Genomic DNA, 112,061 nt, shown 5'->3' with positions numbered 1-112,061 from the left:
GTCGAGTACGGCGAGCCGGCGCAGCCGTTCGTCGTCGGCGTGGACGAGCAGGGCGGTGCGCCCCTCGCCGACCTCGGCGAGGGCGATCCCCTTCCAGCCGGGGCCCGGTTCCTCCTCGTCGACCAGGGCGAGCAGTTCCGTGTCCGGCACGGTCTCGATCCACAGCTGGACCATGCCCTCGCCGTACGGCCCGTCGCGCAGCACGGTGGGCGGTACCAGGCCCCAGCCGGTGGCCTCCGAGACCTCGTAGGCGGCGACCTCGCGCTGGGCGAGGGTGCCGTCGGGGAAGTCCCACAGCGGACGCTCACCGGCGACCGGCTTGTAGACGCAGGCCGCCTCGCGTCCCTCGTGCGTCACCGTGCAGTACAGCGCCGCGTTGGACGCGTCACGGATGCGTCCGCGCACGGTCAGCTCGCCCAGGGCGAGCAGCTCGGCCGCCGCCGCGTCGGTGGTCACGCTCCGCGGCGGTATCCGTTCTGGCGCGGACATACGTGTCCTTCCGGGTCGAGCGGGAGGCTGCACAGCGGGCACGGCGGCCGCCCGGCGTTGACGACGTCGAGGGCGCGCTTGGCGAAGGCCCTGGCCTGCGCGCCGGTGAGGCGGACCCGGAGCATCGGCGGGCCGTTCTCCTCGTCCTGGAGGAGCCGCTCCTCGGCCTCCGCCAGGTCCTCCTCGGACTCGGCGTCGAGCTCCACGAGGGCCTGCGCCTCGACGATCATGCGCTGGTCCTCGCCGTCCCAGGCCAGCGCCATGGTGCCGACCCGGAACTCCTCCTCGACGGGGGTGTCCAGCGGCGCCGTGTCGGCGGGTCCGGTGGGGGCGGTGGCGGGGACGACGGTGCTGCCGCCGCTGCGCCGTACGACTTCGTCCAGAAGCTCGTCCATGCGCTCGGCGAGGGCGGCGACCTGGGTCTTCTCCAGGGCCACGCTGGTCACCCGGGAGCCGGCTGAGGCCTGGAGGAAGAACGTACGGCGCCCGGGCAGCCCGACCGTACCGGCCACGAAACGTTCCGGTTGGTCGTAGAGGAACACCTGACGGGACACGTCCTGTCTCCATGGAAGTCGGGGAAAGCGGAAGGTCGGGATCGGGGGCACTGCCGCGACCGGTTCACCCTACTGCGGCGGACGATCACGGTGCGCCCGCACCACCCCCGACCGGGGCCTCGTCGCCGGACGGCTCCTCGTGCGGGGCGAGGGAGGCGAAGTCGCCGGTGTCGCCGAGGCGGACGAGGTACGGGCGCAGCCGGGTGTAGCGGATCGCGGTGACGGAGCAGGGCTCGACGGAGATCCGCTGGAAGAGGTCGAGGTGGAGGCCGAGTGCCTCGGCGACGAGGGACTTGATGATGTCGCCGTGGGAGCACATGAGGTAGACGGCGTCGGCGCCGTGGTCGCGCTCCACGCGCGCGTTCCACTCGCGTACCGCCTCGGCGGCGCGGGTCTGCATGGCGCGCATCGACTCGCCGCCGGGGAAGGCCGCGGCGGACGGGTGCGCCTGCACCACCTCCATCAGGGGCTCGTCCTTGAGCTCGGCGAGCTTGCGGCCGGACCAGTCGCCGTAGTGGCACTCACCGATCCGTTCGTCGGTGTGGGCCCGCAGTCCGGGCCGGGCGTCGAGCAGCGGCCGGAGGGTCTCCTGGCAGCGCTGCAGGGGGCTGGTGACGATCTCGGAGAGCGGCAGGCCGGCGAGCCGCCCGGGGAGCGCGGCGGCCTGCGCGGCCCCGCGTTCGTCGAGGGCGACGCCGGGCGTCCAGCCGGCGAGCAGCCCCTCGGTGTTGGCGGTGGAGCGTCCGTGCCTAACCAGGATCAGCGTGGGCATGCGGCCAGGGTAGGCGTACGGCGCGGCGCAGGGGTGCCGGGACGAGGGGAGAATGGGTTCGGTGATCGTCGACTGTGCCATCTACCGGGACGGGCACCGCACGGACGGACCCGAGGACTTCTCCGACGCGCTCGGTGAGGCGCGGGGGGCGGGCGGGTTCGTCTGGATCGGCTTGTACGAGCCGACGGAGAAGGAGTTCGAGCTGGTCAGCCAGGAGTTCGGGCTGCACCCGCTGGCGGTGGAGGACGCACTCAAGGCCCATCAGCGGCCCAAGCTGGAGGTGTACGACGACTCGCTCTTCGCCGTCCTCAAGCCGGTGGTGTACGAGCCGGACAGCGACGCCGTCTCCACCGGCGAACTCATGATCTTCCTGGGCGACGCCTTCGCGGTCGTCGTCCGGCACGGCGAGGGCTCTCCGCTGAAGGCCGTACGGCGGCGGCTGGAGCACGAGCCGGAGCTGCTCGGCAAGGGCCCCACGGCGGTGCTGTACGCGATAGCGGACGCCACCGTCGACCACTACCTGGACGTGGCGGTCGAGCTCCAGACCGACCTGGAGGAGCTGGAGGCGGAGGTCTTCTCGCCGGACGGCGGCGGCTCCCGGCACACCGCGTCGCGGATCTACACCTTCAAGCGGCAGGTGCTGGAGTTCCGCCGGGCGACCGGTCCGCTCGCTCCGCCGCTGGCCCGGCTGGCCGGTACGGGGGCGTACGGCGGCGGTGTGCCGTTCGTGAACGACAGGGCGCGGCCGTTCTTCCGGGACGTGAGCGACCACCTCACGCGCGTGAACGAGTCGGTGGAGGGCCTGGACCGGCTGGTCTCGGACATCCTGTCGGCGCATCTGGCGCAGACGAGCGTCCGGCAGAACGACGACATGCGGAAGATCTCCGCGTGGGCGGCCATGGCGGCGGTGCCCACGATGCTGGCCGGGATCTACGGCATGAACTTCGACCACATGCCGGAACTGCACTGGGTGTGGGGCTATCCGGCGGTGATCGCGCTGATGGCCGTCCTGGAGGTGCTGCTGTACCGGCAGTTCAAGCGCCGGGGCTGGCTGTAGGGGGCCGGGGCCCCTCAGGCGACCTCGGGGGCCGCGGTGGCGGGTCCGCCGAGCGCGTCGCGCCGTTCGGGCGCCCGGAGTGTCACCATGCGCCGCCAGCCGGCCGCCCGCTCGGCGGCGTACATCGCGTGGATGCCGGCCGCGAGCAGCGCCGACCTCGCGCGCGACCAGCCGAGGATGCGCCCCATGCGGGCCATCACCGCGAGGCTGACGTCGCGGTGGACGCGGATCTCGGCGTGCGCGCACTCGCGCAGCGTCCGCCGGATGTACGGGCCGTGCCCGGCGGCGGCGTAGCGCAGCAGTTCCTCGTGGGAGTAGGCGAGGTGGTTGTCCTCGTCGGCCGAGATCATCCGGACCGCGCGGCCCAGGTCCGGATGGTCGGCGAAGTACTTGAGGAGCATCGCCATCTGTTCGGCGGCACGCTGCTCGGTGACCCTGCTGTGGGCGAGGTAGGTGATGATGTCCCGCACGGTCAGGGGCTGGTCGGCCTTGAGCTTCTCGTGGGCGAGGCCGATGCCGTGCCGCTCGAGGAGCATCGTGTAGTCGGTCTCGGGCGGTACCTCGACGGGTTCGAGACCGCGCTTCTTCAGCAGGGCGTTGAAGATCCGGCCGTGCTTGTCCTCGTCCGCGCCGTGCCGGGTGATCTTGGGGGCGAGGGCGCGTTCGCTCTCCGGCACCAGCGCCGCGATGCGCGCGTTCTCCCAGCCGCCCTGGGACTCGCCGCTGGCCGCGACGGAGCAGAAGAGACGGAACGACTCGTCGTTGTCGAGGATCTCCTGGAAAAGACTCTTGGCCGAAAGCATCGGTGGCACCTCTCTGCCGCTGCGTGGTCCGCAGGTAACGCACACTCCGCGATGCACGAGTCAAGTGCGGGTGCGGGAGCGCGGCAACAGGTGCGGCAGACGGCTGCGCCGAAAGAAGGACGGCGGGGAGCACCGGGAGGCGTAACCCCGCGCGTGTGGGCGCGTTGTTCCTCGTGACGGCCGTGGCGGGGAAGACCCCCCGAGCCCCCACCACGGCCGCAGAAACTTTCCCGCGGTGTCACGCCAGTCCGGCGCGCTCCAGGGCCTCGGTACCGGCGCGCAGGGCGGCGAGCCGCTCGTCGAGGGTGAAGCCCGCGGGGGCGAGGGTCAGGGTGGTGACGCCGGCCGCGGCGTAGGCCTTCATCCGGTCGGCGATGCGGTCGACGGAGCCGAGCAGCGTCGTCTGGTCGATCAGCTCGTGCGGTACGGCCTCGGCGGCGCCCTGCTTGTCGCCGGAGAGGTACTTCTGCTGGATCTCGGTGGCCTCCTGCTCGTAACCCATGCGCTGGGCGAGCTGGTTGTAGAAGTTCTGCTTGAAGCTGCCCATGCCGCCGACGTAGAGCGCGGTGTACGGCCGGAAGGTGTCGGCGAGGGCGGTGACGTCCTTGTCGTCGCCGAGGGCGAGCGGCAGGGTCGGGCAGATGTCGAACCCGTCGAGGGTCTTGCCGGCCTTCTCGCGTCCGGCGCGCAGGTGCTTGACGGCGGTCTCCTCCAGGTGGTCGGCGGAGGGGAAGATGAGCAGGGCGCCGTCGGCGATCTCGCCGGTCTGCTCCAGGTTCTTCGGGCCGATGGCCGCGATGTACAGCGGGATGTGCTCGCGCTGCGGGTGCACGGTCAGCTTGATCGGCTTGCCGGGGCCGCCGGGCAGCGGCAGCGTCCAGTGCTGTCCCTCGTAGGACAGCCGCTCCCGGGTCATCGCCTTGCGCACGATCTCGACGTACTCGCGGGTGCGGGCGAGCGGCTTGTCGAACTTGACGCCGTACCAGCCCTCGGAGACCTGCGGTCCCGACACGCCGAGACCGAGGCGGAAACGGCCCTTGGACAGGGAGTCCAGGGTGGCCGCGGTCATCGCGGTCATCGCGGGCTGGCGGGCCGGGATCTGGAAGATGGCCGAACCCACGTCGATGCGCTCGGTCTGGGCGGCGACCCAGGTCAGCACGGTGGCCGCGTCGGAGCCGTAGGCCTCGGCGGCCCAGCACACGGCGTATCCGAGCCGGTCGGCCTCCTGGGCCACGGCCAGATTGTCCGCGTCCATTCCGGCACCCCAGTAGCCGAGGTTGATCCCGAGCTGCATGGCCGATTCCCCTTACCGATCAGTAACGTGGCTGGTGCCCCGACCTTAGCGCGCGGAAATGGGTTGTCCACAGGCCCCCACAGGGCAAGCCGTGGCCAGTAATGTCGGCGTTCATGGAGCAGAGGCATCTCGGCCGCACCGGCCTGCGCGTGTCCCGCATCGGTCTCGGCACCCTGACCTGGGGCCGGGACACGGACGAGCACGACGCCGCGGACCTCTTGAAGACCTTCTGGGAAGCGGGCGGGACGCTCGTCGACACGGCGGACGTGTACGGCGACGGGGAGTCCGAGTACCTGCTCGGGCGCCTGATGGAGGGCCTGGTGCCGCGCCGGGATCTGGTGATCTCGACCAAGGCGGGCAGCGTTCCGGATCCGGACCGCCGCTTCGACGGTTCGCGTGCCCACCTGCTCTCCGCGCTGGACGCCTCGCTGGCCCGTCTGGGCACGGACCACGTCGACGTGTGGCACCTGCACGCCTTCGACCCGCACACCCCGCTGGAGGAGACGCTGCACGCCCTCGACGTGGCGGTGAGCAGCGGCCGGGCGCGCTACGCGGGGGTCTCCAACTTCTGCGGCTGGCAGCTGGCCAAGGCGGCGACCTGGCAGCTGGCGGCGCCGGGTGTCCGCAACCGGGTGGCGAGCACCCAGATGGAGTACTCGCTGCTCCAGCGGGGCGTGGAGCGGGAGGTGCTACCGGCCGCCCTGGACCTGGGCATCGGGCTGCTGCCCTCGTCCCCGCTGGGCCGGGGGGTGCTGACGGGCAAGTACCGCAAGGACGCGACGCCACCGGACTCGCGGGGTGCCTCGGACCACCTGGCGCCGTTCGTCGAGCCCTACCTCGACGAGACGGCCGGGCACATCGTGGACGCGGTGGCGACGGCGGCGGACGGGCTCGCGGTGACGCCGCTCCAGGTGGCGCTGGCCTGGGTCCGCGACCGGCCCGGGGTGGTCGCCCCGATCATCGGTCCGCGCACCGCGCAGCAGCTCACGGCGGCGTTGTCAGTGGAGACCCTTAGTCTTCCTGACGAGATCTGCCGGGCGCTCGACGACGTGTCGGCGCCCGTGCACCACTATCCCGATCACGACTGGAGCACGCTGTGAGCACGGAGCCCGAGCCCGTCTCGAAGGACACCACGGACGCCGTGGACACCGGGCCGGAGACCCCGGGCACGGCGGAGGGGTCCGCGCCGGACGCCGCCGAGCCGGACACCGCGGCCGGGGACGGGGGCGGGGGCGAAGCGGCCGCACAGGTGTCCGAGGTCGAGGCCGAGCTGGCCGCGCAGCGGGTCGAGCGGGAGCGGATCGAGCGGCGGAAGGCGGAGAAGCAGGCGCCGATCGACGCCGGGGGCAAGCTCAGCGGCACGGCGGCCGATCTGCTCGCCGCCGTACGCGCCGTGGAGAGCGGTGAGAAACCGGCGGCCACGGTCTTCGGCGCCCCCGAGGCCGCGCGCCGCCCCGCCCCGGAGCCGGTACGGCGGCCCCGGCCGGAGCCCGCCGAGCCGGCCGCCGCGCCCGCGGGACCGGCCGGACCGGCACCGGAGACCGTGCAGTCGGTGCGGCGCGTGCTGGCCGAGGGCGGCGCCCCCGAGTCGCTCGCGCCGCAGACCACCGCGCTCCTCGGCGAGGGCGCCGAGGACGCGCTGCGCGCGGATCCCTGGCAGCTGCTCCGGGTCGGCGGAGTGCGGCCGGAGCAGGCCGACGGGTTCGCCCGAGCACTGCTCGGCGCGGAGTGCGGCCCGGACGACGAGCGGCGCGGCCGTGCCGTCACCGTCTGGCTGCTGGAGCAGGCGGCCCTGGCCGGGCACACGGCGCTGGAGCTGCCACGTCTCACCGCCACGCTGGCCCAGCGGGGTGTTCCCGATCCCGACGCGGCCGTGCAGAGCACGCTCGCCGAGGGCGAGGCACTCGCCTTCCAGGACGCCCTGGAGGAGCCCGGCGCCCGCCCGGAGCGCACGGCGAGCGGTACGGAGGGCACGGACGCGGAGGGCGGGGAGGGCGAGGAACGCCCCGTCCGTGTGCTGATCGGTCTCGAGCGGTACGCGCTCGCCGAGGAGAGTCTCGCCGACGGTCTGGCCCGGCTGGTCAACTCGGCGCCCAAGCAGGACGGCCCCGCCGCGGACTGGGAGCAGGCCGCCGCCTCGGCACAGGGCTCCGCCGCCGAACTGATCCGTGCCGTCGCGGGCCACGGGCTGGTCCTGCACACCGGCGGCGAGGCGTCCCTGGCCGAGCCCGCCGCCCTGCTGCACGCGGCGCACGCCCTGGGCCTGCGGGCCTGGGCCGCCGCGCCCGGACCGCTCGGCCGCGACCGCTTCGCCGCCCTGCTGGGCGAACCGCCGGCCGAATCGCCCTCCTCGGTACCGACCGCTCCCGCCGCCGTCACCGTGACCGGGTTGCTGACCGGCGCCGAAGGGCCGGGGCGGGACGCCGACGGGGCGCTGGACCTCGATCTGCTCGTCGTGCTCGACGCGCCGCAGCTCGACGTCGAGGCGGGGGCCCTGCTCGCGGAGTCGCTGCCGGACGGGGCACGGCTGGTGCTGGCCGGGGACCCGGCGGTGCTCTGGTCCGTGGGCCCCGGGCGGGTCTTCGCGGATCTGCTGGCGGCACGGGTCTGCCCCCAGATCGCCTCGCGGCGCCCGGATCCCGGTCCGCTCGGCGAACTGGTCTCCGGCGTCGGCATCGGTGAGCTGGGCCAGGTGGAGGCGCCCGGCAAGGAGATCGTGATCGTGCCGGTGCGGGACGCGGGCGAGGCCGTGCACCGCACCGTCCAGCTCGTGGCGGACTCGGTGCCGCGCGCGATCGGCGTTCCGGCCGAGGAGACTCAGGTGATCACGCCGGGCCACGGCGGTGCCGCGGGCACGCGGGTGCTCAACGCGGCCCTGAAGGAGCGGCTGAACCCGGGCCCCGGCCGCTTCGGCGGCTTCGACCCCGGTGACCGGGTCGTCCACTCCCCCGCGCCGGGTCGCACGCTGCCGGGCCTGGTGGTGAAGGCCGACGCCGACGGGCTGCACCTGTCGTGCGCGGGCGAGACCGTGGTCGTGCCCAGGGACCGGGTGGAAGGATCGGTGCGGCACGGCTGGGCTCTGACCGCCCACCAGGCGCTGGGCGGCCGCTGGCCCGCGGCGGTCGTGGTGCTGCCCGGCGACGCCGTGCAGGCCCTCAGCCGCCCCTGGATCTACACGGCGTTCGGCCGGGCCGCCCGGCACCTGTCCGTGGTGCACGGCGTGGAGCAGGCCCTCCCGCGCGCCGTGGCGGAGATTCCGGCCAAACCGCGCACGACCAGGCTGCCGACGCTGCTCGCACCGCAAATCCCGGTCACCGACTGACCCGGGCACCCGGCCGGCGGTCGGCGGTCGGCCCGAGTGTCCCTGGGCGGCTACGGCGGCGGCCCGGGACGCCCGCGCCCGCCGCCGTAGTCGTCATGACGGCCTGCGTACCGTGGTCCCGCCGTTCAGCGGTCCGCCTCGAGGCGGGCCGATTCGCCGTCCTCGTCCAGGTCCGTGTCGAGGTCCTCGTCCAGCTCCGCCAGGGCGCTGGCGCCGTCCTCCTCGTCATCGTCGTCGAGGTCGTCGTCGAAGTCCTCGTCGAAGACCGCGCTGACGTCGAAGCGGCAGACCACCCGCTGCGGGTCGACCTGCTCGAACGGGGCCTCCAGCCACTCGCCGGGGTCGGCACTTTCGTCCGCGGCCGTCACCCAGAGCGTGGAGTCGCCCTCCTCCAGCCCGAACTCCTTGTGCCGGGAGGCGATCTCGTCCGGCTCGAACTCGCCGAACAGGAGGCCGAGCGCCCCGTGCACCGTGCCCGAGGCCTCCACGCCCGGCCTCTCCTCGTCCACCTCCTCGACGCGTCGCGCCTGTGCCATCAGCCGCTGTGGCTCGGCCACGGCGTAGTCGCGGCGGATCAGGACGCTCAGCGCGCTGGGTTCCTCGGGGCCCGTGTACGGCGGCAGCGTGTCCTCCCCGGGGATCTCGAAGGGGGTGACCTCGTCGTACCGGTCGTAGAGCAGTTCGTCGTACGCCTCCGCGGCCGCGGCCAGCTCGTTGAACGCGTCGTAGACGGCCGGGTCTTCCTCTCCCGACCGGCGTTCGACCGCGGCAAGGTGGCGGTCGAGCGCGGTCTTGACCGCCTCGGCGGCGGCGCGTACCTCGGCAGCGGTGGGCTGCGCAGCATCAGACATAGTGCAGACGCTATCCGTACCGGGCCCCAGCCCGCACAATAGATTCGATGCCGGAATACGAATTTGTCGATGTGTACCTACCGCGCGGGGTCACCCGCAAGGAGGCGACACGTCAGCTGACGGACCATGCCGAGTACGGACACTGGGAGTTGTACCGCCTGACCCTGCTGCGTGACGGCAGCCGCAAGGTGCGGTTGCGGCGGCGGATCATCCGCCAGGTGCGCGCCACCTGGTGATCCGGTGACCGGGACCGGTCGGGCGCGAGTGACGGAGGTGGATACGGAGCGGGCCCCGCCGACGCGGAGCCCGCTGCGTGTGCCGGTGTGCCCGTCTCACGCCGAGGCGCGTGCCTTGCGGTAGAGCACCGTGCCCGCGAGCAGCGCGCCGGCGCCCACCGGCAGGGCGAGGCCCAGCGGCAGGTCGCTGCCGGTCTCGGCGAGCGCCGCGTCGCCGCGGGGCTGGGCGACGGTCTGGGTGCCCGGCTGGTTGTCGTCGGTGGAGTCGCCCGGCGTCTCACCACCCCCACCGGACGGATTGTCCGGGGTGCCGGGGTTGCCGGGGTTGTCCGGCTTGCCGGGAGGCGTCTCGTGGCCGCCGGGAGGCGTCGAGTGATCCCCGCCACCGCCCCCGTTGCCGCAGTCGTTGCCGGTGGTCGGGTTGAGGACACCGACGACGTCGATGCTGTTGCCGCACACGTTCACCGGCACGTCGATCGGCACCTCGACGTGGTTGCCGGAGCCGACGCCCGGCGAGTCCGTGGCGTGACCGCCCGCGTGGGAGCCGCCGTGCGAGCCCCCGTGCGACCCGTGGTGGCTCCCGGAGCCGCCGTGTCCGCCCGAGCCGCCGTGCCCTCCGGAGGCGGCACCGCCGCCCTGGTTGGCACACGCGTTGCCCATCGCCGGGTTGAGGATGCCGACCACGTCCACCGTGTTGCCGCAGACGTTCACCGGCACGTGCCCCGGGGCCTGCACCGTGTTGCCGGACAGTACGCCGGGCGAACCCGAACTCGAACCGTGCGCACCCGAATCCGCGTGGGCGGTACCGCCGGCGGCGGCGATCACGCCGGTGGCCGCCGCCATCGTCATCAGGCCCTTGCGGGTGACCTGTCGCATTTCCTGAATCCCTGCCTTGTCCTGGTCCCGTGGTTCCGAGAATGCCGAGAGTGCCGGAATTCCGGCGTTGCCGTCGTCCCCTCGCCTCGAATGTCCCCCGAAAGGCCGTCGGCCCCGGAGCACATGGCGTGCGCTCCGGGGCCGGCGGAATCAGATCCTCACGGGGCGAGGCACAACGTCACTTGTTGATGCAGACGTTGCCGAAGGCGGGGTTCAGCAGGCCGATCACGGAGATCGTGTTGCCGCAGACGTTCACCGGCACGTGCACGGGAACCTGAACGACGTTGCCGGAAAGGACGCCGGGCGAGTGCACGGCGGCACCCTGGGCACCGGAGTCGGCGACGGCCATGCCCGCCCCCGCGAGAACCAGACCACCGGTGGCTGCCGCAGCGGCGACGACCTTCTTGAGCATTGTTCCTCCTAGTTGGCAAACGCGATCCCAAAATTGCCGATCGCATCACCTGTAACGAGGAGGGAGTAATCAGGCTACGAGCTTATGAGCGCATTCACTCGTCCCGGTCGCCTCCCGTACACACAGGCGATTCAGGACGCGTCGATGAAGCGGTCGAGCACCCGCACGCCGAACTGGAGTCCCTCCACCGGCACCCGCTCGTCGACGCCGTGGAACATGCCCGCGAAGTCCAGCTCCGGCGGCAGCTTGAGCGGCGCGAAGCCGAAGCCCCGGATGCCCAGGTCGTCGAAGGACTTGGCGTCCGTGCCGCCGGAGAGCATGTACGGGATCGCCTTCGCGGCCGGGTCCTCGGCCACCAGCGCGGACTGCATCGCGTCGACCAGCGCTCCGTCGAAGGTGGTCTCGACGGCCTTGTTGGCGTGCACGTCCTCGCGGCGCACGTGCGGTCCGAGGATGCGGTCGAGGTCGGCGAGGAACTCCTCCTCGTACCCCGGCAGGTAGCGCCCGTCGATGTGCGCGGTGGCCTCGCCGGGGATGACGTTGACCTTGTAACCCGCGCCCAGCTGGGTCGGGTTGGCGGTGTTGCTCAGGGTCGCGCCGATGAGCTTGGCGATGCCGCCGAGCCTCGCGATCGTCCCCTCCATGTCCTCCGGGTCCAGCTCGGTGCCCAGCGCGTCGCCCAGTTCGTCGAGGAAGGCCCGGGTCGTCTTGGTGACACGGACGGGGAACTTGTGCCGGCCGAGACGCGCGACGGCCTCCGAGAGCTCGGTGATGGCGTTGTCACGATGGATCATCGACCCGTGCCCCGCGGTACCGGCCACAGTCAGCTTCATCCAGTGGATGCCCTTCTCGGCCGTCTGGATCAGGTACAGGCGGCGCTGCTCGTTCACGGTGAAGGAGAAGCCGCCCACCTCGCTGATCGCCTCGGTGACGCCCTCGAAGAGGTCGGGGTGGTGGTCGACGAGGTGACGGGCGCCGTACGTGCCGCCGGCCTCCTCGTCGGCGAGGAACGCCAGCACGATGTCCCGCGGCGGCTTGCGCCCGCTGCGCAGCCGGTCGCGGACGACCGCGAGGGTCATCGCGTCCATGTCCTTCATGTCGACGGCACCGCGCCCCCACACGCACCCGTCGGCGACCTCCCCGGAGAAGGGGTGGTGGGTCCAGTCGTCCGCGTTGGCCGGGACGACGTCGGTGTGGCCGTGGATGAGCAGCGCGGGCCGGGACGGGTCCTCGCCCTCGATCCGGGCCACCGTGGAGGCGCGTCCGGGGTGGGACTCGAAGATCTTCGGTTCGAGCCCCACCTCGGCGAGCTTCTCGGCGACGTACTCGGCGGCCTTGCGCTCGCCCGGCCCCGAGTGGTCGCCGTAGTTGCTGGTGTCGATCCGGATCAGCTCGCGGCAGAGGTCGACGACCTCGTCCTCGCCGGTGACGCTCCTGGCCGTGCCCGAGTCGCTCACGTGGTTCCTCCCGCTGTCACTGCTGATGTCAGTGCCGATGTCACTGCCTGGTGGGTCCCCCTCATCCTCCCCCTCCGGCCGTCCGGGCCCAAGGAGGGGGTGATCGGCCACCCCGGAAAGCCTGGTAATGTTTACGTCGTCGCCAAGGGCAACACCCCGCGCGACAGACACCTTGTCCGGGTGGCGGAATGGCAGACGCGCTAGCTTGAGGTGCTAGTGCCCTTTATCGGGCGTGGGGGTTCAAGTCCCCCCTCGGACACCAGCTGATACCCCTGCTGAGCAGGGGTTTTCTGCTTTTCCTCGGCTGCTTCTCCTCTACAGTGGTCGCCATGACCACCCCTTCCTGCCCCTGCGGGCGGTCCGAGCCGTACGAGAAGTGCTGCGGTCGTTTCCACGCCGGGGCCGCCGTCCCGACCGCCGAGGCCCTGATGCGCTCGCGCTACAGCGCCTTCGTGAAGCGGGACGTGGGTTACCTGCTGCGCACCTGGCACCCGCGGACGCGGCCCGAGCGGCTCGACCTCGACCCGGGCATGCGGTGGACCGGGCTGGAGATCCTGGACACGACCGACGGGTCCGCCTTCCACGCCACCGGGACCGTGACGTTCCGGGCCTCCTACCGGGGCGGCTCGCTGCACGAGCGGAGCCGGTTCGAGCGGGTCGACGGGGCGTGGGTGTACGTCGACGGCGAGTTTCTCGCGTAGGACAGCCGGCCGGTCGGTGCGCTACGGCGCCAGGATGTCCAGCTCCTGCAGCGCGCCCTCCGTGATCTCCCGGGTCAGTCGCTCGGCGCGCTCGGCATCACGGGCGCGGACCGCCTCGGCGACCTGGACGTGCAGGGTGACGGCGGCCGGGTCGGGGTCCTCGAACATCACGTCGTGGTGCGTGCGGCCGGCCAGGACCTCGGCGACGACGCCGCCGAGGCGGGCGAACATCTCGTTGCCGGAGGCGGTGAGGACGACGCGGTGGAAGGCCACGTCGTGGAAGAGGTACTCCTCGAGCCGGTGACCGCGTGAGTTGGCGACCATGCCGAGCGCGCACTCGGTCAGCTCGGCGCACTGCTCCGCCGTGGCGTGCCGTGCGGCCAGGCCCGCCGCGACCGGTTCGACGGCCGACCTCAGCACGGTCAGGGAGCGCAGCTGCCGGGGGCGCTCGGAGCCGGCCAGGCGCCAGCGGATGACCTGCGGGTCGTAGACGTTCCACTCGCACTCGGGCAGGACGGTGACGCCCACGCGGCGGCGCGACTCGACGAGGTGCATGGACTCCAGCACCCGGACCGCCTCCCGCATCACGGAACGCGACACCTCGAAGCGCTGCGCCAGCTCGTCCGTGCGCAAAACGCTGCCCGCGGGGTAGGCGCCCGCTGTGATGTCGGGGCCGAGGGCGTCCAGTACGCGGCCGTGCAGCCCCCGGCCCGGTGTGCTCATGCACTCAGCGTACGGGGCGCGTCACCGGAATAAAAAGTCAGACTTATATGTCACAGACTCTTGAAGTCGTCGTACCTAATAGGTTTCAGTTACGTCGACATCACGTGTCGACGAAGACAGCAGACAGCGAGAGTGCGATGCAGCAACTGCACACCCCCCACGTCGTCGTGGTCATGGGCGTCGCGGGCACCGGGAAGACCACCATCGGTCCCCTGCTCGCGGCCCGGCTCGGCGTTCCCTACGCCGAGGGCGACGACTTCCACCCACCGGCCAACATCGCCAAGATGACGGCCGGCACCCCGCTCACCGACGAGGACCGCTGGCCCTGGCTGGACGCCATCGGCGGCTGGGCGCACGGGCGGGCCGGACTGGGTGGGGTGGTGAGCAGTTCGGCGCTGAAGCGGTCGTACCGCGACCGGCTGCGGGCCGCCGCTCCCGGTGTCGTCTTCGTGCATCTCACGGGCAGCCGTGAGCTGATCGAGGACCGGATGTCGCACCGGCAGGGCCACTTCATGCCGACGGCCCTGCTCGACTCCCAGTTCGCCACGCTCCAGCCGCTGCAGCCGGACGAGGCGGGAGTCGCGGTGGACGTCGCCGGCACCCCCGAGGAGATCACCGAACGGGCGGTCAACGCCCTGAAGGGTCTTCCCGAGCCGGTCCGGTAATCCTCCGCACCCGCTCCCCCGGGGTCGTGCCGCCTCCCGCGGTCACGGCCCCGAACTCCCCCTCAATCCCCATCACCGCAAGGGAAGCACCGTGACCAGACTCAGCGTCGAGATGCTGGCAGCGGACCCCGTCGAGCCGATCACCTCGGCGGGCCACGCCCAGCTCGGCATCGCCGTCCTCCTGGGCATCGCCGTCATCGTCCTGCTCATCACCAAGTTCAAGCTGCATGCCTTCCTGTCGCTGACCATCGGGTCGCTGGCGCTCGGCGCGTTCGCCGGTGCGCCGCTGGACAAGGTCATCACCAGCTTCACCGCCGGGCTCGGCTCCACCGTCGCGGGCGTCGGCGTCCTGATCGCCCTCGGTGCGATCCTCGGCAAGATGCTCGCCGACTCCGGCGGCGCCGACCAGATCGTGGACACCATCCTGGCGAAGGCCACCCCCCGGTCGATGCCGTGGATGATGGTGCTGATCGCCTCGGTCATCGGACTGCCGCTGTTCTTCGAGGTCGGCATCGTCCTGCTGATCCCGGTCGTCCTGATGGTCGCCAAGCGCGGCAACTACTCCCTGATGCGGATCGGCATCCCGGCCCTGGCCGGTCTGTCCGTGATGCACGGTCTGGTCCCGCCGCACCCCGGCCCGCTGGTCGCCATCGACGCGGTGGACGCCAACCTCGGTGTGACCCTGGCGCTGGGTGTGCTGATCGCGGTCCCGACGGTGATCATCGCCGGTCCGGTGTTCTCGAAGTACGCGGCCCGCTGGGTGGACGTCCCGGCCCCCGACCGCATGATCCCGCAGCGCGCCTCCGAGCAGCTGGAGAAGCGTCCCGGCTTCGGCGCCACCCTGGCCACGATCCTGCTGCCGGTCGTCCTGATGCTGCTCAAGGCCCTCGTCGACATCATCGTCGACGACCCGGAGAACGGGGTGCAGCGCACCTTCGACGTCATCGGCAACCCGCTGATCGCCCTGCTGGTCTCCGTGATCGTCGGCATCTTCACGCTGCTGCGGCCCGCCGGGTTCGGCAAGGACCGCCTGTCGGGCCTGGTCGAGAAGGGGCTGACGCCCATCGCCGGCATCCTCCTGATCGTCGGCGCGGGCGGCGGCTTCAAGCAGACGCTGATCGACTCGGGCGTGGGCCAGATGGTCCTGGACATCTCCAAGGACTGGTCGATCCCGGCGCTGCTGCTCGCCTGGCTGATCGCGGTGGTGATCCGGCTGGCGACCGGTTCCGCGACGGTGGCGACCGTCTCGGCGGCCGGTCTGGTCGCGCCGCTGGCGGCCGACATGTCGACCACGCACGCCGCCCTGCTGGTCCTGGCCATCGGTGCCGGCTCGCTCTTCTTCAGCCACGTCAACGACGCCGGCTTCTGGCTGGTGAAGGAGTACTTCGGGCTGAACGTCGGTCAGACCATCAAGACCTGGTCCGTCATGGAGACGATCATCTCGGTGGTCGCCGGTGCTCTGGTGCTGCTGTTGTCCCTGGTCATATAGCCGCACCACGCACCGGCCAGAAGGATCAGGAGTACGACGATGACGGCCCACCCCCTCTTCGACATCGGCGGGCGCACCGCCCTGGTGACCGGCTCCAGCCGGGGGATCGGGCTGGCGCTGGCCCGGGGCCTCGCTCAGGCCGGCTGCCGGGTGATCCTCAACGGGCGCGACGGCGACCGCCTCGCCGAGGCCGCCGCCGGGCTTCCCGGCGAGGTCCACACGGCGGTGTTCGACGTGACCGACGGTCCGTCCGTGGCCGCCGGGATCGCGGAGGCCGAGGAGCGGGTGGGCCCGCTCGACATCCTGGTCAACAACGCCGGGATGCAGCTGCGGGCGCCCCTGCTGGAGTTCGCGGACGCGGACTGGCACCGCATCCTGGACACCAATCTCACCAGCGCCTTCCTGGTGGGCCGGGAGGCGGCGCGCCGGATGACGGAACGCGGCCACGGCAAGATCGTCAACATCTGCTCGCTGCAGAGCGAGGTGGTCCGCCCGGGCATCGCGCCCTACGCGGCCACCAAGGGCGCGCTGAAGATGCTCACCAAGGGCATGTGCGCCGACTGGGGCCCGCACGGCGTCCAGGTCAACGGTCTCGGCCCCGGCTACATCGAGACCGAGCTGACCCGGCCGCTCGTCGAGGACGAGGAGTTCAGCGCCTGGGTGCGCGGGCGCACTCCGGCGGGCCGGTGGGGCCGTACGGAGGATCTGGTGGGCGGGCTGCTGTTCCTCGCCTCGCCCGCCGCGGACTTCGTCGGCGGACAGATCCTGTATGTCGACGGCGGAATGACGAGCGTCCTGTGAGCGCCGGGGAGGCCGCCGGGCCGGCTTTCGTGCCGGGCTGTGTGATCCACGGCGCGGGTGACCTGCGGGTGCAGGACGTGCCAGTCCCCCGTCCGGGGCCCGGCGAGGCGCTGGTCGCCGTGCGCTACGGCGGTGTCTGCGGCTCCGACCTGCACTACTGGCGGCACGGGGGCGTCGGCGACTTCCGCCTGCGGGAGCCGATGCTGCTCGGGCACGAGGTGGTCGGGACGGTCGTGGCGTACGGCTCCCCGGACACGGCGGGCCCGGCGGCCGGTACGTCCGTCGCCGTGCACCCGGCGACCCCGTGCGGGGTGTGCCCGGAGTGCGTGGACGGGCGGCGCAACGTCTGCCGGGACACCCGGTACCTGGGCAGCGCGGCCCGTTTCCCGCACGTCCAGGGCGGGTTCGCGGCGCGGATCGTCGTCCCCGCCCAGCAGTTGCGCCCCCTCCCGGCCGGTCTCGACCCGCGCAGGGGCGCGCTCGCCGAGCCCCTGTCCGTCGCCCTGCACGCCGTGCGCCGGGCCGGGGACCTGACCGGCCGGCGCCTGCTGGTCACCGGCGCCGGACCGATCGGGTGCCTGGTGGTCGCGGCGGCGAAGGCGGCGGGCGCGGCACACGTGACGGTGACGGACCTGCTGCCCTCCGCCCTGGAGTACGCGCGGGCCGCCGGCGCCGACACCCTCGTACGGGCCGACGTCCCGGACGACTCCGGTTGGCCGGCGGAAGTCGACACCGCCATCGAGGCCTCCGGGGTGGCCGCGGGTCTCGACACCTGTCTGCGGCTGGTGCGGCGCGGCGGTGCGGTCGTCCAGCTCGGCATGCTGCCGCCGGGGCAGAGCCCCTTCGCGGGCAACCTGGTGGTGAGCCGGGAGATCGAGCTGCGCGGGGCGTTCCGCTTCGACGGCGAGTTCGACGACGCGCTGCGCCTGCTCGCGGCCGAGCCCGCGTTCGACGCGCTGGTCAGCGCGGTGGTGCCGGTGCGGGAGGCGGAATCGGCGTTCGAACTGGCGGCGGACCGGAGCCGGTCCTGCAAGGTGCTGCTGGACTTCGGCGCGGCCCCGGCCGGCTGAGCCCCGACACGTTCCCGCACGCTTCGGGCTCCGCATGCCTCGGGCCCCGCATTCCTCGGGCCCCGCACGCTTCGGGCTCCGCATGCCTCGGGCTCCGCACGCCTCGGGCCCCGCACGCCTCGGGCCCGGCCGTCTGAGCGGCCGGAGCCCGGACACGCGTAGGGACCGTCCCCTGTGTCAGGAGGACGCGGCCTTGTCCAGCTGGAACGCCTCGTTGCCCTGGCCGATGCGGGCGTGCCGCTCGGGGGCGCGGGAGCGCAGGATCAGGCCCTGCACCACGCCGGCGACCGCGGCGAGGGCGATGATGCCGGGCAGCGCCCAGCTCAGGGCGGAGTCGGGTCCCGCGCCGACGAGGACGTCGAAGTCCTTGACCGTGTAACCGGCGATCACCAGCAGGGCGAGGCCCGCGACCGTGGAGGTGACCAGGCGTACGCCCTGGGCCCCGGCGGCCCCGCGCCGGACGAAGAAGGCCACGACGGAGAACGAGGCGGCGGCCATCAGCACGATCACGCCCAGTGCCCCGATGTTGCCGCCCCAGGTGAACAGGTGCAGCACGGGCTGGGTCGGGTCGCCGTTCGGCTTGTCGTCGGCGAGGGCGAAGCCGACGACGACGACCGCGGACACGGCGGTCTGGAGCAGCGAGCCGGTGCCGGGCGCGCCGCTGGTGCCGCTGGTCCGTCCGAAGGCACGGGGCAGCAGGCCCTCGCGGCCCATGGCGAAGGCGTAGCGGGCGACGACGTTGTGGAAGCTGAGCAGGGCGGCGAACATTCCGGTGACGAACAGGACGTGCAGCACGTCGGTGAAGGTGTCGCCGAGCCGTGACTCGGTCAGGAAGAACAGCAGTCCGGCGCTCTGTTCCTGCGAGGTGCCGACGATGTTGTCGGGGCCGGTGGCCACGGTCAGGGCCCAGCTGCTGAGCGCGAAGAAGACGGCCACCCCGCCGACCGCCAGGAACATGACACGCGGGACGAGTACGTGTGGCCGGCTGGTCTCCTCGGCGTACACCGGCGCCTGTTCGAAGCCGAGGAAGGCGGCGATGCAGAAGCAGAGCGCGGTGCCGACCCCGGCGCCGGTCAGGGTGTCCGGGTTGAAGGCGTGCAGCGACAGGCCCTGCGCCCCCGGGTCGGCGACGGCGGCGATGTCGAACACCACCACCAGCACGACCTCGATGAGCAGCAGTACGCCCAGCACGCGCGCGTTGACGTCGATCTTCAGCCAGCCCAGCGTGCCGACCGCGAGCACCGCCAGCAGGGCCGGGATCCACCAGGCCACGTCGAGGTCGGCGTAGGTGGACAGCAGCCCGGAGACCTCGAAGCCGAAGATGCCGTAGATGCCGACCTGGAGGGCGTTGTAGGCGACCAGCGCGACCAGGGCGGCGCCCGCGCCGGCGGTGCCGCCGAGGCCGCGGGAGATGTAGGCGTAGAAGGCGCCCGCGTTGTGGACGTGGCGGCTCATCTCGGCGTACCCGATGCTGAACAGGATCAGCACCACGCCGAGCACCACGAAGAGGAGTGGCTGTCCGACGATGCCCATGACCGCGAAGGTGGTGGGCATGACGCCCGCGACCACCATCAGCGGGGCGGTGGCGGCGAGCACGGACAGGAGCAGTCCTCCCGTGCCCAGCCGGTCGGCGCGCAGGGCGCGCTCCTCGCCCTTGAAGGTGCTGATGGCGCCACCGCTCGCGGATCTGCTCGTGCTCGAACTGCCCGTGGTCATCGCAGGACGTCCTTCTCTCGTGTGGGTGATGTGCGTCGGGTCGTCGGGCGGTCAGGCCGTGCCGAGCGCGACGGCGCGGGCGGCACGGAAGGCGGAGAACGGGTCGCGGTCCGGGTACGACCACGGGGCCGGCGTGGCGTGCTCGCCGATGCGGTGGAACAGGGCCGCGGCCTCGGCGCCGCGGCCCTCGCAGGACTTGGCGTGGGCGAGGAAGTTGAGGTCGATCAGCCGGCGCGGGTGGCCGTCCTGCTCCCACTCCAGCCACCAGTCGAAGGCCGCCTTCATCACCAGCCGGGCGCGCCGGCCGACCCAGTGGCCCGAGGCGGCCGGGTCGGGGGACTCGTGTCCGGCGGCGGCCAGTACGCGGTAGCGCTCGGCGTGCGCGACGACGGGGAGGATGGCCAGCGGGGAGTCGGCGGGGGCCTGCTCGGCGGCCCAGTTGGCGAAGTCGTACACCTCGTGCAGCGCGTCGGGGCCGCCGCCGCCGCGCTCGGCGAGCCGGGCCACCATCAGGTGGTGGGCGTGGTGGTGGTCGGCGTACCGTCCGCGCACCTCGTCGAAGACGCGGATGACGTCCTCGTCGGCGCCCAGGGAGCGCTCCAGCATGAGCAGCCCGAGCCAGGGCGTGGGGTCGTCCGGCACGAGGGCGGCGGCCTCCCGGCACGCCTCGCGGACCCGGGCGGGTTTCTCCTTGCCCCGCAGGGCGCGGTGGACCAGGGCGAAGGCGAGCAGCACCGAGGCGTCGGCGGAGCCGGGGTCGGCGAGCAGCCACTCGCGGGCCCAGGGGGCGCAGTGGGGCTCCTTGGCCAGTACGGCCACCCGGTGCCCCCGGCGGTCCCAGTCGTCACCCGTGTGGACCAGCAGGGAGCGGACGGACTGCCATCGTCCCTGGGCCAACGCGGCTCGGGCGGCGACGAGTTCGGCGTCGTCGAGGGCCTCGTCGAAGGCCTGGGCCGCGCGTTTGCGGCCGCGGCCGAGGGGAGGCGGGGGTGGGGACACCGCGGGAAACTTCCTCACGCGACGCGGTAGGTCGTCGTAGCCGGACTGCCATGACCGGATTGCCATGAACTGATCACGCACAGCAAAGCGGCAGCCAAGGCTTGACGTCAAGAGGAATCAGGCTGTTACACGCGTCAACTCGCGTGACACCAGGGGAACTTGCATCGCGGCGATCGCCGCCTTCGCCCCGGGCGCTCGTCGCCGGCCCGAACCCCGAATGCGCCGCTCGCCCGGCACCCGGCGGCCACCCGCACTAGAGTCGGTCCCTACGCCCCCGTGACCCGACTGACGATCGAGGTACACAGCGTGTCGGTTCTGGTTCTGGTCCTCGCCGTGTGCGCCGCGTGCTGTCTGGGTTTCGGTTTCGTCCTCCAGCAGAACGCGGCCGAGCGCGCTCCGCTGGGCGACTTCCTCTCGCCCCGCCTCCTGCTCGACCTCGTACGGGTGCCGCGCTGGCTGGCCGGCATGGGGCTGATGGTGGCCGGTCTGGTCCTCGGCGCGATCGCGCTGGGCGGCGGCGAACTGACCCTGGTCGAGCCCCTCCTGGCGACGAACCTGCTCTTCGCCCTCGCGCTCTCCCGCGTCCGGACCCGGCAGCCGCTGGGCCGCCAGGGCTGGGCCGGTCTCGCACTGCTCGCGGGCGGGGTGACGGCGTTCATCCTCGCGGGCGAGCCGCGCGGCGGCAGTGCGGTGACCGACCCGTTACGGCACTGGCTGATCATGGGCGTGATGCTGGGCCTGGCCCTCCTGCTCACGCTGTGCGCCGGCCGCCTGCGGCTGACCTGGGGTCCGGCGTTGTTGGCCCTGGCCGCCGGCCTGGTGTACGGGGTGCAGGACGCGTTGACCCGGGTCAGCGGCCGGCGCTTCTCCGCGGGCGGTCCGGCGGAACTGCTGACGGGCTGGCAGCCGTACGCCGTGGTGGTGCTCGGCATCACCGGCCTGGTCCTGGTCCAGAGCGCCTTCGAGACGGCCCCCCTGCGCCGGTCGCTGCCCGCGCTGACGGCGGCCCAGCCGCTCGCGGGGATCGCCTGCGGGGTCGGTTTCCTCGGCGACCGGCTGCACACCGACGCCGGTGCCCTCGCGTGGGAGGCGGGCGGCCTCGCGGCGGTCGTGGCGGGCATCGTCCTGCTGGGGCTGCACCCGGCGCTGCCGCAGGGCACGGGCACGGGTGAGAGCGGGCGCGAACGGGCGCTGGAGCCGAGCTGACCGGGTCTGCGGTGCCTGTGGTCCGGACGCTGCTTGGATGGGGGCATGAGTTCTGCTGACGAGATCCTCGACGTCGTCGACGAGAAGGACCGCGTCGTCGGGCAGGCCCGGCGGGGCGACGTGTACGCCCGGGGCCTGCGGCACCGCTGTGTGTTCGTGTGGGCCCGGGACCCCGAGGGCCGGGTCTTCGTCCACCGCCGTACGGCGACGAAGCTGGTGTTTCCCGCGCTGTACGACATGTTCGTCGGCGGGGTGGTGGGCGCGGGCGAGTCCTACGACGACGCGGCGCTGCGGGAGGCGGAGGAGGAGCTGGGGGTGAGCGGGCTGCCGCGGCCGGAGTTCCTGTTCAAGTTCCTCTACGACGACGGCGCCGGGCGGACCTGGTGGTCGGCGGTGTACGAGGTGCGGTGCGCGGGGGCGGTGTCTCCTCAGGTGGAGGAGGTGGCGTGGTACGGGTTCCTCACGGAGGAGGAGCTGGCGGGGCGGGTCGAGGAAGGGGAGTGGGAGTTCGTGCCGGACGGGGTGGCGGCGTACTCGCGGCTGCGGGCTCGGCGGGGGACCAGTGGTACGGAGTCGGTGCGGTGACCCTGCGTGAGGGCGGGCGCGGGGGTGGGCGCGCGGGCGCGGGGGCGGGTACGCGGCCCGGCGGTGCGGGGTGCCTCCCCCGCCCACCTGTGCCGCCCCAGCGGCACGACTGCCCGCGGCTGTAGGGTCCCCGGGTGATCGGATTCGTGCGGAACGTTCGGTTGTGGTTTGTGCCTGGGGAGGTACGGCGGGAAGGGGGGACCCCCGACTATCGGTTCTCGCTGGCCAACGAGCGAACGTTCCTGGCCTGGCTGCGTACCGCCCTCGCGCTGATCGGCGGCGGGTTCGCGGTGGATCAGTTCCTGCCCGACCTGCGGTGGGGCTGGCGGGTCGGGCTCGCGCTCGCGCTGCTCGCCGCCGGTGTGCTGTGCTCGCTGCGGGCCGTGAACCACTGGACTCGCTGTGAACGCGCCATGCGCCGGGGCGAGGACCTCCCCGTCTCCCGCTTCCCGGCGCTGCTCAGCCTGGTCGTGGCCGTGGTCGCCGTCGTCATGGTCGTCGTGGTCCTCGCCGGCTGGGAGGGCTGAGCGTGAGCGGCGCCGACGCGGCACCCCCGGACCGCGACCCGGGGCTCCAGCCCGAGCGCACCCGGCTCGCCTGGCGCCGCACCACCCTGTCCTGCACGGTCGTCGCCGTACTCGCGGTGAAGGCGGCGCTGCAGGGCGGCGCGACGGCCGTCTCGGTACTGGCCGCCGCCCTGTGCTGCGCCCTCTGGCTGGCCTTCCTCCGCATCACCCACGGCCGTATCCGCACCCTCGCCGCGGCGAACCGGCCCCGCGCGCTCACCCCGCCGCACGCCACCGCCGCTGCCCTGTGCACGCTCGCACTCGCCGTCTGCGGGGCGTTCCTCGTCTTCTGAGGGCAAGGCGCATCCTGAGGGCAAGGCAACCGCCGCCGCGCGGCCCGCCCGTAACGCCGATCACGTTGCGGCCGTCCACTGGACGGCATACCGACCGGTCGGCATCATGTGTCTGGTACTGTTCACCTGCCCCAGGGAGAGACCGATGAGCCCCGACCACCCGCCCGGACTCGATCTCGACCGGTTGCGCGTCCTGCTCGACCGCGAGCGACCCGGTCTGGTGACCGGCCCGCTGTCCGGCCGGCTGATCGAGGGCGGACGGTCGAACCTCACCTACGCCGTCTCGGACGGCACCGCCCGCTGGGTGGTACGACGCCCTCCGCTCGGCCACGTCCTGGCCACCGCGCACGACATGAGGCGCGAGCACCGTGTCATCAGCGCGCTTCACCCGACGGACGTGCCCGTGCCGCGCCCGGTGCTCCTGTGCGAGGACGAGGAGGTGCTGGGAGCGCCCTTCTACGTGATGGAGTTCGTGGACGGCACCCCGTACCGCACCGCCGAGCAGCTCGCCCCCCTCGGGCCCGAGCGCACCCGCGCCGCAGTGCTGAACCTCGTCGACACGCTCGTCGCGCTGCACGCGGTGGACCCCGCCGAGGTCGGCCTCGCGGACTTCGGCCGACCCGAGGGCTTCCTGGACCGTCAGCTGCGCCGCTGGGCCAAGCAGCTCGACGCCTCCCGCAACCGCGACCTGGCCGGCATCGACGAACTGCACGCCACCCTCGGCCGGGAACTGCCCCGCTCCCCCGCCCCGACGGTCGTGCACGGCGACTACCGCCTCGACAACGTGCTGATCGGCGGCGAGGACGACGAGATCCGGGCGATCCTCGACTGGGAGATGTCCACCCTCGGCGATCCGCTGACCGACCTCGGCCTGCTGGTGATGTACAGCAGCCCGCTCGGCATGCCCGACTCCCCCGTCTCCACCACCGCCCAGGCGCCCGGCCACCCCGCCCCCGCCGAGCTGATCGAGCGGTACGCCGCCCGGTCGGGGCGTGACGTCTCCTCGGTCGCCTGGTACACGGCGTTCGCGTGGTTCAAGCTCGCCGTGATCCTGGAGGGCATCCACTACCGCTACACGCTGGGACAGACGGTCGGCCGCGGCTTCGACCGCATCGGCGATCTCGTCCCCGTCTTCATCGAGCACGGCCTGACCACCCTTCAGGAGGGCTGACCCGCCATGGACTTCGCGTTCGACGCACGCACCGAGGAACTCCGCGCCAGGCTGCTCGCCTTCATGGACGAGTACGTCTACCCGGCCGAACAGGTCGCCCACGAGCAGCGCGCCCGGCTCGCCTCCCCCTGGGACACCCCGCAGGTCGTGGAGGACCTCAAGGCCGAGGCCCGCCGCCAGGGCCTGTGGAACCTTTTCCTGCCCGACGCCGAGCACGGCGCCGGCCTCACCAACCTGCAGTACGCCCCGCTCGCCGAGATCACCGGCCGCAGTCCGCAGCTGGCGCCGACGGCGACGAACTGCGCGGCGCCGGACACCGGGAACATGGAGGTGCTGGCCCAGTTCGCCGACGAGGCGCAGAAGAAGCAGTGGCTGGAACCGCTGCTCGCCGGGGAGATCCGCTCCGCGTTCGCGATGACCGAGCCGGACGTGGCCTCCTCGGACGCCACGAACATCACCACGCACATCGAGCGCGACGGCGACGAGTACGTCGTCACGGGCCGCAAGTGGTACATCTCCGGGGCGATGAACCCGGACTGCAAGATCTTCATCGTGATGGGCAAGACCGACCCGGACGGCGAGGACATCCGCCGCCAGCAGTCGATGGTTCTGGTCCCGCGCGACACGCCCGGGGTGACGGTCGACCGCGCCATGCAGGTCTTCGGTTACGAGGACCACTACCACGGCGGCCACGCCGAGGTGACCTTCGACCACGCGCGCGTGCCGGTGTCCAACCTGATCGGCGAGGAGGGCGGCGGCTTCGCCATCGCCCAGGCCCGGCTCGGTCCCGGCCGGATCCACCACTGCATGCGGCTGATCGGCATGGCCGAGCGCGCGATCGAGCTGATGTGCCGCCGCGCGGTGTCCCGCAACGCCTTCGGCAAGGCGCTGGCCCAGCAGGGCGTGGTCCACAACTGGATCGCGGACGCCCGGGTCACCGTCGAGCAGCTGCGGCTGCTGGTGCTGAAGACCGCCTGGCTGATGGACACCGTCGGCAACCGGGGCGCGCACACCGAGATCCAGGCCATCAAGATCGCCACGCCCCGCGCGGTGGTCGACATCATCGACCGGGCGATCCAGCTGCACGGCGCGGGCGGCGTGAGCCAGGACTTCCCGCTGGCCGAGCTGTACGCGGGAGCGCGGACGCTGATGATCGCCGACGGCCCCGACGAGGTCCACCAGCGCTCGCTGGCCCGCCGGGAGATCAAGAAGTACCTCTGAGCGGCGCGGCGCCCCCGGGCATCCCGGGGGCCCGTCACCTCAGGGGCACGTCAGGGGCGCAGCGCACGCAGCAGCAGGTCGGCGAGGTGGTCGGCGACCTCCTGCGGGCTGAGCGGGCCGTCGGGGCGGTACCAGGTGGACAGGTGGTGGATGGACCCGAAGTGGTAGTCCACCACCAGGTCGGCCGGGGTCTCCTCGGTGAAGACGCCGGTCCGCTGCCCCTCCTCGATGAGCGCGCGGAAGCGCTCGTGGTAGCGCCGGCGCTCCGCGCGCACCTGCTTGTTCTTCTCCGGGCTGAGCTGGTGCATGGAGCGGAAGAAGATCGACGCGTCGTCGAGGTTCTCGATGGTCGTGACGACGACGTCGGCCGCCGCGTCCCGCACCCGCTTCTCGACCGGCTCGTCGGCGTCCGCGAACGCGTCCAGGCGTTCCTGCTGGAGGCGCAGCACGCGCGCGTACACCTCGTGCAGGAGGTCGTCCTTGGAGCCGAAGTAGTGGTACAGCGCCCCCTTGGTGACGCCTGCCGCCTCGACGATCTCCTGTACCGAGGTGCGGTCGTAGCCCTGCTCGGCGAAGAGCCGGGTGGCGGCGGCCAGGAGCCGCTGCGGCACCGGAGTGCCGTCCCCGTCCGTGGTCCTGGGCACTGCCGTCACCTGCCTTTCCGTTTCACTGTCCGTTCACTGTCGTGTCCTGCCGTGTACGGGAACGCGGTTCCCGACGGAGGATCTTCCCACTCTCCGGCTCCGGCACGTCGGGCAGGGCGGCCCGGCGCGGGGCGTGCACCGGGCGGGCGGTCACCGGGCCGTCGATTCCTCCCACTGCCGCTGGAGCCGGTTCATGCCGCGCAGCCAGCGGTCGGGGTCGGCCGCCCGTGCCTGGTAGTACTCGGCCGCCTCGGGGTGCGGCAGGATCAGGAAGCGGTCCTCCTCGATGCCCTTGAACAGGGCGTCCGCGACGTCCGCCGGTTCGATCGCGGTGGGCCGCAGCACCAGGTCGCCCGCGCTGCCGGTGGCGTCCAGCATGTCGGTGCGCACCCCTTGCGGGCAGATGGCGTGCACCTTGATCCCGCGGTGGCGGTACGTCAGGGACAGCCACTCGGCGAAGGCGTACGCGCCGTGCTTGGTGACGCTGTAGGGCGCGGCGCCGATCATGGTGAGCAGTCCGGCGGCGGAGACGGTGGAGACGAAGCGGCCGCTGCCGCGCTCCAGCCAGTCGGGGAGCAGTTCGTGGGCCGCGCGGACGTGGGCCATGACGTTGACGTCCCAGGCGAGTGCCCAGGCCGACTCCTCCGCGGCTTCCGAACCCCCGCAGCCGACGCCCGCGTTGGCGCAGTACACGTCGACCGTGCCGCCCAGCGCCTCGCGGGCCTCGGCGACGATCGAGGAGGCGTCGCCCGGGACCGCGATGCCGCCGATCTCGTCGGCGACGGCCTTCGCCCGCCCGGCGTCCAGGTCGTTGACGACGACCCGGGCTCCCCCGGCCGCGAAGCGGCGGGCCAGCGCGGCTCCGATGCCGCCTCCCGCCCCGGTGACGACGACTCCGGCATCCTGCACGGCTTCCACCATCGGTCTCCTTCGGCATGGCTCGGGCACTGCTCGCTCCCCGTTGCAGCGCCAGACTAACCAGTCGGTATGTGCGACGGAAGAGGCGAACCGCGGTCTACTCCATTCCCCGCGCCCCAGGGCCCGGGTTAGCGTGCGTGCGCATGACACCCGCCGCGATCACGGAGGTCACCGCATGACGCTGTCCAGACGGAATCTGCTCGCCACGACGGCCGCGGTGGCGGCCGGCACCACCGCCGCCGCCGCGTCGGCGGGCACGGCACAGGCGGCCCCCGCGGGCCACGGGGGACGCCGGCTGCGCACCGGCTTCGAGCGCCTCGCCGACGGCGGCTACGCCCCGCTCGACGGGCAGAAGGTCGGCATCGTCACCAACCCGACCGGCATCACCCGGGACGTGCGCCACATCGTCGACGTCATGCACGCCGACGACCGCGTCGACCTGACCGCCGTCTTCGGACCCGAGCACGGCTTCCGGGGTACGGCGCAGGCGGGCGGCTCCGAGGGACGCTACGACGACCCCGCGACCGGGCTGCCGGTCTACGACACGTACCTGAAGAGCGGGCAGCCGCTCGCGGACGTGTTCACGGCGTCCGGCGTGGACACCGTCGTCTTCGACATCCAGGACGTGGGCGCGCGCTTCTACACGTACATCTGGACGCTGTTCGACTGCATGGAGGCGGCCGGGCTCGCGGGCAAGCGGTTCGTGGTCCTGGACCGGCCGAACCCGGTGACCGGACGGGCGGCCCTCGGTCCGGTCCTGCACAAGGAGTTCGCGACCTTCGTCGGTCGGCAGCCGATCGCGCAGGCGCACGGCATGACGGTCGCCGAGCTGGCGCTGCTCTTCAACGGCGAGTTCCTGTCGTCGCCGGTGCCGCTGGAGACGGTGACGATGACGGGCTGGAAGCGCTCGGAGTTCTACGACGCCTCCGGGCTGCCCTGGGTGCCGCCGAGCCCGAACATGCCGACGCCGGAGTGCGCGCTGGTGTACTCGGGGACCTGCCTGTTCGAGGGCACGAACCTCTCCGAGGGGCGCGGCACCACCCGCCCGTTCGAACTGCTGGGCGCCGAGGGCATCGACGGGAGCTGGGCCGTCGCCGCGAACGAGGTCGGCCTGCCGGGTGTGCGCTTCAGGGAGGCGTACTTCGCGCCCACCTTCTCCAAGTTCCAGGGGAAGACCGTCGGGGGTGTGCAGCTCCATGTGCACGACCGGGCCGCGTTCGACCCGGTGCGCACCGGGATCGCCCTCCTGGTGACCGCCAAGCGGACCTGGGACGGTTTCGCCTGGCGGTCGGACAACTGGATCGACAAGCTCACCGGCTCCACCCAGGTGCGCACGATGATCGACGCGGGCGCGGACACCGACGAGGTGGTGGACGGCTGGGAGAGGGAACTGGCGGCGTTCCGAAGGACGCGCCGCCAGTACCTGCTCTACCGCTGATGCCGCTGCCGGCCGGTCACCTGTGGGACGTGAACTCCACGACCTGCTGGTAGGTCGGCCGGTTCTGCCAGCCGATGCCGCCGTGCTTGATGCCGCCGAGGGTGCGGTGGATCACCGAGTCGGCACACCACTGGTCCCCCGCCGAGCAGTTGTCGTCGCCGGGATAGACCTGGGCGGCCGTGCGGCCCGCCGCCTCCTGGAGGGTGGAGACCAGGGTGTCCCGGCAGGCGGCGAGGTCGCCGTCGCCGCAGTACGCGTGCGCGAGCGGGCCCTTGACGGACTCGCCGAGCACGGCCCGGATGTCCTTGTCGACATAGCTCCACCAGCCGTACTGGAAGGCGCTGCCGGCGTGGGCGCCGGTCGGGCCGTGGGCGGCGGACGGGGACTCGTCGACGGGCAGGTTGCGGGTGAAGGCGGTGTACAGGTCGGGGCCGAGACCGGGTTCGAACTCGGCCTTCACCAGCAGCGGCCACCAGGCGTCCAGGGTGCGGATCGCGTCGGCGTGCGCGTACTTCTTGGAGCCCGCCGAGGTCTCCGTGCGCAGGCCGCCCGCGGACAGCCACGCCTTGAGCCCGTCCACGGCCGTCTTGGCCGCGGGGTCGGTCACCGGCGCCGACTCGATCACCTTCAGCAGGTCGGGCAGCACGTCCTCGGCCCGCAGGTCGGCGAGGGCGGCCTCGGCCATGGCCTTGACCAGCGCGGTGCGGGTGACACCGCCGTCGGCGACCAGCTTCTTCACGCGGTCGTCGAGGAGGTTGCCGCGGTGGACGGAGCCGTTGCCCCAGGAGGCGGCCGGGTAGTCCTTGGCCTGCTTGTTGTTCCAGGAGATGTAGTAGTCCTGGTCGACCGACTGCGGGTGGGCCGGCGCGCCGGTGTACCGGGCGGTGTTGTCGGCCGGGTCCCAGCCCCGCCACTCGTACGCCTGCCGGGCCCAGACCGGGAACTCGGCGTCGACGCCGTCCGCCCGTACCGGGTTGTCGCCGCTGTTGTAGTACGCGGTGTGCTCGGAGTCGGCGTAGAACCAGTTGAAGGTGTAGTTGATGTGCTGGACGGCGCTCTGGAAGCGCTCGGGGCTGTCGAGGTAGTCCGGGTCGTTCAGCATCTGGAAGCCGATGATGGAGTCGGCCTCGTGGAGGTAGGAGGAGCGCAGGGTGGTGTAGGCGACCTTCTTGCCGTCCACCGTGGCGCGGGACTCGACGGGGCCGTACTTGGTGCGCCAGACGCGCATCGTGTAGGAGCCGGCCGCGGTGGAGTCGGCGACGGTCGGTTTCCAGGCGTTGTGCCGCTCGACCTTCTCCATGGGCGTGCAGGTGCCGCGGTAGAGGTAGTGGTAGTCGTCCTGGCACAGCTCGACCGCGTAGGTGTCGATGATGTCCTGGCCGGATGTGGTCGCGCTCCAGGCGTAGTCCTGGCCGCGGCCGAGTTCGACGTACATGCTCAGGCCCGCGAAGGAGGCGCCGCGGGCGCTGATGCCGGGGCCCTGGATCTCCTGGAGCATGAGCAGCTGCGGGGCGAAGTAGCCGGTCTGCGGTCCGAAGACGGCGACCGGGTGGCCGCTCGCGGTGTGCTCGCCGCTGACCACCAGGGCGTTGGACATCCCGCGCCGGGCCGAGGTCACGGCCGCGTCCGCCGCCTCGGTGGAGGCGCCGGTCGCGCCCGCCGCTCCGGCGCTGCCCGTACGGTCGTACACCAGCGGCTCCGCCTCGACCGAGCCGGCGTCGGGCAGGGCGCGGCCCTGCGGGTCGTCCGGGGTGGGCAGGTACGGGAAGCTGCCGTCCTGCTGGGTGAGGACGGCCTCGGGGTCGTTGCGCTCGCGGAAGGACTCCCAGACCTCGGTGCCCTCGGCGACGCCGTACTTCTCCTGGGCGGCGAGGAGGGAGAGCGCGTTGTTCACCTCGCCGCCGCCTCCGGCGCCGAAGAGGGAGCCGATGACGGAGGCCAGCGCGATCAGGTCGGAGCGCTTGAAGTGCTCGATGGTGCCGGCGTTGGTGATGGCGTCCTTGTGGCCGGTCAGCACGTACTCGCCGGGGAAGTAGCGGCCCTTGTCGGAGGCGTCGATGTAGGCGTTGACACCGGCGACGTAGGCGTCCACGTCGGCCAGGGCCAGCTCGCCGCGCTCACCGGCCTTGGCGGCGGCGCTCTCGATCTGCGCCTCCAGGTCGGCCTCGGTGTAGGGGGCGCTGCGCCAGAACTGCTGCTCCAGGCCCTGGTTGGCGGGGGCGCCGCCGGCGAAGGGGGTCAACTGACCGCGTCCGACGTGCCGGAAGAGGTCCATCAGCCACAGCCGGTCCTGGGCCGCGGCGTAGCCGGCGCCGAACTCGGTGCCGTAGCGGGTGGTGCCGGTGATGTGCGGCACGCCGGTCTTCTTGTCGCGGACGATGGTCACGTCGTCGCGTCCCGCGGGGCGGACGGTGGAGGCGGCCTGGCCGTCCGGGACGCCGAAGGAGGCGTCGTTGAAGAAGGTGTTGATCTTGTCGTTGGTGAGGCCCTTGTAGCCGGTGGCGAGGTTCGCGTAGGGGCCGAGCTGGTCCTCGGCGTGCGCGGGCTGGGTGCCGAACGCCTGGTTGAGGAGGATCTGGGCGAGGGTGGCGTTGCCGTTCTGGCCGGGCGGCAGGATGTCGGAACACTGCCCGCCGCAGTGGTCGTTGGCGGCGGCTTCGGCGGCCGTGGTCTCGGTGGATCCGGTCCCGGCCGCCATCGCCGGGGAAAGCGGTGACAAAGCTCCGGCAATGAGGGCGCATACGGATGCGGTCTTCAGGAACCCGTGGAAGCCGCGGGGAGTTCTCAGTCTGTCGAGGGCGTTGCGTGGGGTGCGCCGTGGCATGGCAGCTCCTCCCGACGGGGGTGTGGCGGGACGTTACCGCCGGTATCCCCGAGTTGGAAGATGAACATGCGTCACTTTTTGGAGCGGGTGGATCGGCTTATGGGGGGCATCGGAAATCGGATGGAGCCGAATCGCTTGTCGATACGTCTATTCGGCGACGTCCGTACGACGACGCCGAAGTGACCGAAGTACAGGTGCAGGTGTGACGGAGGTGCAGGGCGATGGCCGGTTTCCGAAGTCTGGCGAGACAGGTCCGCGATCCACGGTGCGATCTGGCGCTGCGGCGCTATTCGCTGCGCAAGTGCCTTGAGCGTTTTGCCCCTTATGGGCACAGGGCGACCTGGGACCATCTCTGCTCCCGGGCCGGGTTCGGTCCCGAGGACCGCTCCCCCGACCCAGCGCGGCTCGTGGCCGCACTGGAGGAGCTGGAGGAGGCGCGTTCGGTGTGGCTGGCCTACGAGGTCGAGTTCGCCGAGCGGCGCAGGAAGGAGAAGCACGACGGGCTGCGCAGGCCGGGCAGCGTGGACGACTGGCACCGGCTGACCTGGGGCGGGTTCGGGGTGGCCTGGTGCGACGACCCGCGGGTCCACCCCGACGGGCCGCTGGCGGAGGTGCTGCGCCGGCTGATCTCGGCGCTGGAGCGTGACCCGGGGGCCGTGTGCCCGGTGTGCGACGGGGAGCGCCTCGTCTGGAAGTACGACCTGGACCATGAGCCCTCGACGGGCCCCGTCTGCACGGACTGCGGAATCCTCGTGCCGCGGCCTGTCCTCACTCCGGACGCACGGGCGGGCGCCCGGCGGGGACGGTTGCTGATGTCGGCGTAGGGCCTGTCCGGCGGATCAGGTCGCAGGAAAGACGCGGCACCTCGTCGACGCTGGTGAGCGGGGTCGGGTGCGTACAGCTGCAAGGCGGAGGAGGGCGTCGACGCGATGGGGGTCCCCCCGCGCGAGCGAAGTCGAGCGTGGGGGAGTCGACAACCGACGACAACGCCGTGGGGGCACCTCCCACGCCCTTCAGGCAGTGGGGGCGTGCCCGACCCCGCGTCTGCGGCATGATCCGCCGGACAGGCCCTAGCGGCCGCGGGGGTGTGCCGGGGATGCCGCACCCCCGGTAGCCGGTACGGCACCGAGCCCGGCGGGCGTTGTCAGTGGCGCCCGGCACCATGGGTGCATGGTGCAGTTGTGCGTGAACGGGGCGCGGGGCGGCGCCGACGGAGCGGTGGTGCCGCTGTCGCCGGAGGCGATCGCCGGCTCGGTGGCCGAAGCGGTCGCCGCCGGGGCCACGGACGTCCATGTCCACCCGAAGACACCGTGCGGGCGGGACACGTTGTCGCCGCGCGTCCTCGCGGCGACGCTGGAGGCGATACGGGCACGGCTCCCGGCCCGAGTACCGGTCGGGGTCACGACGGGCGCCTGGGCCGAACCCGATCCGGCGGCCCGGGCGGCTCGGATACGGAGCTGGACGGTGCTGCCCGACCACGCGTCGGTCAACTGGCACGAGCCGGGCGCCGAGGAGACGGCCGCCGCGCTGATCGAGCGCGGGGTGGCGGTGGAGGCGGGCGTCTGGTCCGGCACGGACGGAGCGGCCCGCTTCCTGCGCTCGCCGCTCGGGCCGAAGGTGCTGCGGGTCCTGGCGGAGATCACGGACACCGGCCCGGCGACCGCGCGGGACTCGGCGCACGCCCTGCTGACCGCTCTCGGCCCGGCTCACGGCCGCCCCGTCCTGCTGCACGGCGAGGACGGCGGCACCTGGCCGGTGCTGCGGCTGGCCGGCCGGCTGGGCCTGGCGACCCGGATCGGCCTCGAGGACACCCTGTTCCTGCCCGACGGCAGCCGGGCCGCTTCGAACGCCGAACTGGTCACCGCGGCAGTGGCGGAGTGGGCCTCGGCCCGCCGGGGCGGCGACTGACAGCCCGCTGCCCCGGCCCGGGTCGCCGGGCCCTCAGTCGCCGCAGCAGTTCGCGTCCCGGTCCTCGGCGCGGCCCGGCCGACCGCCGCCGACGGAGCCGGGGGCGGAGGCGGCGCCACGACGCTCCACGAGCAGCCGGGAGCCGGTCAGGCGTTCGCCGAAGACGTCGTCGGGGTTGGACAGGACACAGGTGTCCAGGGACAGGCAGCCGCAGCCGATGCAGTCGGTGAGGTGGTCGCGCAGCCGGTTGAGCTGTTTGATGCGCTCGTCCAGTTCGGAGCGCCAGGACTGGGAGAGCCGGGCCCAGTCGTCCGCGGTGGGCGTGCGCTCCTCCGGCAGTTCGGCGAGCGCCTCGCGGATCGTGGCCAGCGGGATGCCGACCCGCTGCGCCGCGCGGACGAAGGCGACCCGGCGCAGCGCGTCACGGCTGAAGCGGCGCTGGTTGCCCGAGGTGCGGCGACTGCTGATCAAGCCCTTGGACTCGTAGAAGTGCAGGGCGGAGACGGCGGCACCGCTGCGCGCGGCGAGCTGGCCGACCGTGAGCTCGTGGATCTTCTCGGGAATCTGAGGCACCCCTCGAACCCTACCGACCCGGTCACCCGTCCGGTCCGTTGACAGGGGCTCCGCGGACCACCATGCTAAGCAGTTGCTTAGACTGATGCAGACGCGCTTCGACCAGCACGACTTGGACCAGTACGACTTGGGAGGCCGGGACATGGCAGAGCCGAGGATCTTCGCGTCCGCCGACGAGGTGAAGGCGGCGGTGGGCAAGCAGCTGGGGTACACCGACTGGGTGGAGGTCGACCAGAAGCGGATCGACCTGTTCGCCGAGGCGACCGGGGACCACCAGTGGATCCACGTGGACCCGGAGAAGGCCGCCGCCGGACCGTTCGGCACCACCATCGCGCACGGCTATCTGACCCTGTCGCTGCTCCCGCTCTTCGGACCGCAGCTGATCCAGGTCGAGGGCGTGAAGATGGGCGTCAACTACGGCACCAACAAGGTCCGCTTCCCCTCCCCCGTGCCGGTCGGCTCGCGCCTGCGCGCCACGGCGACGATCACCGGCGTGGCGGACGTCAAGGGAGGGATCCAGGTGAGCGTCGCCTTCACCGTGGAGCGCGAGGGCGGCGACAAGCCGGTGTGCGTCGCCGAGTCCGTCTCGCGCTACTACGTCTAGGCGGTGCCGGACCCGGCCCGGGCCCCCACCATCCGCAGCACGAGGTCGGCGTAGAGCGCGCCGACCTCGTCGGGCGTCCGGGGGCCGTTCACGTTGAACCAGCGGGCCACGTCGATGCAGAGCGACAGCACGGCCAGCGTCGTGCCCTTGACGTCCGGCACGTCGAACTCGCCCGTCGCCACGCCGTCGTCGATGATGCCGCGCACCGCGGCGTCGCACTGCCGGCGGAGCGTGAGGATCTCCTCCCGGGCCTCGGGACCGAGCGCGTCCAGCTCGTACTGCACGACCCGCGCGGTCGTGCGCCGCCCGGCGTGCCAGCGGACGAAGGAACTCACGGCGTCGGCGAGCCGTTCGGCCGCACTGCCCTCGCCCTGGGCCGCGGAGCGCAGGATGGCCACCGCCCGGGTGTGGCCGATGCGGCTGATGCGGTGGAGCAGCTCTTCCTTGGTCTTGTAGTGGATGTAGAGCGCGGCCGGGCTCATGCCGGCCCGTCCGGCGATGTCGCGGGTCGTGGTCGCGTGGTACCCGCGTTCGGCGAACGCCTCCACGGCGGCGACCAGGAGCCGCCGGGCCGCGTCAGGCGTGACCTCTTCCCACGGCTCGATGTCGCCGCCCGTCGTCTCGGCCGCCGTACTCATCGCTTGTTCGCCCCTCTCGGTGACAGGAGCACCACCATACCGCCGAAGGTGAGCGACCGCTTAGGGGCGCTGGCCCGCGGGGGTGCCGCCCGGCTTCTGGAAGGGATCGTGTTCGACGAGGATCTTGTCCAGTCGCGCCTGGTCCACCCGGCTCACTATCTGCCCGACCTCCTGGCGGTCGCGGATGATCTTGGCCAGCGTGAAGGCCGAGGTGACGAGGTACAGGACGGCGATGGCGAGGAAGGCGCGCACCCAGGCGTCGGCCTGGAGCTGGTAGATGCCGATGGCGGTGGCGGCCATGGCCACCGAGAACGAGGCGACGGCCTGTCCGTAGAAGGCCGCCGTGTTCTGCTGCTTGACCGGTGTGTCGCTCATGGGAAAAGGATCGGCGGATGTGGCCGGGGCCACATCCGCCGTCGTACTCAGTTCGGGTACTCAGAGCCCGGTGCTCAGAACGCCGAAACCCCGGTCAGCGCACGCCCGATGACCAGCTTCTGGATCTGGCTGGTGCCCTCGTAGAGGGTCATCACGCGGGCGTCGCGCAGCAGCTTGCCGGCCGGGTACTCGTCGATGTAGCCGTAGCCGCCGAAGACCTGGAGGGCGTTGTTGGCGGCGCGGACGGCCGCCTCCGAGGCGAAGAGCTTGGCCTTGGAGGACTCGACGGTGAAGGGCTGCCCGCGGTCGATCAGGTCGGCGACCCGCCAGGTCAGCAGCCGGGCCGCGTCCACGTCGAGGGCGATGTCGCTGATCAGCTCCTGGACGAGTTGATGGTGAGCGATGGTCTTCCCGAACTGCTCCCGCTCCCCCGCGTACTTCACGGCCGCGTCCAGCGCGGCCTGGGCTATGCCGACGCAGCCGGCCGCGACCGACATCCGCCCCTTCGCGAGGGCCGACATGGCGACCGAGAAGCCCTTGCCCTCGGGGGCCAGCATCGCGGAGGCGGGGACACGGACGTCCTCCAGGACGAGTTCGGCGGTGGCCTGACCACGCAGCCCGAGCTTGCCGTGGATGGTGCGGCGGGTCAGACCGGGCGTGTCGGTGGGCACGAGGAAGGCGGAGACGCCCTTGTGCCCGGGCGCGTCGGTGGAGCGGGCGAAGAGCAGCACGACGTCGGCCCAGGTGCCGTTGGTGATGAACATCTTGGTGCCGTTGACGACGTAGTCGTCGCCGTCCCGGGCCGCGCGGGTGGAGAGGTTCCCCGCGTCCGACCCGGTGCCGGGCTCGGTGAGGCCGAAGCAGCCGACGTACTCGCCGGAGGTGAGCCCCGGCAGCCAGCGCCGCTTCTGCTCCTCGCTCCCCCAGGCCGCGACGGTCTTGGCGACCAGGCCGAGGGAGACGGAGACGATCCCGCGCACGGAGCTGTCGCCGCGCCCCAGCTCCTCCGTGACCAGGCAGTACGCGAGGTGGTCGCCGCCGGATCCGCCGTACTCCTCGTCGATCGTGAGCCCGAGGAAGCCGACCTCGCCGAGCTTCTTCACGATTCCCCGGTCCACCTCCTCGGCGCGGTCCCACGCGACGACATGGGGGGCGATCTCCCGCTCCACGAAGTCCCGGGCGAGCTGCCGTACGGCGCTCTGCTCCTCGCTGAGCTCCAGGTTCATGCCGAGTCACCCCACAGGAAAGAGATCTTGGAAGCGGCACATCGAAAGCCGTACATTTAAATTAGCACTGCTAGTTTATGTCCGCAGCCCTACTATGTGCGCCATGGCCCGACCGCGCAAGCCCCTGCTCAGCACCGACCGGATCGTCGAGACGGCCCGCGCGCTGGTGGACACGGAGGGCCTCGCGGCCGTCTCCACGCGCCGGCTGGCCGCGGAACTGGGGGTCAGCGGGCCCTCCCTCTACAACCACTTCCGCACCAAGGACGAGATCCTCGAGGCGGTCGCCGACTCGGTGAGCGCACAGGTCGACCTGTCGATGTTCGAGGACGGCCGGGAGTGGCGGACCGCGCTGCACGACTGGGCCGTCTCCTACCGGACGGCCCTGCGCGACCACCCCAACATCGTCCCGGTCCTGGCCCACGGCCCCGGCCGCCGCCCGGCCGCGCTCCACCTCGCGGACGCCGTGTACGGGGCGATGGTCGACGCGGGCTGGCCGCCGGCCCAGGCCACCTCCATCGGCGCCCTGATGCGGTACTTCGTCATGGGCTCCGCACTCGGCTCCTTCGCCCGGGGCTTCCCCGACGACGCGAGCGCCTACGACCCCGCCGACTACCCGCACCTCGGCAAGGCGCACCTGCTGGCCGAGCAGCAGGACAAGATCGACGAACGGGCGTTCGAGACCGGCCTCGCGGCCCTCCTGGACGGGCTGGTGCTGCAGTACGAGCGGTTCAGGCGGGACGGCTAGGGACGCCCAGGGCGAGCAGGGCAGTGTCGTCGTCGACGCCGTCGCCGAGCTTCTCCAGCAGGTCGGCCACGGCCGCGATCACGTCGCCGGGCGCCGTCGAGGCCTGCCGGGCGGCGAAGTCCCGCAGCCGTTCGTCGCCGTAGAGGGTGGTGCGCTCGGGGTCCGTGCGGGCCTCGGTCAGGCCGTCGGTGTAGAGGAGCAGGGTGTCGCCGGGGCCGAGGACGGCGGTGGCGGGGGTGAAGGCCGCGTCGGGCAGGGCGCCGACCAGCATGCCGCCTGGGGTGGCGAGGTAGTCGGCCCGCCCCGGGCCGTCGACCGGGGCGCCGGCCCGCAGTACGAGCGCCGGCGGGTGGCCGCCGGAGGCGAGGCGGACCGTCGTGCGACCGCGGACGGCGTCCGGTTCGACGACGCCGACGACGGCGGTGCAGTGGCGCGGGTCGTCCTCCAGGCCGTAGCGGTCGTTCAGGACGGCGTTGAGAGTGGCCAGGGCACCGACCGGGTCGGAGTCGTGGAAGACGGCCGCCCGCAGGGTGTAGCGGGTGACGGACGTGACGGCGGCGGCTCTGGGGCCTTTGCCGCTCACGTCGCCGAGGAAAAAGGCCCAGCGCCCCGCGCCGAGGGCGAACAGGTCGTAGAAGTCGCCGCCGAGCCGGTCGGGCGAGGCCGTGTAGTAGTACGAGGCCACGTCCAGGCCCGGGACGGCGGGCAGTTCGGCGGGCAGCAGGGCCTGCTGGAGCACGGCGAGAGCGTCGGCCAGCCGGGCCCGGTCCGCCTCGGAACGGGAGCGTGCCGCCTCCGCCTCCCGCCGCGCCGCCTCCGCCACCCGCCGCGCCGCCTCCGCCTCCCGCCGCGCCGCCTCGGCCAGGTCGCGGGCCTCGTCGGCGGCTGTCCTGCGGCGCAGCAGCTCCTCCTCGTAGGCGCGCCGGTCGGAGGCGTCGAAAACCGTGGTGCGGATCAGTACCGGCTCACCGTCCGCGTCCCGTTTGACCGCGGCGGAGACGAGCACCGGCAGCCGTCCGCCCGTGGCCGTCCGCATCTCCAGCGCGACCCCGCCGATCTCTCCCCGCAGGCTCAGCAGGGGTGCGAAGTGGGTCTCGTGGTAAAGCCTGCCGCCGACGGTGAGCAGGTCGGCGAACCGCCTCAGGCCCACCACCTCGCGCCGCTCAAGGCCGAGCCAGTCCAGCAGCGTCGCGTTGACCTTGGTGACGGTGCCGTCCATGGCCGTGGACAGGAAGCCGCAGGGCGCGGCGTCGTACAGTTCCTCGGCACTGTCCTCCGGGCCGGCCGCGCCGTCGGCCGCAGTCACCCGCTCGTCCCGGCCGCCGGGGACGCCGGGCGCGGGGTCAGGAGTCCGGCCGGGTGCCATGGACACGGTCCAGGAAGCCGAGAACGGCGTCGGCGGTGGCCTCGGGAACACTGAGCTGGGGGCAGTGCCCGGTGGCGTCCAGCGTGACCAGCCGGGCGCCGGGGATGCGCGACCGCACGAACGCGCCGATCCCCCGGGGAGCGATGACGTCCTCGGCGCACTCCAGGACCAGCGTGGGCACCCTCACCCCCTCCAGGTCTCCACGGTTGTCCGAGAGGAACGTGGTGCGCGCGAACACGCGGGCCATCGCCGGGTCGGTCGCGCAGAAGCTGTCGGTCAGTTCCCGGCCCAGCTCCGGCCGGTCGGGATTACCCATGATCACCGGCGCCATCGCGGACGACCAGCCGAGGTAGTTGGAGTCCAGCGAGGCCAGCAGTTCCTCGATGTCGTCGGGCGTGAAGCCGCCGCGGTACCCGTCGTCGTCGAGGTAACGCGGGGACGGGGTGACCATGACCAGGGAACCGATCCGGTCGGGCGAGGCGCGCAGGGCCAGGACTCCGGCCATCGCGCTCACCGAATGCCCGACGAACGTCACCCGCCTCAGGTCCAGCGTCCGCAGCACGTCGACCACGTCCTGCGCGTAGCCGTCCAGCGAGGCGTACCGCTCGGGGACCCAGGCCGTCGGGTCGGACCGGCCCGACCCGACGTAGTCGAACAGGACGACCTTGTAGCGCCCGGCCAGCCTGGGCACCACCAGACGCCACATGTTCTGGTCACAGCCGAACCCGTGCGCCAGCACGACCACCGGGCCGTCGGGATCGCCGGTCACCCTGACGTTGTTCCGGTGCCGTACGTCCGTGCCCGCCATGCCGCCTCCAGCTCGCGCCTCATTGGCCCCCTTTCGAGGAAGAATAAATCTATAAGTACAATTATTTCCTTTGTTCCCTCGGGCTTCCTGGCCCGACCTGTTCCTGGCCCGACGTGAAGGCGTCGGTTCCTCGCCCTGGACGCTTCGGCGCTCACCGAACCGTCCGTGTCGCATGCTGGGACGCATGACCGAGAAGGACGCCGAGGCATCCGGGCTGGCCCGGCTGGCCGCACTGCTCGCCGACGAGACGCGTGCCGCCTGTCTGCTGGCCCTGCTGGACGGGCGGGCATGGACGGCCGGTGAGCTGGCCCGGCACGCCGGGGTGGCCGCGTCGACGCTCAGCGAGCACTTGGGCAAGCTCGTCGCGGGCGGGCTGCTCGCCGAGGAACGGCAGGGGCGGCACCGGTACGTGCGGCTGGCCGACGACCGGGTCGCGCAGCTCGTGGAGGACCTGGCGGCCCAGGTCGCCCCGCGGGCGGCCGCCCGGCGTCCGCGCACCCTGCGGGCGTCGAGCGCCGGGTCCGCGATGGCCCGGGGACGTACCTGCTACGACCATCTCGCCGGGCGGCTCGGCATCGCGGTCACCGACGCGCTGACCGGGCGCGGGCTGCTGCGCCAGGACACCGGCTTCGCCCTCACGGACGCCGGGCTCGGCTGGTTCGACTCCGCCGGGATCCCGCTGCGGCCGACCGGCCGCCGGCCACTGGCCCGGGCCTGCCTCGACTGGACGGAACGCCGCCCCCATCTCGCGGGCGTGGCGGGCGCGGCGCTGTGCCGGCACGCCCTGGGCACCGGCTGGTGCGTGCGCATCGGCTCGGAGCGGGCGGTGAAGGTGACACCGGCGGGCGAGGACGCGCTGTCCGAGCTGCTGGGCATCGACCCGGCCGCGCTGCGCTGAGCACGGGTTCCCGGTCCGAAATCCGCCAGCGGGAGCGACCTCCCGCTGCCTAGCCTCTGGAGCATGATGAGCACTGCCCACACGTCCCGTCCCGCCCCTTCGCACCGCCGTCCGGAACTGCTCGCGGCCGGCGCGGCCACCGTCACGGTCGTGCTGTGGGCGTCCGCGTTCGTCTCCATCCGCAGCGCGGGCGACGCGTACTCGCCGGGCGCGCTGGCACTCGGGCGGCTGCTGTCGGGCGCGCTGGCCCTCGGCGTGATCTGTCTGCTGCGCCGGGAGGGCGTGCCGCCGCGCTCCGCCTGGCGCGGGATCGCGATATCGGGGGTGCTGTGGTTCGGCTTCTACATGGTCGTCCTGAACTGGGGCGAGCAGCAGGTGGACGCGGGTACGGCCGCCCTCGTGGTCAACGTCGGCCCGATCCTCATCGCGCTGCTGGGCGCCCGGCTGCTGGGCGACGCGCTGCCGCCGAGGCTGCTGGCGGGGATGGCGGTGTCGTTCGCCGGTGCGGTGACGGTGGGCCTGTCGATGTCCGGCGAGGGCGGGTCCTCGCTGTTCGGGGTGGTGCTGTGCCTGCTGGCCGCGGTGGCGTACGCGGGCGGGGTGGTCGCGCAGAAGCCCGCGCTGGCGCACGCGAGCGCGCTTCAGGTGACGACGTTCGGCTGCCTGGTCGGGGCGGTGCTGTGCCTGCCGTTCGCCGGACAGCTCGTGCACGAGGCGGCCGGCGCGCCGGTCTCCGCCACGCTCAACATGGTGTACCTGGGCGTGTTCCCGACCGCGCTGGCGTTCACGACGTGGGCCTACGCCCTGGCCCGTACGACCGCCGGCCGCATGGGCGCGACCACGTACGCCGTGCCCGCGTTGGTCGTGCTGATGTCGTGGCTGGCGCTGGGCGAGGTGCCGGGGCTGCTCACCCTGGCGGGCGGCGCGCTGTGCCTGGCGGGCGTGGCGGTGTCGCGCTCGCGGAGGCGCGCGGCCGCGGCCCCGGGACGGGCCGAGCCCGCCGGGGAGCCGCGACGCGAGGACGCGGGGCGGGTCTAGACGGGGCCGCGACGCGAGGACGCGGGGCGGGTCTAGGCGGCCCCGCCACCACAACGCGGCGCGAGGCCGCCGGCAGGCCCCGGCGTACCGGGTGACCGGCCAGAGACACCCCTCGGCCCTCCGCCGGCCCCGGACCGGCCCGGACCGGCCCCTCCCGGAGACGGCCCTGCGCAGCGTCGGCTCGACGCCGTCGACGAACAAGGGGCGCGGCGCACCGTTCCGGAGACGGCCCGGTAAGTCGCCCGAGCGGGGCTGGAACACCACCAGCGCCCGTCCCTGCCCGCCACGCCGACCCCCCCTGGCGCTGCCCACGCCGATCCATGGCGCGGGCCGACAGGGACCGGCGTACCGGGCGACCGGCCGAAGACACCCCTCGGCCCCGCGCCGGACCCGGACCGACCCGGCCCCTTCCGGAGCCGGCCCGGCAGGACGCCCGAGCGGGGCTAGAACACCACCAGCGCCCGCCCGCCCTTGCCCGCCAGCATGTTCTCGAAGGCCGCCGGGATGCCGTCCAGGGCGATGCGCTCGGTCACCAGGGCGCCGAGGTCGAGGCGGCCGGCGCGGACGTGTTCGGCGAGGACGGGGAGGTCCCGGGCGGGGTCGGCGTTGCCGTAGACGCAGCCGGACAGGGTGCGGCCCCAGTGGAAGATCTCCAGGGCGTTGAAGGTGACCTGCTGGTCCTTGCCGCCGATGCCGACGACCGTGGTGCGGCCGCCGCGCCGGGTGGATTCCCAGGCGGTGCGGATGGTGATCGCGCGGCCGACGCACTCGACGGCGACGTCGACGCCCTGCTTGCCGGTGAGGGCGCGGATCTCGCGGGCGGTGGTGTCGGAGGCGAGGACGTAGTCGGTGGCACCCGCGGCGCGGGCCAGTTCCTCCTTCTCGGGGGACACGTCGACCGCGACGATCTTGGACGCGCCCGCGATCCGGGCCGCCTGGAGGGTGGCGAGGCCCACTCCCCCGACGCCGAAGACCGCGACCGTCTCGCCCTCGCGGACCTTCGCCGAGTGGTGGACGGCGCCGTAGCCGGTGAGGACGGCGCAGCCCAGCAGTGCCGCCTCGGTGAGGGGGATGCCCTCGGGGGCGGGCAGGACGCAGCCGGCGGCGACCACCGTCTCCTCGGCGAACGCCGCGACGTTCAGGCCGGGGTGCAGGTCGGTGCCGTCGTCGGCGCGGCGGGCGTGCACGTCGGCGGCGCCGGCCAGGGCGTTCGCGCACAGCCAGACCTCGCCGAGCGAGCAGGCGTGGCAGGCGCCGCAGGACGGGGCCCAGTTGAGGACGACCTCGTCGCCGGGCGCGACGTGGGTGACGCCCTCGCCGACGGCGACGACGGTGCCGGCGCCCTCGTGGCCGAGGACGGCGGGCAGCGGCACGCGCATGGTGCCGTTGGACAGGGACAGGTCGGAGTGGCAGACCCCGGCGGCGGCGAGCCTCACCCGGACCCGGCCGGGGCCGGGCTCGGGCAGCTCTATGCCGGTGACCTCCAGCGGGGCGCCGGTGGCGGGTACGACGGCGGCACGGACTGCGGTACGGACGGCCATGACGTGGACGGCTCCCCTGCGGGCTAGAACTGGAGGGACTTGGTCTGGAGGTACTCGGCGAGGCCGTGGGCGCCCAGTTCGCGGCCCACGCCCGACTGCTTGTAGCCGCCGAAGGGCGCGAGCGGGTTGAACCGGCCGCCGTTGATGTCGACCTGCCCGGTGTCCATCCGGCGGGCGAAGGCGACCGCCTCGGCCTCGTCCCCGGCCCAGACGGCGCCGGCGAGGCCGTAGACCGTGCCGTTGGCGATGCGCAGGGCGTCGTCCTCGTCCTCGTAGCGCAGGACGGACAGGACGGGCCCGAAGATCTCCTCCTGGGCGATGGTCATCTCCTCGGTCACCTCGGCGAAGACCGTCGGGCTGACGAAGTACCCCTGCTCGCTCGGGGCTTCGGGGCCGCCCGCGACGAGGCGCGCGCCCTCGGCGACGCCCTTCTCGATGTAACCGCGCACCCGCTCCCGCTGCTTGGCGTTGACGACCGGCCCGATCCGGTCGCCGTACTTCGCGGCGGCCTCGGCGGCCAGCTCCACGGCCTCGTCGTACTGGTCGCGGTGGACGAGCATGCGGGTCCAGGCGCTGCACGTCTGGCCGGAGTTGGACATGACGTTGGCGACGCCGACGTTCACGGCCTTGGCCAGGTCGGCGCTCGGGAGGATGACGTTGGCGGACTTGCCGCCGAGTTCGAGGGCGACCCGCTTGACGGCGGCGCCCGCGGCGGCGCCGATCCGGCGGCCGACGGCGGTGGAGCCGGTGAAGGAGACCAGATCGACGCCGGGGTGTTCGGCGAGTGCCTGGCCGGCGACCGGGCCGAGGCCGGTGACCAGGTTGAAGACGCCCGCCGGGACGCCTGCCTCGTGCACCGCCTCGGCGAAGAGCTGCGCGGTGAGCGGGGTGTCCTCGGCGGGCTTGAGCACGATGGTGCAGCCGGCCGCGAGCGCCGGGGCGGCCTTGGCGACGATCTGGTGGAGGGGGTAGTTCCAGGGGGTGATGGCGCCGACCACGCCGACCGGTTCGTGGTGGACGACGGACGTGCCGACCTTCTCCTCGAAGGCGTACGTCGCCGCCAGCTCGGCGTAGGAACCGGCGACCGCGACGGGGACGGCGGCGTGCACGGCCTGCGAGAACTTCAGCGGGGAGCCCAGTTCCGCGGTGACCGTCTCCGCGATCTCGTCCTTGCGGGCCACCAGCACGTCCCGCAGGGCGGCCAGGCGCGCGGCTCGTTCGGCGGGCGGGGTGGCGGCCCAGCCCGGCAGGGCGGCGCGGGCGGCCCGTACGGCGGTGTCGACGTCCAGGGCGTTGCCCGCGGGGACGCGGCCGATCACCTGCTCGTCGGCCGGGTTCACGACGTCGATCGTGTCCCGGCCGTCGGCGGGGCGCCAGGCTCCGTCGATGTACATGCCGTCGTGTGCCTTCATCGCGTTCCTTCCGGGCGGGCTTCGTCGTCCGACCCCAAACTAGCGCCGTTAGTTTTACGGCACCAGGGGCTCCCACGATGGTGGCGCGGCTCACCGTCCCGGAGTGCGGGAACGGGCCGGGATCACTCCTCCAGGTCGGGCAGCCGCGCCGGGGCGGGGCAGATGCGGTCGCCGTGCTGGTCGAAGACGAACAGGTGGGCGAGGTCGACGAGGAGGGGCACCTGCATGCCGTGGCGGAGGTCGATGTCGGGGGTGGTCCGGACGATCAGGTCGCCGGGGAGGCGGCCGTCGGGGGCGGCGATCGCGGGCTCGGGCTCCCGCGGTTCGTCCATGACGACCACCGGTCCGGCACGCAGGGCGCCCGCCCGTTCCCTCAGCCGCTCCAGGACCGTGCCGTCGCGGCGGCGGCGCCGGACGGGGCGGGTCGCGGGGCGCGGGGCCTCCAGGTCGGGCACGACGGCCGGCTGTGAACCGGTGTTGAAGTGCACGAGGATCTCATGGCCCTGGAACTCGACGTGCTCCACGAGCCCGGTGAGCAGCACCTCGCCGGGACGGGCGGACGAGGGTTTCGCGATCCGTACGGCCTCCGAACGCAGGCCCACGATCACCTCGCGGCCCTGCTGGACGCGGAGCAACTGGTGGTCCAGGGAGAGCGGTTCGGGCAGGCGCAGGAACTGCTTGCCCAGGCTGATGGTCATCGCCCCGTCCAGCGGGGCGCGCACGAGGCCGCGCAGCAGGTTGATGCGCGGGGTGCCGATGAAGGCGGCGACGAAGACGTTGCGGGGCAGGGCGTACACCGCGCGCGGGGTGTCCACCTGCTGGAGGACCCCGCCGCGCAGGACGGCGACCCGGTCGCCGAGGGACATGGCCTCGGACTGGTCGTGGGTGACGTAGATCGTGGTGACGCCCAGCTCCCGGGTCAGCCGGGTGATCTCGGCGCGCAGGTGGTTGCGGAGCTTGGCGTCGAGGTTGGACAGCGGCTCGTCCATCAGGAAGGCGGTGGGGTGGCGGGAGATGGCCCGCCCCATGGCGACCCGCTGGCGTTCGCCGCCGGAGAGCTGGGCGGGGAAGCGGTCGAGCAGGTCCTCGATGCCCAGCATCCGCGCGGTGGCGTCCACGCGGGGGGTGTGGTCGGTCTGCGGATCCTCGACGCGCAGCGGGAAGCCGATGTTCCCGCGGGTGGTCATGTTGGGGTACAGGGCGAAGTTCTGGAAGACCATGGCCATGCGCCGTTCGGCCGGGAGCAGGTCGTTGGCGTACGCGCCGTCCAGCGTCAGCTCCCCCTCGGTGATCTCCTCCAGCCCGGCGATCATGCGCAGCACGGTCGACTTGCCGCAGCCGGAGGGGCCGAGCAGGACGAGGAACTCGCCCGGCGCGATGTCCAGCGACAGCCGGTCCACCACGCGGACGCCTCGCGCGTAGGTCTTGCTCACGTCGTGCAAGGAGATGGCGCGTGTCATGGAGGTGCCCCCGGGGGCTCACTGAGCGCTGGTGCTCCGCGGTCGGACGCCCTCGTGCGGGTCGTACGGGGCGTGTGAGTCACGGAAGTTAACGGACCGTGCCCGGCCGGGGGAAGACACTGGACGACATCTCGGCGTGACCGTCCATCTGGTGAGAAAGCGGACGGCCGGATTCAGGGGTCTCGGTCGCCCGGTCCGTCGCCCGGTCCGTCGTCCGAGCCACCGCTCCGGTTCCCGCGGGAGCGGCCGGACGCGCGGACCAGTTCGCCCGCCGCCAGGGTCGCCGTCGCCACCGCGCGTGTCCAGGGCGGGCCGCCGCGGGCCGCCCACACGACGCAGGCACAGCCGCCGACGACGAGGAGCAGGACGACGGACAGAACGATCAGGATCATGCTCATCCCTTCGCTTCCCGACACGGCCGGCTGTCACCGGCCGGGTCCGGGACATCCTGCCCGACCGCCGAACGCCGGTGGCCGGCCGCCTGGTCGGCCGCCCCGGCCGACGGCGAGCGCAGGGCGACGCCCGAGGAGAGCAGGAGGAGGGCGCCCAGCATCACGAACGGCGCGGCCACGCCCGCGACGCCCGCGATCAGGCCCGCGGCGGCGGGTGCGGCGACCTGGCCGAGGCGGTTGCCGGTCAGGCGCAGCGCGAGGGCGGTGGAGCGCGCCTCGTCGGGGGCCGCCTGCACGACCGTTGTCATGGACAGCGGCTGGCCGACGCCCAGGCAGAAGCCGAGGACGACCAGCATCGAGGCGAGCGCCCACACCGGCACCGGCAGCGCGACGCCGGCGCACAGCAGGGCGGCCAGGAGGCACGTGACGGTGAGGAGCACGGTGCGGCCGAGCAGCCGCAGCAGGGGCGTCAGTACGAGCCGGCAGGCGATCGTGGCGGCGGCCCGCAGGCTGAGCAGTACGCCGATCACGGCCGGGGAGATCCCCCGGTGCTCGCCGACCACCGGCAGGTAGGCGGTGAGGATGTCGGTCGCGGAGAGCACGGAGAGGCTGATCAGGATGCCCGCGGGCACGCCCCGGGCACGCAGGATGCTCCCCACGGGGACCCGCGGGCCCTGCCCCTTGCGCGAGGCGCCCGCCGTCGGATGCTCTATGCGCCACAGGGACGTGACGGCGACCGCCGCGCCCGCGCCCGCCACCACCAGGGCGAGCGCGCTGCTGCCGGCCATGTCGGGACCGCCGATCAGGGCGCCCGCGGCGATCGGGCCGATCAGCTGGCCGAGCGAGGCGCCGATGGTGAAGTGGCCGAAGTTGCGGTCCTGTTCGTGCGGCGCGGACTGGCGGGCGACCAGTGACTGGGCGCCGATGACGAAGCAGAGGTGCCCGAGGCCCATGACACCGCTCCACAGGGCCATCGTCCCGAGGGACCCGGCGACGCCGCTCAGCGCGCAGCCCCCGGCGATGAGCACCACTCCGACGGGCAGCAGCGGTGCACAGCGGCCGTGGTCGGTGCGGCGGCCCAGCGGAACGGCGGCGAACAGCGGCAGCAGCGCGTACACACCGGCGATGACACCGACGGCCCGTTCGTCGGCGCCCAGCGCGAGGGCCCGGTAGGAGACGGCGGGCCGGGCCATCGACACCGCCCCCTGCGCGAAGCCGAAGGCGATGACGAGGCGGAGCAGCCAGCCGCGGTTCCCACCGGGCGCCATGATCGTGTCCCTTCCTGATGCTCTCCGACGGTCAGACGATGCCGAACAGGATGCCCGCCGCGAGGATCACCAGACTCGTCAGGACGGCCCACTTCACCACGAACCGCGTGTGGTCGCCGAACTCGACCTTGGCCATGCCGACCAGGACGTACACGGCCGGGACGAGCGGGCTGGACATGTGCAGCGGCTGTCCGACGATCGAGGCGCGGGCGATCTCCAGCGTCGACACGCCGTGCGCCTGGCCGGCCTCGGCGAGCACCGGCAGGACGCCGAAGTAGAAGCCGTCGTTCGACATGAAGTAGGTGAGCGGCAGGCTCAGCAGGCCGGTGACCAGGCCCATGTGCGGGCCCATGCCGTCGGGGATGGTGTCCACGAGCCAGTTGGCCATGTGGTCGACCATGCCGGTGCCGGTGAGGACGCCGGTGAAGACGGCGGCCGCGAAGACCATGCCGGAGACGTTGAGGACGTTGTCGGCATGGGCCGCGATGCGGGCCTTCTGGTCGGGGATGTGCGGGAAGTTGACCGTGAGGGCGAGCGTGGCGCCGATCAGGAAGAGCACCGGGATCGGCAGCAGCTCCATGATCATGGCGGTGAGCAGCGCGACCGTGAGCAGCGCGTTGAACCAGTACAGCTTGGGACGCAGGGTGGGCCGGTCCGGGTCGAGGCCCTTGAAGTCGTCGTCGGACTCGCCGCCCCGGTCGGCGGCCTCGCCCGGGCCGCCCGATCCGCCGCGCGCCGCACCGGTACCAGCACCGGCACCGGCACCGACACCGGCACCGGAACGCGCACCGGACGCCCCGGAGGCCGCGCCCGCACCGGCACCCGCACCGACCAGCACCGTCTCGGCCTCCGGCTCCCGCACGAGTGCCTCGTCCAGCGACAGCGTGCCCAGCCGCCTGCGCTCGCGCAGACCGAGCGCGTACGCCAGGACGACGACCGCGACCAGGCCCACGGCCAGGGCCGGGATCATCGGGACGAAGATGTCGGTGGCGTCGACCTTCAGCGCGGTGGCGGCGCGGGCGGTGGGGCCGCCCCAGGGCAGCGTGTTCATCACGCCGTTGGCCATCGCGGCGACGCCGGTCATCACGACCAGGCTCATCTTGAGCCGCTTGTACAGCGGATACATCGCCGAGACCGTGATCATGAAGGTGGTGGAGCCGTCGCCGTCCAGCGAGACGATCGCGGCGAGCAGCGCCGTGCCGACGACGATGCGCATCGGGTCGGCCTTGCAGAACTTCAGGATGGCCCGGACGATCGGGTCGAAGAGCCCGACGTCGATCATCACACCGAAGTAGACGATCGCGAACATGAGCATCGCCGCGGTGGGGGCGAGGCTGGACACGCCGTCGATGACGTAGTCGCCCAGATGGGCGCCCTTGCCGACGAACACGCAGAACAGCGCGGGAATCAGCACGAGCGCCGCGATCGGCGACATCTTCTTCATCATGATCAGGACCAGGAAGGTCGCGATCATGGCGAAGCCGAGGATGGTCAGCATGAGTGAGTACCTAACGTTCGCCCTTGAACATCCCACCGGGGCAGGCGGTGCGAGCGACGTTAGGTGGCGCGATAGAGCGTTAACAAGACGTTGACATGCGAGCAATAAGCGCAAAACTCCAGGTCACAGCTCTGCGCCGGTCAGCGGGGTCAGTCGAGCACGCGCCCCAGATACGCCCGCAGCAGCTCCCGGGCCTCCTCGATGATCTTCTCGTCCCCGTCCGGTGCGACCCGGAAGGCGAGCTGGACGAGGGTGTCGGCGGTCTCCACGGCGACGAGGAAGACGCGGCGCATGTCGTCGTCGGGGCGGCGGCCCAGGTAGCCGGAGAGCAGCTCGGTGAGCCGCTCGGCGACGCGGTGGTTGGGGACGGCGTGGCGGTCGCCGACCGGGATCTGGTTGCCGAAGTCGATCAGGGAGAAGCCGGGCGCGGTCCGTTTCATCGCCAGGTACTCGTCGAGCACGGCGTCCAGCGCACCGCACCAGCCGCCGTCCCCCGTCTCCGTCAGCCGTTCGGTGACGCGCTCCGCGTAGCGCTCCAGGTTGCGCTGGGCCAGGGCGTCGGCCATCTGCCGCTTGTTGCCGAAGAAGCGGTACACCGAGCCGATGGGGACGTCCGCGCGCAGCGCCACGGCCCGGGTGCTCAGGGCCTCGTAACCGACCTCGTCGAGGAGGTCGGCGCAGGCGTCGAGGATCCGGGTCAGCCGTTCGGCGCTGCGTCGCTGCACGGGGGCACGGCGGAGCGGGGTCGCATGGGACACGGTCCTCATGATGCCCTCCGGGGCCGGCCGGGTGAACCGCGGCCTCCGGTACGGCGGGGGACGCCCCCCGGATCCGGTCCCTCCGGGCGCCGGGGGAGGACGGTGAGCGCTGTCACCGGTCCGCCGCCGGTCCGGTGACCGTCCGGCCCTCGACCTCCTCCGGCTGCGTCGCCCCGGTCGGCTCCGCGTCCGACGCCGTGATGTCCGCCGTGCTCTCGACGGGCTCGCCGTGGACGGCCCAGACGGTGTCGTCGTCGGCGTACAGGCGGACCGTGAGCTGGTGCGTGCCGCGCGGGACCAGGTCGGCGGCGAGGCGGTAGCGGGGGCCGCGCAGGCGGGTGAGGTGGTCGCCGTCGAGGAAGAGGTGGGCCACGCCGCGGCCGGCCACCGCCTTCGCCTCCGTGCCGTCCGGCGAGAACCTGAAGTCGCGGACGGTCAGGCGGACGTCCCAGGTGTCGTCGGCCTCGGGCTGCACCTCGATCCCGACCCCGGGCGCGTGCTCGGCGTCCACCTCGCGGTAGCGCCGGCCCTCCTCGTCGGTGACGTCGAGCAGCTTGCCCACCGGCGTGGCCGAATCCCCGGCCTCCGGTACACCCCCGTCACCGGAGCCGCAGCCCGCCGGTCCCGTCAACAGCAGGACACAGACCGCGAGCACGGCGAGCACTCCCCGCGTCCACGACATGCCGCGAGACTAGAACACGGGTCCGACGGTCCGGATCCCCCGGGAGTCTGGTTCCGGTCATCCTCACGGCGGACGACCAGGAAGAGTCGGATCGGGGAAGTCCTCTAACGCCCTCTTGCGCAAGGGAAACCGCAATCCTACGGTGTGCCATAGGAATCGGGTGGGAATCGGGTTGCGAGGGAGCGATCGATGAGCGGGGACGCGCGGAAGACCGCGGAGGGGCTGGCCTATCTGTCCGGCTTCGGCAACGAGCACAGCTCGGAGGCCGTGGCGGGCGCACTGCCCGAGGGCCGGAACTCGCCGCAGCGGGCCCCGCTGGGCCTGTACGCGGAGCAGCTGAGCGGCACGGCGTTCACGGAGCCGAGGGCGCACAACCGGCGCTCGTGGCTGTACCGGATCCGCCCGTCGGCGGCGCACCCGGCGTTCACCCGTTCGGGCAACGGCGCGATCCGCACGGCGCCCTTCAACCAGGCCGTGCCGGACCCCAACCGCCTGCGGTGGAACCCGCTGCCCGAGCCCGGGCCCGGTACGGACTTCGTCGGCGGGCTGTGGACGCTCGGCGGCAACGGCGACGCGACCCAGCGCACCGGCATGGCCGTGCACCTGTACCACGCGACGGCGTCCATGGAGCGCGTCTTCAGCGACGCGGACGGCGAGCTGCTGATCGTCCCGGAGCGCGGCGGCCTGCTGCTGCGCACCGAGTTCGGCCTGCTGCACGCCGAGCCGGGCCATGTGGCGCTGATCCCGCGCGGGGTGCGCTTCCGCGTGGAGCTGCTGGACGAGGACGCCCGCGGCTACGTCTGCGAGAACTACGGCGCCCCCTTCCGGCTCCCCGACCTCGGCCCGATCGGCGCCAACGGCCTGGCCAACGCCCGGGACTTCCGGGCGCCGGTCGCCGCGTACGAGGACGACGAGAGCACGCCGGGTCCGGTGGAGGTGGTCAACAAGTTCTGCGGCAACCTCTGGACCGCCGAGTACGACCACTCCCCGCTGGACGTCGTCGCCTGGCACGGCAACCACGTGCCCTACGTCTACGACCTGCGCCGTTTCAACGTCATCGGCACCATCTCGTACGACCACCCGGACCCGTCGATCTTCACGGTGCTGACCTCCCCGTCGGACACGCCGGGTCTGGCGGGCGTGGACTTCGTGGTGTTCGCGCCGCGCTGGCTGGTGGGCGAGGACACCTTCCGGCCGCCGTACTTCCACCGGAACGTGATGAGCGAGTACATGGGCCTGATCGAGGGCGCCTACGACGCGAAAGCGGAGGGCTTCGTGCCGGGCGGCGGTTCGCTGCACAACATGATGTCGGCGCACGGCCCGGACCGGGAGACCTTCGACCGGGCGAGCGCCGCCGAGCTGAAGCCGCAGCGGATCGACGACGGGCTGGCGTTCATGTTCGAGACGCGGTGGCCGGTGACCCTCACCCCCCAGGCGGCCCGCGCCGAGCACCTGCAGCAGGGCTACGACGACGTCTGGCAGGGCCTGGAGCGGCACTTCCGCCCCTTGCACTGAGGATTCCCCTACCGGTACGGATGGCCCGTGACCTCCTTCGCCCCGGACTCCATCGTCCTGAACCGCAAGCTGCCGCTCTGGTACCAGGTGTCGCAGTCGCTGCGCGCCTCGATACTCGGCCGCTCGCCCCGGGACCCGCTGCGCCTGCCCACCGAGGAGCAGTTGGCCGGGCACTACGGGGTGAGCGTGCTGACCATGCGGCAGGCGCTGAAGGAGCTGGAGGACGAGGGGCTGATCACCCGCCACCGCCGGCGGGGCACGTTCATCGAGCCGCACGCCCGCCGGGGCGCCCCGGTGCGGCTGCTCGGCTCGGTGGACGCGATCGTGGCGCAGCAGTCCGGCATGAAGGCGGAGCTGCTGAGCCACGGCACCGGCCCGGTGCCGTCCGAACTCGCCGAGTACTTCCCGGAGCTGCCGGAGGTGGCGACGTACCACCGGCTGCGCTGCGACGAGAAGACGGGCGAGCCGACCAACCACGCCCGCAACTACGTCCGTCCCGAGCTGGCCGGGCGCATCGACCTGGACGACCTCGCCCGGTGGCCGATGACGAAGGTGCTGCGGGACGTGGTGGGCACGGACATCAGCCGGATCACGGACACCGTCGAGGCGCGGCTCGCGGACCCGGAGACGGCGCGGCTGCTCGAAGTCCCGCTGCTCAGCCCGATCCTGCACTACACAGGCATCACCTACGACACCGCGGGGCGGGTGCTCGACGTGGCGGTCATCCACTACCGGGGCGACCGCTTCTCCTTCACGGTCACCCTGGATGCCACGTGAGGCCGCGGCGCCCCGTCGTACGATGCCCGGCGTGACGCACGACGACGCTCCGCCGCTGGCGGACCTCATGCCGTGGTCCGTCGCACCGCCGCGGCTCGGCCGGGGGTGGCCGGCGGCTCCCGACGCGGGGTCCCTGAAGGCCCGCTGGGACGCTCTGGTGAAGGCCGAAGGGCCCGACCGCGCGGCCCTGTTCGAGCCGACCCGCTCGCGCACCCCGTACTCGGCGGTGGGGCGGCTGCCGGGCGGCGCCGGGGGCACCGAGCGCCTGGCGCGCGCCTCGGGGCCCTGTCCGGAGCCGGTCCGGGTGCTGCGCGCGCCGTTCGACGAGCAGTGGCTGATCCCCGACCACCGGCTGATCGACGGGGCCCGTCCGGAGCTGTGGCGGGTGGCGGACGAGCGGCAGGTGTTCGTCGTGGAGGCGCCCGAGGCCGCCGGTGGGCCGCTGCTGCTCGCGACCTCGCTGCTGCCGCTGTTCGGCCCCGCCCGGATCCGCCCGCTGCACCGCCGTCCCGGCGGCGCGGAGCCCAACCTCGCCCCGGGGCTGCTGGACCATCTGGCCGCCCGCCTCGGCCTGCGCCCCGGCCCGCTGGACGTGCTCGCGTGGTCGGTGGCGGCCGTGCGGCCCGGCTCGCTGGTCCCGCTCACCGCGGACCCGACGGTGTGGGAGCGCGGCGTGGAACTGGGCCGGCGCGCCCTGTGGCTGATGCGCCGCGACGGAGAGCGTCCCAAGCTGCCCGGCGGCCGGCGCCCGTACGTCCGCGCCCCGCTGCCCCGGCGCCCGCTGACCCTGCGCTACGACCGGGACGAGGAGGCCCTCCTCCTGGACGAGGGCCGCGTCTCCCCCGTGCCGCCCGGGGCCTGGGACTTCGAGGTGGGCGGGGCCCGGGTGCTCGAGCAGTGGTTCGCGGCCCGAACGGCGGAGGGCGAGCCGGGCACACTGACGGCGATCCGTCCGGCCGGCTGGCCCCAGACCTGGACGTCCGAGCTGCTGGAGCTGATCACGGTGCTCGCACTGCTCGCCGAAGTGCGGGACCGGTGCCGGGAGTTGTCGGTCACGGCCGAGATCACCGCGACCGAGCTGCGCGAGGCGGGCGTGCTGCCGGTGTCCGGGGCGGCCCGTCGGCCGGCCTCCGTCCTGGACGACCGGGAGGAGGGTCCGGAGGGGCAGTTGGCACTGCTGTGACCGGTGGAGCCCCGGCTCACCCCGCGGCCCGGCTCCTGGCCCTGGTCAGGACGGCCCGGTCCCGGCCCCGGATCCGGCCCGGCGCGCCCTGCACCAATCTCGGATCCGGCCCGGCGCGCCCGGCACCGACCCCGGAGCCGGCCCGGCACGCCCGCGCCCCTGCCACGGCCCGGCCCTTGCCCCGGCCCGGTCCCGGGCTCAGGCGAACCCGTCCAGCACTCGCGTCAGCGCCCGCTCGAAGACCCCCTCCAGATCGATCGGTCCCGCGTCCTCGGCGAAGGACGCCGCCAGCCGCGGATAGGCGCCGCTCGCGACCTGCCTGCCGAGGTAGGCGATGCGCGCCGCGTTCTCCTGCTCCTCGGACCAGGGCAGCGAGCGGGTGCGCTCGACGGTGGCGATCTCATTGCTGACGTACGTCGTCACCACGCCGTTCACCATCGCGACCAGCTCCATCTTGGTGCCGTAGGGCGCCTCGAACGGGTCGAGGCAGGCCAGGCAGTGCTCCAGGTAGCGCAGGGCGTTGGGGCTGAAGCCGTAGACGGGTGACATCAGGCGGGGCAGCCAGGTGTGGCGGTGCATCAGGGCGCGGGTCTGGTGGGCCACCCGGATCATGTCCGCGCGCCAGTCGCCGCTGGGCTCCCACAGCTCGTGCTCGCCGCTGACCGCGTCCATCATCAGCTCGTACAGGTCCTCCTTGCGGGGGACGTAGTTGTAGAGCGACATGGTGCCGCAGCCCAGCTCGCCGGCGACGCGGCGCATCGAGACCGCGTCCAGGCCCTCGGCGTCGGCGATCCGCACCGCGGCGGCGGCGATGTCGGCGCGGGTGTACGCCGGTCTCGGCCCCCGGCCGGTGCGCTCGGGGCGCGACCAGATCACTTCGGGTACGGCCGCTCGGCCCGCCATCGTGCATCACCTCGGCCACCATCCTAGTTACGTACAGCGTACGTAGTGCGCTATGGTCGACTCATGACTACTACGTACGCTGTACTTAGAGAGGGTCTGGAGAAGCGCTTCGGCACCGTGCACGCGCTGCGCGGCCTGGATCTCGCGGTGGCCGAGGGCACGGTCTGCGGGCTGCTCGGGCCGAACGGGGCGGGCAAGACCACGGCGGTCCGGCTGCTGACGACGCTGCTGCGGCCGGACGCGGGGTCGGCGCGGGTCGCCGGGCACGACCTGGTGCGCGAGGCCGCCGCGGTCCGGCGCCGGATCGGGGTGACCGGGCAGTACGCGTCGGTGGACGGCGACCTCACCGGACGGCAGAATCTGCGGCTGTTCGCCCGGCTGCACCGAGTGCGGAACGCGGCGGCGCGGGCCGACGAGTTGCTGGACCGCTTCGGCCTGGCCGACGCCGCCGACCGGCCCGCCTCGACCCTGTCCGGCGGCATGCGCCGCCGCCTCGACCTGGCCGCGAGCCTCGTGCGCCGCCCCGACGTGCTGTTCCTGGACGAACCGACGACCGGGCTCGACCCGGCCAGCAGGAACCGGATCTGGGAAGCCGTGCGCGCTCTCAAGGCGGACGGCACCACCGTGCTGCTCACCACGCAGTACCTGGAGGAGGCCGACCGCCTGGCCGACGACATCGCCCTGGTGGACCGGGGCCGGGTCGCGCACACCGGGTCGCCGGCCGAACTCAAGGCGCTGGTGGGGGCCTACGCGGAGGCCGTCGTCGCGGACGCGGACGCCCTGACGCGGGCGGCGGCGGTCCTGGACCGGCTGACCGGCGCCGAGCCCGTGCTGGACCACGAGCGGCGCACCGCCGGCGCCGTCAGCACCGATCCGACGCTGACCCTGCCCCGCCTGGTGCGCGAACTCGACGCGGCGGGCGTGCCCCTGGTCGACGCGAGCCTGCGGCCGCCGACCCTCGACGACGTCTTCCTCCGCCTGACCGACGGCAACGGCCGCGACGACAGCAAGGAGCTGGTGGCATGAGCACGGTGACCACGGGGCCGAACGGCCCGGCGTACGGCCTGGCGCACGACGGGGCGGCCATGCTGGGCCGCCAGTTGCGGCGGGTCCGGAACAACCCGGGTCTGCTGATCCTCACCCAGACCATGCCGATCACGATGCTGCTGTTCTTCGGCTACGTCTTCGGCAGCGCGCTGGCGATGCCGGGCGAGCAGTACCGGTCCTTCCTGGTGCCGGGTCTGCTGGTCGCCACGGCCGCGAACGGCCTCATGACCGGCATGTTCCAGGCCGCCCAGGACACCCACCGGGGCGTGACGGACCGCCTGCGGACGCTGCCGGTGAGCCGGGCCGCCGTGCCGCTCGGGCAGTCGGTCGCCGACGTGCTCGTCACGGCCGCCGGGACGGTGCCCGTGCTGCTCGTCGGGCTCGCGGTGGGCTGGCGGGTGGAGGGCGGCGCGCTCGGCGCGGTGGGTGCGGTGGCGCTGTTGCTGCTGTTCCGGTTCGCGACGACGTGGATCGGGATCTTCCTGGGGCTGCTCACCCGCGACGAGGAGGCCGCCGGTCAACTGGGCGGCGCGACCTTCATCCTTCCGTTGCTGTCCAACGCGTACATCCCGACCGACGGACTGCCGGGCTGGCTGCGCACGGTCGCGGAGTGGAATCCGATCAGCGCGGTGACCACGGCGCTGCGGGACCTCTTCGGCAACGCGCCCGCGCCCAACGGGGCGGCCTGGCCGGTGACGCACCCCGTGGCCGGATCGCTCGCCTGGTGCGCGGTGCTGCTCGCGGTGTTCGTCCCGCTCGCCGTGCGCCGGTACGCGCACGGGGCCCGCTGAGCGGGCCGGAGGGCGTCACCGCCGGTGGGGAGACGGCGGAACGAAGACGCGGAACGGGCACGTGAGAACGCGTACGGGACGGGGCGTACGGGGTCGGGTCGGGTCTACCGGGGACGGCCCGCGCTCGGGGAGCACACCGGGGCGCCGCTGCGTGCCGTGGGGATGACGGACGAGTGCCGCGGCGCCGCGCCGGGAGGTGTGACCACCGGCGCGCGGGCCTCAGTTGCCGCCGAACAGCGAACGGCGCAGTCGACGCAGCGGCGCGAACAGCGAGACCCGGCGCACCCGGGCGCCCCTGTTGCTGCGCTGATGCGCGGGCTCACGCGCGGTCAGCTCGCGCATCAGCGACGTCGCCTCCACGGTCTCCCGCGGCGGGAGGGCAGGCCCTCCGAGTACCGCGAGATGACGGTCGAGGCGCGAGCTGGTCGCGCTGCTCCCGCAGGTGATCGCAGGGACCCTTGCCCTGCTGCGCACTGTTATCTGTTCCATGTCACTCCCCACCCGTACGAGTCCACCCGGCCCGGGCAGGGTAACCCTATCGCCCCGGTACGGCATGCGTGTATCGCGGTCACAGGATTCACCTTCCCCGTAAGAGGGTTGACGATTACTCTCCGAATCCGACAGATTCCAGGGCGAGTTGGACAACCGGCTCACTCGTCGGCGGGGCCGACCCCCCGGCGGGCTCGACCGTCACCGCGCGTGATGTGGCGGAGCGGCTCAGGCCGGACGCGATCAGGGGCGTGTCGCCGTCGAAGAGCCCGAGGGAGCGCGGCTCGGCGCCGGGGCGCATCAGCCACAGTCGGCGCACGCGGTCGCCCGACGGCTCGCCGTACCCGCTCAGGGTGACCACCGCGCGCCCCTCGGACGCGGAGGCGACCACTGCGACACCGCGGCCCCGCTCGTCCGCGCCCCTGGTGGCGCGGGCGTCCGGAGCCGCCAGAACGTGGGCGATCTCACGTGCCCGGTCCCGTGCGACGTCCAGCTCGTCCTGGGTGCGGCCCGCCTGCACGGCGAAGAGCGAGGCGACCACGAGCGCCGCGGCGGCCGTCACCGTGGCGAACGGCACGAGCAGGGAGCGCGGCCGGTACCCGCGGGAGCGCTCGGCGTCCGGCCGGCCGCCCCGGACGTGGGCCGGCAGCCGCAGGGCGGCCCCGGTCGAGGGCGCGGGCTCCTGCACGGTGCTGCTCACGGCGGCCAGGACCCGCTCGCGCAGGGCGGGCGGCGCGGGGGCGGCCGTGGACCAGGCCGGCCCGACGGCGCCCTCGGACAGCGCCCGGACTTCGGCGGCGCAGCGCTCACGGACGGCCCGAAAACGCCGGTCGTCGGGGCCGGATCCGTTCCAGGGGGCCGCATCCACACCGGGTTGGGCTACTTTGTGGAGTGTCCGCACGCGCGACGTCATAGGGGGCGACCGTGTCCGGAGAACCCGCCGGTGAGCGTGTGATCGCCGGTCGTTACCGTCTCCTGTCCCCGCTCGGCGAAGGCGGCATGGGCACCGTGTGGCGCGCCCGCGACGAGGTGCTGCACCGCGAGGCCGCCGTCAAGGAGGTGCGCGCCCCCGCCGGGTTGCCCGAGGCCGACGTCCGGCGGATGTACGCCCGGCTGGAGCGCGAGGCGTGGGCCGCCGCCCGGATCTCCCACCCCAACGTGGTCACGGTGTACGACGTGGCCACCGACGGCGACCGGCCCTGGATCGTGATGGAGCTGGTCCGCGGGCTGTCCCTGGCCGATCTGCTGGACGCGGAGGGCCCGCTGGAGCCGGTGCGCGCCGCGCTGATCGGGGCGGAGGTGCTGGCAGCGCTGCGGGCCGCGCACGCCGCCGGGGTGCTGCACCGGGACGTGAAGCCGGCCAACGTGCTGCTGGCGAACGACGGCCGGGTGGTGCTCACCGACTTCGGGATCGCCCGGGTCGAGGGCAGCGCGGCGCTGACCATGACCGGCGAGGTGATCGGCTCCCCCGAATTCCTCGCACCGGAACGGGCGTTGGGCCGCACGCCCGGTCCCGAGTCCGACCTGTGGTCGCTGGGTGTGCTGCTGTACGCGGCGGTGGAGGGTGCCTCGCCGTTCCGTCAGGACACTCCCCTGAGCACGCTGCGGGCGATCGTCGACGAGGAGTTGCCGCCGCCGCACCGGGCGGGTGCGCTCGCGCCGGTCGTCGAAGGCCTGCTGCGCAAGGATCCGGCCGAGCGGCTCCCGGCGGAGCGGGCCGAGCGGGAGTTGCGGCTCGTGGGCGCCGGCGGGACTCCGTCCGGCCAGGGTGGTCCGCGCGGCGGCGCGGCACCGTCCGGCGCGTACGCCCCGACGGTCGTGGCCCGTCAGGGGCCGCCCACCGCACCGACGCCGCCGATGCCCGTGCCGGCGACCGGGGGCACGTCGGTACCCGGTGCGCCCGGGGGCCGGGGCCGGCGGGCGCGGGCCGTGCTGGTGGCCGGGCTGGCCGTGCTCGTACTGGCGCTGGCCGGGCTGGCGTACGTACTGCTGGACCGCTCGGACGGGGGTGCGGGGGCGGAGGGTTCGGGCGGCAGCGGGGATACGGGGGCCACGTCGGCGGCGACGGGCGGGAGCGGGGCGGAGCCGAGCCCGTCGGCGTCCTCCGAGAGCGCCGGCGGGGAAAGCGACGGGCCGAGCAGTACCGCGCCGCAGTCGGTGAAGGTGTCCGTGGTGGGCTCGCGCACCGACTACTCGGGGACCTGCCCCCCGCCGCACGACCGGGCACCCGTCTTCACGGCGACCTTCACGGTGGGGCGGCTGCCCGCGGAGGTCGGCTACCGCTGGGTGACCGCGGACGGGTCGGTCTCCGACCCGGGGTGGCGGACGCTGTCCTTCCCGTCGGGCGGCGACCGCTCGCGCCGGGACACCGTGGTGGTGACGACGCACGACGACGACGGCGCGTTCGAGAGCGCCGTCCGCGTGGAGGTGCGGACTCCGGTGCGGGCCACGTCGAACGCGGTGGCGTTCTCGGTGACCTGCGGGACCGGAACGGAGACGGAGACCCCGACGGGCGGGGCCTCCCCCTCCTCCTCTTCTCCTTCTTCTCCTTCCGCCTCGGGTCAGGCGGCGCCGTTGAGGACCGGCAGGTAGCCGCCGGACTGGCCGGCCGCGGTGGGGTGGTACGACTCGCCGATGTTCAGCCAGTTGACGCTGTGCAGCCAGGGACTGCCGGAGCACAGTTCGTGGCCGGTGAAGGTGGTGCGGACGTCGCCGAAGGTGAAGCCGTGGGCGGCGACGCGCTGGGCGATGACGGTGTTGAGGTGGTCGGAGGCGTTGTTGATCGCCTTCCGCTTGGTCTCGGACAGGCCGAGGCAGGTGGTGCCGAGCTTGTAGAAGCGCGGGTAGCCGATGACGACGACGTGGGCGTTCGGGGCCTTGTCGCTGATCGCCGAGTAGACGCCGTCGAGCTTGCCGGGCAGCGTCGAGTCGACGTACGCCTCCGCCGTGGCGATCCGCGACAGGCAGGAGCTGTCGGACTGGAGCACACACGTCGTCATGACGTCGGCGAAGCCCGCGTCGTTGCCGCCGATGCTGATCGAGACGAGGCCGGTGCTGGAGCTGAGCGGGCCGAGCTGTCCGGCGAGAACATCACCCGTACGGGCGCCGGAGCAGGCGGTGAAGTCGAACGTGGAGGGTGCGTGGGCGGCCGCCCACAGGTACGGGTGGGAATTCGTACTGCGCTTGCAGTCGCCGCTCGAGCTGATATAGCTGCCCGCTCCGACCCCGGAGGAGTAGGAGTCGCCGAGGGCCACATAGCCGTCGGCTGCGGCGGGTTGGGCCGCCTGGGCGGTCGCGGCCCCGGTGAGGGCTGCGCCGGCGGCGAGGAGGAGTGAACTCAGGAAGCCGACAAGTCGGGAACGTCTCATGGAACCTCCCTTAGCAGGATTGCTGCCACAACCGTGGTAGCGGCTACGCGCGTTGACTGGAAGTGTCCATGCCAAGGAATGGCTGACACTCGTTCAAATTCGGACGAAAGTCGGGGGCGAGGGCGACCGATGGGGGCCGGCGCCTCGAGCGTCCGTGCCGCGCGCGTGCCCGGGAAAGCGGGTGCACGCGGCGGCCGGGTGCCGGATCATGGCGGCATGTCCGTGAACCCGCACGAAGTCCTGCCGATCCGGCTCAACGTGGACGACAGCGACTCCCCGTCCGATGTCGTCGACGCGCTGTTCCTCGGCCGTTTCGCCACGGGTGAGCAGCCGTACTCGCACGCGGCGAACATCGACCGCGTACGGTCCGGTGCCACGCTGCTGCCGCCCGGCGCGCGCGTGCTGCGGATCGCCCGCGACGACGACCGCAGCGCGACGCTGGCGGAGGGCGACGGCTGGACGCTGCTGATCTCGCGCTGGAGCCGGGGCGCCGACGTCACGGTGACGGCGACCAGCGCCGACCTGGCCGAGAAGGTGCTCGGCGAGGCGACGGACGGGGCGGCGGACGAGCCCGAGCCGCAGCCGGAGAACGTGACGATGGGCTTCTGGTACGTCTCCCCGCGGCGCGGCCCGCACCGCACCACCCGCCAGATCGCCGCGGGCACCTGGGACGAGGTCCGGGCCAACTACACGGCACCGGTCGCGGAGGCGATGGACGGGCTGATGAAGACGACGCCCGAGGACATCGCGGGCCGGCTGCTGCTCCTGCACGGGCCGCCGGGCACCGGCAAGACCTCCGCGCTGCGCACGCTGGCCCGCTCCTGGCGGGACTGGTGCCAGGTGGACTGCGTCCTCGACCCGGAGCGGCTCTTCTCCGACGTCGGCTATCTGATGGACATCGCCATCGGCGAGGAGGACGCGGCGGGCAAGGGCCGCTGGCGGCTGCTGCTCCTGGAGGACTGCGACGAACTGATCCGCGGGGAGGCCAAGCACACGGCGGGCCAGGCGCTCTCCCGGTTGCTGAACCTCACCGACGGACTCCTCGGACAGGGCCGCAACGTCCTGGTCGGCGTCACGACCAACGAGGACCTGGAGCGCCTGCACCCCGCCGTCGTCCGTCCCGGCCGCTGCCTGGCCCGCATCGAGGTCGGCCCGCTCACCCGCCGGGAGGCGGTGGACTGGCTCGGCACCGAGGAAGGGGTCGGCCGCGAGGGCGCCACCCTGGCGGAGCTGTTCGCGCTGCGCCGGGGCACCTCGCCGACCGCGCTTCCGGAGCCGCGGGCGGGCACGGAGGCCGGGCTGTACCTGTAGCCCGTCGTCCGGCAGCCCGGTATCCGCGGCGCGGTGCTTTGATGAGGGTATGACCCTGTTCGTCGGCACGTCGGGCTGGCAGTACCGGGACTGGCGGGAGGCCTTCTACCCGCCCGGTCTGCCGGTCCGGCTCTGGCTGGAGCGCTACGCGGCCGCCTTCGCGACGGTCGAGATCAACAACGCCTTCTACCGCCTGCCCACCCGGGAGACGTTCGCGACGTGGCGCGAACGCGTCCCGCCGGATTTCACGGTCGCGGTCAAGGCGAGCCGCTACCTGACGCACATCAAACGCCTGCGCGACCCGGCGGAACCGGTCGACCGCCTGATGACCCACGCGGCCGGGCTGGGCGACCGCCTCGGCCCGGTCCTGCTGCAACTACCGCCGACGCTGCGCGCCGACCCGGCCCTCCTGGACACCTGCCTCGCCTGCTTCCCGCCCGGCACCCGGGTCGCGGTGGAACCCCGGCACGAGTCGTGGTGGACACCCGAGATCCGCGAGGTCCTCGTGTCCCGGCACGCGGCCCTGTGCTGGGCGGACGTCCGGTCCCGCCCGGCCACCCCGCTGTGGCGCACCGCCGACTGGGGCTACGTCCGCTTCCACGAGGGCCGAGCCGCGGCCTGGCCGCGCTACGGCCGCCGGTCACTGGCGACGTGGCTCGAGCGCATCGCGACGACCTGGCCGAACACCAGCGACGTATACACCTACTTCAACAACGACCCGAACGCGGCGGCGGTGCGAGACGCACAGGTCTTCGCCGAACTGGCCCGCGCCGCGAACCTGACGGTCACCAGAACGCCGCCAGGAGCGCGGGGAACTGCGCGACAAGCCACAACGCACCCGCAGCCGGGGAACAGCCCGAACCCGAACGGCGCTCACCCGTAAGCCGCCCGCAGGGCATCCCGCACCGCCCCCAACGCCTCCCCCTCCGTCACCCCGAGCCGCCGAGCCCGCTCGGCGTAACTCTGCGCCGCGGAGGCAACCTCCCGCTCCGCCGCGGAGCCCGCGGCAGCGACCACCGTTCCGTTGCGCCCCCGCGTCTCGATCACCCCGTCCGCCTCCAGCGCCCGGTACGCCTTGGCGACCGTGTTCGCGGCGAGCCCGAGGGACTCGGCCAGTCCGCGCACGGTGGGCAGCCGGTAGCCGACCGGCAGGGCGCCCGACCGGGCCTGTTCGGAGATCTGCGCGCGCACCTGCTCGTAGGGCGGCGTGCCGTCGTCGATACGGATCTTCAAGGTCACCCGGTGATTGTCCCGTATCCGCGGGAAAATGAGAGGCACCGGACCGCCCGTCAGCCGTAGCGTGCGCCCCCATGACCGTTCTCGTACGCGACCTGCGTCCCGACGACCCGGCCGATGTCGCGGCCTTCGCCCATGTCCGCCATCGCGCCCTGCCGTTCATCCTGTGGACGCCCGAAGGCGTCGTGCACCGACTCGTCCACACCCACCCGGACGCCCGGAGCCGGTCCCTGGTCGCGGAGGAGGACGGTGAGGTGATCGGCACGGCCCAGATCGGACTGGTGCACGACAGCCCGGAGCCCGGTCAGGCCTTCCTGAACGTCTACGTCGACCCGCAGCGGCTGCGGCACGGCGCCGGCGGCCTGCTGGTGCGTACGGCGGAGGAGCACCTGACCGGCGAGGGCGCGACGAAGCTGTACTCCTGGGTGCTGGACGGGCCCGCCAACCTGGCCTTCGCCGCGCGGCACGGCTACGAACGGCGGCGGGCCGCGTACTTCCTCCGGCTGGACCTGTCGAACGCCGCGCTGCCACCCCTGTGGTCCCCTCCCCCGGGTGTCGAGCTGTGCACCGCCGCCCACTTCGCGGACGACCCCCGGCCCATGTTCGAGCTGGACGCGGAGACGGTCGCGGACGAACCGGGCGACGTCGACATCGAGTTCACGGACTACGAGACCTGGCTGGCGGAAACCTGGCGGCACCCGCTGCTCAACCGGGAGCTGACCACCGTCGCGGTCGTCGACGGCCGCCCGGCCGCCTTCAGCGTCGCCTACACCGACGGCACCCGGTACTCGACCGCGATGACGGGCACGGTCCGTGCCCAGCGCGGCCGGGGCCTGGCCAAACTCGCCAAGACCGACTCCCTGCACCGGGCCCGCGCGGCCGGGTACACGGAGGCGCTCACCGGCAACGACACCGACAACGGCCCGATGCTCGCCATCAACAAGTGGCTCGGCTACGAGATCTGCGCGACGGAGGTGTGCCATGTCCGCGAACTCGGCTGAGTTGAGCGTCGCACTGGTCAAGGCGGGCCGTACGAAGATCCGGTACGCGGCCACGCTGCTGCACGACGACGGCACCCGCCTCGCCGTCCGCGCCCCCTGGGCCGGTGACGGGGTGCGCGACTTCGGCTTCGTGCGCTTCGAGGCCGGGGACGTCTTCACCGAGTACTACTGGCGCGACCGGTGGTACTCGGTGAAGGAGGTCCGCACGGCGACCGGTGTGCTGAAGGGCTGGTACTGCGACGTCACCCGCCCCGCCGTCCTGACCGGCACCGAACTGGTCGTCGAGGACCTCGACCTGGACCTGTGGCGCTCCGCCGACGGCACGGACGTACGGCGGCTCGACGAGGACGAGTTCGCCGAGAGCGGGCTGGCGGACCGGGATCCGCGGGCCGCTGCCGCCGCCGTGGCCGCAGTGGACGAACTGGAGCGGCTGGCCCGCGGGGACGGCTTCACCGGCCTGCTCGAATAGCGCACCGCCCGGTCATCCGTACGTCGCCACCACCGCGTAGCGCTGGTCCGTCACCTCCCTGCCCCACAACGACGCGTCGCCCGACAGCCGCTCCACGCGGGTCTGCCCGGCGAGCGGGCCGAGCAGGGCGGTGAGCCGGTCGGCGGGTATGCCGACCGGGGTGACGCTCCCCCACACGCCCTCGACCAGGACCAGCCGTCCTCCGGGGCGCAGCAACTGCCGCCAGTGCCGCAGGACCCGGCCGGGGTCGGGCAGCGTCCACAGCACGTGCCGGACCAGCACGGCGTCGAAGCGCTGCTCGCCCACGGGCGGTGCCGCCGCGTCACCGGTGAGGAACACCGCGTCACGACCGGCGAGTTTGGTCCTGGCCAGCTCCACCATGGCCGGGGAGAGGTCGACGCCGGTGACGCGGTGGCCCTGCTCGGCCGCGAGGAGTGACAGGCTGCCGGTGCCGCAGCCCAGGTCGAGGAGGTCGCCGGGCCGCTGCGGCAGCCAGGAGGCCAACCGGGCGGCCCAGGCCCGGCGTACATCCGCGTCGCGCAGACCGTGGTCCGGCTCGTCGTCGAAGGAGGCGGCCAGCGCGTCCCAGTCGACACCCGGCGCGGTCGCTTCGTCACTGTTCTCACTCATGCGCCCAGGGTGACAGCCGCCACTGACAACGGAGTCGGGGCGCGGGAACGTGACAACCGCCACTGACAGGGACGCATCGATGAGTGAGTCTCGGGGAAAGGGTCTACCTCCGTGAGAACGCGGAACCCGGTGGATCCGTAAGGAGGCAGCCATGCGCCGTCTGACCGTGCAGAAGCCCCTGAAGAAGACCGATGCCCGCCGAGTCCGCGAGGAGGCCGACGAGCGCCCTTCGGGGCGCCCGGAGGTCCGCAAGGACATCGCGCGCACCTGGTGGCCGGAGAGCTGACCGGGCAGGGCAGGCCATGAGACGCCTCAGAGCAGCCGCTTGCGGTAGTGGACGCGGTCGTAGGGCCCGTCCACTCGGCGTTCCACGACTTCGTACCCGTACCTCGGGTAGATCTCCTGGTTCTCCCACATCATCGAGTTCGTGAAGAGCCTGACCTCGGGCAGGCCCAGTGCACGCGCGTGTGCGTCCACGAACCGCAGCAGCCGCCGCCCCACGCCCCTGCCGTGCGCGTCGGGGTGGACGGCGATGCTGTCGAGGAAGAGATGGTCCGCACACTCCTCCAGGACCACGAGTCCCACGAGGTCCCCGAGTTCCGCGGAGCCCGTGCCGGGCTCGTCCGTGACGTACACCTTCCCCGCCGCCACGTTCGCCGCGTGGTCCGCCTCCATGGGCTGCGGCACCACCCCGATGCGCTTCACGTAGGGGCGGTACGCGGCGTCGGTCACCGCCTTGACCGCCGGCACGTCCGAGGTGACCGCCGGCCGGATCCGCTCTCGTTCCATGCCGCGAACGGTAGCTACCTCAGCCCAGCCTGAGCACTCCCTTAACGCGACCATAAGGATCTCCGTCACCCGTCTCCAGCAGGCGATTTCGGGGGCTCCTGGGGCTAGCTTGCTGATCAACCCCACGGGTTCCGGCCCGAGTTCCCCAGTCCCCCGTGACCGTTTCGAGGAGTTCCGCATGCCCGCACCGTCCGTGCCCCGCAGGGCCGCAGCCGTCGCCGTCGCCGGTCTCGCCCCGCTCGCCCTGACCACGTTGGCCGCCGCCCCCGCGTCGGCGCACGGCTCGATGGGCGACCCGGTCAGCCGGGTGTCGCAGTGTCACGCCGAGGGGCCCGAGAATCCGAAGTCGGCCGCGTGCCGGGCGGCGGTCGCGGCGGGTGGCACCCAGGCGCTCTACGACTGGAACGGCATCCGCATCGGCAACGCCGCCGGCAAGCACCAGGAACTGATCCCGGACGGCAAGCTGTGCAGCGCCAACGACCCGGCCTTCAAGGGCCTGGACCTGGCCCGCGCCGACTGGCCGGCGACCGGCGTGAGCAGCGGCTCGTACACCTTCAAGTACCGCGTGACGGCCCCGCACAAGGGCACCTTCAAGGTGTACATCACCAAGCCCGGCTACGACCCGTCGCAGCCGCTCGGCTGGGGCGACCTGGACCTGTCCGCCCCGGTGGCGACCTCCACCGACCCGGTCGCCTCGGAGGGCTTCTACACCTTCTCCGGCACGCTGCCCGAGCGGTCCGGCAAGCACCTGCTGTACGCGGTGTGGCAGCGCTCGGACAGCCCGGAGGCGTTCTACTCCTGCTCGGACGTCTCCTTCGGCGGCAGCAGCGGCAGCAGCGGCAATGGTGGCAATGGTGGCAGCAACAGCAGCGACGGCAGCGGCACGGCCGGTGGCGCCGCCCCGGCGCCGGAGGCCTCCGCGCCGTCCGAGGAGCAGATCGCGGCCGCGGCCGACAAGTCGACGATCGAGCACCACGGTCACGGCGACCAGGACGCGGAGACCACCGCGGACCCGACGGATCCGGCGGCCCCGGCGGACCCCCCGGCCGCCCCGGACGAGGCGTCGTCCGGCCCGGAGACCGAGGCGGCCGGTGAGCCCAACCAGGTCAAGGCCGCCGGCGGGGGCACCGAGAACCTCGCCGAGACCGGCGGCGACAGCAGCACGCCCTACCTCGCCGTCGGCGGCGCTGCCGCCCTGGCACTCGGCGCGGCCGCCCTGTTCGCGTCGGTCCGCCGGCGCGCGGCGACCGGTGGCCGGCACGGCGGCTGACGCGGAGCACGGGGGAACGCGGGGGAACGCGGGGGAACGCGGGGGAACGCGGGGGAACGCGGGGTCCGTCCGGCGGCTCAGGCCGGGCGGGCCCCGCGTGGTGCGCGCCGGAGCGCCGGGTCACCGTCAGCCGAAGACCGAGGCGCAGGTGGTGGGCGTGGCGTGCGCCGGGTCCAGGGCGTTGGTCACCTCGTGGAAGGCGATCCGGTCGAACAGCCCGACCGCCAGGTGCTCGGAGAGGTCGAGCGGGCACAGGTCCTGCAACAGGACGTTGCGCACCCCGGGACCGTCGAGGAACTGGCTGCGGTACGGCGTGACCACCTCGTCGTACTTCGTGGCGAGGACGGTGTAGCGCACACCGGGCACGGTGTCGCCGCCCGCGTTGAGCTTGGTGAGGACGTCGGAGCCGACGACCTGGTCGGCGAGGGCGGGAGTGTGCTCGTTCAGCAGGTCCCCGACGCCGGGGAAGTACGGCAGCAGGTTGGTGAGGCCGGACAGCGTGGTGCCGTGGTTGCTGGGCGCGATGCCGACCAGGGCGTTCACCTTGTCGGCCCCGCCGAGGAACCTGAGGTAGTAGCGGGGCATCATGCCGCCCTGCGAGTGGCCGACGAGGTCGGTCTCGGCGGCGCCGGTCGCGGTGAGCACCTTGTCGACGTAGGCGGCCAGTTGCTCCGCCGACTTCTCGACCGGGCCGAGTCCGTTGAAGAGCGGGACGCCGGGCAGTTGGCCGTAGTCGAGGGAGAAGACGCAGTAGCCGCGGTTCTCGAGGTAGGGCGCGAGACTCAGCCAGTTGTCGACGGAGTTCCCGAAGGTGCCGTGGACCAGGACGACGGGGCGGGGATGGGCGGCGGAGGGCTTGCAGGTGTAGTCGTTCCAGCCGGAGCCGGGACGCACGTCCGTGGCGGGGGCTGCGGTGGCGGTGACGGCGGGGAACAGGGCGACCGCGGCGGTCAGCAGCAGCGCGGTCAGTGGTCTGAGCACTCGACTCCAGGGCAGCATCGGGTGATCTCCTTGCGGATCGGGGGAGTTGCGACGGCAGGGATGCCCTGTGATCCGGATCACGGGATGCTGTTCACTCGTCAAGTTACGGGCGAGTAGTGCAAGTGTGAAGTTACGCGTCAGTAAAAACTTCCAGTGATAACCGGTGCCGTCGACGCCGCAGGTGATAGAGGGCCGGGTTCACCAGGCGGGCCGGATCGGCCCGCCCGGGGCCACGCGCAGCAGGCTGTCGCGCAGCGCACGCACCCCGTCCTCGCCGAGCACGTCGGCCCACGCGCCCACGGCCTCCGCGGCCGCCTCCTCCGCGGCCCGCGTGCAGGCCCACCCCGCCTCGGTCAGCACGACCAGCCGGGCACGGGCGTCGGCGGGATGCGGCCTGCGCTCGACGTAGCCCTTGCGGACCAGCTCCTCGACGAGCTGGGCGGCCGCCTGCTTGGTCACCCCGAGGTGTGCGGCCAGACCGGCGGCCGTCGCGCCGTCCGGGGCGAGCCGGGCGAAGGCGAAACCGTGCGCGGGCCGCACCCCCTCGAAGCCGCGGGCGACGACACCCTCGTGGATGCGCTGCGTGAGCCCGCCGGCCGCGGCGAGCAGGGCGGCGGTCAGGGCCATGGCATCGGAGTTCTGCACGGGGGCATTGAAACACCCTTGACGCATTGGACAAGCAGCTTGACCATAAGAGTCGACCAAGTAGACAAGTAGCTTGTCCATATGGCCGCGGAGGCACGCGGAGGCACGCCCCCCGTAGATCGATCGGCCATGGACAGAGAGGAGCCCACCATGCCCGTCGTCCGCTCGTCCGAGGGCGTCACCCACGAGATCCACGGCGCCCGTTTCGTCTCGTACGCCGGCCCCCGTGCCGGCAGCAAGGAGCTGTGCGCCTGGCGGGGCGAGATCCCGGCGGGCACGAAGGCGCCCGCGCACACCGTCGACCGGGAGGAGATATTCCACCTGCTCACCGGCGAGTTGCTGATCACCCTCGACGGCCGCACCGAGCACGTCACCGCGGGCGACACCGTGATCATCAACGCGGGGGCGACCCTCGCCGTCGAGAACCCCACCGACCGGACCGCGACCTCCTGGGTCACCACCTCCGTCGGCCTGACGGCGGAGCTGGCCGACGGCACCCGCCTCACTCCCCCGTGGGCCAACTAGGGCCCGTACGGGGCCCTATGCCGCCAGCGACCCCGGCATCACCGCCCGCGGCCCGAACTTCGCCCGCGCGCGGTCCGCGACCTCCTCGATCCGGCGGACCTTCTCGTCCACGGGGTCGAAGGTGAGCTGGTGGGAGGCCTGTTCGGCGGGCGTGAGCCCCTCGGCGCGCAGGGCGACGGAGCGGACCCGGGCGCGCTGGAGGCCGAGCGCCTCGTACAGGTCGTACGCGGCCCGGGTCAGCGCCGCCGAGTGCGCGGTCGGCTCCTTCAGGGTGCGGCTGCGGGTGGTGGCCGACCGGTCGGCGTAGCGGACGGTGAGGGTCAGGGTGCGGCAGACCTTGTCCACGGCGCGCAGCCGGGCGCCCAGTTCCCCGGCGGCCGAGAGCAGGGCGCGGCGGTGCCGGTCGGGGTCGAGTTCGTCGCGGTCGAAGGGGCGGTCGGCGGCCAGCGACCGGGAGACACCGTTGGGGCCGACCCGGCCGCGGTCGACGCCGTTCGCCCTCTCGCGCAGCTCGCGGCCGGTCTTCGCGCCGACCAGGCGCTGGAGCGTGGACAGCGGTGCGGCGGCGACCCGGCCGAGGGTGTCGAGGCCGTACTCGCACAGGGTGCGGGCGGTCGCGGTGCCGACGCCGGGCAGCGCTGCGACGGGTTTGCCGGCGAGGAACTCCCGCTCCTCGCCCTCGGGCACCGCGCGGGTCAGTCCCGGCCGGGCGTCGCGCAGCGCCATGCGGGCCAGCATCGTGCCCGGTCCGGCGCCGATCACGCAGTCGACGCCGTACCGCGCGAGGGCGCGGACGCGGATCACCGAGGCCAGTTCCACGGCGTCGCGCCCGAAGTACCGCTCGGCACCGCGCAGGTCGGCCAGCGCGCCGTCGGGCGGCAGCGCCTCGACGACCGGCGTGAACTCCTCAAGGAGACCGAGCAGTTCGGGCAGGGCCGCCTCGTACATCGGCGGCAGCTGGAAACGTACGCAGAGAATCGTCATCCCGCACTCCCCGGACTCTGGTGCCACAACTTCCTTCCGACCGCGGGCCCTTCGCCCGCGGGGCGCAGATCGGCCCAGGGGTGCATCTCGTACCCCGTGGACATGCGGATCTTCCGCTGCTCCATCGGGTCCTGGGCCGCGGAACCCGTCGGTGCCGGCTGCCCGTCCGAACCGGCGAGGCGGCGGCGCGCCGGGCCGCCTTCGGGGTCGTCGCCCCCGGTCCCGTCCACTCCTTGTGTCCCGCCCGTTCCGGCCAGCCGGGCCGCGACGCCCTCCAGCCCCTCCTCCCGGCGCACCTCCAGCAGGTCGGCGAGGTTCCAGGCGGCGGAGCCGACCACGCTGAGGCTGCGCGGGCCGCGCCGCTGCACCACCCCGCGCACCAGCAGCAGCCAGGAGTGGAAGACGGTGTGCGCGCAGGTGTCGTGGGAGTCGTCGAAGAAGGCGAGGTCGACCAGGCCGGAGCCGTCGTCGAGGGTGGAGAAGATGACGCGGCGGCCGGAACGGATCGGCGGTGTCTGGGTGGCCGCCTTGGCGCCCGCGACCAGCACCGTCTCCCCGTGCCGCGCCTCGCGCAGCCGCTTGGCCGACACCACGCCCAGCTCGCGCAGGAAGGTGCGGTGGTCGTCCATCAGGTTGCGCGAGGCGTCCATGGACAGCACGCCGAGTTCGGCGCTGAGCTTCTCCGCCGAGGTGAGGTCGGGCAGCCCGGCGGAGGCGGTCTTGCGGCCGCCGGCCAGGGGGAGTTGGTCGCCGCGCCCGCCCCGGGCGCCGCGGTGCAGTTCGGTCAGGTGCAGTTGCAGGTCGCGGCGGTTGGCGCCGAACGCGTCCAGCGCGCCGACCTGGGCGAGCCGTCCGGCCAGCGGCCTGCTGGGGCGGGCCCGTTCCCAGAAGTCGAGCAGGGAGGCGTAGGGCTGCCCCTCGGCGATCCGTTCCGCCTCGGCCTCGCTGATGCCGTGCACGTCGGAGAGGGCGAGGCGCAGTCCCCACGCGGCGGGCTTCCGCGCACGCGACGCATGCGATTCAGACACCAGTTCGATCCTGTGTGCGACCCCGGACTTGTTCACGTCCAACGGCAGGATCGGCACCCCGCGCCGCCGCGCGTCCGCCAGCAGCAGCCGCTTGGGGTACATGCCGGGGTCGTGGGTGAGCAGTCCGGCGTAGAAGGCGGCCGGGTGGTGGGCCTTCAGCCAGGCCGACTGGTACGTCGGCACCGCGAAGGCGACCGCGTGCGCCTTGCAGAAGCCGTAACTGCCGAAGGCCTCGACGATCTCCCAGGTCCGCTGAATCGTTTCCGCGTCGTAGCCGTTCGCCGTCGCGTGCTGGGCGAACCACACCTTGATCCGCCCCTGCGACTCCGGGTCGGAAAGGCCGCGCCGCACCCGGTCCGCCTCGCCGCGTCCACAGCCGGTCATGATGTCGACGATGTCGATGATCTGCTCGTGGAAGACGACGACCCCGTACGTCCCCTCCAGCGGCTCCGCCAGGTCCTCGTGCGGATAGCGCACCGGCGCCCGTCCGTGCCGGGCCTCGATGAACGGCCGCACCATGTCGGCGGCGACCGGCCCCGGCCGGAAGAGCGAGATGTCGACCACGAGGTCGTGGAAGGTGGCCGGCTGGAGCCGCCCCACCAGGTCCCGCTGGCCCGGCGACTCGATCTGGAAGCAGCCCAGCGTCTCGGCGGACCGGATCATCCGGTACGTCGCCGGGTCACCCTCCGGTACGGCGTCCAGGTCGACCTCGGCGCCCGTGGCCCGCTTCACCTCGGCGACCGCGTGCGCCATCGCCGACTGCATCCGCACCCCGAGCACGTCCAGCTTGAGCAGCCCGAGGTCCTCCACGTCGTCCTTGTCGAACTGCGCCATCGGGAAGCCCTCGCCGCTGGTCGGCATGACCGGCGTACGGGAGAGCAGGGAGGCGTCGGACAGGAGGACGCCGCAGGGGTGCATGGCGACACCGCGCGGGAGGGCGTCGAGGCCCTCGACCAGCTCCCAGAGCTTGCCGTACCGCTCCCGCTCCCCCGCCAGCGCTTTGAGTTCGGGCAGTTCCTCCAGCGCCGCGCGGGCGTCGCGGGCGCGGATGTGCGGGAAGGACTTGGCGACGCGGTCGATCTCGGCCGGGTCCATGGACAGGGCGGCGCCGACGTCGCGAATGGCATGGCGCACCCGGTACGTCTCCGGCATGGCGACCGTGGCGACCCGCTCGGTGCCGAACCGCCCGATGATCGCGCGGTAGACCTCCAGCCGGCGCGCGGACTCCACGTCGATGTCGATGTCGGGCAGTACCACCCGTTCCTTGGACAGGAACCGCTCCATCAGCAGCCCGTGCTCGACCGGGTCGGCGTGCGCGATGCCGAGCAGGTGGTTGACGAGCGAGCCCGCACCGGAGCCGCGCGCGGCGACCCGGATGCCCATGTGCCGTACGTCGTCCACCACCTGGGCGACGGTGAGGAAGTACGAGGCGAAGCCGTGGTGGGCGATGATGTCCAGCTCGTGGTGCATCCGCTCCCAGTACTCCCGGTGACCCGGCCGCCGGTCGTAGCCGCGCCGCACCATGCCCGCCACCGCCCGGGAGGCGAGCGCCCGCTGGGCGGTGCGGCGGCCGGCGCCCACCAGGTGCGGCTCGGGGAAGTGGACGGCGCCCATGCCGAGGTCGTCCTCGGGGTCGACCAGGCACTCGGCGGCGGTGGCCCGCGTCTGCTCCAGCAGGCGGTGGGCGGTGTCGCGCCGGAAGCCCGCGGACTCGACGATCCGCTCGGCGGCGTGCCGCATGGCACCGGCGTCCTTGAGCCAGGCCTCGCCGGAGTCCAGTTCCTTGCCGGCGCCGATCGGGACGAGGCGGCGGGCGGCGTCCAGGACGTCGGCGACCTCGCCCTGGCCGGGGTCGGCGTAGCGGACGGCGTTGGAGAGCACCGGCCGGACGCCCTGCTCGGCGGCGAAGCCGACGGTGCGGGAGGCCAGCCGCAGGGAGCCTGGACCGGTGCCCTTGCGGCCGTGCCAGACGGCCTCCAGGCGCAGGGCGTCGCCGTAGACCTCCCGCCAGGGGGCGAGGAGCCGTGCCGCGCGGTCGGGGCGGCCGGCGGCGAGGGCGCGGCCGACGTCGGAGTCGGGGCCGAGCAGGACGGTCAGGCCGTCGGCGTGGTTGTCGGGCCAGGACAGCAGCGGGGTGCCCTCGGCCGTGTGGGCGGCGGAGACGAGGCGGCACAGGTCGGCCCAGCCGCGGGCGCCGTCGCGGGCGAGGAAGGTCACCCGCGGGGCCGACTCGTCGACGAAGGCGCCGCCGCGCACGGGGGCACGGCGCCGGTCCCGGCGTACGGAGGTGTCCGTGCGTTCCGCCTCGGGCTCGGGGGCGGCCACCGCCAGCTCCGCGCCGAACAGGGGGCGGACGCCCGCCCCGGCGCAGGCCTTGGCGAAGCGGACCGTGCCCGCGAGGGTGTCGCGGTCGGTGAGGGCGAGGGCGTCCATGCCCCGCTCGAAGGCGCGCTCGGCCAGCCGCTCCGGGTGGGAGGCGCCGTAGCGGGCGGAGAACCCGGAGACGGTGTGCAGATGCGTGAAACCCGGCACACGCACCTCCCGACTCATGAACCCGACGCATGACCGAACGCCATTATCGAACGTCTGTTCCCAGCTACCTCACCCACCATACCCCCATCCTCGAATATGTGTACGACATCCGTTCGGCCCCGTCCCACCTGCACAAACGCCCCCCGACCCGGACTGTGGGGACATGTCGCACACACCGGGCCCCCGCACGCGCGGCAGCGGCTCCTTCCTCGGTGAGGTGAAGGACGCCGTCACTCCGCGGGCCACCCTGCTCGTGCTCGGCGTGATCGCGCTCCAGCTGCTGTTCATCGCCTCCTACGTGGGGGCACTGCACGACCCGAGACCGAAGGACGTGCCCTTCGGGGTGGTCGCGCCCGGCGCGGCCGCCGGACAGACGGTGGACCGGCTGGAGCGGCTGCCCGGCTCCCCGCTGGACCCGCGCACGGTGACTGACGAGGCGGACGCCCGGCGGCAGATCATGAACCGGGAGATCGACGGCGCCCTGATCGTGAACCCCGACGGCAGTCAGGACACCCTGCTGGTCGCCTCCGGCGGCGGCACCGTCCTCGCCACCACCCTGGAGGGCATCGCCGGCAAGGCGGAGCAGGCCGAGAGGCGCACGGTACGGGTCGTCGACGTGGCCCCGGCCTCGCGCCACGACTTCGACGGGCTGTCGTCCTTCTACCTGGTCGTGGGCTGGTGCGTCGGCGGCTATCTGTGCGCCTCGATCCTGGCGATCAGCACCGGCGCCCGGCCGGCCAACCCGCGCCGGGCGGCGATCCGGCTGATCGTGATGGCGCTGGTCGCGATCGTCGGCGGGCTCGGCGGCGCGGTGGTCATCGGGCCGATCCTGGGCGCGCTGCCCGGCGGCGTGCTGGACCTGTGGGGGCTCGGCGCGCTGATCACCTTCGCGGTGGGCGCCGCCACGCTCGCCCTCCAGGGCGTCTTCGGGATCGTCGGCATCGGTCTGGCGATCCTGCTGGTGGTGATCGCGGGCAATCCGAGCGCGGGCGGCGCCTTCCCGCTGCCGCTGCTGCCGCCGTTCTGGAAGGCGATCGGCCCGGCGCTGCCACCGGGCGCCGGCACCTGGGCGGCCCGCTCGATCGCCTACTTCAAGGGGAACGACGTGACCGCGTCCCTGCTGGTGCTGTGGGCGTGGGCGGTCGCGGGGACCGTGATCACGATGCTGGCGGCCGTGCTGCCGCGCCGTGGGCGGCAGGAGGCGGAACTGCCGCCCACGGCGGCCGGCTGACCGCAGCACCCGCACGAAGCCCCGGACGTACCCGGACGTACCCGGACGCACGCTGACGCACGCGGACGCACGCGGACGCACGCGGACGCACGCGGAAGTCCCGCCCCTCGCGCGCGGGACGGGACTTCACAGGTGTGCGGATACTGCTCAGCCGGTCTGCAGGCTCAGCCGATCTGCGTACCGGTGGCCGACAGGGCCTCCGTCACCGGCTGGAAGAAGGTCTCGCCGCCCGAGGTGCAGTCGCCGCTGCCGCCGGAGGTGAGGCCGATGGCCTTGTCGCCCGAGAAGAGCGAGCCGCCGCTGTCGCCGGGCTCGGCGCAGACGTCGGTCTGGATCAGGCCGTTGACGATGTCGCCGTTGCCGTAGTTCACGGTGGCGTCCAGGCCGGTGACCGTGCCGTCGTGCACCTGGGTGGTGGAACCGCTGCGGGTCACCTGCATGCCGACGGTGGCCTCGGCGGCGCCCGAGATGGCCTGCGAGGAACCGTTGTAGAGGTTCACCTCGCTCGGGTGGTCCACGTCGGCGGTGTACTTGACCAGGCCGTAGTCGTTGTCCGGGAAGCTGGACGCCTCGTTCTCGCCGATGACGTTCCCGGAGGAGTCCGACCAGCTCGAGATGGACTCGGTGCAGTGGCCGGCGGTGATGAAGTACGGCTCGCCGCCCTTGGTCACGTTGAAGCCGAGCGAGCAGCGCCCGCCGCCTCCGGTGATGGCGTCGCCGCCCGCGACGAAGGGCTTGTACTCGCCCTTGGTCCGCTTGAGCTCGGCCTTGGCGCCCAGTCCGTCGACGACCTTGGTCAGCTTGGCCAGCTCGGCCTTGGAGACCGTGCGGTCGGCGGTGACGACGACCTTGTTGGTGGTCGGGTCGGTCGCCCAGGAGGTGCCCGGGATGGTCGCGTCCTCGGTGAGGGTGGTGCGCGCGCTCTTCAGGTCGGCGAGCGAGTTCTCGACGATTCTCGCCTTGGCGCCGGCCTCCTCGACGGTCTGCGCGGCACTCTGGTCGAGCACGTTGACGACGAGGCTCTTGGCCTGCGCGTCGTAGTACGTGCCCGCGGCGTCGGTGCCGAGATCGCCGATCAGCGTGGAGGCGAGCTTTCCGGCCGCCGTGACCGACAGGGTCTCGGGTGCGGCGGTCTTCGGGGCCTCGCTGGCGTTCGCGCTCTGGAAGGTGACTCCCGCGGCGACCAGTGCGGTGATTCCCGCACCTACCACGGCGGCCCGCCGCCTGGGTATGCGTCGGTGCTTCAACTCACGTCCTCCTGTGGGGGGTCGGTCCGGAGGTTGTGGGGACCCCGCGGACCGGAAGGCTGGTTGACGAGCGTTAACTCTCCCGATTCCACAGGCCGCACACAAGGCCGACATCAGGACGTGCGCACGACAACTCCAGCGTGGTCACACGGCCTTCACCATTCATGCCCCTTCCCGCAGGATTCGCGCGACGAGCGCACCGGCCGACGCCGCGGCGAACGCGGAAGAGCCCCCGCACACCGTCACCGCGGTGTGCGGGGGCTCGTCGCGCTGCCGGCTGCGCTCGATACGTGAGACTGACGGACCGACGGACTAGTAGACGCTGACGCCGTAGGCGCTCAGGGCCTCCGTCACCGGCTGGAAGAAGGTCGTACCGCCGGAGGAGCAGTTGCCGCTGCCGCCGGAGGTCAGACCGTACGCGGTGCCGTTGCTGCCGTAGAGCGGGCCGCCGGAGTCGCCGGGCTCGGCGCAGACCGTGGTCTGGATCAGGCCGGAGACGATGTCGCCGCCGCCGTAGTTGACGGTGGCGTTCAGGGCGGTGACCCGGCCGCTGTGGGTGCCGGTGGTGGAGCCGTCACGGATGACGGTGGTGCCCACGCTCGGGGTGGCCGCGCGGGTGATGTCCACGCCGCCCGCGGTGCCGGGCTTGGCGACCGAGGTGTTGGTGTACCGGACGATGCCGTAGTCGTTGCCCGGGAAGCTGGAGCCGGCCGTCGAGCCGAGCACGGTCGAGTGCCCGGAGTTGGACCACCAGGTGCCGGCGCCGTCGGTGCAGTGACCGGCGGTCAGGAAGTACTCGGCGCCGCTGCTGGTGCGGACGTTGAAGCCGAGGGAGCAGCGCCAGCTGCTCGCGTAGATGGCGTCACCGCCCTGGATGAGCTTGTTGAACGTGCCGGGGGTGCGCTTGATCGTGAGCGCGCCGGCCTTGTCGCCGGCCTGCTCCTTGATCTTCGCGATCTCGGCCTGGGAGACGGTGCTGTCGGCGGTGACGAGCACCCGGCCGGTCTTGCCGTCGACGGCCCAGGCGGTGCCGGGGACGTCGGCCTGGAGCACCGCGCCGCTGGCACTGCTCAGCTCGGCGGCGCTGAAGGTGGCCGGGGTGGGTGCCGCGTTCGCGCTGGGGATCGCTACGGCGGCCGCGGCCACGAGGCCGGTGGATACGGCGATCAGCCGAGTCCGTCTCGTGATGCCGCTACGGGGGGTGGTGCGCTTGATCCTCACTTTTCGTTCCTCCACAGGGGAAGTCGGGGGCCCCTCTTGTGGGGTTGGGGGCCCGTGAGGCGCAGCCAGGGGTGGACCTCCGGGTTCCGGATGCGTCGTGCCCCTGACAAGCGCTGAGGTTGGAGTATTCGGCCGAACGACCGGTCGGCGCAAGAGTGCCTTTCGGCCGTCAAGCTTTGAACCACTTCTGCCCCTCGCCAACACCGCGGGTTCTCAGCGCAGTTCCGAGCGCCGGCCCGCGCTCCCGGCCGTCCGCGTTCGGCACCCCGCACACTGCGCCGCCCGGCCTCGTACGGGGTGAAGCGTCCCGGCACCGACCAGCGCGGGTCGTACGGCGTGGCCGCGATGGCGCGGAACGTGCGCCGTGCGGGGGCGCCCGGACCGAAGTCACGGACGCCCCCCAGGCCCTCGCGAGCCAGGACGACCAGCCGCCGCTCGCCGCAGGCCACCCGGGCCGCGCTCACCGGCCCGGGTCGGCCGTGAGCCGCACCTCGCCGTCCAGGGGCCGCCCGTCCACGGCGAGCCCGTCCGCTCCGGCGGCCGTCAGCAGCACCGCGTCGCCGGCCGTCGTCCATCGCGCGGGGATGTCCGGAAGTCGCCCGTCCGGATGCTCCTCCAGCCAGTGCGTGCCGGCGAGGGCGAGCGGCCCGTAGGGCGCCGAGACCGTGGTGACGCGCCGCTCGTGCCACCGTCTCCACGCGCCGTGCACGTCATCGGGTGCGTCGCCCGGTGCGTCGTCGGGGGCGTCCGTCGTCATGGCTCGCCCCTTCCACACGGGGCCGGCCGACGGAGCCTGACGGGGCTTCAGCAGCTGCAGCCGCAGTCGCAGCCGTCGCAACCGCACCCGTCGTCCCCACAGCAGTTGCCGCAGCAGTCGCAGCAGTCGCAGCAGTTTCCGCAGTCGCAGTTGGAGCAGAGTCCTTCCCTGCGCTGACCGCTCCACGGGTCGTGGAACGTGCCGCAGCACATCTGGCACGTGCAGGCCAGCCCGAGCCATACGGCGCACCCGGCGAGCAGCCCGCGCCGGTCACGGCGCGGCGGCTCCGGGGGCATCGGCCCACCGGGGCCGCCTGGCGTACCGGGGGCGCCCGGGGTGCTGCCGGGAGGGGCGTACGGATGGCTGCCGTGGGCGCACGAGACGGTGCCGAACGCGCGGTCCACGGAATTGCCCAGCTCGTGCACGAGCAGCCGGTGCACCAGCCGCCCGTCGGTGAACTCGGCCTCCCGCAGGGCCAGCCGCACCCCGTGCACGGCGTCGTCCGCGAGCCGCCGGGCCTCGGTGAGCGGCGTCCCGGTCGCGGCGAGCGGGTTCCAGGCGCCGGACGCGGCGTCGGCCTCCCGGTCCTCCACGGCGTCCAGGAGGTGGGCGAGCCGGCCGAAGAGCCGTCCGGCCTCGGCGAGCGGCGCGGCGTTGTGCGGCCGCCCGGCGAGGTGCGCGGTGTGCGCGAAGGCGGCGGCGGTCGCGGTCTCGGTCGGCTCGGTGACGGTGAGCAGGGGCGTTCCGGGCCCGGCGAGGGCCTCGATGCCGCCCTGCCGGTCCACGGCGTCGACCAGCACGGCGGTGTCGAAGCCGACGGCGCTGCCGCCGCGCGCGCCGGCCGCGTCCCAGCCGCCGGCGATCCGGCGGGCGGCGAGCGCCACCGGCCGGCGGGCCAGCAGGCCGTCCCCGTCGGCGACATGGTCGCGCACCTTGGCCGAGGCCAGCACCAGGGAGACGGCCGCCGCGAGCCGGGCGCCCTCACCGTGCGCGACGGACGCGGTGCGCATCCCGCGCAGCGGGCAGGGCCCGGCGGTGCGCCGCCCGGCGCCCGCACCGCCCCGCTCGGCCTGAGCCTCCGTCAAAACCGATATGAGCAGCCCGTCATAGTTCGTCACGATCCGCGCGAACTGTCCGTGGTCCTTGCGCAGCGCGAGGCACAACCCGCACAAATGAGCCATCCACTGGCTCGTGAGGCTCTCTCCGAGCCGGTGCCTGCACGGCCTGACGATTCCGAACACGACGCTCCCCCGTGGTTGGTACGACGCTGAGCTGCGGCATCGTACCGACCGCCGCGTTCACCCGTACGCGCCCTCCCTCACCCGTGTGCCGGGAAGAATCATATTTCACTCACAGTCAGCATCCGTTTGGGAAACGACCCTTGGGACACAAGGACTCTCGACGGATCCGCTGTGCACCAGTACCGTCACAAACCCCCCGCGCGGCGTCTATCCACTTGGCGCGACGTCCGCATCATGGATGACCATAGGGATGCGGAAGCACGAAAGACCGCTGTGAGAGGAGGCGTCCATGGGATCGGTACGCAAGGCGAGTGCGTGGCTCGGCCTCGTCGACGACAACGATGACGAGCGTTACTACGACGACGACTACTCCGAGGGCACCGAGCAGCCCGGGGACGCCTGGGTCACGGACCCGCGGGTGAAGGTGGCCTCGGACGTGGCCGAGGAGAAGGGCCGCCGCATCGCGACGGTCACCCCGGACAGCTTCCGGGACGCACGGGCCATCGGTGAACTGTTCCGGGACGGTGTCCCGGTCATCGTGAACCTGACGGCCATGGAGGGCACCGACGCCAAGCGCGTCGTCGACTTCGCGGCCGGACTCATCTTCGGCCTGCGCGGTTCGATCGAGCGGGTGTCCACCCGGGTGTTCCTGCTGAGCCCGGCCGACACCCAGGTCATCAGCGGCGAGCCCGCCGCGCACCGTTCCGACGGTTTCTTCAACCAGAGCTGAGGCGGGGCCGCACACCACGGCCCCGCCCCCCGCCGGACCCCTGCCGGTGCAGGATTCCTACCGGAAGGCGTCGAGTCCGGTGAGCGCCTTGCCCAGCACCAGCTGGTGCATCTCGACGGTGCCCTCGTAGGTGAGCACCGATTCCAGGTTCGTCGCGTGCCGCATCACGGGGTATTCGAGCGAGATCCCGTTGGCGCCGAGGATCGTGCGGGCCGTACGGCAGATGTCGATGGCCTCGCGGACGTTGTTGAGCTTGCCGAAGCTGACCTGCTCGGGACGCAGGCGGCCGGCGTCCATGCGCCGCCCGAGGTGGTGGGCGAGCAGAATCCCCTTGTGCAGTTCGACCGCCATGTCGGCGAGCTTGGCCTGGGTGAGCTGGAAGCCTCCGATGGCCCGCCCGAACTGCTCCCGCGACTTCGCGTACTCCACGGCCGCCTCGAAGGAGCTGCGGGCCGCGCCCATCGAACCCCAGACGATGCCGTAACGGGCGTGCGAGAGACAGCTGAGCGGCCCGCGCAGCCCGGTCACCTCCGGCAGTACGGCGCCGGCGGGCAGCCGTACGTCGTCGAGGACGAGCTCACTGGTGACGGACGCCCGCAGGGACCACTTGTGCTTGATCTCGGGCGCGGAGAATCCGGCGCTGTCGGTCGGCACGACGAACCCGCGGATGCCCTCCTCGGTCTGCGCCCAGACGACGGCGACGCCGGCCACCGAGCCGTTGGTGATCCACATCTTGCGCCCGTTGAGCACCCAGTCCCCGCCCGCGTCCCGCTTGGCGTGGGTGCGCATGTTGGCGGGGTCGGAGCCGTGGTCGGGCTCGGTCAGTCCGAAACACCCGATGACCTCACCGCCGGCCATGCGCGGCAGCCAGGTCTGCTTCTGCTCCTCGCTGCCGAAGCGGTGGATGGCGTACATGGCGAGGGAACCCTGCACGGAGACCAGCGAGCGGATGCCGGAGTCGGCCGCCTCCAGCTCCAGACAGGCCAGCCCGTACTGGACGGCGCTCGCACCGGCGCACCCGTAGCCCTCGAGGGACATGCCGAGCGCGCCGATGGAGCCGAGTTCGCGCGCGAGCTCACGGATGCCGGGCAGCTCGCCCTTCTCGTACCAGTCCGCGATGTGCGGCAGTACGCGGTCCGCGGCCCAGCCCCGCACGGTGTCCCGGATCGCCAGGTCCTCCGGCTCGAGCAGGTCGTCGATGCCGAGGGGGTCGGCGGGATCGAACGCGGGCAACTTGGGGGACGCGGCCATGGGACACCCTCCGGGGACTATAAAACTAGCGGCGCTAGTTACGGCTCTCATGCCGACGTTACGATGCGGTGCTCCGCACGTCCACCATGCCCGTCCCCGTCCACGCACCACCCGTTCACCGCCGGGAACAAGGCGGACGTCGCCCGCGGGGGTGATTCGCCGTCGGCGGCTTGTGGTGGGGAGGCGGCGGCGGCCCGCGGCGGGGGCGAGCGGTGCGGCGCCGCACGGTGCGCGGTGGCGCAACCGGCGAGGCGGCGCCGACAGGTGCGCCGCGCCCGCAACGGCACGGGTCGCGCTCAGGTCCGTGGCGGCCCGCAGCGGCACGGCTCGCGACCAGGTCCGTGGCGGGCCCGCAGCCGCCGACGCTCCTCAGCCACCCACGGGCGACGTCCACCCCTTGGCCGACGGTGAACGGTCCGTGCGTGGGTGGGAGAACCACGACGGTCACACCGACACGCGGGACTCCACCGGTCCCCGGGGCGCAGGCACGGAGATCTCCTCGCACTGCATCACCCGCGGCAACCGCAACGCCATCACCGCCCCCAGCAGCAGCAAAACCGCACTCACCGCCAACGTCACATGCAGCCCGTGCACGAACGCATCCCCCGCGGCCCGCCGCAGCGCGACCCCCGCAGGCCCCCCGAGCTGCGCGGCAACCTCGTACGCCTCCCCCAGCGAATGCCCCGCCGCCACCGACGCCGACGACGGGACCCCCGGCACGCCGCCCGTCAGCCCGGGCGCGTACGCCGCGTTCATCACGCTGCCCAGCAGGGCGATGCCGATCCCGGCACCCAGCTGGTACGAGGTCTCGCCGATCGCCGCCGCCCCGCCCGACTGCTCCTGCGGCGCCTCGCTCAGCATCGACTCGTACGCCCCGAACAGCGTCGTCTCCAGACCGAAGCCGAGCAGGACGAACCCGGTCAGCAGCAGCGCACAGTTGTCGGCCCGGCCCATCGCCGTCAGCAGCACCACCGCGAAGGCGGTCAGACAGAACCCCGCGCACACCGTCCGCCGCGGCCCGAAGCGCCGCAGCAGCCGCGCCCCCGCAAGGCCCGCCGCCATCGCCGCGAAGGTCAGCGGCAGCAGCCGCAGCCCGGTCTCCAGCGGCGACAGCCCGAGCACCAGTTGCAGGTACTGCGCCGCGATCAGCTCGAGCCCCACCAGCGCCAGCATGGCCAGCACGATGCACCCGACCGAGGTACTGAATGCCGGCCGCCGGAACATCGCGAGATCCACCAGCGGATACGCACGCCGCCGCTGCCGGCGCACGAACCCCGCCAGCAGCGCCGCGCCCAGCACCAGCGGCAGCAGGGTGAGCAGGCTCGCCACCGGCTCCCCGCCGCCGAGCCGCTTCACGCCCAGCACGACGCCGAACAGTCCGGCCGCCGCCATCAGCGCGCCGACCACGTCCCAGGGCCCGCGGCCGTCGCCCTTCGACTCGGGCAGCAGCAGCCGCCCCACCGGCAGGCTGACCAGCATCAGCGGGATGTTGACGAGGAAGACCGAGCCCCACCAGAAGTGCTCAAGGAGGAAGCCGCCGAGCAGCGGCCCGACCGCCGCGCCGACCGCGGCCACGGCGCTCCAGATGCCGATGGCCAGCGCCCGTTCCCGCCGGTCGGGGAAGACCTGCCGCAGGATCGACAGCGTCGCCGGCATGATCATGGCGCCGCCGACGCCGAGCAGCGCGCGGGCCGCGATCAGCACCAGGGCACCCTCGGCGAGCGCCGCGAGCGCGGAGGCGACCCCGAAGAGGGCGTAGCCGAGCAGGAGGATCCGTCTGCGGCCCACCCGGTCGCCCAGCGTGCCGAAGAGGATCAGCAGCGAGGCGCAGACGAGCGGATAGACGTCGACGATCCAGAGCAGTTCGATGGCGCCGGGCGTGAGGTCCTCGGTGACGGCGGGGACCGCCACGTGCAGCACGGTGGCGTCGACGGCGACGAGCAGCAGGCTGACGCAGAGGACGACCAGGACCACCCAGCGGTTGGCACCGGCCCCGGCCGCCCGACGGCGCGGCGCGGCGGCAGCCGTGGTCGTCCCGGACATGTACGTACCTCCAAGATGTTCCCTCGCGTCCGGCGGGCCGTGGGGTGGGGACTCCCCTGCGGCTCGGCCGGAGAGGAGCGGGGGGCTCCGGGCCGTGCAACGGAACGCGAGTGACTCGTCAGGTTACGCGAGACCGGGCATCGCACACGTGGCGGGCCTCACACATCCCGCGTCACCCGTGTGGCGTGCGCCACTGCGACCACCGTTCCGTCCGCCCCGGCGGGACGGTGACCCTCGCGCCCGGCAGATAATCGAGCCTGTGACCGATCTTGAAACGCGTACCGCGGGCCGCCCCGGCGCCTCGGGTCCGCCCGGTGCCCTGCGCCGGGCCGCCCCGGCGCTCCTCGGCTACGCGGCCGTACGCGCCCTGGGCCTGCTCGCCCTGGCCCTGTGGAGCGCCGCGCGCGACAAGAGCGCGTACACGCTGCTGACGGCCCGCTGGGACTCCCTCTGGTACACCAGGGTCGCCGACCTCGGGTACGGCTACGAGGTGCGGCTGCCGAACGGCGACGTGCACTCCAACCTGGCCTTCTTCCCGCTGCTGCCCTGGCTGGAGCGGCTCGGCGCGGCCGTCTCCCCGCTGTCGTACGCGGACGCGGGCTTCGTCGTGAGCCTCCTCGCCTCGCTCGCCGCGGCCTGGGGGATCTTCGCGGTGGCGGACCACGTGTACGGCCCCCGCGCGGGCGTCTGCGCGGCGCTGCTGTGGGCCGTGCTGCCGATCGGGGTCGTGCAGTCGATGGCGTACAGCGAGTCCCTGTTCACGGCGCTGGCCGCCTGGTCGCTGTACGCGGTGCTGACGGGGCGCTGGGTGACGGCGGGGACGCTGGCCGCGCTGGCCGGGCTGACCCGCCCGGTGGGGCTCGCGGTGGCGGCGGCGGTGTGGGTGGCCGCGATCACGGCATACGTGCGAGGCCGGGGCGAGGGCGGTACGGACGGCGCCGGCGGCGCGCGGCGCCTGCTCGGCATGCTGCTCGCACCCCTGGGCGCCGCCGGTTACGTCCTGTGGGTCGGCCACCGCACCGGCAAGGGCCCGCTCGGCTATCTCGACGTGCAGGCAGGCTGGCGCAACGGCTTCGACGGGGGCGTGGCCTTCGCCCGTTTCGTCGCCGGGAAGTTCACGTCGTTCCCGGGGGCCCTGGCGGGCGTCGGGCTGATCGTCGTGGTCGCGCTGCTGGTGTGGCTGTACGTGGTGTGCGTACGGCAGCGCCAGCCGCTCCCGCTGCTGGTGTACGCGGGGATCGTCACCGTGCTCGCCCTGTGCGCGTCGAGCTACTTCGGTTCGAAGCCCCGGCTGCTGCTGCCCGCGTTCCCGCTGCTGTTCCCCCCGGCCCTGGGCCTGGCCCGGCTGCGCACCGCCAGGTCGGTGCCGGTCGTGTGCGGTGTCGCGGTGGCGTCCGCGGTGTACGGGGCGTTCTGGCTCAACGGCTCGGGCCCGCCCTGACCGGCGGGGCCGGGACGGCGGGGCCGCCCGATGACCGCCGGGACAATTCCGTACCAGCATTCGGTGAACGAATTCATAAGCACGGCAAAACCGCCGACCGGGCAGATCAAAGGAATTGGAGTCCGCAGCCGGACCGGATTGCGGATTACCCGGAAATAGGGCGCCTCCTGAGAGGAATCCCACATCACATCGTCATCACAAAGCCGTTGATTCGTCAGGGATCACTCCTCACTCGCTGTAACGTCGATTGGGTGCGTACCGAACGGAAGGCCACCCGACTGGACCGGGTGTTCGCGAGACTGGACCGGGAGCCGGAACGACCGGCGCTCCTGGACGCGCCGGAGATGTCCCGGCACAGGTTCGCGCTGTTCGCCGGAACCCTCGCGTTCTACATCGCGATCGTGTGGGCCGTAGTGATCACCTCGTGGCTGGTCCGGCTCGACTGGCAGGTCATGTTCTTCCGGCCCTACCAGCAGTGGCCCGAGATCCACGCGTTCGTGGACTACTACGTGGTGCTCGGCCAGCGCGGCCCCACCGCGGTGATGGTCGCGGCCTGGCTCGGCTGGCGCTCCTGGCGGCAGCACACCCTGCGTCCGCTGCTGGCGCTCGGTGTCTCACTGCTCCTGCTGAACGTCACGGTCGGCGCCGCCAAGTACGGCATGGGCCGGCTCGGACCCCACTACGCGACCACGATCGGCGCCAACGAGATGTGGCTCGGCGGCGATATATTTCCGAGCGGTCACACCGCTAACGCCGTCGTGACCTGGGGCATCCTCGCCTACCTGGCCTCGACGCACCGTGCCCGGCGCTGGCTGTCCGCGCTGTCCGCGGTCACCTCGCTCGGGGTGGGCATGTCCACCGTCTACCTCGGTACGCACTGGCTCAGCGACGTGCTCCTCGGCTGGGTGGCGGGGCTGCTGATCCTGCTGGCGCTCCCCTGGTTCGAGCCGCTGATCACCCGCGCGGAGGCGTGGATCCTCGGCCTGCGCGACCGCTGGTACGCCTCTCGCGGCCGCAGGAGGACGACACGGCGGCCGGTCGGCCCGCCCGTGGCCGTCACGCCGCCCGGCTCCGCCCGGCCGGAGGCACCGGCCCGCGAGCCGGTCGCCGCGCCCCTCCCCGACCGGGCCCCGGTACACCTGGCTCCCGGCCCGCACACGGCCCGCTCGGACCGTACGCCGGTGACCCCGGCCGGCAGCCGTCGGCCGCCGCACGCCGACCGCCACCCGCGCAGCTCCGCCCCGGCCGCACGCCCCCTGTCGGGCGGCTGACCGCGCCCAGGGCCGGTCCTAGCCCTTCCAGGCCCGGGAGACCCGGCCGTCCTTCACCTCGAAGTTGAGGCGGCCCACGCGGTACTCCATGGTGATGACCGTGCCCGGCGCCAGGGACCGCACCGTCGACCAGCCCCGCTCCCGCGCCAGCCGCTCGGCCGCGCCGGAATCGAGGCCGACGTAGGTGTCCGGACTGTCCTGGGGCTCGGCCGGGGGTGTCGGAATCGGTGCCATGCCGCCACGCTATGCCCTGCCCCGGGAGCGGGGAAGCCCCAGCCGGTAACACGGGTCACGGGTGCACCTACGGTCACATTTCTGTCACAGGATCATGATGCGCGTTTTGATGGAACGCGTTCACACGGACGGACGATTTTTCCCATGTTCCGCAGGCGTTCGACGTGAATTCCCGCGCGTCGCGGTACTCCGTCGAATAGACGAGCGGGAAAGCCACGCGGGACTCCCCGGCGACGCCTCGCATTTCGCACCCGAACACTCCCGGACGGACTTGCGGCACCCCCGCGGAAGGGCCGCGGATCGCTTACACGAATCGAACATCGGACACGCGGACAGCCCCGTCCCAGGGGGTCGGGCTTCCCGCGGCGTCAGGCGTCCAGCGGGGCGACGGCGAGCGACAGGTCGTTGTCCCGGGTGTAGTACGGCCCGGCCTCCACGGGGCCGTGCGGCGTCCGCACCCGCGCGCGGGGAAACGTGAAGACGGGGTTCTTGTCGGCGACGTCGTCCAGCAGCCGCGCGAGGCGCACCACCGGGCCGAAGTCACCGGCGGGCCGCAGCCACAGGTCCCAGACGCCCGGCGTCAGGCCGTCGTAGGGCACGGTGAAGGCGAACTCCGTCCGCTCGGCGGCGACGTCCAGCCGGCGCACGCCGTCGCCTGCGCCGCCCTCGCCGTCGCCGGGCCGGGCACGCAGCTCGGCGTCGGCCCCGGGCACGAGCCGGGTGCCGTACACCCGTCCGCGTACGGTCAGGCCGCCGCTCGCGAGGCGCAGGTCCACCGCCTCGGCGTGCGGGGCGCGCAGCCAGCTGCGGACGGTCAGGTTGCCCTGCCGGGTGGCGTACGGGATGCGGACGGCGACGTGGCCGAGCAGCCCGCTGGGAGTGCGCTCGGCGAGGGAGCGCAGATCGGTGACGCCGGGCACCAGGCGCCGCGGCTCGCCGTCGGACAGGCGGGCGTACGCGTCCCAGCGGCCCTCGGGCAGGGACACGCTGCTGGGCAGCGCGGCGCGCAGCCGGCCCTCCGCCGCCGGGGCCAGCGGCAGGCTGACCGTGTCCGAGGCGGCGTCGACGGCATCGCGGCGGCGCAGGACGAGCAGAGCCGCCCCGGCGTTTCCGCGCGCGGCGACGTCGAAGGTCAGACCGCCCGCGGAGTCACCGATGCAGTCGGCGCGCAGCGGGGCGGCCGGTGGGGCCGGCGGCGTCATGCGGTGCGGTTCCTCCCATGGGCTTCTCGTCGTCCGGTTAGACCCGGAACCCCGCCTTCTGGTTGTCCGTGTCCGATTGCGATGTGGTCACGAGCGAGGCGACGACTCGGCGACGACCATTTCCGGTCACCCTGTTCATTCGCTGATTTCATGATTTGTCGACTCACAGGCATGACGGAGAGGCCCGCTCCGTCCGCCCAACTTCTGCTCGCGTCAGCCCACTTGGGAGAACGGTGACGATCCCGGCCCGCCGAAGATCGCGCACCTCTCATGGTTCGATTCCGTTGGCCATGGGGCGTGACTCCCGCCACTGATCGCCCGTTGTCTTTGCATGAGCCGGGACCCGCCCGGACCACGGCCCGGGAGCCACCCGGTCCGGCCACGCACCGCATCCCGAGGGAGCCACCCGTGCCGCGCATGCTCGACGTCAGCGACGACGTACGCGCCGAGATCGGCGACGAAGAAGCCGACCGCCTGCTGGCCGGGGAGTCCGCCCCGGGCAGCTACGACTGCACGTCCTGCCGCACCCCGGGCGACTGTGAGCAGGAGCGCACCAGCACCGTCCTGTTCATCGGGGACGAGACCGCCGTGCTGGCCTTCGCCCACGCCGGCTGCCTGCCCTCGCAGGTCGTCAAGGTCACCGAGGAGCAGCTGCAGGGGGCGGTGCGCTCCATCAGCGCCGACCAGGCCCGTTCCGAGCCCGCTCCCGCCGCCCCCGAGAAGGCCGCGCCCGAGCAGGCCGTGCTCGGTGTGACCAGCGGACTGATCCTCATCGCCGGAGAGCTGCACCCGGCCCTCGTGGTGGAGCCGACCGCTCCCATCGCGCGGCCCGGCACGGCCGGCGCCGGCGACGACTTCCTGCCGCTGCTGATCGAGCAGGGCTTCATGCCGGTCACCGAGCTGGCGTCCGCACCGGCCGTGCTGCACGGCTGGTCGGTGCTGCTCGCGATGGGCCAGCTGCACGCGGTGCTCCAGCCCGGGACGAACGGCGGCCGACCGGTGGCCTGGTGGCAGGCGCACCAGCCGCTCCAGGTCACCGAGGGCTGGCGCACGGCGGCCAACAAGCACCAGCAGGTGCTGATGTTCGCGGCGCCCGTCGGGTCGATCGGCCGGCAGCCGCGCGAGGACCTGCTGCGGGACGCGCTGGACAAGGCGGCGGCGAACGGACAGCTGGTCGCGGCCGCGCTGCCGCTGGCGGGAACCTGAGCCCGTATCCGCGGCTGCCGGACGGCCGTCACCTGGGCCGCATCCCTTCCAGCGCGGGGTCGTTTGGACATACGTGTACGCATACGACGCCTTCCACCGCCACGGCGGCCCCTCGGCCACGCCGATCTACGACGCGCTCTACGCCGAGTACGTCAGGTCCTTCCGATCGCTGCCCGGCGATCGCAGCGGTGAGGAGGAGCTGGGATTCACGGCCTTCCGGAGCATCCCGCGCGGCAGAAGCGCCTACAGCGCCTACAGCGCGGGGGCCCAGAGCGCCCGCGTCGGCCAGCAGTCGGTGTGGCAGCGCGTCGGCGGCACGCACCACGTCCCGGCCGCGCTGCCGCCGGCCCCGCGGTCCGGCACCTGACCGCCGGACCACATGTGGGAGAGGGCGCCCCCGGCCGGGGGCGCCCTCTCCCACATGTGTACGTTCCTACTTCTTCTTCGCGCCGCGCTTCTCGCGCACCCGCACGGAGATGTGGATCGGCGTTCCCTCGAAGCCGAACTCCTCGCGCAGCCGGCGCTCGATGAAGCGCCGGTAGCCCGCCTCGATGAAGCCGGAGGCGAAGAGCACGAACCGCGGGGGCCTGGTGCCCGCCTGCGTGCCGAAGAGGATGCGCGGCTGCTTGCCGCCCCGCACCGGGTGCGGGTGGGCGGCGACCAGCTCACCGAGGAAGGCGTTCAGCCGGCCCGTCGGGACGCGGGTCTCCCAGCCGGCCAGGGCGGTCTCGATCGCGGGGACCAGCTTCTCCATGTGCCGGCCGGTCTGCGCCGAGACGTTGACCCGCGGGGCCCACGCCACCTGGCCCAGCTCGGTCTCGATCTCCCGCTCCAGGTAGTAGCGGCGCTCCTCGTCGAGGGTGTCCCACTTGTTGTAGGCGACGACGATCGCGCGGCCCGCCTCGACGGCCATGGTGACGATCCGCTGGTCCTGGACCGAGATCGACTCGGAGGCGTCGATGAGGATGACGGCCACCTCCGCCTTCTCGACGGCGGCGGCGGTGCGCAGCGAGGCGTAGTAGTCGGCGCCCTGCTGGAGGTGGACGCGCTTGCGGATGCCCGCCGTGTCGACGAACTTCCAGGTGACGCCGCCCAGCTCGATCAGTTCGTCGACCGGGTCGCGGGTGGTGCCGGCCAGTTCGTTGACGACGACGCGCTCCTCGCCGGCCACCTTGTTCAGCAGCGAGGACTTGCCGACGTTGGGGCGGCCGATCAGGGCGATGCGGCGCGGACCGCCGACCGCGGTGCCGAAGGTCTGCGCCGGGGCCTCGGGCAGGGCCTCCAGGACCCGGTCCAGCATGTCGCCGGTGCCGCGGCCGTGCAGCGCGGAGACGGGGTGCGGCTCCCCCAGGCCCAGCGACCACAGGTAGGAGGCGTCGGCCTCGCCGCTCGGGCCGTCGACCTTGTTGGCGCACAGCACGACGGGCTTGCCCGCCTTGCGCAGCAGCCGGACGACCGCCTCGTCGGTGTCGGTGGCGCCGACCTTGGCGTCCACGACGAAGACCACCGCGTCGGCGGCCTCGATGGCGTACTCGGCCTGCGCGGCCACGGAGGCGTCGATGCCGAGGACGTCCTGCTCCCAGCCGCCGGTGTCGACGACCTTGAAGCGGCGGCCGGCCCACTCGGCCTCGTAGGTGACGCGGTCGCGGGTGACGCCGGGCTTGTCCTCGACGACGGCCTCGCGGCGGCCGATGATGCGATTCACGAGGGTCGACTTGCCGACGTTGGGGCGGCCGACGACGGCGAGGACGGGCAGCGGGCCGTGCCCGGCCTCCTCGATCGCGCCCTCGACCTCCTCGATGTCGAAGCCCTCTTCGGCGGCCAGCTCCATGAACTGCGTGTACTCGGCGTCGCCGAGCGCCCCGTGGTCGTGCTCCTCGCCCGAGCCCTCGGAGTGGATGTGGTCGTTCATGAAGTCCGTACCTCGTTCATCGTGGTGATCGGTGGAACACCCCTGTACCGGGTGATCCACTACTCAAGTGTCACTCAGCGCCCGGTGAGGCGCCTGGCGTTTTCCAGGTGCGCGGTGAGCTGCTTCTGGATGCGTTCGGTGGCCTCGTCCAGGGCCTTGCGGGTGCGCCGCCCGCTGCCGTCGCCCGCCTCGAAGGGGTCGCCGAAGACGACGTCCACGCGGGAACGCAGCGGGGGCAGCGCCTTTATCAACCGTCCGGGACGGTCCGTGCTTCCCAGCACCGCGACCGGGACGATCGGCGCGCCGCCGCGCACCGCGAAGTAGGCGAGCCCGGCGCGCAGCGAGGCGAAGTCGCCCTCGCCGCGGGTGCCCTCCGGGAAGATGCCCAGCACACCGCCGTCCGCCAGTACGCCGAGCGCCTGTCCTATGGCCGTGCGGTCGGTGGAGTGGCGGTCCACCTTCAGCTGGCCGATGCCGGTCAGGAACGTCCCGAGGGGGCCGATGAACGCTTCCTTCTTGATCAGGAAGTGCGTCGGCCGGGGTGCCACGCCCATGACCATCGGGCCGTCGATGTTGTGCGAGTGGTTGACGGCGTAGATCAGCGGGCCGGTGGCGGGCACTCGCCAGGCGCCGAGCACGCGCGGCTTCCACAGCCCGTACATCAGGCCGACGCCGATGCGCCGGCCGACCTCGGCGCCCTTCTCGGAGGGGACGGGCGCTGCGGAGGATGCGGTCACTTCCCCGCCCGCTTCTCCTCGACGAGGGTGACGACGCACTCGATGACCTGCGGGAGGGTCAGGGCGGTGGTGTCCACCTCGACCGCGTCGCCGGCCTTGGCCAGCGGGGAGGTCTTGCGGCTGGAGTCGGCCGCGTCCCGCTTGATCAGGGCCTCGCGGGTGGCGTTGACGTCGGCGCCCTTCAGCTCGCCGCTGCGGCGGGCGGCGCGGGCCTCCGCCGAGGCGGTGAGGAAGATCTTGAGGTCGGCGTCCGGCAGCACGGTGGTGCCGATGTCGCGGCCCTCGACGACGATGCCGAGCGGCGCGGCGGCGGCGATGGAGCGCTGCAGCTCGGTGATCCGGGCGCGGATCTCCGGCACGGCGCTGACCGCGCTGACCTTGGAGGTGACCTCCTGGGTGCGGATCGGGCCGGCCACGTCCACGCCGTCGACCGTGATGGTCGGGCCCGCCGGGTCGGTGCCGGAGACGATCTCGGGCTTGCCGGCCGCGGCGGCGACGGCGTGCGGGTCGTCGGTGTCGATGCCGTTGCTGACCATCCACCACGTGATCGCCCGGTACTGCGCACCGGTGTCCAGGTAGCTGAGGCCGAGCTGTGCGGCCACGGCCTTCGACGTGCTCGACTTGCCCGTGCCGGAGGGGCCGTCGATGGCGACAATCACGGCCGGGACGGTCGGGGCGGCGCCGTTTTCCACGAGGGGACACCTTCCTGGTGCGGTGCGGTGGGTGGTGTGTGGGACGCGAGCGCATCCCGGACAGGGCCTGTCTGATGATTCCCGCCGTCCGCCCGGAGGGCGGGCCCGGCGGCGTCTGGTGCGTGCGATCGCAAGGCGCCGGAGCGCCCTCGTGGCGGAGCCACGCGGGCGTTTCGGCAGCGCGGCGAGCGTGCGTGCCAGACGTCGCCGGGCAGGCGGGAATCATCAGACAGGTTCTAGGTTACCGGGCCCGCGGGACCCCTCTGACAGCCGTATGAACCTCGGACAGCTCTGTGCGACTCGCGATCACTGCCGGATCGCCCAGCCCCGTTCCTTGAGGGCCGCCGTGAGGACGGCGGCGGCCTTCGGTTCCACCATCAGCTGCACCAGGCCCGCCTGCTGCCCGGTGGCGTGCTCGATGCGTACGTCCTCGATGTTGACCCCGGCCCGTCCCGCGTCCGCGAAGATGCGGGCCAGCTGGCCGGGCTGGTCGTCGATGAGGACGGCCACCGTCTCGTAGGCCCGCGGGGCCGACCCGTGCTTGCCGGGGACGCGGACCTGTCCGGCGTTGCCGCGCCGCAGCACCTCGGCGATGCCGGTGCCGCCCTCGCGGCGCTTGTCCTCGTCGGAGGACTGCAGGGCGCGCAGGGCCCGTACCGTCTCCTCCAGGTCGCCGGCGACGTCGGTGAGCAGGTCGGCGACCGGCCCCGGGTTGGCGGAGAGGATGTCGATCCACATCCGGGGGTCGGAGGCGGCGATCCGGGTCACGTCGCGGATGCCCTGCCCGCACAGCCGTACGGCGGCCTCGTCGGCGTGCTCCAGGCGCGCGGCGACCATGCTGGAGACCAGGTGGGGCATGTGGGAGACGAGGGCCACGGCGCGGTCGTGGGCGTCCGCGTCCATCACCACGGGCACCGCGCGGCAGTGCGAGACCAGCTCCAGGGCGAGGTTCAGCACCTCGGTGTCGGTGTCCCGGGTCGGGGTCAGCACCCAGGGGCGGCCCTCGAAGAGGTCGGCGGTGGCGGCCAGCGGGCCGGACTTCTCCCGGCCGGACATGGGGTGCGTGCCGATGTACGCCGAGAGGTCGAGGCCGCGCGCCTCCAGCTCCCGCCGGGGGCCGCCCTTGACGCTGGCCACGTCGATGTAGCCGCGGGCGGCGCCGCGGGCCATGGCGTCGGCGAGCACGTCGGCCACCAGGGCGGGCGGGGCGGCGACGATCGCGAGGTCGACCGGTCCGTCCGGGGCCTCGTCGGTGCCGGCGCCGAGCGCGGCGGCGGTGCGGGCCTGCTCGGGGTCGTGGTCGGCGAGGTGGACGGTGACGCCCCGCGCGGTGAGGGCGAGGGCGGCGGAGGTGCCGATGAGGCCGGTGCCGATGACGAGTGCGGTTCTCACTGGGCGATGTCCTTGCGCAGGGCCGCGGCGGCGCCGAGGTAGACGTGGGCGATCTCGGCGCGGGGCCGGTCCGACTCGATGTGGGCGAGGACACGGACGACGCGGGGCATGGCGCCCTCGATGTCCAGCTCCTGGGCGCAGATCAGCGGCACGTCGGTGATGCCGAGCCCGCGGGCCGCGGCGGCCGGGAAGTCGCTGTGCAGATCGGGGGTGGCGGTGAACCACAGGCTGATCAGGTCGTCGACCGTCAGGCCGTTGCGCTCCATGAGGGCGGTCAGCAGGGCCGCGACCTGCTCGTCCATGTGCCCCGCCTCGTCCCGCTCCAGTTGGACGGCGCCCCGGACCGCTCGTACCGCCACGGCGATGCTCCTCGCTGATGTTGCTGACGCGTGTATCGGTTCTTGGTCCGTCCAGCCTAGTCAGCCCGCCGCGTACCCGTCCGCGGCGCCCGTCTCCTGAGACGCTGGCGGCGGCCCGAACCTCCCCTCCCCGGAGCTGCGACATGACCGAGACCCCGACCCGCCGTACGGTCCTCCTCTGCACGGGCGCGGGCGCGGCGGCGCTCTGCGTGGGCTGCGGAGGAGGAGGCGACGACGACTCCTCGGCCGCCTCGCCGGGGCAGGAGCTGGCGCGGACGGGCGACATCCCGGTCGCCGGCGGCAAGGTCCTCACCGACGAGAAGATCGTGGTGACCCAGCCGGAGCCGGGCGAGTTCAAGGCGTTCTCGGCGGTCTGCACCCACCAGGGCTGCATCGTCTCGGACGTGCGGGACGGCACCATCGACTGCGCCTGCCACGGCAGCAGGTTCGCCGTCGCCGACGGCTCGGTGGTGCGGGGTCCGGCCACGAAGCCGCTGCCCGGGAAGCGGATCACGGTGGAGGGAAATTCGGTCCGCCTGGCGTGAGCCGCCCGCGTACGCTCCCGCCATGCGCCCCGAGACGCCCGAGAGCCTGGTCCGCGACCACACGATCTACTCCTGTGTCATGGGCTCGCGGGCCTTCGGTCTGGCGACGGAGGACAGCGACACGGACCGCCGGGGGGTCTTCCTCGCTCCGACCGAGCTGTACTGGCGCTTCGAGAAGCCGCCGACGCACGTGGAGGGCCCCGCGGAGGAGCAGTTCAGCTGGGAGCTGGAGCGCTTCTGCGAGCTGGCCCTGCGCGCGAACCCGAACATCCTGGAGTGCCTGCACTCCCCGCTCGTGGAGTCCGTGAACGACACGGGCCGCGAACTGCTCGCCCTGCGCGAGGCGTTCCTCTCCCGCCGGGCCTACGAGACGTTCACCCTCCCCCACGCTCGGCTTCGCTCGCGCGGGCGGTGCCCCCATCGCGCACGGCCAGCGCCACAAGCTCGACGCCGACGTGCGCACCCACGGCACCCCGCGCTGGAAGCACGCGATGCACCTGCTGCGGCTGCTGACCAGCGCCCGCGACCTGCTCCGCACCGGCGCGCTGACGATCGACGTCGGCGAGGGGCGGGAGTCGCTGCTCGCGGTGAAACGCGGCGAGGTGCCCTGGCCCGAGGTGGAGGCACGGATGAACCGCCTGGCACGGGAGGGCGAGGAGGCGGCCTCGCGCAGCCCGCTGCCCGAGGAGCCGGACCGGCGCCGCGTCGAGGACTTCCTGGTCCGCACCCGCCGCGCCTCAGCGCTCCAGCCGGGTCCGTACGACGAACTCGTGCAGGGCGTCGTACGCGGTCGGGGCGTCGGGGAGCACTGACGCGGCCTGGGCCTCGTCCAGCGCGGCGTGCAGCCGCTCCACGTCGGCCCGCACGCGCGCGTGGTCGACGCCGGCGTCCCCGTGCTCGCGCTCGGCCTTGGCCGCGATCAGCTCCGGCAGGTAGGAGGGGGCGGCGTCCACCGCTGCGGCGAGGGCGGGCAGGTGGGGCTGCACCTCGCCGCAACGCATGAGGTGGATGCCGGTGAGGAGCACCCGGAAGGTGTACAGGAGCGGCTTCAGTTGGCCGGTCTTCTCGAACAGCCGCCACTGGGTCTGCGCGAATCCCCGGTAGTGGTGGGCGTGGTGACGGGTGAGGACGCCCGGCGCGAGGGCGGCCAGTTCCCGGTGCGCCCCGGTGGTGTGCACGACCAGCGGCGACAGCAGTTGCTCCAGCACGTAGCCGTTGCGGCGGAGCATCAGCCGGACGAACTTGCGCAGGTCGTGCGTGACCAGGTCCATCTCGACGCCGTCGCGGTCCCACATCCGCGACCGTGTCTCGTCCGGCTCGCGCAGCCCGACCAGGTCGGCGGCGGGCAGCAGGTGCACGCCGCGCAGGTCGACGTCGGAGTCCCGGGAGGGGAAGCCGTAGAGGTGGGCGCCGGAGACGGTGGCGAACAGCACCGGGAAGGGCTGTTCGGCCACCACCGGGGCCAGGTCGATGTCCAGGGCGTCGATCAGGCGCTCAAGCGTCCCAGAGCGCTCCCAGGGCCAGCAGGTCGCCCCGGTACTCGATGCGGTCCGCCCAGTCGGCCGGCCAGGCGTCGGCCCCCAGGTGCGCGCCCGCGAAGGCGCCCGCGAGGCAGGCGATGGAGTCGGAGTCGCCGGAGGTGCAGGCGCCGCGGCGCAGGACGGTCAGCGGCTCGTCGACGAAGAGCAGGAAGCAGAGCAGCCCGGCCGCCATGGCCTCCTCGGCGATCCAGCCCTGGCCGACGGCCAGGCAGGGGTCCGTCTCGGGCGAGGCGGTGCGTACCGCCTCCTGGAGCCGGTCGAGTATCGCCAGGCACTCGTCCCAGCCGCGCGCGATGAAGTGCTCGGGTGTGGGGTCCTGGGCGCGGGTCCACAGGTCGCCGAGCCAGCGCTCGTGGTAGCGGGTGCGGTTGTCGTAGGCGTACGAGCGCAGCCGCCCGACCAGTCCGGTCGGCTCGGCTCCCTCGGCGAGCAGCCGTACGGCGTGCGCGGTGAGGTCGGAGGCGGCGAGCGCGGTCGGGTGGCCGTGAGTGAGCGCGGACTGCAACTGGGCGGCGCCCGCGCGCTGTTCGTCGCTCAGGCCGGGCACGAGTCCGACCGGTGCGACGCGCATGTTGGCGCCGCAGCCCTTGGAGTGGACCTGGCTGGCGTCCTGCCAGGGGCGGCCCGGGGTCTTGAGCCGGTCGCAGGCCTTGAGGCAGGTGTTGCCCGGCGCCCGGTTGTTCTCCGGCGACTGGTACCAGTCGACGAACTCCTCGCGCACCGGCCGTTCCATCCGCTTGGGGCCGAGCAGCCCCCGGTCCATGGCCGTCCGCAGGCCCTTGCCCAGCGCCAGCGTCATCTGCGTGTCGTCGGTGACGATCGCGGGCCGGGGCAGCGTCATCTCCCGCCAGGGACCACACTTGGCGAGGATCGACGGGACGTCGTCGAACTCGGTGGGGAAGCCCAGCGCGTCGCCGAGGGCGAGGCCGATGAGCGCTCCGGTGGCGGCGCGCTTGGTGCCGGTGGTCGTGGTCATGCGGGGCGTCCTTCCCGAGGGGTGCGGAGCAGCGGTGGGTGCAGGGTGGCGGCGGGGCCGGCGCGGTACACGGCGGCGGGCTTGCCGCGGCCTCCGGTCAGGCGGGCGGCGCCCGGGACGGGCTCGACGAAGCCGGGGGTGGCGAGGACCTTGCGGCGGAAGTTGGGCCGGTCCAGGGCTGCGCCCCACACCGTCTCGTAGACCTGCTGCAGCTCGCCCAGCGTGAACTCGGCCGGGCAGAAGGCGGTGGCCAGGCAGGTGTACTCCAGCTTGGCGCCGACCCGGTCCCGGGCGTCGGCCAGAATCCGGTCGTGGTCGAAGGCGAGGCCCTGGGCCTCGTCGTACGGCATCCAGCGGGCCTCGGCCGCGTCGCCGCCGCCGTGCGGTTCGGGCGGGTCCGGCAGCAGAGCGGCGAAGGCGACGGACACCACCCGCATGCGGGGGTCGCGGCCGGGCTCGCTGTAGGTGCGCAGCTGCTCCAGGTGCAGCCCGGTCACGTCCGCCAGACCGGTCTCCTCGGCCAGCTCCCGGCGGGCGGCCGTCTCCGCCGACTCCTCGGGAAGCAGGAAGCCGCCGGGCAGCGCCCAGCGGCCCGCGTACGGCTCCTGCCCGCGCTCGACGAGCAGCACGTGCAGCGCGCCCGCGCGGAGCGTGAGGACGGCGAGATCGACGGTGACGGCGAAGGGTTCGAAAGCGTGCTTGTCGTAGCCGTGCACGACCGGCCACCCCCTTAATAGTCGCTGCGACTATAAAAGAGGGTGGCCGGTCGGCACAAGCCTCGTACGGGCGGGGCCGCCTAGAGGTCGACCTCCGACATCAGCATCCCGACCTCCGTGTTGGACAGGCGGCGCAGCCAGCCCGACTTCTGGTCGCCCAGCGTGATCGGGCCGAAGGCGGTACGCACCAGCTTGTCGACGGGGAAGCCCGCCTCCGCCAGCATCCGGCGGACGATGTGCTTGCGGCCCTCGTGCAGGGTGACCTCGACCAGGTAGTTCTTGCCGGTCTGCTCGACGACCCGGAAGTGGTCCGCGCGCGCGTACCCGTCCTCCAGCTGGATGCCGTCCTTGAGGCGCTTGCCGAGGTCGCGCGGGATCGGGCCCACGATGTGCGCGAGGTACGTCTTCTTGACGCCGTACCGGGGGTGGGTCAGGCGGTGGGCCAGCTCGCCGTGGTTGGTGAGCAGGATGACGCCCTCGGTCTCGGTGTCGAGCCGGCCCACGTGGAAGAGGCGGGTCTCGCGGTTGGTGACGTAGTCACCGAGGCACTGGCGGCCCTCCGGGTCCTCCATGGTGGAGACGACACCGGCGGGCTTGTTGAGCGAGAAGAACTGGTACGACTGCGTGGCGACGGTCAGGCCGTCGACCTTGACCTCGTCCTTCTCCGGGTCGACGCGGCGGCCCTGCTCCAGCACGATCTCGCCGTTGATCTCGACCCTGGCCTGCTCGATCAGCTCCTCGCAGGCGCGCCGGGAGCCGTAGCCCGCGCGCGCGAGGACCTTCTGCAGCCGCTCGCCCTCCTGCTCGGCGCCCGGGAAGGTCTTGGGCAGCTTGACGTCCTTCTTGCCCGCGTACCGCTCGCGGTTGCGCTCCTCGGCCCGCGTCTCGTACTCGCGGGACGTGGCCGGGACGCTGCGCCCGCGCTCCTGGGGCCGCTTCGGGCCGCCCTTGGCGCCGCCGCGGGCCGAGGCACCGCGGCCGGACTTGGGTCCGTCCTTGGTGGCGCCGGGGCCCACGTCGTAGCGCCGCTCCTCCGGGCGCGGCTTCTTGGGACGGCCGCCCTGCTTGTCGTCGCGGTTGTTGCCGGCGCCGCGGTAGTTGCCGCGGCCACCGCCACTCCCGCCGCGGCCGCCGCTGTTGCCACCACGGCTCCCGCCGTTGTTTCCGCTGCTGTTCCTGCCGCTGCTGCTTCGCATCAAAATTCCGTCTTGTCGTGTGCGCCCTCGGTATCCGGGGCGTCCGGATCGAACGACGGGACCCCTTCCAGCGTCTCGGCCTCGATCGCCTCCGCCTCCGGGAGGAAGGGCGCGAGCTCCGGGAGCTCGTCCAGGCCGCGCAGGCCCATCCGCTCCAGGAAGTAGTTCGTCGTCACGTACAGGATCGCACCTGTTTCGGGTTCCGTGCCCGCCTCCTCGACCAGACCCCGCTGCAGGAGGGTGCGCATCACACCGTCGCAGTTCACGCCGCGCACCGCCGAGACCCGGCTGCGGCTGACCGGCTGGCGGTAGGCGACCACGGCGAGGGTCTCGAGGGCGGCCTGGGTGAGACGGGCGTGCTGGCCGTCCAGGACGAAGCCCTCGACGGCCGCGGCGTACTCGGGCCGGCTGTAGAAGCGCCAGCCGCCCGCGACCAGGCGCAGCTCGAAACCGCGGCCCTGGACGGCGTACTCGTCGGCCAGCTCGCGCAGGGCGTCCGCGACCCGCCGCCGGGGCCGCTGCAGTATCTTCGCCAGCTGCTCCTCGGTCGCGGGCTCGTCGACGACCATGAGGACGGCTTCGAGCGCGGGCTTGAGGTCGAGGCCGGCGACGCCGCCCGGCTCCTTTGGAACCTCGGTGGTCTGCTCACTCACGCCTTCTGCTCCTCCTTCGGCGCCTCGGGCGGCCGGTCGAACTCGTCGGTCACCACCGGCTGGGCGTCCCCGTCGCCACCGGCCCAGCGCACCAGCAGGTCTCCGAGAGCGGTCTCCTGGTCCAGCTCGACGGCCTTCTCCCGGTACAGCTCCAGCAGGGCCAGGAAGCGGGCGACGACGGTCAGGGTGTCCTCGGTGTCCTGGACCAGCACGCGGAAGCTGGCCTCGCCCAGCTCCTTCAGGCGGGCGACGACGATCCCGGCCTGCTCCTGCACGCTGACCAGGGGCGCGTGGATGTGCTCGACGTACACCTGCGGCTTGGGCCTCGGCTGCATCGCCTTCACGGCGAGCTTGGCGAAGCCCTCGGGGCCGATGCTGATGACGACCTCGGGCAGCAGCTCGGCGTGGTGGGGCTCCAGGCCGACGGTACGGGGGTAGCGGCGGGCCTCGGCCTCCAGCCGCTCGTTGAAGATGTCCGCGATCCGCTTGTACGCGCGGTACTGGAGCAGGCGGGCGAAGAGCAGGTCGCGGGCTTCGAGCAGGGCGAGGTCGGCCTCGTCCTCGACCTCGGCGGCGGGCAGCAGCCGGGCCGCCTTGAGGTCGAGCAGCGTCGCCGCGACCACCAGGAACTCGGTGGTCTGGTCGAGGTCCCAGTCCGGCCCCATCGCCCGGATGTGCGCCATGAACTCGTCGGTCACCTTCGACAGCGCGACCTCGGTGACGTCCATCTTGTGCTTGGAGATCAACTGGAGGAGCAGATCGAACGGCCCCTCGAAGTTGGCGAGCCGCACCTTGAAGACGCCGCCGTCCGCTTCGTCGGAGGCGTCCTCCGCGGGCGCCTGGGACGAGGCGACGCCATGCTGTCCGCAGGCCCCCTCACCGTGCTCCCCGGATGCCTCCTCACCGCCGCCCCGCGGTGAGCCTCCCGGCCCGGTGGCCGTGGGCTCCCCGTCCGTGCGCGGCGCGCTGTCGCGGAGCCCGGCGCCGGGCTCCGTCCCGGCGGTCCGGGGCGTGCCCGCGAGCGTCGGTGCCGCGGAGGCGTCGGCCGCCGGGAGCGGCCGCTCGACCGGCGCGAGACCCTCGTGATCCGCGCCCCCGGGAGCGTGTCCCGGCGCGGGAAGCCTCTCCGCGTCCGTGCCCGTGGGCTCAGGCCCCGAGCGCACCCCGGGCTCCGAGGAAGCCGGTTCCGCTCCGGGCGCTCCGGGCGCTCCGTGCGCCCCGGTGTCCGAAGTCCCGGGGGCCCGCTCGTCCGCGCCCGGCGCCGGCGTCTCCTGGACACGCGCCGGGTCTGCGGGGTCCGCGGTGGGCGCCCCGGCCGAGGCGGGGGCCGGTCCGCCTCGGAGGTCCTGCCCGGCGGTCCCTGCTCCGGTGGGCCCGGGGAGGCCGGTGCCGGGGGACGTCTCCTCGGGGAGCGGCGGAGCCTCCGACGCCCCGGGGCCTCTCCCCAGCGCACGCCGACGGCCGGCGCGCGGGGTACGGCCGGGGCGGGGGGCGTCGTTCGAGGTCATGGCCCCCGCAGGCTACCGCTACCGCCCGCGCAGCCGTCGTACGAGGATGCTGGCGTCCCCGCGGGTCTCCAGGTCGGCCAGGACCACGGCGACCGCCTCGCGGACGATGCGGCCGCGGTCGACGGCCAGGCCGTGCTCGCCGCGGAGCACCAGGCGGGCGTGTTCCAGGTCCATCAGCTCCTCGGCGGAGACGTACACGGTGATCTTCTCGTCGTGGCGCTCCCGGCCGCTGGGGCGGCGCGAAGGGGAGCGTCCGCGCTTGCGGGGCCGGTCGGCGGCAGAACCTTCCTGCGCCCCCGCACCCGGCCCGGAGCCGCGCGTGGAGCGCTCCGCACCCCGGCTGCGCGACTCGCCCGCCGAACCCGGTTCGGCGTCCGCCGCGGCGTGCTCCGCGCCCTCGCCGTCGCCGCCCTGCGCGGGCACCGACTGCGGTGCGTCCTCGGCGGCGGCCTGGTCGCTCTCCCCCGCCGGCGCCGGCACTCGGGCTTCCCCGTTGGCCGTGCGCCGCGGGGTGGACGCCTGGAGCGCCATTCCCCCTGTCGTACGGAAGAGTTCGTCGGCCCCCGGCAGACTCACTCGGCGTGACACCGGGCGAGCACCTCCCTGGCGAGCTGGCGGTAGGCGGCGGCACCGACGGAGTTGGACGCGTACGTGGTGATCGGCTCACCGGCGACCGTGGTCTCCGGGAAGCGGACCGTGCGCCCGATGACCGTGTGGTAGACGTGGTCGTCGAACGCCTCGACGACCCGCGCGAGCACCTCACGGCTGTGCACCGTGCGCGAGTCGTACATCGTGGCGAGGATGCCGTCGAGCTCCAGGTCGGGGTTGAGCCGCTCCTGGACCTTCTCGATCGTCTCGGTCAGCAGCGCCACACCGCGCAGCGCGAAGAACTCGCACTCGAGCGGCACGATCACCTTGTGCGCGGCGGTCAGGGCGTTGACCGTGAGCAGGCCGAGCGAGGGCTGGCAGTCGATGACGATGTAGTCGTAGTCGTCCATCAGCGGCTTGAGCGCCCGCTGCAGCGTGGACTCGCGCGCGACCTCGCTCACCAGCTGCACCTCGGCCGCCGACAGGTCGATGTTGCTGGGCAGCAGGTCCATGTTGGGGACCGCGGTCTTCAGCAGCACCTCGTCGGCCGCCATGCCCCGCTCCATGAGCAGGTTGTAGACGGTGAGGTCGAGCTCCATCGGGTTGACGCCGAGACCGACCGACAGCGCGCCCTGCGGGTCGAAGTCGACGAGCAGCACCCGGCGCCCGTACTCGGCGAGCGCGGCACCCAGGTTGATGGTCGACGTGGTCTTGCCCACGCCGCCTTTCTGGTTGCACATCGCGATGATCTTGGCGGGGCCGTGATCGGTCAGCGGGCCCGGGATCGGGAAGTACGGCAGCGGGCGTCCGGTCGGGCCGATGCGCTCGCGGCGCTGTCGGGCCGCGTCGGGCGCGAGCGTGGCGGCGTACTCGGGATCCGGCTCGTACTCCGCGTCCGGGTCGTAGAAGTGCCCCTCGGGCAGTTCGTCGTAGTCGGCGAAGTGGTTGCGGGGCGCGCCACTTCCGTCGCCGGCCATGGCGTTCACGTGTTGGCCATCCATACTCATGTGTGCTGTCCGAGTTGCCTGCGGACTGTGGTGGTCGGCTGCGGAGGTGCGTACAGCTACGGAGCCGACAGCCTCGAGACGCGCGGGACCGTGGGTCCGTGTCGGCATTCCTGGTTGACCACCCCCGGGAGTAAATGTCGACTCATTCACAAGTCGTCTTACCTCCTTGGTGACCAGGGAACTTCTAGACAGGTCAGCGTGGCACCATGCCGACGTTCGGCGACTCTATGGCGTGTCGGCCGTCCGCAGCAACACAATCCGCCGGACCCGGCCCGATGTGTCGGCAATGAAACATCCCTCTGTCAAGGGCGTACGGCCGTCGCACAGCAGGTTTCACCGGTGCGCGAATCGGTTGAAGCGTTACGTTCGAGGCGAGTTGACCGAGAATCGCAAAGTGACCATACACACACCCGGCCGGACCTTGTCGGGCAAGGTCCGGCCGGGTGTGCGGGGTTGACGACGACTGTTGACGTATCGCCTTTGCCGTTTGATGACTTAGGCGAGCAGAGTCGCCGGATCGACATACTCCAGGCCGTGCGCCTCGGCGACCTCGCGGTAAACCACCTTGCCGTCATGGGTGTTGAGACCCTTGGCCAGTGCCGGGTCGCGACGCAGCGCCTCGACCCAGCCGCGGTCGGCCAGCTCGACGATGTAGGGCAGCGTGGCGTTGGTGAGCGCGTTGGTGGAGGTGTTGGGCACCGCGCCCGGCATGTTGGCCACGCAGTAGAAGACCGAGTTGTGGACCTTGAAGGTCGGCTCGGCGTGCGTGGTCGGGTGCGAGTCCTCGAAGCAGCCGCCCTGGTCGATCGCGATGTCGACAAGGACACTGCCCGGCTTCATGCGGGAGACCAGCTCGTTGGTGACCAACTTCGGGGCCTTGGCGCCCGGAATGAGCACCGCACCGATGACCAGGTCGGCGTCGAGGACGGCCTTCTCCAGCTCGAAGGAGTTGGACATGACGGCCTTGACCTTGGTGCCGAAGATCTTGTCGGCCTCGCGCAGCTTGTTGATGTCGCGGTCGAGCAGGGTCACGTCGAAGCCCAGGCCGACGGCGATCTGGGTGGCGTTCCAGCCGGAGACGCCACCGCCGATGACGACGGCCTTGGCCGGGGTCACGCCGGGCACGCCGCCGGGCAGCACGCCGCGCCCGCCATTGGGGGCCATCAGGTGGTAAGCGCCGACCTGCGGCGCGATCCGGCCCGCGACCTCGGACATCGGGGCCAGCAGCGGCAGCGCGCGGCTGGGCAGCTCGACCGTCTCGTAGGCGATGGCGGTGGTGCCGGACTCGATGAGCGCGTCCGTGCACTCCTTGGAGGCGGCCAGGTGCAGGTAGGTGAAGAGCGTCTGGTCCTTGCGCAGGCGGTGGTACTCCTCCGCGATCGGCTCCTTGACCTTCAGGAGCAGGTCCGCGGTGGCCCAGACCTCGTCGGCGGTGTCGAGTATCCGCGCACCGGCCGCGACGTACTCCTCGTCGGGGATCGAGGAGCCGACGCCGGCGTTGCGCTCGACGACGACCTGGTGACCGTGGCGCACCAGCTCGTGCACGCCGGCGGGGGTGATGGCCACCCGGAACTCGTTGTTCTTGACCTCGCGGGGGATGCCGACCTTCACGTGGATCACGGTCCTTGGCTCAGAGGATGGGCTATTACAAGGCATACCCACTCAAGCGCGGGCACACCGGGAGAGACCACAGAGAACGTGCGGCAAAGCCAGTCTAATGAAGGCGTTCTCTCTGTCTAGCCTTTCAAAGCATTAATCTTCAGACGATGCGCTACGGATTTCGCAGGCGTCTGCGGGATCTTCCCTCAACATGCGCTCGGCCGCACTCCGCTGCAGTGCGGCCGCGGTGGGGTCGCCGAGCCGGTCGAGGGTGTCGGCGAGGCGCAGGTGCAGGGCGGCCTGGAGCCTTACGTCCTCGGCCCGGCGGGCCCAGTCGACGGCTTCCTGGCAGGTGCGCAGCGACTCCTCGGGGCGTCCGGCGTACTCCTGGACCCGGGCCAGCTCGGACAGCGCCCGGGCGTGCACGGCCACGTCGCCGGACTTGCGGTACCCGGCGATGGCCGCCCGCCAGGCCCGCACCGCCTCGCCGTAGCGTCCGGCGTAGGTGTGGGCGGTGGCGATACGGCCGTAGACCCGGGCGGCGTCGGCGCGCTCGTCCCGGGCGAGGCGCTGGGCGAGGGCCCGGCCGAACCAGTCGGCGGCGCGGTCGTAGTCCCCGAGCTCCAGGTGGGCGCCGCCCACGGATTCCATCGCGCGGCCGGTCGCGTACGGGTCGTCGGCCTCACGCCCGGCGTCCAGCGCGGCCCGGTAGCGCACCAGGGCCTCGGCGGTGCGGCCGGTGCGGGCGTCCAGGTCGGCCAGGTTCAGCAGGGCCGCCGCCTTCTCCCGGGGCAATTCGCGGCGCTCCGCCACGTCGAGGACGAGGCGGTGGATGCCGTACAGGTCGGGGGCCGCGGCCTGGGTGCCGAAGTGGGCGACCATGGCCCGCACCAGCTGGGACATCAGCCTGCGGGCGAGGGTGTCCAGCTCGCCGTCGGCGACCGCGAGGCGGGCCGCGGCGAGCAGGGCGGGGCGCCGGGCGCGCAGCCAGTCGGCGGCGGCCCTGGGGTGCGGGAAGCGCAGGTCGCGCGGCGTGGCGAGGAGCTTCTCGCGGGCCTGCGGGCTGTCGGTCTCGGTGACCGCCCGGCAGGACTGGAGCAGCCGCACCGTCCGCTCCAGCATGCGGGCGCGGGCCAGCTGGAGCTCGGCGGGCCGGTCGTGCTTGCGGGCGAGGCGCCTCAGCTGTGCGTGCAGGCACCCGGGGACCTCGTACTCGGGCAGCGGCGAGCCGACGGCGCGCAGCAGGCCGAGGGCGACGAAGTCGTCCAGGGTGCCGCGGGCGCCGGTCACCGAGCAGCCGGCGAGCGCGGAGGCGGTGTGCGGGTCGACCAGGCCCGCCGGGGCGAGGGAGAGCAGTCGCAGCATCCGGGCGGCGGTGCTGGACAGGGACGCGTAGACGAGGCGGAAGACGCGGCCGAGCGCGCTCCCTTCCTCGTTCTCCGCGTGGAGGTGCTTGGCGAGGTCGGCGACGGCCGCCTGGGGACGGGCCGCGAGCCAGCCGCCGGCCAGGGTCAGCGCTGCGGGCTGGGCCTGGCAGAGCTCGACCAGCTGTTCGGCGGCCCTGGGGTCGACGGTGATGCGCACCGAGCCGGTGCGGCGGGACAGCAGTTCCACGGCCGACTTGGTGTCCAGGCCCCCCAGCGTGCACGGACGGACGTCCGCGATGCCGGTCAGCGGGCCCTCGGCCACGGCGACGGCCAGGCAGTCCGGGGTGTCCGGCAGCAGCGCGTCGACCTGCTCGGCGTCGGCGACGGCGTCGAACAGGAGCAGGGCCCTGCGCTCGGCGAGCGCGGCGCGCAGGGCCTCGGTGAGGTCGTCCTCGTCGGCCCCGGGCGGGGCGGTGCGGTCCAGCTCGGTGAGCAAGTCCCGGGCGAGGCGTTCGACGGGGACCCGGGTGCCGTCCGGCTCGCTCAGCCTGGCCCGCAGCACGCCGTCGGGGTAGGCGTCCGCGACCTGCGCGGCCAGCTCCTCGGCGAGCGCGGTGCGCCCCGAGCCGGGCCGGCCCGCGATGAGCAGCACGCGCGCGCGGGGGGCCTTGCGGCCGGAGAGGGTGTCCAGGCCCGCGCGCTCGATGTCGGCGCGCAGCTCCTTCAGCTCCCGGGTGCGGCCGAGGAACCCGCTCTCCTCAGCAGGGTCCTGGGACAGCCGTACGCCGTCCGTGTCCACCGCCTGATCCGTCACGGGCCACACTCCCGATCCCACCGCACGCCGGTGCCCGCCGGAAGCCCGGTTCGGGCGTTTCCCGAGCCTAGTTCACGCTCTGCGACGTTCCCGGCGGAGCGCGGCGGGCACATCCCTCGATCGGATCAACCGATGGTCACACCGGCGAGGGCCCTGAGGCCGCCCTCAGGCCTCGAAGGGGCGGGCCGGCCACGGCGCCTGGGCCGGGCGGAGCGCGTCGAGGCCGTCGCCCTGCTCCGCCGCGACCAGCGAGAGCACGCCCACGACCAGGCAGTTGTTGTGCAGCTCCCCCGCGAGCACACCCCGGACCAGGTCCGCGACGGGCACCCGCTCCAGCTCCATGTCGGCCTCTTCGTCCTCGACCTCGAAGCGCTCACCGGCGGCGTCGGACAGGTCCCGGGCGAGGAAGATCCGTACGGCCTCGTCGCAGCCGCCGGGGGTGGTGTAGACGTCGGTCAGCACCCGCCAGTCCTCGGCCTTGACGTGCGCCTCCTCGTACAGCTCGCGCTGGGCGGCGTGCAGCGGGTTCTCGCCGGGGACGTCGAGCAGGCCGGCCGGGATCTCCCACAGCTTCTCGCGCACGGGGTGCCGGTACTGCCGGATGACCAGCACCCGGCCCTCGCCGTCCAGGGCGAGGACGGCGACGGAGCCGGGGTGGACCTGGTAGTCGCGGGTCACCACGGAGCCGTCGGGCATGACCACGTCGTCCGTGCGGACCGAGGTCTTCTTGCCCCGGAAGGGGGTCTGGCTGCCCCGGATCTCCCACTCCTCGGGGGTGTCCTTGATCGTGCTGCCCGTCATCGGTGACCTGCCCTTCCAGACGTACGCGAAAGCCGGGGCCCGCACCGTTGAGTGCGCGTGCCCCGGCCACCGTACAACTGGTGTGTTACTTCGACGTCTTCCGCTCGACCGCGGCCTTGACCAGCCCGGCGAAGAGCGGGTGCGGGCGGGTCGGGCGCGAGCGCAGCTCCGGGTGGGCCTGCGTGGCGACCAGGTAGGGGTGGACGTCGCGCGGGTACTCGACGTACTCGACGAGCTTGCCGTCCGGGGAGGTGCCCGAGAAGACGATGCCGGCCTTCTTCTCCAGCTCCGCGCGGTAGGCGTTGTTCACCTCGTAGCGGTGGCGGTGCCGCTCCTCGACGTACTCCTTGCCGTCGTAGACCTCGCGCACGATGGAGCCCTCGGCCAGCTTCGCCGGGTACATGCCGAGCCGCATCGTGCCGCCCAGGTCGCCCTCGCCGGCCACGATGTCCAGCTGCTCGGCCATGGTGGAGATGACCGGGTGGGCGGTGGCCGGGTCGAACTCGGTGGAGTTGGCGTCCCCGATGTCCGCCAGGTTGCGCGCCGCCTCGACCACGATGCACTGCAGGCCCAGGCAGAGGCCGAGCAGCGGGATCTTGTTCTCGCGGGCGTACTTGATGGCGCCGACCTTGCCGGTCACGCCGCGCTCGCCGAAGCCGCCCGGGATGCAGATCGCGTCGACGTCGCCGAGCTGCGCCTTGGCGCCGGCCGGGGTCTTGCAGTCGTCGGACGTGACCCACTTGATCTTCACGCGGGCCTTGTTGGCGAAGCCGCCCGCGCGCAGCGCCTCGGTGACCGAGAGGTAGGCGTCGGGCAGGTCGATGTACTTGCCGACCAGGGCCATGACGATCTCGTGCTCGGGCTTGTGCACGCGGTCGAGCAGGTCGTCCCAGGTCGTCCAGTCCACGTCGCGGAACGGCAGGTCCAGCTTGCGGACGACGTAGGCGTCCAGGCCCTCGGTGTGGATGACCTTCGGGATGTCGTAGATCGACCGGGCGTCGGGGCAGGCCACGACGGCGTCCTCGTCGACGTCGCACATCAGGGAGATCTTGCGCTTGATCGCGGTCGGGACCTCGCGGTCGCAGCGCAGCACGATCGCGTCCGGCTGGATACCGATGTTGCGCAGGGCGGCGACGCTGTGCTGGGTCGGCTTGGTCTTCAGCTCACCCGAGGGACCGATGTAGGGCAGGAGCGAGATGTGGACGACGAAGACGTTGTCGCGGCCGACCTCGTGCCGGACCTGGCGGACGGTCTCCAGGAACGGCAGCGACTCGATGTCGCCGACCGTGCCGCCGACCTCGGTGATCACGACGTCGACCTCGTCCGTCGCCATGCGGCGGATGCGGTGCTTGATCTCGTTCGTGATGTGCGGGATGACCTGCACGGTGTCGCCCAGGTACTCGCCGCGCCGCTCCTTGGCGATCACGGCCGAGTACACCTGGCCTGTAGTCACATTGGCGGTGCCGTCCAGGTCACGGTCGAGGAAGCGCTCGTAGTGTCCGATGTCCAGGTCGGTCTCGGCGCCGTCGTTGGTGACGAAGACCTCACCGTGCTGGAAGGGGTTCATCGTGCCGGGGTCGACGTTGAGGTACGGGTCGAGCTTCTGCATCACGACGCGCAGACCCCGGGCCTTGAGCAGCATGCCGAGGCTGGAGGCGGTGAGCCCCTTGCCGAGCGAGGAGGCGACACCCCCGGTGACGAAGATGTGCTTGGTCGTCGAGGATTTGGGCGGCATGGCCAAGAGGGGGCTCCCGTGGTCGCGGTCTGGGGTGCGGTGCGTTCGTCCTCCGCCCCGGTCGTACCGGGTGTCGTCGGCGGCGCCGTCGCTGCGGTTCCGGGGTTCTTCTCCCACCGGTCCACGGGCTACCAGCGTATCAGCGCCTCGGGGCGATGGCTTCCGGCCACCCTCCGCGCACGCCCGGACACGCAGGTGGGAGCGTCACCGTTTCCTCACCCGGTGGTCACCCGTTCGGCGGACCCGGGTTGCCCGGAGCGGCACACAGATCATCTACGTGCGTCGTATCCTGCTCGGACGTTCGCTGCCGGGCCCGCCCGGCGACACGGCACCACCCCTCGCCCGTCAGCACCGGAACAACGAGAGCTCGTCAGTTCGTTGAGCAACAATTGTCGTTCGGGGCACCACGTTTGGCTTCACGGCCGGACGGCTGCTTTGCTTCATGACTCAACGAGGCATGGCACGCAGGACACACATCCTCGACACACATTCCCTGACACATACCCCTGACCCCACCCTTGACCGCTGACCGCACTAGCGACCGCCCCCACGCGGGGTGACGTGGCCGTTCGACTGGAGTTGCACGTGGCCGGGCGCATCGAAGACTACGCACTCATCGGAGACATGCAGACCGCTGCCCTGGTCTGCCGGGACGGCACAGTCGACTGGCTGTGCCTGCCCCGCTTCGACTCGCATGCCATCTTCGCCGGCCTGCTGGGCACCGGGGAGCACGGTTTCTGGCGGCTCGGCCCCGCCTACGCCCCCGGCGCCGAACCGCCCACCGCGGCCCGGCGGACCTACCGAGGCGACTCACTGATCCTGGAGTCCGAGTGGGACACTCCGCGCGGCACCGTCCGGGTGATCGATTTCATGCCGCCGCGCGACGGCGCGCCGCAGCTGATCCGGATCGTGGAGGGCGTCTCCGGCCGGGTGCCGATGCGCTCGGAGCTGCGGATGCGGTTCAGCTACGGCCGGGTGGTCCCCTGGGTGCACAAGCAGGAGGGCCGTACGGTGGCCGTGGCGGGCCCGGACTCCGTGTGGTTCGACACGGAGGCGGAGACCTACGGCAAGGCGCTGACCACGTACGCGGACTTCACGGTGGCGCCGGGTGACCGGATCGCGTTCACCATCTCGTGGGAGCCCTCGCACAAGGAGCCGCCGGCGCTGCCAGAGCCCGAGCAGTCGCTGGTGGCCACCGAGGACTTCTGGCGCGACTGGGTCGAGCACTGCACGTACCACGGTCCCTACCGGGAGGCCGTGGTCCGCTCCCTGATCACGCTGAAGGCCCTGACGTACGCCCCCACCGGGGGCATCGTCGCCGCGCCCACCACCTCCCTGCCGGAGGACATCGGCGGCGTCCGCAACTGGGACTACCGCTACACCTGGCTGCGCGACGCCGCGATCACCCTGTCCTCGCTGCTGCGCACCGGATACCGCGAGGAGGCGCGGGCCTGGCGCGAATGGCTGCTGCGCGCGGTCGCCGGCGACCCCGAGAACCTGCAGATCATGTACGGCATCGCCGGCGAGCGGGAACTGGGCGAGGCGGAGCTGGACTGGCTGCCCGGCTACGAGGGCTCGACGCCGGTCCGGGTGGGCAACGGCGCGGCCCACCAGCTGCAGCTGGACGTCTACGGCGAGGTGACCGAGGCCCTGCACCTGGGCCACATGACGGGCCTGGCCCGCAACGACTACGCCTCGGTGCTCCAGCTCAAGCTGATCCGCTACCTGGAGTCCCACTGGCACGAGCCGGACGAGGGCATCTGGGAGGTACGCGGCCCGCGCCGCCACTTCGTGCACTCCAAGGTGATGGCCTGGGTCGCCGTCGACCGCACCATCAAGCTGATCGAGTCCGGCGACGCGGACGGCCCGCTGGAGCGCTGGAAGCAGCTGCGCGACGACATCCACCGGGACGTGTGCGAGAAGGGCTACGACAAGGAACGCAACACGTTCACGCAGTCCTACGGCTCGCAGGCGCTGGACGCCTCCCTGCTGCTGATTCCGCAGATGGGCTTCCTGCCGCCGGACGACAAGCGGGTCATCGGCACCATCGAGGCCATCCAGCGCGAGCTGTCCACCTCGGACGGTTTCATCCTGCGCTATCCGACGGACGGCGAGGACGAGGGCGTCGACGGTCTGCCGGGCGACGAGGGCGCCTTCCTGGCCTGCTCGTTCTGGATGGCCGACGACCTGGCGATGATCGGCCGGGTCGACGAGGCACGCAAGCTGTTCGAGAAGCTCCTCTCCCTGCGCAACGACCTCGGCCTCCTCGCCGAGGAGTGGGACCCCCGCCTGAAGCGCCAGGTCGGCAACTTCCCGCAGGCCTTCAGCCACGTGCCCCTGATCGACACGGCCCTCAGGTTGACGGCGAGCGGGGCGTACGGCGGCTGAGAGCGCGTACGGGGGTGAGGGCCGGGCCTGCGGCGACCGAACGAACGCGTGACCGGGCCCGACCCCTGCCGGCCCGTCCCCGCCGGCCGCTGTGGGCCCGGCTCGCTGCCGGCCCTGGCGGCCCGGGACGAGCGGCTCCCGGTGGTCCGGCGCCGCCCCCGGTCACCAGCGGCCCGGGACGGCCCCGCTCCCAGCGGCCCACCCACTGCCCATCGCCCCGGCCCACCCCCGGTCCACCACGACCCAGGCCGGGCTCCTCCCGGCGGTCCAGCGCCGCCGGCCATTGCTCACGGCCGAACCCGCTGCCAACCTCCGGTGACCGGCACGGACCACTCCCCAGTGGCCGAACCCGCTGCCCGGCCGCTGACGCCCGGGACACGCCCGCCCCCAGCGGCCCACCCACTGCCCATCGCCCCGGCCCGGCCCGGCCCACCCCCGGTCCACCACGACCCAGGCCGGGCTCCTCCCGGCGGTCCAGCGCCGCCGGCCGTCGCTCATGGCCCAACCCGGGCCGCTCCCAGTGGCCGAACCCGCTGCCCGGCCGCTGACGCCCGGGACACGCCCGCCCCCAGCGGCCCACCCACTGCCCATCGCCCCGGCCCGGCCCGGCCCACCCCCGGTCCACCACGACCCAGGCCGGGCT

Annotated in this window: 107 protein-coding genes, 1 tRNA gene and 2 pseudogenes (1 of these 110 only partly in view); 45 read left to right on the top strand and 65 right to left on the bottom strand. The window is 72.8% G+C overall.

Annotation, left to right across the window (positions count from 1 at the left end):
* The 3 genes from ABS735_RS09875 to ABS735_RS09865 form a co-directional block, all read right to left on the bottom strand.
* On the bottom strand, positions 1–489 hold the 5' portion of the coding sequence (locus tag ABS735_RS09875; RefSeq protein WP_373906462.1) for an SCO1664 family protein. 342 nt of this gene lie to the left of the window's left edge; the window shows 489 of its 831 coding nt (coding positions 1–489); its start codon is at positions 487–489; the stop codon falls past the left edge of the window.
* Positions 453–1,043: a DUF3090 domain-containing protein gene (locus ABS735_RS09870; protein WP_003977160.1), complete on the bottom strand. Its 591-nt coding sequence runs from the start codon at positions 1,041–1,043 to the stop codon at positions 453–455. The genes ABS735_RS09875 and ABS735_RS09870 overlap by 37 nt, the downstream gene beginning before the upstream one ends.
* Before the next feature lie 85 nt (positions 1,044–1,128).
* Positions 1,129–1,815: a histidine phosphatase family protein gene (locus ABS735_RS09865; RefSeq protein WP_373906463.1), complete on the bottom strand. Its 687-nt coding sequence runs from the start codon at positions 1,813–1,815 to the stop codon at positions 1,129–1,131.
* A gap of 61 nt (positions 1,816–1,876) precedes the next feature.
* Here ABS735_RS09865 and corA point away from each other — a divergent pair, with 61 nt between their 5' ends.
* Complete coding sequence (corA, locus tag ABS735_RS09860) at positions 1,877–2,872, top strand: magnesium/cobalt transporter CorA (RefSeq protein WP_373906464.1); 996 nt, start codon at positions 1,877–1,879, stop codon at positions 2,870–2,872.
* 14 nt (positions 2,873–2,886) lie between these two features.
* On the opposite strand, the gene ABS735_RS09855 is transcribed toward corA, so the two are convergent.
* Both ABS735_RS09855 and ABS735_RS09850 read right to left on the bottom strand, forming a co-directional pair.
* Entirely contained in the window at positions 2,887–3,675 is a 789-nt protein-coding gene (locus ABS735_RS09855; RefSeq protein WP_373906465.1) for a ferritin-like domain-containing protein, read from the bottom strand.
* A 238-nt stretch (positions 3,676–3,913) separates the two neighbouring features.
* Positions 3,914–4,969, bottom strand: a complete 1,056-nt coding sequence (locus ABS735_RS09850; protein ID WP_373906466.1) for an LLM class F420-dependent oxidoreductase — start codon at positions 4,967–4,969, stop codon at positions 3,914–3,916.
* Positions 4,970–5,082: 113 nt separating this feature from the next.
* Here ABS735_RS09850 and ABS735_RS09845 point away from each other — a divergent pair, with 113 nt between their 5' ends.
* On the top strand, positions 5,083–6,069 hold the full coding sequence (locus tag ABS735_RS09845) for an aldo/keto reductase (RefSeq protein WP_373906467.1): 987 nt from the start codon (positions 5,083–5,085) through the stop codon (positions 6,067–6,069).
* Complete coding sequence (locus tag ABS735_RS09840) at positions 6,066–8,291, top strand: helix-hairpin-helix domain-containing protein (protein WP_373906468.1); 2,226 nt, start codon at positions 6,066–6,068, stop codon at positions 8,289–8,291. Before ABS735_RS09845 ends, ABS735_RS09840 begins: the two co-directional genes overlap by 4 nt.
* A 125-nt stretch (positions 8,292–8,416) precedes the next feature.
* Here the strand turns inward: ABS735_RS09840 and ABS735_RS09835 are convergent, their stop codons facing one another.
* Positions 8,417–9,142, bottom strand: a complete 726-nt coding sequence (locus ABS735_RS09835; RefSeq protein ID WP_373906469.1) for a hypothetical protein — start codon at positions 9,140–9,142, stop codon at positions 8,417–8,419.
* A 47-nt stretch (positions 9,143–9,189) separates the two neighbouring features.
* Here ABS735_RS09835 and ABS735_RS09830 point away from each other — a divergent pair, with 47 nt between their 5' ends.
* Complete coding sequence (locus tag ABS735_RS09830; protein ID WP_007388288.1) at positions 9,190–9,378, top strand: DUF5703 family protein; 189 nt, start codon at positions 9,190–9,192, stop codon at positions 9,376–9,378.
* 96 nt (positions 9,379–9,474) lie between these two features.
* On the opposite strand, the gene chpC is transcribed toward ABS735_RS09830, so the two are convergent.
* The 3 genes from chpC to ABS735_RS09815 all read right to left on the bottom strand — a co-directional run bounded on the left by chpC (position 9,475) and on the right by ABS735_RS09815 (position 12,123).
* Positions 9,475–10,254, bottom strand: a complete 780-nt coding sequence (gene chpC, locus ABS735_RS09825; protein ID WP_373906470.1) for an LAXTG-anchored chaplin ChpC — start codon at positions 10,252–10,254, stop codon at positions 9,475–9,477.
* A gap of 178 nt (positions 10,255–10,432) precedes the next feature.
* Positions 10,433–10,666, bottom strand: a complete 234-nt coding sequence (gene chpH / locus ABS735_RS09820; RefSeq protein ID WP_003977150.1) for a chaplin ChpH — start codon at positions 10,664–10,666, stop codon at positions 10,433–10,435.
* A gap of 131 nt (positions 10,667–10,797) precedes the next feature.
* Entirely contained in the window at positions 10,798–12,123 is a 1,326-nt protein-coding gene (locus ABS735_RS09815) for a M20/M25/M40 family metallo-hydrolase (RefSeq protein WP_256112319.1), read from the bottom strand.
* A 174-nt stretch (positions 12,124–12,297) separates the two neighbouring features.
* On the opposite strand from ABS735_RS09815, the gene ABS735_RS09810 reads away from it, so the two are divergent.
* Together ABS735_RS09810 and ABS735_RS09805 are read left to right on the top strand one after the other, a co-directional pair.
* Positions 12,298–12,385, top strand: a tRNA-Leu gene (locus ABS735_RS09810).
* A 67-nt stretch (positions 12,386–12,452) separates the two neighbouring features.
* Positions 12,453–12,824 carry a YchJ family protein gene (locus ABS735_RS09805; protein WP_373906471.1) on the top strand — a complete coding sequence of 124 codons (372 nt, stop codon included), beginning with the start codon at positions 12,453–12,455 and terminating at the stop codon, positions 12,822–12,824.
* Positions 12,825–12,845: 21 nt separating this feature from the next.
* Here ABS735_RS09805 and ABS735_RS09800 read toward each other — a convergent pair whose 3' ends face one another.
* The gene (locus tag ABS735_RS09800) at positions 12,846–13,547 is read right to left on the bottom strand and encodes a FadR/GntR family transcriptional regulator (protein ID WP_373906472.1); all 702 of its coding nucleotides are present in this window, start codon (positions 13,545–13,547) and stop codon (positions 12,846–12,848) included.
* Between the two features lie 137 nt (positions 13,548–13,684).
* Here ABS735_RS09800 and ABS735_RS09795 point away from each other — a divergent pair, with 137 nt between their 5' ends.
* The 4 genes from ABS735_RS09795 (at position 13,685) to ABS735_RS09780 (ending at position 17,572) form a co-directional block, all read left to right on the top strand.
* The gene (locus ABS735_RS09795; protein WP_373906473.1) at positions 13,685–14,212 is read left to right on the top strand and encodes a gluconokinase; all 528 of its coding nucleotides are present in this window, start codon (positions 13,685–13,687) and stop codon (positions 14,210–14,212) included.
* 91 nt (positions 14,213–14,303) lie between these two features.
* Positions 14,304–15,701, top strand: a complete 1,398-nt coding sequence (locus ABS735_RS09790; RefSeq protein ID WP_373906474.1) for a GntP family permease — start codon at positions 14,304–14,306, stop codon at positions 15,699–15,701.
* A 39-nt stretch (positions 15,702–15,740) separates the two neighbouring features.
* Positions 15,741–16,502, top strand: coding sequence for an SDR family oxidoreductase (locus ABS735_RS09785; protein WP_373906475.1), 762 nt, complete (start codon positions 15,741–15,743; stop codon positions 16,500–16,502).
* A gap of 29 nt (positions 16,503–16,531) precedes the next feature.
* Positions 16,532–17,572, top strand: coding sequence for an L-idonate 5-dehydrogenase (locus tag ABS735_RS09780; protein ID WP_373906579.1), 1,041 nt, complete (start codon positions 16,532–16,534; stop codon positions 17,570–17,572).
* A gap of 177 nt (positions 17,573–17,749) precedes the next feature.
* Here ABS735_RS09780 and ABS735_RS09775 read toward each other — a convergent pair whose 3' ends face one another.
* The gene (locus tag ABS735_RS09775; RefSeq protein ID WP_373906476.1) at positions 17,750–19,288 is read right to left on the bottom strand and encodes an APC family permease; all 1,539 of its coding nucleotides are present in this window, start codon (positions 19,286–19,288) and stop codon (positions 17,750–17,752) included.
* A 51-nt stretch (positions 19,289–19,339) separates the two neighbouring features.
* Positions 19,340–20,287, bottom strand: coding sequence for a tetratricopeptide repeat protein (locus tag ABS735_RS09770; protein WP_373906477.1), 948 nt, complete (start codon positions 20,285–20,287; stop codon positions 19,340–19,342).
* A gap of 306 nt (positions 20,288–20,593) precedes the next feature.
* Between ABS735_RS09770 and ABS735_RS09765 the strand changes: the two genes are divergently transcribed.
* From ABS735_RS09765 to ABS735_RS09740, 6 genes are all read left to right on the top strand, one after another.
* Complete coding sequence (locus ABS735_RS09765; RefSeq protein ID WP_373906478.1) at positions 20,594–21,493, top strand: DMT family transporter; 900 nt, start codon at positions 20,594–20,596, stop codon at positions 21,491–21,493.
* A gap of 45 nt (positions 21,494–21,538) precedes the next feature.
* A complete protein-coding gene (locus ABS735_RS09760) occupies positions 21,539–22,078 on the top strand; it encodes an NUDIX hydrolase (protein WP_373906479.1) in 540 nt (179 codons plus the stop codon).
* A 134-nt stretch (positions 22,079–22,212) separates the two neighbouring features.
* Positions 22,213–22,605: a YidH family protein gene (locus ABS735_RS09755; RefSeq protein ID WP_373906480.1), complete on the top strand. Its 393-nt coding sequence runs from the start codon at positions 22,213–22,215 to the stop codon at positions 22,603–22,605.
* 2 nt (positions 22,606–22,607) lie between these two features.
* Positions 22,608–22,937, top strand: a complete 330-nt coding sequence (locus ABS735_RS09750) for a DUF202 domain-containing protein (protein WP_373906481.1) — start codon at positions 22,608–22,610, stop codon at positions 22,935–22,937.
* A 145-nt stretch (positions 22,938–23,082) separates the two neighbouring features.
* Positions 23,083–24,108, top strand: coding sequence for a phosphotransferase family protein (locus ABS735_RS09745; protein WP_373906482.1), 1,026 nt, complete (start codon positions 23,083–23,085; stop codon positions 24,106–24,108).
* Between the two features lie 6 nt (positions 24,109–24,114).
* Positions 24,115–25,329 (top strand): acyl-CoA dehydrogenase, encoded by a 1,215-nt coding sequence (locus ABS735_RS09740; RefSeq protein WP_373906483.1) that lies wholly within the window; start codon positions 24,115–24,117, stop codon positions 25,327–25,329.
* Between the two features lie 50 nt (positions 25,330–25,379).
* On the opposite strand, the gene ABS735_RS09735 is transcribed toward ABS735_RS09740, so the two are convergent.
* Positions 25,380–25,973: a TetR/AcrR family transcriptional regulator gene (locus ABS735_RS09735; RefSeq protein WP_373906484.1), complete on the bottom strand. Its 594-nt coding sequence runs from the start codon at positions 25,971–25,973 to the stop codon at positions 25,380–25,382.
* Positions 25,974–26,123: 150 nt separating this feature from the next.
* Complete coding sequence (locus ABS735_RS09730; protein ID WP_373906485.1) at positions 26,124–26,894, bottom strand: SDR family oxidoreductase; 771 nt, start codon at positions 26,892–26,894, stop codon at positions 26,124–26,126.
* A 172-nt stretch (positions 26,895–27,066) separates the two neighbouring features.
* On the opposite strand from ABS735_RS09730, the gene ABS735_RS09725 reads away from it, so the two are divergent.
* Entirely contained in the window at positions 27,067–28,329 is a 1,263-nt protein-coding gene (locus tag ABS735_RS09725) for an exo-beta-N-acetylmuramidase NamZ family protein (protein WP_373906486.1), read from the top strand.
* 16 nt (positions 28,330–28,345) lie between these two features.
* On the opposite strand, the gene ABS735_RS09720 is transcribed toward ABS735_RS09725, so the two are convergent.
* Complete coding sequence (locus ABS735_RS09720; protein ID WP_373906487.1) at positions 28,346–31,153, bottom strand: penicillin acylase family protein; 2,808 nt, start codon at positions 31,151–31,153, stop codon at positions 28,346–28,348.
* A 221-nt stretch (positions 31,154–31,374) separates the two neighbouring features.
* On the opposite strand from ABS735_RS09720, the gene ABS735_RS09715 reads away from it, so the two are divergent.
* Both ABS735_RS09715 and ABS735_RS09710 read left to right on the top strand, forming a co-directional pair.
* Positions 31,375–31,977 carry a hypothetical protein gene (locus tag ABS735_RS09715; RefSeq protein WP_373906488.1) on the top strand — a complete coding sequence of 201 codons (603 nt, stop codon included), beginning with the start codon at positions 31,375–31,377 and terminating at the stop codon, positions 31,975–31,977.
* A 346-nt stretch (positions 31,978–32,323) separates the two neighbouring features.
* Positions 32,324–33,061: a 3-keto-5-aminohexanoate cleavage protein gene (locus ABS735_RS09710; RefSeq protein WP_373906489.1), complete on the top strand. Its 738-nt coding sequence runs from the start codon at positions 32,324–32,326 to the stop codon at positions 33,059–33,061.
* Between the two features lie 33 nt (positions 33,062–33,094).
* On the opposite strand, the gene soxR is transcribed toward ABS735_RS09710, so the two are convergent.
* The gene (gene soxR, locus ABS735_RS09705; RefSeq protein ID WP_373906490.1) at positions 33,095–33,634 is read right to left on the bottom strand and encodes a redox-sensitive transcriptional activator SoxR; all 540 of its coding nucleotides are present in this window, start codon (positions 33,632–33,634) and stop codon (positions 33,095–33,097) included.
* A gap of 142 nt (positions 33,635–33,776) precedes the next feature.
* On the opposite strand from soxR, the gene ABS735_RS09700 reads away from it, so the two are divergent.
* Positions 33,777–34,238: a MaoC family dehydratase gene (locus ABS735_RS09700; protein WP_373906491.1), complete on the top strand. Its 462-nt coding sequence runs from the start codon at positions 33,777–33,779 to the stop codon at positions 34,236–34,238.
* Here ABS735_RS09700 and ABS735_RS09695 read toward each other — a convergent pair.
* The 3 genes from ABS735_RS09695 to ABS735_RS09685 all read right to left on the bottom strand — a co-directional run bounded on the left by ABS735_RS09695 (position 34,235) and on the right by ABS735_RS09685 (position 36,477).
* Positions 34,235–34,876: a TetR-type transcription factor C-terminal domain-containing protein gene (locus tag ABS735_RS09695; protein WP_373906492.1), complete on the bottom strand. Its 642-nt coding sequence runs from the start codon at positions 34,874–34,876 to the stop codon at positions 34,235–34,237. The genes ABS735_RS09700 and ABS735_RS09695 overlap by 4 nt on opposite strands.
* A 60-nt stretch (positions 34,877–34,936) precedes the next feature.
* Positions 34,937–35,251 (bottom strand): YiaA/YiaB family inner membrane protein, encoded by a 315-nt coding sequence (locus ABS735_RS09690; protein ID WP_373906493.1) that lies wholly within the window; start codon positions 35,249–35,251, stop codon positions 34,937–34,939.
* A 74-nt stretch (positions 35,252–35,325) separates the two neighbouring features.
* A complete protein-coding gene (locus tag ABS735_RS09685; RefSeq protein WP_373906494.1) occupies positions 35,326–36,477 on the bottom strand; it encodes an acyl-CoA dehydrogenase family protein in 1,152 nt (383 codons plus the stop codon).
* 94 nt (positions 36,478–36,571) lie between these two features.
* On the opposite strand from ABS735_RS09685, the gene ABS735_RS09680 reads away from it, so the two are divergent.
* Positions 36,572–37,222, top strand: a complete 651-nt coding sequence (locus tag ABS735_RS09680; RefSeq protein WP_373906495.1) for a TetR/AcrR family transcriptional regulator — start codon at positions 36,572–36,574, stop codon at positions 37,220–37,222.
* Here ABS735_RS09680 and ABS735_RS09675 read toward each other — a convergent pair.
* Entirely contained in the window at positions 37,206–38,588 is a 1,383-nt protein-coding gene (locus ABS735_RS09675; protein WP_373906496.1) for a PP2C family protein-serine/threonine phosphatase, read from the bottom strand. The two genes, ABS735_RS09680 and ABS735_RS09675, sit on opposite strands and share 17 nt — an antisense overlap.
* On the bottom strand, positions 38,566–39,396 hold the full coding sequence (locus ABS735_RS09670) for an alpha/beta fold hydrolase (protein WP_373906497.1): 831 nt from the start codon (positions 39,394–39,396) through the stop codon (positions 38,566–38,568). Before ABS735_RS09670 ends, ABS735_RS09675 begins: the two co-directional genes overlap by 23 nt.
* A 184-nt stretch (positions 39,397–39,580) precedes the next feature.
* Here ABS735_RS09670 and ABS735_RS09665 point away from each other — a divergent pair, with 184 nt between their 5' ends.
* Both ABS735_RS09665 and ABS735_RS09660 read left to right on the top strand, forming a co-directional pair.
* Positions 39,581–40,294 carry an ArsR/SmtB family transcription factor gene (locus ABS735_RS09665; protein WP_373906498.1) on the top strand — a complete coding sequence of 238 codons (714 nt, stop codon included), beginning with the start codon at positions 39,581–39,583 and terminating at the stop codon, positions 40,292–40,294.
* A gap of 63 nt (positions 40,295–40,357) precedes the next feature.
* A complete protein-coding gene (locus ABS735_RS09660) occupies positions 40,358–41,332 on the top strand; it encodes a DMT family transporter (protein WP_373906499.1) in 975 nt (324 codons plus the stop codon).
* Between the two features lie 443 nt (positions 41,333–41,775).
* On the opposite strand, the gene ABS735_RS09655 is transcribed toward ABS735_RS09660, so the two are convergent.
* The 8 genes from ABS735_RS09655 to ABS735_RS09620 form a co-directional block, all read right to left on the bottom strand.
* Positions 41,776–42,873 carry a Zn-dependent alcohol dehydrogenase gene (locus tag ABS735_RS09655; RefSeq protein ID WP_373906500.1) on the bottom strand — a complete coding sequence of 366 codons (1,098 nt, stop codon included), beginning with the start codon at positions 42,871–42,873 and terminating at the stop codon, positions 41,776–41,778.
* A 23-nt stretch (positions 42,874–42,896) separates the two neighbouring features.
* Positions 42,897–44,285, bottom strand: a complete 1,389-nt coding sequence (locus tag ABS735_RS09650; RefSeq protein WP_373906501.1) for an aldehyde dehydrogenase family protein — start codon at positions 44,283–44,285, stop codon at positions 42,897–42,899.
* A 122-nt stretch (positions 44,286–44,407) separates the two neighbouring features.
* Positions 44,408–45,745, bottom strand: coding sequence for an ABC transporter ATP-binding protein (locus ABS735_RS09645; protein WP_373906502.1), 1,338 nt, complete (start codon positions 45,743–45,745; stop codon positions 44,408–44,410).
* 173 nt (positions 45,746–45,918) lie between these two features.
* Complete coding sequence (locus ABS735_RS09640; RefSeq protein WP_373906503.1) at positions 45,919–46,137, bottom strand: hypothetical protein; 219 nt, start codon at positions 46,135–46,137, stop codon at positions 45,919–45,921.
* A 2-nt stretch (positions 46,138–46,139) separates the two neighbouring features.
* On the bottom strand, positions 46,140–47,405 hold the full coding sequence (locus ABS735_RS09635; RefSeq protein WP_373906504.1) for an MFS transporter: 1,266 nt from the start codon (positions 47,403–47,405) through the stop codon (positions 46,140–46,142).
* Between the two features lie 31 nt (positions 47,406–47,436).
* Positions 47,437–48,903: a CitMHS family transporter gene (locus ABS735_RS09630; protein WP_373906505.1), complete on the bottom strand. Its 1,467-nt coding sequence runs from the start codon at positions 48,901–48,903 to the stop codon at positions 47,437–47,439.
* A gap of 149 nt (positions 48,904–49,052) precedes the next feature.
* The gene (locus ABS735_RS09625; protein WP_373906506.1) at positions 49,053–49,670 is read right to left on the bottom strand and encodes a TetR/AcrR family transcriptional regulator; all 618 of its coding nucleotides are present in this window, start codon (positions 49,668–49,670) and stop codon (positions 49,053–49,055) included.
* Positions 49,671–49,773: 103 nt separating this feature from the next.
* Positions 49,774–50,343: a hypothetical protein gene (locus ABS735_RS09620; protein ID WP_373906507.1), complete on the bottom strand. Its 570-nt coding sequence runs from the start codon at positions 50,341–50,343 to the stop codon at positions 49,774–49,776.
* 189 nt (positions 50,344–50,532) lie between these two features.
* On the opposite strand from ABS735_RS09620, the gene hmgA reads away from it, so the two are divergent.
* The 3 genes from hmgA to ABS735_RS09605 are packed head-to-tail and all read left to right on the top strand — an operon-like array spanning position 50,533 to position 53,818.
* Positions 50,533–51,858, top strand: coding sequence for a homogentisate 1,2-dioxygenase (hmgA, locus tag ABS735_RS09615; RefSeq protein WP_373906508.1), 1,326 nt, complete (start codon positions 50,533–50,535; stop codon positions 51,856–51,858).
* A gap of 27 nt (positions 51,859–51,885) precedes the next feature.
* The gene (locus ABS735_RS09610) at positions 51,886–52,635 is read left to right on the top strand and encodes a GntR family transcriptional regulator (protein WP_373906509.1); all 750 of its coding nucleotides are present in this window, start codon (positions 51,886–51,888) and stop codon (positions 52,633–52,635) included.
* 22 nt (positions 52,636–52,657) lie between these two features.
* Positions 52,658–53,818, top strand: a complete 1,161-nt coding sequence (locus ABS735_RS09605) for a type ISP restriction/modification enzyme (protein ID WP_373906580.1) — start codon at positions 52,658–52,660, stop codon at positions 53,816–53,818.
* A 198-nt stretch (positions 53,819–54,016) separates the two neighbouring features.
* On the opposite strand, the gene ABS735_RS09600 is transcribed toward ABS735_RS09605, so the two are convergent.
* The gene (locus ABS735_RS09600) at positions 54,017–54,721 is read right to left on the bottom strand and encodes a TetR/AcrR family transcriptional regulator C-terminal domain-containing protein (protein WP_373906510.1); all 705 of its coding nucleotides are present in this window, start codon (positions 54,719–54,721) and stop codon (positions 54,017–54,019) included.
* 63 nt (positions 54,722–54,784) lie between these two features.
* On the opposite strand from ABS735_RS09600, the gene ABS735_RS09595 reads away from it, so the two are divergent.
* Together ABS735_RS09595 and ABS735_RS09590 are read left to right on the top strand one after the other, a co-directional pair.
* Entirely contained in the window at positions 54,785–55,747 is a 963-nt protein-coding gene (locus tag ABS735_RS09595) for an ATP-binding cassette domain-containing protein (protein WP_373906511.1), read from the top strand.
* Positions 55,744–56,559, top strand: coding sequence for an ABC transporter permease (locus ABS735_RS09590; RefSeq protein WP_373906512.1), 816 nt, complete (start codon positions 55,744–55,746; stop codon positions 56,557–56,559). The genes ABS735_RS09595 and ABS735_RS09590 overlap by 4 nt, the downstream gene beginning before the upstream one ends.
* A 219-nt stretch (positions 56,560–56,778) precedes the next feature.
* On the opposite strand, the gene ABS735_RS09585 is transcribed toward ABS735_RS09590, so the two are convergent.
* Together ABS735_RS09585 and ABS735_RS09580 are read right to left on the bottom strand one after the other, a co-directional pair.
* Positions 56,779–57,048 (bottom strand): hypothetical protein, encoded by a 270-nt coding sequence (locus ABS735_RS09585; protein WP_373906513.1) that lies wholly within the window; start codon positions 57,046–57,048, stop codon positions 56,779–56,781.
* Between the two features lie 115 nt (positions 57,049–57,163).
* Positions 57,164–57,961: an anti-sigma factor gene (locus tag ABS735_RS09580; protein ID WP_373906514.1), complete on the bottom strand. Its 798-nt coding sequence runs from the start codon at positions 57,959–57,961 to the stop codon at positions 57,164–57,166.
* An 11-nt stretch (positions 57,962–57,972) separates the two neighbouring features.
* Between ABS735_RS09580 and ABS735_RS09575 the strand changes: the two genes are divergently transcribed.
* On the top strand, positions 57,973–59,640 hold the full coding sequence (locus ABS735_RS09575; RefSeq protein ID WP_373906515.1) for a serine/threonine-protein kinase: 1,668 nt from the start codon (positions 57,973–57,975) through the stop codon (positions 59,638–59,640).
* Here ABS735_RS09575 and ABS735_RS09570 read toward each other — a convergent pair.
* Positions 59,610–60,416: an SGNH family lipase gene (locus ABS735_RS09570; RefSeq protein WP_373906516.1), complete on the bottom strand. Its 807-nt coding sequence runs from the start codon at positions 60,414–60,416 to the stop codon at positions 59,610–59,612. The genes ABS735_RS09575 and ABS735_RS09570 overlap by 31 nt on opposite strands.
* Before the next feature lie 216 nt (positions 60,417–60,632).
* Between ABS735_RS09570 and ABS735_RS09565 the strand changes: the two genes are divergently transcribed.
* Both ABS735_RS09565 and ABS735_RS09560 read left to right on the top strand, forming a co-directional pair.
* The gene (locus ABS735_RS09565; RefSeq protein WP_373906517.1) at positions 60,633–61,727 is read left to right on the top strand and encodes a DUF5925 domain-containing protein; all 1,095 of its coding nucleotides are present in this window, start codon (positions 60,633–60,635) and stop codon (positions 61,725–61,727) included.
* A gap of 49 nt (positions 61,728–61,776) precedes the next feature.
* Positions 61,777–62,610 (top strand): DUF72 domain-containing protein, encoded by an 834-nt coding sequence (locus ABS735_RS09560; protein WP_373906518.1) that lies wholly within the window; start codon positions 61,777–61,779, stop codon positions 62,608–62,610.
* Here ABS735_RS09560 and ABS735_RS09555 read toward each other — a convergent pair.
* Positions 62,601–62,966 (bottom strand): GntR family transcriptional regulator, encoded by a 366-nt coding sequence (locus ABS735_RS09555; RefSeq protein WP_373906519.1) that lies wholly within the window; start codon positions 62,964–62,966, stop codon positions 62,601–62,603. The genes ABS735_RS09560 and ABS735_RS09555 overlap by 10 nt on opposite strands.
* A gap of 71 nt (positions 62,967–63,037) precedes the next feature.
* On the opposite strand from ABS735_RS09555, the gene ABS735_RS09550 reads away from it, so the two are divergent.
* Positions 63,038–63,964, top strand: a complete 927-nt coding sequence (locus ABS735_RS09550) for a GNAT family N-acetyltransferase (protein ID WP_373906520.1) — start codon at positions 63,038–63,040, stop codon at positions 63,962–63,964.
* The gene (locus ABS735_RS09545; protein ID WP_373906521.1) at positions 63,945–64,433 is read left to right on the top strand and encodes a ribonuclease FAU-1 family protein; all 489 of its coding nucleotides are present in this window, start codon (positions 63,945–63,947) and stop codon (positions 64,431–64,433) included. Before ABS735_RS09550 ends, ABS735_RS09545 begins: the two co-directional genes overlap by 20 nt.
* Positions 64,434–64,445: 12 nt before the next feature.
* On the opposite strand, the gene ABS735_RS09540 is transcribed toward ABS735_RS09545, so the two are convergent.
* On the bottom strand, positions 64,446–65,063 hold the full coding sequence (locus ABS735_RS09540) for a class I SAM-dependent methyltransferase (RefSeq protein ID WP_373906522.1): 618 nt from the start codon (positions 65,061–65,063) through the stop codon (positions 64,446–64,448).
* Positions 65,064–65,214: 151 nt separating this feature from the next.
* On the opposite strand from ABS735_RS09540, the gene ABS735_RS09535 reads away from it, so the two are divergent.
* On the top strand, positions 65,215–65,349 hold the full coding sequence (locus ABS735_RS09535) for a hypothetical protein (RefSeq protein WP_061445559.1): 135 nt from the start codon (positions 65,215–65,217) through the stop codon (positions 65,347–65,349).
* Between the two features lie 26 nt (positions 65,350–65,375).
* Here the strand turns inward: ABS735_RS09535 and ABS735_RS09530 are convergent, their stop codons facing one another.
* Complete coding sequence (locus tag ABS735_RS09530; protein ID WP_373906523.1) at positions 65,376–65,852, bottom strand: GNAT family N-acetyltransferase; 477 nt, start codon at positions 65,850–65,852, stop codon at positions 65,376–65,378.
* A gap of 178 nt (positions 65,853–66,030) precedes the next feature.
* On the opposite strand from ABS735_RS09530, the gene ABS735_RS09525 reads away from it, so the two are divergent.
* Entirely contained in the window at positions 66,031–67,122 is a 1,092-nt protein-coding gene (locus ABS735_RS09525; RefSeq protein WP_373906524.1) for a lytic polysaccharide monooxygenase auxiliary activity family 9 protein, read from the top strand.
* 126 nt (positions 67,123–67,248) lie between these two features.
* Here the strand turns inward: ABS735_RS09525 and ABS735_RS09520 are convergent, their stop codons facing one another.
* Positions 67,249–68,121 carry an esterase/lipase family protein gene (locus ABS735_RS09520; RefSeq protein WP_373906525.1) on the bottom strand — a complete coding sequence of 291 codons (873 nt, stop codon included), beginning with the start codon at positions 68,119–68,121 and terminating at the stop codon, positions 67,249–67,251.
* 180 nt (positions 68,122–68,301) lie between these two features.
* Positions 68,302–68,748, bottom strand: a complete 447-nt coding sequence (locus tag ABS735_RS09515; protein WP_373906526.1) for a MarR family winged helix-turn-helix transcriptional regulator — start codon at positions 68,746–68,748, stop codon at positions 68,302–68,304.
* A gap of 150 nt (positions 68,749–68,898) precedes the next feature.
* Between ABS735_RS09515 and ABS735_RS09510 the strand changes: the two genes are divergently transcribed.
* The gene (locus tag ABS735_RS09510; RefSeq protein ID WP_373906527.1) at positions 68,899–69,273 is read left to right on the top strand and encodes a cupin domain-containing protein; all 375 of its coding nucleotides are present in this window, start codon (positions 68,899–68,901) and stop codon (positions 69,271–69,273) included.
* A 15-nt stretch (positions 69,274–69,288) separates the two neighbouring features.
* Here the strand turns inward: ABS735_RS09510 and ABS735_RS09505 are convergent, their stop codons facing one another.
* Together ABS735_RS09505 and ABS735_RS09500 are read right to left on the bottom strand one after the other, a co-directional pair.
* A complete protein-coding gene (locus ABS735_RS09505; RefSeq protein WP_373906528.1) occupies positions 69,289–70,257 on the bottom strand; it encodes a DNA polymerase Y family protein in 969 nt (322 codons plus the stop codon).
* Entirely contained in the window at positions 70,254–73,817 is a 3,564-nt protein-coding gene (locus ABS735_RS09500; RefSeq protein ID WP_373906529.1) for a DNA polymerase III subunit alpha, read from the bottom strand. The genes ABS735_RS09505 and ABS735_RS09500 overlap by 4 nt, the downstream gene beginning before the upstream one ends.
* A gap of 163 nt (positions 73,818–73,980) precedes the next feature.
* Here ABS735_RS09500 and ABS735_RS09495 point away from each other — a divergent pair, with 163 nt between their 5' ends.
* Complete coding sequence (locus ABS735_RS09495; protein ID WP_373906530.1) at positions 73,981–75,048, top strand: DUF3533 domain-containing protein; 1,068 nt, start codon at positions 73,981–73,983, stop codon at positions 75,046–75,048.
* Positions 75,049–75,212: 164 nt separating this feature from the next.
* Here ABS735_RS09495 and ABS735_RS09490 read toward each other — a convergent pair whose 3' ends face one another.
* The 4 genes and pseudogenes from ABS735_RS09490 to ABS735_RS09475 all read right to left on the bottom strand — a co-directional run bounded on the left by ABS735_RS09490 (position 75,213) and on the right by ABS735_RS09475 (position 79,514).
* Positions 75,213–76,295, bottom strand: coding sequence for a S1 family peptidase (locus tag ABS735_RS09490; RefSeq protein ID WP_373906531.1), 1,083 nt, complete (start codon positions 76,293–76,295; stop codon positions 75,213–75,215).
* Between the two features lie 312 nt (positions 76,296–76,607).
* Positions 76,608–77,516 (bottom strand): S1 family peptidase, encoded by a 909-nt coding sequence (locus ABS735_RS09485; RefSeq protein WP_373906532.1) that lies wholly within the window; start codon positions 77,514–77,516, stop codon positions 76,608–76,610.
* A 214-nt stretch (positions 77,517–77,730) separates the two neighbouring features.
* Positions 77,731–78,273: pseudogene (locus ABS735_RS09480) on the bottom strand (DUF1684 domain-containing protein); the annotation flags it as partial.
* 47 nt (positions 78,274–78,320) lie between these two features.
* Complete coding sequence (locus ABS735_RS09475; protein WP_373906533.1) at positions 78,321–79,514, bottom strand: DUF5685 family protein; 1,194 nt, start codon at positions 79,512–79,514, stop codon at positions 78,321–78,323.
* 289 nt (positions 79,515–79,803) lie between these two features.
* On the opposite strand from ABS735_RS09475, the gene ABS735_RS09470 reads away from it, so the two are divergent.
* Positions 79,804–80,244: a cell division protein SepF gene (locus tag ABS735_RS09470; RefSeq protein WP_007447969.1), complete on the top strand. Its 441-nt coding sequence runs from the start codon at positions 79,804–79,806 to the stop codon at positions 80,242–80,244.
* A gap of 57 nt (positions 80,245–80,301) precedes the next feature.
* Here ABS735_RS09470 and ABS735_RS09465 read toward each other — a convergent pair whose 3' ends face one another.
* Both ABS735_RS09465 and ABS735_RS09460 read right to left on the bottom strand, forming a co-directional pair.
* Positions 80,302–81,495 (bottom strand): acyl-CoA dehydrogenase family protein, encoded by a 1,194-nt coding sequence (locus tag ABS735_RS09465; RefSeq protein WP_373906534.1) that lies wholly within the window; start codon positions 81,493–81,495, stop codon positions 80,302–80,304.
* A gap of 444 nt (positions 81,496–81,939) precedes the next feature.
* A complete protein-coding gene (locus ABS735_RS09460) occupies positions 81,940–83,538 on the bottom strand; it encodes an MFS transporter (RefSeq protein WP_373906535.1) in 1,599 nt (532 codons plus the stop codon).
* A 259-nt stretch (positions 83,539–83,797) separates the two neighbouring features.
* Here ABS735_RS09460 and ABS735_RS09455 point away from each other — a divergent pair, with 259 nt between their 5' ends.
* Positions 83,798–84,979: a glycosyltransferase family 39 protein gene (locus tag ABS735_RS09455; RefSeq protein ID WP_373906536.1), complete on the top strand. Its 1,182-nt coding sequence runs from the start codon at positions 83,798–83,800 to the stop codon at positions 84,977–84,979.
* Positions 84,980–85,230: 251 nt separating this feature from the next.
* Positions 85,231–86,250: a phosphatase PAP2 family protein gene (locus ABS735_RS09450; protein ID WP_373906537.1), complete on the top strand. Its 1,020-nt coding sequence runs from the start codon at positions 85,231–85,233 to the stop codon at positions 86,248–86,250.
* Positions 86,251–86,268: 18 nt separating this feature from the next.
* Here the strand turns inward: ABS735_RS09450 and ABS735_RS09445 are convergent, their stop codons facing one another.
* A complete protein-coding gene (locus tag ABS735_RS09445; protein WP_054103246.1) occupies positions 86,269–86,484 on the bottom strand; it encodes an I78 family peptidase inhibitor in 216 nt (71 codons plus the stop codon).
* A gap of 368 nt (positions 86,485–86,852) precedes the next feature.
* Positions 86,853–87,686, bottom strand: coding sequence for a hypothetical protein (locus ABS735_RS09440; RefSeq protein WP_373906538.1), 834 nt, complete (start codon positions 87,684–87,686; stop codon positions 86,853–86,855).
* A gap of 408 nt (positions 87,687–88,094) precedes the next feature.
* On the opposite strand from ABS735_RS09440, the gene ABS735_RS09435 reads away from it, so the two are divergent.
* Together ABS735_RS09435 and ABS735_RS09430 are read left to right on the top strand one after the other, a co-directional pair.
* A complete protein-coding gene (locus ABS735_RS09435) occupies positions 88,095–88,892 on the top strand; it encodes a hypothetical protein (protein ID WP_356365455.1) in 798 nt (265 codons plus the stop codon).
* A 73-nt stretch (positions 88,893–88,965) separates the two neighbouring features.
* Positions 88,966–89,259, top strand: a complete 294-nt coding sequence (locus ABS735_RS09430; protein ID WP_102931335.1) for a hypothetical protein — start codon at positions 88,966–88,968, stop codon at positions 89,257–89,259.
* Positions 89,260–89,325: 66 nt separating this feature from the next.
* Here ABS735_RS09430 and der read toward each other — a convergent pair whose 3' ends face one another.
* The 5 genes from der to aroH form a co-directional block, all read right to left on the bottom strand.
* Complete coding sequence (der, locus tag ABS735_RS09425; protein WP_373906539.1) at positions 89,326–90,804, bottom strand: ribosome biogenesis GTPase Der; 1,479 nt, start codon at positions 90,802–90,804, stop codon at positions 89,326–89,328.
* A gap of 74 nt (positions 90,805–90,878) precedes the next feature.
* A complete protein-coding gene (locus tag ABS735_RS09420) occupies positions 90,879–91,541 on the bottom strand; it encodes a lysophospholipid acyltransferase family protein (RefSeq protein WP_373906540.1) in 663 nt (220 codons plus the stop codon).
* Entirely contained in the window at positions 91,538–92,233 is a 696-nt protein-coding gene (cmk, locus tag ABS735_RS09415) for a (d)CMP kinase (RefSeq protein ID WP_133887902.1), read from the bottom strand. Before cmk ends, ABS735_RS09420 begins: the two co-directional genes overlap by 4 nt.
* Before the next feature lie 306 nt (positions 92,234–92,539).
* Positions 92,540–93,625, bottom strand: a complete 1,086-nt coding sequence (locus ABS735_RS09410) for a prephenate dehydrogenase (RefSeq protein WP_373906541.1) — start codon at positions 93,623–93,625, stop codon at positions 92,540–92,542.
* On the bottom strand, positions 93,622–93,984 hold the full coding sequence (gene aroH, locus ABS735_RS09405; protein ID WP_076973660.1) for a chorismate mutase: 363 nt from the start codon (positions 93,982–93,984) through the stop codon (positions 93,622–93,624). Before aroH ends, ABS735_RS09410 begins: the two co-directional genes overlap by 4 nt.
* Positions 93,985–94,127: 143 nt before the next feature.
* Here aroH and ABS735_RS09400 point away from each other — a divergent pair, with 143 nt between their 5' ends.
* Complete coding sequence (locus tag ABS735_RS09400) at positions 94,128–94,529, top strand: Rieske (2Fe-2S) protein (protein WP_373906542.1); 402 nt, start codon at positions 94,128–94,130, stop codon at positions 94,527–94,529.
* A 22-nt stretch (positions 94,530–94,551) separates the two neighbouring features.
* Positions 94,552–95,341, top strand: a pseudogene (locus ABS735_RS09395) (nucleotidyltransferase domain-containing protein).
* Here the strand turns inward: ABS735_RS09395 and ABS735_RS09390 are convergent.
* The 12 genes from ABS735_RS09390 to ABS735_RS09335 all read right to left on the bottom strand — a co-directional run bounded on the left by ABS735_RS09390 (position 95,267) and on the right by ABS735_RS09335 (position 109,030).
* On the bottom strand, positions 95,267–96,019 hold the full coding sequence (locus tag ABS735_RS09390) for a nucleotidyltransferase domain-containing protein (RefSeq protein WP_373906581.1): 753 nt from the start codon (positions 96,017–96,019) through the stop codon (positions 95,267–95,269). The pseudogene ABS735_RS09395 and the gene ABS735_RS09390 overlap by 75 nt on opposite strands.
* Before the next feature lie 4 nt (positions 96,020–96,023).
* Positions 96,024–97,046, bottom strand: coding sequence for an ADP-ribosylglycohydrolase family protein (locus ABS735_RS09385; RefSeq protein ID WP_373906543.1), 1,023 nt, complete (start codon positions 97,044–97,046; stop codon positions 96,024–96,026).
* The gene (locus tag ABS735_RS09380) at positions 97,043–97,762 is read right to left on the bottom strand and encodes an NUDIX hydrolase (protein ID WP_373906544.1); all 720 of its coding nucleotides are present in this window, start codon (positions 97,760–97,762) and stop codon (positions 97,043–97,045) included. Before ABS735_RS09380 ends, ABS735_RS09385 begins: the two co-directional genes overlap by 4 nt.
* A gap of 80 nt (positions 97,763–97,842) precedes the next feature.
* Positions 97,843–98,958, bottom strand: a complete 1,116-nt coding sequence (locus ABS735_RS09375; protein ID WP_373906545.1) for a pseudouridine synthase — start codon at positions 98,956–98,958, stop codon at positions 97,843–97,845.
* Positions 98,958–99,611, bottom strand: coding sequence for an SMC-Scp complex subunit ScpB (gene scpB / locus ABS735_RS09370; RefSeq protein WP_373906546.1), 654 nt, complete (start codon positions 99,609–99,611; stop codon positions 98,958–98,960). Before scpB ends, ABS735_RS09375 begins: the two co-directional genes overlap by 1 nt.
* The gene (locus tag ABS735_RS09365; RefSeq protein ID WP_373906547.1) at positions 99,608–100,774 is read right to left on the bottom strand and encodes a segregation and condensation protein A; all 1,167 of its coding nucleotides are present in this window, start codon (positions 100,772–100,774) and stop codon (positions 99,608–99,610) included. The genes scpB and ABS735_RS09365 overlap by 4 nt, the downstream gene beginning before the upstream one ends.
* 363 nt (positions 100,775–101,137) lie before the next feature.
* Positions 101,138–101,650 (bottom strand): hypothetical protein, encoded by a 513-nt coding sequence (locus ABS735_RS09360; protein ID WP_373906548.1) that lies wholly within the window; start codon positions 101,648–101,650, stop codon positions 101,138–101,140.
* A gap of 41 nt (positions 101,651–101,691) precedes the next feature.
* Positions 101,692–102,822 (bottom strand): ParA family protein, encoded by a 1,131-nt coding sequence (locus ABS735_RS09355; protein ID WP_373906549.1) that lies wholly within the window; start codon positions 102,820–102,822, stop codon positions 101,692–101,694.
* Between the two features lie 387 nt (positions 102,823–103,209).
* Positions 103,210–104,325, bottom strand: coding sequence for an alanine dehydrogenase (gene ald / locus ABS735_RS09350; protein WP_373906582.1), 1,116 nt, complete (start codon positions 104,323–104,325; stop codon positions 103,210–103,212).
* A gap of 141 nt (positions 104,326–104,466) precedes the next feature.
* On the bottom strand, positions 104,467–106,494 hold the full coding sequence (locus ABS735_RS09345; RefSeq protein ID WP_373906550.1) for a tetratricopeptide repeat protein: 2,028 nt from the start codon (positions 106,492–106,494) through the stop codon (positions 104,467–104,469).
* A gap of 165 nt (positions 106,495–106,659) precedes the next feature.
* Positions 106,660–107,295, bottom strand: coding sequence for an NUDIX domain-containing protein (locus tag ABS735_RS09340; RefSeq protein ID WP_373906551.1), 636 nt, complete (start codon positions 107,293–107,295; stop codon positions 106,660–106,662).
* A gap of 85 nt (positions 107,296–107,380) precedes the next feature.
* A complete protein-coding gene (locus ABS735_RS09335) occupies positions 107,381–109,030 on the bottom strand; it encodes a CTP synthase (protein ID WP_373906552.1) in 1,650 nt (549 codons plus the stop codon).
* Positions 109,031–109,615: 585 nt separating this feature from the next.
* Here ABS735_RS09335 and ABS735_RS09330 point away from each other — a divergent pair.
* Positions 109,616–111,418, top strand: coding sequence for a glycoside hydrolase family 15 protein (locus ABS735_RS09330; RefSeq protein ID WP_373906553.1), 1,803 nt, complete (start codon positions 109,616–109,618; stop codon positions 111,416–111,418).
* Positions 111,419–112,061 lie beyond the last annotated feature (643 nt).

Source organism: Streptomyces sp. MMCC 100, from assembly GCF_041538145.2.
Taxonomy (GTDB): domain Bacteria; phylum Actinomycetota; class Actinomycetes; order Streptomycetales; family Streptomycetaceae; genus Streptomyces.
Note: the sequence above shows the minus strand (reverse complement) of the source record. Positions and strands in the feature narration are given on the sequence as shown.

Bases quoted from the DNA above. Each gene is read 5' to 3' on its own strand.
- ABS735_RS09865 (WP_373906463.1), bottom strand. From the start codon at position 1,815: ATGCCCACGCTGATCCTGGTTAGGCACGGACGCTCCACCGCCAACACC.
- ABS735_RS09855 (WP_373906465.1), bottom strand. From the start codon at position 3,675: ATGCTTTCGGCCAAGAGTCTTTTCCAGGAGATCCTCGACAACGACGAG.
- ABS735_RS09850 (WP_373906466.1), bottom strand. From the start codon at position 4,969: ATGCAGCTCGGGATCAACCTCGGCTACTGGGGTGCCGGAATGGACGCG.
- ABS735_RS09845 (WP_373906467.1), top strand. From the start codon at position 5,083: ATGGAGCAGAGGCATCTCGGCCGCACCGGCCTGCGCGTGTCCCGCATC.
- ABS735_RS09835 (WP_373906469.1), bottom strand. From the start codon at position 9,142: ATGTCTGATGCTGCGCAGCCCACCGCTGCCGAGGTACGCGCCGCCGCC.
- ABS735_RS09830 (WP_007388288.1), top strand. From the start codon at position 9,190: ATGCCGGAATACGAATTTGTCGATGTGTACCTACCGCGCGGGGTCACC.
- chpC (WP_373906470.1), bottom strand. From the start codon at position 10,254: ATGCGACAGGTCACCCGCAAGGGCCTGATGACGATGGCGGCGGCCACC.
- chpH (WP_003977150.1), bottom strand. From the start codon at position 10,666: ATGCTCAAGAAGGTCGTCGCCGCTGCGGCAGCCACCGGTGGTCTGGTT.
- ABS735_RS09805 (WP_373906471.1), top strand. From the start codon at position 12,453: ATGACCACCCCTTCCTGCCCCTGCGGGCGGTCCGAGCCGTACGAGAAG.
- ABS735_RS09800 (WP_373906472.1), bottom strand. From the start codon at position 13,547: ATGAGCACACCGGGCCGGGGGCTGCACGGCCGCGTACTGGACGCCCTC.
- ABS735_RS09795 (WP_373906473.1), top strand. From the start codon at position 13,685: ATGCAGCAACTGCACACCCCCCACGTCGTCGTGGTCATGGGCGTCGCG.
- ABS735_RS09785 (WP_373906475.1), top strand. From the start codon at position 15,741: ATGACGGCCCACCCCCTCTTCGACATCGGCGGGCGCACCGCCCTGGTG.
- ABS735_RS09775 (WP_373906476.1), bottom strand. From the start codon at position 19,288: ATGACCACGGGCAGTTCGAGCACGAGCAGATCCGCGAGCGGTGGCGCC.
- ABS735_RS09760 (WP_373906479.1), top strand. From the start codon at position 21,539: ATGAGTTCTGCTGACGAGATCCTCGACGTCGTCGACGAGAAGGACCGC.
- ABS735_RS09745 (WP_373906482.1), top strand. From the start codon at position 23,083: ATGAGCCCCGACCACCCGCCCGGACTCGATCTCGACCGGTTGCGCGTC.
- ABS735_RS09740 (WP_373906483.1), top strand. From the start codon at position 24,115: ATGGACTTCGCGTTCGACGCACGCACCGAGGAACTCCGCGCCAGGCTG.
- ABS735_RS09730 (WP_373906485.1), bottom strand. From the start codon at position 26,894: ATGGTGGAAGCCGTGCAGGATGCCGGAGTCGTCGTCACCGGGGCGGGA.
- ABS735_RS09725 (WP_373906486.1), top strand. From the start codon at position 27,067: ATGACGCTGTCCAGACGGAATCTGCTCGCCACGACGGCCGCGGTGGCG.
- ABS735_RS09720 (WP_373906487.1), bottom strand. From the start codon at position 31,153: ATGCCACGGCGCACCCCACGCAACGCCCTCGACAGACTGAGAACTCCC.
- ABS735_RS09715 (WP_373906488.1), top strand. From the start codon at position 31,375: ATGGCCGGTTTCCGAAGTCTGGCGAGACAGGTCCGCGATCCACGGTGC.
- ABS735_RS09710 (WP_373906489.1), top strand. From the start codon at position 32,324: ATGGTGCAGTTGTGCGTGAACGGGGCGCGGGGCGGCGCCGACGGAGCG.
- ABS735_RS09700 (WP_373906491.1), top strand. From the start codon at position 33,777: ATGGCAGAGCCGAGGATCTTCGCGTCCGCCGACGAGGTGAAGGCGGCG.
- ABS735_RS09695 (WP_373906492.1), bottom strand. From the start codon at position 34,876: ATGAGTACGGCGGCCGAGACGACGGGCGGCGACATCGAGCCGTGGGAA.
- ABS735_RS09690 (WP_373906493.1), bottom strand. From the start codon at position 35,251: ATGAGCGACACACCGGTCAAGCAGCAGAACACGGCGGCCTTCTACGGA.
- ABS735_RS09685 (WP_373906494.1), bottom strand. From the start codon at position 36,477: ATGAACCTGGAGCTCAGCGAGGAGCAGAGCGCCGTACGGCAGCTCGCC.
- ABS735_RS09680 (WP_373906495.1), top strand. From the start codon at position 36,572: ATGTGCGCCATGGCCCGACCGCGCAAGCCCCTGCTCAGCACCGACCGG.
- ABS735_RS09675 (WP_373906496.1), bottom strand. From the start codon at position 38,588: ATGGCACCCGGCCGGACTCCTGACCCCGCGCCCGGCGTCCCCGGCGGC.
- ABS735_RS09670 (WP_373906497.1), bottom strand. From the start codon at position 39,396: ATGGCGGGCACGGACGTACGGCACCGGAACAACGTCAGGGTGACCGGC.
- ABS735_RS09665 (WP_373906498.1), top strand. From the start codon at position 39,581: ATGACCGAGAAGGACGCCGAGGCATCCGGGCTGGCCCGGCTGGCCGCA.
- ABS735_RS09660 (WP_373906499.1), top strand. From the start codon at position 40,358: ATGATGAGCACTGCCCACACGTCCCGTCCCGCCCCTTCGCACCGCCGT.
- ABS735_RS09655 (WP_373906500.1), bottom strand. From the start codon at position 42,873: ATGGCCGTCCGTACCGCAGTCCGTGCCGCCGTCGTACCCGCCACCGGC.
- ABS735_RS09650 (WP_373906501.1), bottom strand. From the start codon at position 44,285: ATGAAGGCACACGACGGCATGTACATCGACGGAGCCTGGCGCCCCGCC.
- ABS735_RS09645 (WP_373906502.1), bottom strand. From the start codon at position 45,745: ATGACACGCGCCATCTCCTTGCACGACGTGAGCAAGACCTACGCGCGA.
- ABS735_RS09640 (WP_373906503.1), bottom strand. From the start codon at position 46,137: ATGATCCTGATCGTTCTGTCCGTCGTCCTGCTCCTCGTCGTCGGCGGC.
- ABS735_RS09635 (WP_373906504.1), bottom strand. From the start codon at position 47,405: ATGGCGCCCGGTGGGAACCGCGGCTGGCTGCTCCGCCTCGTCATCGCC.
- ABS735_RS09630 (WP_373906505.1), bottom strand. From the start codon at position 48,903: ATGCTGACCATCCTCGGCTTCGCCATGATCGCGACCTTCCTGGTCCTG.
- ABS735_RS09625 (WP_373906506.1), bottom strand. From the start codon at position 49,670: ATGAGGACCGTGTCCCATGCGACCCCGCTCCGCCGTGCCCCCGTGCAG.
- ABS735_RS09620 (WP_373906507.1), bottom strand. From the start codon at position 50,343: ATGTCGTGGACGCGGGGAGTGCTCGCCGTGCTCGCGGTCTGTGTCCTG.
- hmgA (WP_373906508.1), top strand. From the start codon at position 50,533: ATGAGCGGGGACGCGCGGAAGACCGCGGAGGGGCTGGCCTATCTGTCC.
- ABS735_RS09605 (WP_373906580.1), top strand. From the start codon at position 52,658: ATGCCCGGCGTGACGCACGACGACGCTCCGCCGCTGGCGGACCTCATG.
- ABS735_RS09600 (WP_373906510.1), bottom strand. From the start codon at position 54,721: ATGGCGGGCCGAGCGGCCGTACCCGAAGTGATCTGGTCGCGCCCCGAG.
- ABS735_RS09595 (WP_373906511.1), top strand. From the start codon at position 54,785: ATGACTACTACGTACGCTGTACTTAGAGAGGGTCTGGAGAAGCGCTTC.
- ABS735_RS09590 (WP_373906512.1), top strand. From the start codon at position 55,744: ATGAGCACGGTGACCACGGGGCCGAACGGCCCGGCGTACGGCCTGGCG.
- ABS735_RS09585 (WP_373906513.1), bottom strand. From the start codon at position 57,048: ATGGAACAGATAACAGTGCGCAGCAGGGCAAGGGTCCCTGCGATCACC.
- ABS735_RS09580 (WP_373906514.1), bottom strand. From the start codon at position 57,961: ATGACGTCGCGCGTGCGGACACTCCACAAAGTAGCCCAACCCGGTGTG.
- ABS735_RS09570 (WP_373906516.1), bottom strand. From the start codon at position 60,416: ATGAGACGTTCCCGACTTGTCGGCTTCCTGAGTTCACTCCTCCTCGCC.
- ABS735_RS09565 (WP_373906517.1), top strand. From the start codon at position 60,633: ATGTCCGTGAACCCGCACGAAGTCCTGCCGATCCGGCTCAACGTGGAC.
- ABS735_RS09560 (WP_373906518.1), top strand. From the start codon at position 61,777: ATGACCCTGTTCGTCGGCACGTCGGGCTGGCAGTACCGGGACTGGCGG.
- ABS735_RS09550 (WP_373906520.1), top strand. From the start codon at position 63,038: ATGACCGTTCTCGTACGCGACCTGCGTCCCGACGACCCGGCCGATGTC.
- ABS735_RS09545 (WP_373906521.1), top strand. From the start codon at position 63,945: ATGTCCGCGAACTCGGCTGAGTTGAGCGTCGCACTGGTCAAGGCGGGC.
- ABS735_RS09540 (WP_373906522.1), bottom strand. From the start codon at position 65,063: ATGAGTGAGAACAGTGACGAAGCGACCGCGCCGGGTGTCGACTGGGAC.
- ABS735_RS09535 (WP_061445559.1), top strand. From the start codon at position 65,215: ATGCGCCGTCTGACCGTGCAGAAGCCCCTGAAGAAGACCGATGCCCGC.
- ABS735_RS09530 (WP_373906523.1), bottom strand. From the start codon at position 65,852: ATGGAACGAGAGCGGATCCGGCCGGCGGTCACCTCGGACGTGCCGGCG.
- ABS735_RS09525 (WP_373906524.1), top strand. From the start codon at position 66,031: ATGCCCGCACCGTCCGTGCCCCGCAGGGCCGCAGCCGTCGCCGTCGCC.
- ABS735_RS09520 (WP_373906525.1), bottom strand. From the start codon at position 68,121: ATGCTGCCCTGGAGTCGAGTGCTCAGACCACTGACCGCGCTGCTGCTG.
- ABS735_RS09510 (WP_373906527.1), top strand. From the start codon at position 68,899: ATGCCCGTCGTCCGCTCGTCCGAGGGCGTCACCCACGAGATCCACGGC.
- ABS735_RS09505 (WP_373906528.1), bottom strand. From the start codon at position 70,257: ATGACGATTCTCTGCGTACGTTTCCAGCTGCCGCCGATGTACGAGGCG.
- ABS735_RS09495 (WP_373906530.1), top strand. From the start codon at position 73,981: ATGTCGCACACACCGGGCCCCCGCACGCGCGGCAGCGGCTCCTTCCTC.
- ABS735_RS09470 (WP_007447969.1), top strand. From the start codon at position 79,804: ATGGGATCGGTACGCAAGGCGAGTGCGTGGCTCGGCCTCGTCGACGAC.
- ABS735_RS09465 (WP_373906534.1), bottom strand. From the start codon at position 81,495: ATGGCCGCGTCCCCCAAGTTGCCCGCGTTCGATCCCGCCGACCCCCTC.
- ABS735_RS09460 (WP_373906535.1), bottom strand. From the start codon at position 83,538: ATGTCCGGGACGACCACGGCTGCCGCCGCGCCGCGCCGTCGGGCGGCC.
- ABS735_RS09445 (WP_054103246.1), bottom strand. From the start codon at position 86,484: ATGGCACCGATTCCGACACCCCCGGCCGAGCCCCAGGACAGTCCGGAC.
- ABS735_RS09440 (WP_373906538.1), bottom strand. From the start codon at position 87,686: ATGACGCCGCCGGCCCCACCGGCCGCCCCGCTGCGCGCCGACTGCATC.
- der (WP_373906539.1), bottom strand. From the start codon at position 90,804: ATGAACGACCACATCCACTCCGAGGGCTCGGGCGAGGAGCACGACCAC.
- ABS735_RS09400 (WP_373906542.1), top strand. From the start codon at position 94,128: ATGACCGAGACCCCGACCCGCCGTACGGTCCTCCTCTGCACGGGCGCG.
- ABS735_RS09385 (WP_373906543.1), bottom strand. From the start codon at position 97,046: ATGACCACGACCACCGGCACCAAGCGCGCCGCCACCGGAGCGCTCATC.
- ABS735_RS09375 (WP_373906545.1), bottom strand. From the start codon at position 98,958: ATGCGAAGCAGCAGCGGCAGGAACAGCAGCGGAAACAACGGCGGGAGC.
- ABS735_RS09360 (WP_373906548.1), bottom strand. From the start codon at position 101,650: ATGGCGCTCCAGGCGTCCACCCCGCGGCGCACGGCCAACGGGGAAGCC.
- ABS735_RS09355 (WP_373906549.1), bottom strand. From the start codon at position 102,822: ATGCCGACACGGACCCACGGTCCCGCGCGTCTCGAGGCTGTCGGCTCC.
- ABS735_RS09340 (WP_373906551.1), bottom strand. From the start codon at position 107,295: ATGACGGGCAGCACGATCAAGGACACCCCCGAGGAGTGGGAGATCCGG.
- ABS735_RS09335 (WP_373906552.1), bottom strand. From the start codon at position 109,030: ATGCCGCCCAAATCCTCGACGACCAAGCACATCTTCGTCACCGGGGGT.